At 42.6% G+C, this 115,343-nt stretch carries 98 protein-coding genes (2 of these 98 running past the window's edge); 71 read left to right on the forward strand and 27 right to left on the reverse strand.

The annotated features are described in order from the left end of the window. The 3 genes from DXX94_RS14700 to DXX94_RS14710 all read right to left on the reverse strand — a co-directional run. A protein-coding gene (locus DXX94_RS14700) for a Na/Pi cotransporter family protein (protein WP_116017034.1) crosses the window boundary here: on the reverse strand, positions 1–436 show its 5' portion. Its footprint begins 1,349 nt before the window's first position; only the first 436 of its 1,785 coding nucleotides appear in the window; its start codon is at positions 434–436; its stop codon lies off the left edge, out of view. Positions 437–1,018: 582 nt separating this feature from the next. Continuing rightward, complete coding sequence (locus DXX94_RS14705) at positions 1,019–1,519, reverse strand: hypothetical protein (RefSeq protein ID WP_258872182.1); 501 nt, start codon at positions 1,517–1,519, stop codon at positions 1,019–1,021. A 106-nt stretch (positions 1,520–1,625) separates the two neighbouring features. Beyond that, positions 1,626–2,510, reverse strand: coding sequence for an AraC family transcriptional regulator (locus tag DXX94_RS14710; RefSeq protein WP_116017036.1), 885 nt, complete (start codon positions 2,508–2,510; stop codon positions 1,626–1,628). 231 nt (positions 2,511–2,741) lie between these two features. On the opposite strand from DXX94_RS14710, the gene DXX94_RS14715 reads away from it, so the two are divergent. Further along, positions 2,742–3,911, forward strand: a complete 1,170-nt coding sequence (locus DXX94_RS14715) for an iron-containing alcohol dehydrogenase (RefSeq protein ID WP_116017038.1) — start codon at positions 2,742–2,744, stop codon at positions 3,909–3,911. 142 nt (positions 3,912–4,053) lie between these two features. Here the strand turns inward: DXX94_RS14715 and DXX94_RS14720 are convergent, their stop codons facing one another. Further along, positions 4,054–4,554: a GyrI-like domain-containing protein gene (locus DXX94_RS14720; protein WP_116017040.1), complete on the reverse strand. Its 501-nt coding sequence runs from the start codon at positions 4,552–4,554 to the stop codon at positions 4,054–4,056. Positions 4,555–4,681: 127 nt separating this feature from the next. On the opposite strand from DXX94_RS14720, the gene DXX94_RS14725 reads away from it, so the two are divergent. The 3 genes from DXX94_RS14725 to DXX94_RS14735 all read left to right on the forward strand — a co-directional run bounded on the left by DXX94_RS14725 (position 4,682) and on the right by DXX94_RS14735 (position 8,772). After that, the gene (locus DXX94_RS14725; RefSeq protein ID WP_116017042.1) at positions 4,682–6,883 is read left to right on the forward strand and encodes a DUF6351 family protein; all 2,202 of its coding nucleotides are present in this window, start codon (positions 4,682–4,684) and stop codon (positions 6,881–6,883) included. A gap of 146 nt (positions 6,884–7,029) precedes the next feature. Continuing rightward, on the forward strand, positions 7,030–8,250 hold the full coding sequence (locus DXX94_RS14730; RefSeq protein WP_181901569.1) for an acyl-CoA dehydrogenase: 1,221 nt from the start codon (positions 7,030–7,032) through the stop codon (positions 8,248–8,250). A gap of 90 nt (positions 8,251–8,340) precedes the next feature. Further along, the gene (locus tag DXX94_RS14735) at positions 8,341–8,772 is read left to right on the forward strand and encodes a GFA family protein (protein ID WP_116017046.1); all 432 of its coding nucleotides are present in this window, start codon (positions 8,341–8,343) and stop codon (positions 8,770–8,772) included. Here DXX94_RS14735 and DXX94_RS14740 read toward each other — a convergent pair. Continuing rightward, positions 8,769–9,125, reverse strand: coding sequence for a hypothetical protein (locus tag DXX94_RS14740; RefSeq protein ID WP_116017048.1), 357 nt, complete (start codon positions 9,123–9,125; stop codon positions 8,769–8,771). The two genes, DXX94_RS14735 and DXX94_RS14740, sit on opposite strands and share 4 nt — an antisense overlap. A gap of 169 nt (positions 9,126–9,294) precedes the next feature. After that, positions 9,295–10,302 (reverse strand): aldo/keto reductase, encoded by a 1,008-nt coding sequence (locus DXX94_RS14745; protein WP_258872183.1) that lies wholly within the window; start codon positions 10,300–10,302, stop codon positions 9,295–9,297. 88 nt (positions 10,303–10,390) lie between these two features. Here DXX94_RS14745 and DXX94_RS14750 point away from each other — a divergent pair, with 88 nt between their 5' ends. The 6 genes from DXX94_RS14750 (at position 10,391) to DXX94_RS14775 (ending at position 19,163) form a co-directional block, all read left to right on the forward strand. Next, on the forward strand, positions 10,391–11,302 hold the full coding sequence (locus DXX94_RS14750; RefSeq protein ID WP_116017050.1) for a LysR family transcriptional regulator: 912 nt from the start codon (positions 10,391–10,393) through the stop codon (positions 11,300–11,302). A gap of 261 nt (positions 11,303–11,563) precedes the next feature. Next, on the forward strand, positions 11,564–11,941 hold the full coding sequence (locus tag DXX94_RS14755) for a YacL family protein (protein ID WP_116001347.1): 378 nt from the start codon (positions 11,564–11,566) through the stop codon (positions 11,939–11,941). A 72-nt stretch (positions 11,942–12,013) separates the two neighbouring features. Then, positions 12,014–13,330, forward strand: a complete 1,317-nt coding sequence (locus DXX94_RS14760) for an efflux RND transporter periplasmic adaptor subunit (protein ID WP_116017052.1) — start codon at positions 12,014–12,016, stop codon at positions 13,328–13,330. Beyond that, positions 13,327–16,473, forward strand: coding sequence for an efflux RND transporter permease subunit (locus DXX94_RS14765; RefSeq protein ID WP_116017054.1), 3,147 nt, complete (start codon positions 13,327–13,329; stop codon positions 16,471–16,473). Before DXX94_RS14760 ends, DXX94_RS14765 begins: the two co-directional genes overlap by 4 nt. A gap of 38 nt (positions 16,474–16,511) precedes the next feature. Beyond that, positions 16,512–17,654, forward strand: a complete 1,143-nt coding sequence (locus DXX94_RS14770) for a PQQ-dependent sugar dehydrogenase (protein WP_220348114.1) — start codon at positions 16,512–16,514, stop codon at positions 17,652–17,654. Between the two features lie 195 nt (positions 17,655–17,849). Further along, entirely contained in the window at positions 17,850–19,163 is a 1,314-nt protein-coding gene (locus DXX94_RS14775; RefSeq protein ID WP_116017056.1) for a hypothetical protein, read from the forward strand. Here DXX94_RS14775 and DXX94_RS14780 read toward each other — a convergent pair. Then, complete coding sequence (locus DXX94_RS14780; protein ID WP_116017058.1) at positions 19,147–19,998, reverse strand: HDOD domain-containing protein; 852 nt, start codon at positions 19,996–19,998, stop codon at positions 19,147–19,149. The genes DXX94_RS14775 and DXX94_RS14780 overlap by 17 nt on opposite strands. Positions 19,999–20,136: 138 nt before the next feature. Here DXX94_RS14780 and DXX94_RS14785 point away from each other — a divergent pair, with 138 nt between their 5' ends. From DXX94_RS14785 to DXX94_RS14835, 11 genes are all read left to right on the forward strand, one after another. Next, positions 20,137–21,012, forward strand: coding sequence for an ATP-grasp domain-containing protein (locus tag DXX94_RS14785; RefSeq protein ID WP_116017060.1), 876 nt, complete (start codon positions 20,137–20,139; stop codon positions 21,010–21,012). Positions 21,013–21,208: 196 nt separating this feature from the next. Beyond that, positions 21,209–22,957: a hypothetical protein gene (locus tag DXX94_RS14790; RefSeq protein WP_116017062.1), complete on the forward strand. Its 1,749-nt coding sequence runs from the start codon at positions 21,209–21,211 to the stop codon at positions 22,955–22,957. An 858-nt stretch (positions 22,958–23,815) separates the two neighbouring features. Continuing rightward, entirely contained in the window at positions 23,816–24,811 is a 996-nt protein-coding gene (locus DXX94_RS14795; protein ID WP_116017064.1) for an aldose epimerase family protein, read from the forward strand. A gap of 200 nt (positions 24,812–25,011) precedes the next feature. After that, the gene (gene rplM / locus DXX94_RS14800; protein WP_116001331.1) at positions 25,012–25,440 is read left to right on the forward strand and encodes a 50S ribosomal protein L13; all 429 of its coding nucleotides are present in this window, start codon (positions 25,012–25,014) and stop codon (positions 25,438–25,440) included. A 3-nt stretch (positions 25,441–25,443) separates the two neighbouring features. Continuing rightward, on the forward strand, positions 25,444–25,836 hold the full coding sequence (gene rpsI / locus DXX94_RS14805) for a 30S ribosomal protein S9 (protein ID WP_116001329.1): 393 nt from the start codon (positions 25,444–25,446) through the stop codon (positions 25,834–25,836). A gap of 984 nt (positions 25,837–26,820) precedes the next feature. Next, positions 26,821–27,411 carry a ubiquinol-cytochrome c reductase iron-sulfur subunit gene (gene petA / locus DXX94_RS14810; RefSeq protein ID WP_116001327.1) on the forward strand — a complete coding sequence of 197 codons (591 nt, stop codon included), beginning with the start codon at positions 26,821–26,823 and terminating at the stop codon, positions 27,409–27,411. Beyond that, positions 27,411–28,673 (forward strand): cytochrome b, encoded by a 1,263-nt coding sequence (locus tag DXX94_RS14815; protein ID WP_116001325.1) that lies wholly within the window; start codon positions 27,411–27,413, stop codon positions 28,671–28,673. Before petA ends, DXX94_RS14815 begins: the two co-directional genes overlap by 1 nt. Beyond that, positions 28,670–29,371 carry a cytochrome c1 gene (locus DXX94_RS14820; protein ID WP_116017066.1) on the forward strand — a complete coding sequence of 234 codons (702 nt, stop codon included), beginning with the start codon at positions 28,670–28,672 and terminating at the stop codon, positions 29,369–29,371. Before DXX94_RS14815 ends, DXX94_RS14820 begins: the two co-directional genes overlap by 4 nt. A gap of 206 nt (positions 29,372–29,577) precedes the next feature. Beyond that, positions 29,578–30,219 (forward strand): stringent starvation protein SspA, encoded by a 642-nt coding sequence (sspA, locus tag DXX94_RS14825; RefSeq protein ID WP_116017068.1) that lies wholly within the window; start codon positions 29,578–29,580, stop codon positions 30,217–30,219. A gap of 11 nt (positions 30,220–30,230) precedes the next feature. Further along, the gene (locus tag DXX94_RS14830; RefSeq protein WP_116017070.1) at positions 30,231–30,734 is read left to right on the forward strand and encodes a ClpXP protease specificity-enhancing factor; all 504 of its coding nucleotides are present in this window, start codon (positions 30,231–30,233) and stop codon (positions 30,732–30,734) included. Positions 30,735–30,865: 131 nt separating this feature from the next. Beyond that, positions 30,866–32,056 carry a CaiB/BaiF CoA transferase family protein gene (locus DXX94_RS14835; RefSeq protein WP_116017072.1) on the forward strand — a complete coding sequence of 397 codons (1,191 nt, stop codon included), beginning with the start codon at positions 30,866–30,868 and terminating at the stop codon, positions 32,054–32,056. Here DXX94_RS14835 and DXX94_RS14840 read toward each other — a convergent pair. Next, entirely contained in the window at positions 32,030–32,866 is an 837-nt protein-coding gene (locus DXX94_RS14840) for an HDOD domain-containing protein (RefSeq protein WP_116018561.1), read from the reverse strand. The genes DXX94_RS14835 and DXX94_RS14840 overlap by 27 nt on opposite strands. Positions 32,867–33,001: 135 nt before the next feature. On the opposite strand from DXX94_RS14840, the gene DXX94_RS14845 reads away from it, so the two are divergent. The 24 genes from DXX94_RS14845 to mutT all read left to right on the forward strand — a co-directional run bounded on the left by DXX94_RS14845 (position 33,002) and on the right by mutT (position 61,505). After that, on the forward strand, positions 33,002–33,505 hold the full coding sequence (locus DXX94_RS14845; protein WP_116017074.1) for a YcxB family protein: 504 nt from the start codon (positions 33,002–33,004) through the stop codon (positions 33,503–33,505). Positions 33,506–33,562: 57 nt separating this feature from the next. After that, positions 33,563–34,441 (forward strand): sulfite exporter TauE/SafE family protein, encoded by an 879-nt coding sequence (locus DXX94_RS14850; protein WP_116017076.1) that lies wholly within the window; start codon positions 33,563–33,565, stop codon positions 34,439–34,441. 105 nt (positions 34,442–34,546) lie between these two features. Next, complete coding sequence (locus tag DXX94_RS14855) at positions 34,547–35,557, forward strand: Fe(3+) ABC transporter substrate-binding protein (protein WP_220348116.1); 1,011 nt, start codon at positions 34,547–34,549, stop codon at positions 35,555–35,557. Beyond that, on the forward strand, positions 35,554–37,176 hold the full coding sequence (locus DXX94_RS14860; protein WP_258872184.1) for an ABC transporter permease: 1,623 nt from the start codon (positions 35,554–35,556) through the stop codon (positions 37,174–37,176). Before DXX94_RS14855 ends, DXX94_RS14860 begins: the two co-directional genes overlap by 4 nt. A gap of 87 nt (positions 37,177–37,263) precedes the next feature. Next, positions 37,264–38,352 carry an ABC transporter ATP-binding protein gene (locus DXX94_RS14865; protein ID WP_116017078.1) on the forward strand — a complete coding sequence of 363 codons (1,089 nt, stop codon included), beginning with the start codon at positions 37,264–37,266 and terminating at the stop codon, positions 38,350–38,352. A gap of 395 nt (positions 38,353–38,747) precedes the next feature. Beyond that, on the forward strand, positions 38,748–39,206 hold the full coding sequence (gene mraZ / locus DXX94_RS14870) for a division/cell wall cluster transcriptional repressor MraZ (protein WP_116001310.1): 459 nt from the start codon (positions 38,748–38,750) through the stop codon (positions 39,204–39,206). A 5-nt stretch (positions 39,207–39,211) separates the two neighbouring features. Then, positions 39,212–40,156, forward strand: a complete 945-nt coding sequence (gene rsmH, locus DXX94_RS14875; RefSeq protein WP_116017080.1) for a 16S rRNA (cytosine(1402)-N(4))-methyltransferase RsmH — start codon at positions 39,212–39,214, stop codon at positions 40,154–40,156. A gap of 32 nt (positions 40,157–40,188) precedes the next feature. Continuing rightward, complete coding sequence (gene ftsL, locus DXX94_RS14880) at positions 40,189–40,503, forward strand: cell division protein FtsL (protein WP_116017082.1); 315 nt, start codon at positions 40,189–40,191, stop codon at positions 40,501–40,503. Further along, positions 40,500–42,248: a penicillin-binding transpeptidase domain-containing protein gene (locus tag DXX94_RS14885; protein ID WP_116017084.1), complete on the forward strand. Its 1,749-nt coding sequence runs from the start codon at positions 40,500–40,502 to the stop codon at positions 42,246–42,248. Before ftsL ends, DXX94_RS14885 begins: the two co-directional genes overlap by 4 nt. Continuing rightward, positions 42,241–43,914 carry a UDP-N-acetylmuramoyl-L-alanyl-D-glutamate--2,6-diaminopimelate ligase gene (locus DXX94_RS14890; RefSeq protein WP_116017086.1) on the forward strand — a complete coding sequence of 558 codons (1,674 nt, stop codon included), beginning with the start codon at positions 42,241–42,243 and terminating at the stop codon, positions 43,912–43,914. The genes DXX94_RS14885 and DXX94_RS14890 overlap by 8 nt, the downstream gene beginning before the upstream one ends. Then, positions 43,911–45,341 carry a UDP-N-acetylmuramoyl-tripeptide--D-alanyl-D-alanine ligase gene (murF, locus tag DXX94_RS14895; RefSeq protein ID WP_116017088.1) on the forward strand — a complete coding sequence of 477 codons (1,431 nt, stop codon included), beginning with the start codon at positions 43,911–43,913 and terminating at the stop codon, positions 45,339–45,341. Before DXX94_RS14890 ends, murF begins: the two co-directional genes overlap by 4 nt. Next, a complete protein-coding gene (mraY, locus tag DXX94_RS14900; RefSeq protein ID WP_116017090.1) occupies positions 45,341–46,423 on the forward strand; it encodes a phospho-N-acetylmuramoyl-pentapeptide-transferase in 1,083 nt (360 codons plus the stop codon). The genes murF and mraY overlap by 1 nt, the downstream gene beginning before the upstream one ends. A 50-nt stretch (positions 46,424–46,473) precedes the next feature. After that, positions 46,474–47,874, forward strand: a complete 1,401-nt coding sequence (gene murD / locus DXX94_RS14905; RefSeq protein WP_116017092.1) for a UDP-N-acetylmuramoyl-L-alanine--D-glutamate ligase — start codon at positions 46,474–46,476, stop codon at positions 47,872–47,874. Between the two features lie 32 nt (positions 47,875–47,906). Then, a complete protein-coding gene (gene ftsW / locus DXX94_RS14910) occupies positions 47,907–49,166 on the forward strand; it encodes a cell division protein FtsW (protein WP_181901609.1) in 1,260 nt (419 codons plus the stop codon). Continuing rightward, entirely contained in the window at positions 49,159–50,265 is a 1,107-nt protein-coding gene (gene murG / locus DXX94_RS14915; RefSeq protein ID WP_116017096.1) for an undecaprenyldiphospho-muramoylpentapeptide beta-N-acetylglucosaminyltransferase, read from the forward strand. Before ftsW ends, murG begins: the two co-directional genes overlap by 8 nt. A 31-nt stretch (positions 50,266–50,296) precedes the next feature. Next, on the forward strand, positions 50,297–51,757 hold the full coding sequence (gene murC / locus DXX94_RS14920; RefSeq protein ID WP_116018567.1) for a UDP-N-acetylmuramate--L-alanine ligase: 1,461 nt from the start codon (positions 50,297–50,299) through the stop codon (positions 51,755–51,757). Next, positions 51,757–52,683, forward strand: coding sequence for a D-alanine--D-alanine ligase (locus DXX94_RS14925; protein ID WP_116017098.1), 927 nt, complete (start codon positions 51,757–51,759; stop codon positions 52,681–52,683). Before murC ends, DXX94_RS14925 begins: the two co-directional genes overlap by 1 nt. A 25-nt stretch (positions 52,684–52,708) precedes the next feature. Next, positions 52,709–53,491, forward strand: a complete 783-nt coding sequence (locus DXX94_RS14930) for a cell division protein FtsQ/DivIB (RefSeq protein ID WP_116017100.1) — start codon at positions 52,709–52,711, stop codon at positions 53,489–53,491. A 4-nt stretch (positions 53,492–53,495) separates the two neighbouring features. After that, complete coding sequence (ftsA, locus tag DXX94_RS14935) at positions 53,496–54,731, forward strand: cell division protein FtsA (protein ID WP_116001288.1); 1,236 nt, start codon at positions 53,496–53,498, stop codon at positions 54,729–54,731. A gap of 84 nt (positions 54,732–54,815) precedes the next feature. Continuing rightward, positions 54,816–55,967, forward strand: a complete 1,152-nt coding sequence (gene ftsZ, locus DXX94_RS14940) for a cell division protein FtsZ (protein ID WP_116001286.1) — start codon at positions 54,816–54,818, stop codon at positions 55,965–55,967. 175 nt (positions 55,968–56,142) lie between these two features. Next, positions 56,143–57,057: a UDP-3-O-acyl-N-acetylglucosamine deacetylase gene (lpxC, locus tag DXX94_RS14945; protein ID WP_116001284.1), complete on the forward strand. Its 915-nt coding sequence runs from the start codon at positions 56,143–56,145 to the stop codon at positions 57,055–57,057. Between the two features lie 247 nt (positions 57,058–57,304). Next, complete coding sequence (locus DXX94_RS14950; protein WP_116017102.1) at positions 57,305–58,204, forward strand: M23 family metallopeptidase; 900 nt, start codon at positions 57,305–57,307, stop codon at positions 58,202–58,204. Positions 58,205–58,297: 93 nt separating this feature from the next. Next, complete coding sequence (gene secA / locus DXX94_RS14955) at positions 58,298–61,000, forward strand: preprotein translocase subunit SecA (RefSeq protein ID WP_116017104.1); 2,703 nt, start codon at positions 58,298–58,300, stop codon at positions 60,998–61,000. A 112-nt stretch (positions 61,001–61,112) separates the two neighbouring features. Continuing rightward, the gene (gene mutT, locus DXX94_RS14960; RefSeq protein WP_116017106.1) at positions 61,113–61,505 is read left to right on the forward strand and encodes an 8-oxo-dGTP diphosphatase MutT; all 393 of its coding nucleotides are present in this window, start codon (positions 61,113–61,115) and stop codon (positions 61,503–61,505) included. An 81-nt stretch (positions 61,506–61,586) separates the two neighbouring features. Here mutT and yacG read toward each other — a convergent pair whose 3' ends face one another. The 10 genes from yacG to DXX94_RS15010 form a co-directional block, all read right to left on the reverse strand. Then, complete coding sequence (gene yacG / locus DXX94_RS14965; RefSeq protein ID WP_116018569.1) at positions 61,587–61,823, reverse strand: DNA gyrase inhibitor YacG; 237 nt, start codon at positions 61,821–61,823, stop codon at positions 61,587–61,589. 43 nt (positions 61,824–61,866) lie between these two features. Next, entirely contained in the window at positions 61,867–62,610 is a 744-nt protein-coding gene (gene zapD, locus DXX94_RS14970; RefSeq protein ID WP_116001277.1) for a cell division protein ZapD, read from the reverse strand. A gap of 105 nt (positions 62,611–62,715) precedes the next feature. Beyond that, positions 62,716–63,312, reverse strand: coding sequence for a dephospho-CoA kinase (gene coaE, locus DXX94_RS14975; protein WP_116017107.1), 597 nt, complete (start codon positions 63,310–63,312; stop codon positions 62,716–62,718). A 52-nt stretch (positions 63,313–63,364) separates the two neighbouring features. Beyond that, positions 63,365–64,252: a prepilin peptidase gene (locus tag DXX94_RS14980; protein WP_116017108.1), complete on the reverse strand. Its 888-nt coding sequence runs from the start codon at positions 64,250–64,252 to the stop codon at positions 63,365–63,367. Between the two features lie 91 nt (positions 64,253–64,343). After that, positions 64,344–65,618, reverse strand: a complete 1,275-nt coding sequence (locus tag DXX94_RS14985; RefSeq protein WP_116017109.1) for a type II secretion system F family protein — start codon at positions 65,616–65,618, stop codon at positions 64,344–64,346. A 49-nt stretch (positions 65,619–65,667) separates the two neighbouring features. Next, positions 65,668–67,371, reverse strand: coding sequence for a type IV-A pilus assembly ATPase PilB (gene pilB, locus DXX94_RS14990; RefSeq protein ID WP_116017110.1), 1,704 nt, complete (start codon positions 67,369–67,371; stop codon positions 65,668–65,670). A gap of 91 nt (positions 67,372–67,462) precedes the next feature. Next, positions 67,463–69,445, reverse strand: coding sequence for an LTA synthase family protein (locus DXX94_RS14995; RefSeq protein ID WP_116017111.1), 1,983 nt, complete (start codon positions 69,443–69,445; stop codon positions 67,463–67,465). A gap of 227 nt (positions 69,446–69,672) precedes the next feature. Next, positions 69,673–70,107: a pilin gene (locus DXX94_RS15000; protein WP_116017113.1), complete on the reverse strand. Its 435-nt coding sequence runs from the start codon at positions 70,105–70,107 to the stop codon at positions 69,673–69,675. Positions 70,108–70,868: 761 nt separating this feature from the next. Then, positions 70,869–71,765, reverse strand: coding sequence for a carboxylating nicotinate-nucleotide diphosphorylase (nadC, locus tag DXX94_RS15005; RefSeq protein ID WP_116017115.1), 897 nt, complete (start codon positions 71,763–71,765; stop codon positions 70,869–70,871). A 56-nt stretch (positions 71,766–71,821) separates the two neighbouring features. Further along, a complete protein-coding gene (locus DXX94_RS15010; RefSeq protein WP_309545221.1) occupies positions 71,822–72,337 on the reverse strand; it encodes a retropepsin-like aspartic protease family protein in 516 nt (171 codons plus the stop codon). Positions 72,338–72,544: 207 nt separating this feature from the next. On the opposite strand from DXX94_RS15010, the gene ampD reads away from it, so the two are divergent. From ampD to DXX94_RS15050, 7 genes are all read left to right on the forward strand, one after another. Next, positions 72,545–73,120, forward strand: coding sequence for a 1,6-anhydro-N-acetylmuramyl-L-alanine amidase AmpD (ampD, locus tag DXX94_RS15020; protein ID WP_116017121.1), 576 nt, complete (start codon positions 72,545–72,547; stop codon positions 73,118–73,120). A gap of 60 nt (positions 73,121–73,180) precedes the next feature. Next, complete coding sequence (gene ampE / locus DXX94_RS15025; RefSeq protein WP_116017123.1) at positions 73,181–74,023, forward strand: beta-lactamase regulator AmpE; 843 nt, start codon at positions 73,181–73,183, stop codon at positions 74,021–74,023. 552 nt (positions 74,024–74,575) lie between these two features. Continuing rightward, on the forward strand, positions 74,576–75,343 hold the full coding sequence (gene pdhR, locus DXX94_RS15030) for a pyruvate dehydrogenase complex transcriptional repressor PdhR (RefSeq protein WP_116001256.1): 768 nt from the start codon (positions 74,576–74,578) through the stop codon (positions 75,341–75,343). Positions 75,344–75,516: 173 nt separating this feature from the next. Further along, on the forward strand, positions 75,517–78,195 hold the full coding sequence (aceE, locus tag DXX94_RS15035; RefSeq protein WP_116017125.1) for a pyruvate dehydrogenase (acetyl-transferring), homodimeric type: 2,679 nt from the start codon (positions 75,517–75,519) through the stop codon (positions 78,193–78,195). Positions 78,196–78,217: 22 nt separating this feature from the next. Then, complete coding sequence (aceF, locus tag DXX94_RS15040; protein ID WP_116017127.1) at positions 78,218–79,876, forward strand: dihydrolipoyllysine-residue acetyltransferase; 1,659 nt, start codon at positions 78,218–78,220, stop codon at positions 79,874–79,876. Between the two features lie 184 nt (positions 79,877–80,060). Continuing rightward, positions 80,061–81,494 carry a dihydrolipoyl dehydrogenase gene (gene lpdA / locus DXX94_RS15045; protein WP_116017129.1) on the forward strand — a complete coding sequence of 478 codons (1,434 nt, stop codon included), beginning with the start codon at positions 80,061–80,063 and terminating at the stop codon, positions 81,492–81,494. A 128-nt stretch (positions 81,495–81,622) separates the two neighbouring features. Next, positions 81,623–81,955, forward strand: coding sequence for a hypothetical protein (locus DXX94_RS15050; protein WP_116017131.1), 333 nt, complete (start codon positions 81,623–81,625; stop codon positions 81,953–81,955). A gap of 105 nt (positions 81,956–82,060) precedes the next feature. Here the strand turns inward: DXX94_RS15050 and DXX94_RS15055 are convergent, their stop codons facing one another. Then, positions 82,061–84,874: a bifunctional aconitate hydratase 2/2-methylisocitrate dehydratase gene (locus tag DXX94_RS15055; RefSeq protein ID WP_116017133.1), complete on the reverse strand. Its 2,814-nt coding sequence runs from the start codon at positions 84,872–84,874 to the stop codon at positions 82,061–82,063. A gap of 468 nt (positions 84,875–85,342) precedes the next feature. Here DXX94_RS15055 and acnB point away from each other — a divergent pair, with 468 nt between their 5' ends. The 5 genes from acnB to DXX94_RS15075 all read left to right on the forward strand — a co-directional run bounded on the left by acnB (position 85,343) and on the right by DXX94_RS15075 (position 90,254). Further along, on the forward strand, positions 85,343–87,946 hold the full coding sequence (acnB, locus tag DXX94_RS15060; protein ID WP_116017135.1) for a bifunctional aconitate hydratase 2/2-methylisocitrate dehydratase: 2,604 nt from the start codon (positions 85,343–85,345) through the stop codon (positions 87,944–87,946). A gap of 139 nt (positions 87,947–88,085) precedes the next feature. Continuing rightward, positions 88,086–88,454 (forward strand): LysE family translocator, encoded by a 369-nt coding sequence (locus tag DXX94_RS19570; RefSeq protein WP_258872185.1) that lies wholly within the window; start codon positions 88,086–88,088, stop codon positions 88,452–88,454. A 3-nt stretch (positions 88,455–88,457) separates the two neighbouring features. After that, the gene (locus DXX94_RS19575; protein ID WP_258872186.1) at positions 88,458–88,697 is read left to right on the forward strand and encodes a hypothetical protein; all 240 of its coding nucleotides are present in this window, start codon (positions 88,458–88,460) and stop codon (positions 88,695–88,697) included. A gap of 246 nt (positions 88,698–88,943) precedes the next feature. Then, on the forward strand, positions 88,944–89,918 hold the full coding sequence (locus DXX94_RS15070; RefSeq protein ID WP_116017137.1) for an alpha/beta hydrolase: 975 nt from the start codon (positions 88,944–88,946) through the stop codon (positions 89,916–89,918). Positions 89,919–90,023: 105 nt separating this feature from the next. Next, positions 90,024–90,254, forward strand: coding sequence for a VF530 family DNA-binding protein (locus DXX94_RS15075; RefSeq protein WP_116001239.1), 231 nt, complete (start codon positions 90,024–90,026; stop codon positions 90,252–90,254). A 25-nt stretch (positions 90,255–90,279) separates the two neighbouring features. Here the strand turns inward: DXX94_RS15075 and DXX94_RS15080 are convergent, their stop codons facing one another. The 6 genes from DXX94_RS15080 to DXX94_RS15105 form a co-directional block, all read right to left on the reverse strand. Beyond that, the gene (locus DXX94_RS15080; protein WP_116017139.1) at positions 90,280–91,458 is read right to left on the reverse strand and encodes an EAL domain-containing response regulator; all 1,179 of its coding nucleotides are present in this window, start codon (positions 91,456–91,458) and stop codon (positions 90,280–90,282) included. Between the two features lie 109 nt (positions 91,459–91,567). Further along, entirely contained in the window at positions 91,568–92,173 is a 606-nt protein-coding gene (locus DXX94_RS15085) for a hypothetical protein (RefSeq protein WP_147302298.1), read from the reverse strand. 265 nt (positions 92,174–92,438) lie between these two features. Beyond that, a complete protein-coding gene (locus DXX94_RS15090; protein WP_116017143.1) occupies positions 92,439–93,827 on the reverse strand; it encodes an O-antigen ligase family protein in 1,389 nt (462 codons plus the stop codon). Between the two features lie 73 nt (positions 93,828–93,900). Further along, positions 93,901–94,368, reverse strand: coding sequence for a hypothetical protein (locus DXX94_RS15095; protein WP_116017145.1), 468 nt, complete (start codon positions 94,366–94,368; stop codon positions 93,901–93,903). A gap of 104 nt (positions 94,369–94,472) precedes the next feature. After that, on the reverse strand, positions 94,473–96,398 hold the full coding sequence (locus DXX94_RS15100; protein WP_116017147.1) for a bifunctional diguanylate cyclase/phosphodiesterase: 1,926 nt from the start codon (positions 96,396–96,398) through the stop codon (positions 94,473–94,475). Between the two features lie 22 nt (positions 96,399–96,420). Then, positions 96,421–97,011 (reverse strand): transglutaminase-like cysteine peptidase, encoded by a 591-nt coding sequence (locus DXX94_RS15105; RefSeq protein ID WP_309545222.1) that lies wholly within the window; start codon positions 97,009–97,011, stop codon positions 96,421–96,423. Between the two features lie 288 nt (positions 97,012–97,299). Between DXX94_RS15105 and DXX94_RS15110 the strand changes: the two genes are divergently transcribed. From DXX94_RS15110 to DXX94_RS15130, 5 genes are read left to right on the forward strand one after another with little or no spacing between them, the layout of a single operon-like run. Next, entirely contained in the window at positions 97,300–98,535 is a 1,236-nt protein-coding gene (locus DXX94_RS15110; RefSeq protein ID WP_147302299.1) for a hypothetical protein, read from the forward strand. Continuing rightward, entirely contained in the window at positions 98,525–99,307 is a 783-nt protein-coding gene (locus tag DXX94_RS15115; protein WP_116017151.1) for a hypothetical protein, read from the forward strand. The genes DXX94_RS15110 and DXX94_RS15115 overlap by 11 nt, the downstream gene beginning before the upstream one ends. Positions 99,308–99,309: 2 nt before the next feature. Continuing rightward, the gene (locus tag DXX94_RS15120; protein WP_116017153.1) at positions 99,310–100,446 is read left to right on the forward strand and encodes a glycosyltransferase family 4 protein; all 1,137 of its coding nucleotides are present in this window, start codon (positions 99,310–99,312) and stop codon (positions 100,444–100,446) included. A gap of 12 nt (positions 100,447–100,458) precedes the next feature. Then, positions 100,459–101,652 carry a hypothetical protein gene (locus DXX94_RS15125; protein ID WP_116017155.1) on the forward strand — a complete coding sequence of 398 codons (1,194 nt, stop codon included), beginning with the start codon at positions 100,459–100,461 and terminating at the stop codon, positions 101,650–101,652. A 5-nt stretch (positions 101,653–101,657) separates the two neighbouring features. Further along, positions 101,658–102,743: a glycosyltransferase gene (locus DXX94_RS15130; protein WP_147302300.1), complete on the forward strand. Its 1,086-nt coding sequence runs from the start codon at positions 101,658–101,660 to the stop codon at positions 102,741–102,743. On the opposite strand, the gene DXX94_RS15135 is transcribed toward DXX94_RS15130, so the two are convergent. Further along, a complete protein-coding gene (locus tag DXX94_RS15135; protein ID WP_181901570.1) occupies positions 102,712–103,524 on the reverse strand; it encodes a glycosyltransferase in 813 nt (270 codons plus the stop codon). The two genes, DXX94_RS15130 and DXX94_RS15135, sit on opposite strands and share 32 nt — an antisense overlap. Before the next feature lie 552 nt (positions 103,525–104,076). Between DXX94_RS15135 and DXX94_RS15140 the strand changes: the two genes are divergently transcribed. The 5 genes from DXX94_RS15140 (at position 104,077) to fcl (ending at position 108,960) form a co-directional block, all read left to right on the forward strand. Then, positions 104,077–104,862, forward strand: a complete 786-nt coding sequence (locus tag DXX94_RS15140; protein ID WP_116017162.1) for a hypothetical protein — start codon at positions 104,077–104,079, stop codon at positions 104,860–104,862. Between the two features lie 158 nt (positions 104,863–105,020). Further along, positions 105,021–105,566 (forward strand): putative colanic acid biosynthesis acetyltransferase, encoded by a 546-nt coding sequence (locus tag DXX94_RS15145; protein ID WP_116017164.1) that lies wholly within the window; start codon positions 105,021–105,023, stop codon positions 105,564–105,566. Continuing rightward, positions 105,563–106,801 (forward strand): WcaI family glycosyltransferase, encoded by a 1,239-nt coding sequence (locus DXX94_RS15150; protein WP_116017166.1) that lies wholly within the window; start codon positions 105,563–105,565, stop codon positions 106,799–106,801. Before DXX94_RS15145 ends, DXX94_RS15150 begins: the two co-directional genes overlap by 4 nt. Before the next feature lie 117 nt (positions 106,802–106,918). Continuing rightward, positions 106,919–107,974 (forward strand): GDP-mannose 4,6-dehydratase, encoded by a 1,056-nt coding sequence (gmd, locus tag DXX94_RS15155; protein WP_374188838.1) that lies wholly within the window; start codon positions 106,919–106,921, stop codon positions 107,972–107,974. A 5-nt stretch (positions 107,975–107,979) separates the two neighbouring features. Then, positions 107,980–108,960: a GDP-L-fucose synthase gene (gene fcl / locus DXX94_RS15160; RefSeq protein WP_116018573.1), complete on the forward strand. Its 981-nt coding sequence runs from the start codon at positions 107,980–107,982 to the stop codon at positions 108,958–108,960. A 69-nt stretch (positions 108,961–109,029) separates the two neighbouring features. On the opposite strand, the gene DXX94_RS15165 is transcribed toward fcl, so the two are convergent. Next, the gene (locus DXX94_RS15165; RefSeq protein ID WP_116017170.1) at positions 109,030–110,433 is read right to left on the reverse strand and encodes an undecaprenyl-phosphate glucose phosphotransferase; all 1,404 of its coding nucleotides are present in this window, start codon (positions 110,431–110,433) and stop codon (positions 109,030–109,032) included. A gap of 210 nt (positions 110,434–110,643) precedes the next feature. Here DXX94_RS15165 and DXX94_RS15170 point away from each other — a divergent pair, with 210 nt between their 5' ends. The 4 genes in view from DXX94_RS15170 to DXX94_RS15185 are tightly spaced (at most 32 nt apart) and all read left to right on the forward strand, a layout consistent with a single transcriptional unit that may run on beyond the window. Then, positions 110,644–111,924, forward strand: a complete 1,281-nt coding sequence (locus tag DXX94_RS15170) for an outer membrane beta-barrel protein (protein WP_116017172.1) — start codon at positions 110,644–110,646, stop codon at positions 111,922–111,924. Further along, a complete protein-coding gene (locus DXX94_RS15175) occupies positions 111,921–112,454 on the forward strand; it encodes a polysaccharide biosynthesis/export family protein (RefSeq protein ID WP_116017174.1) in 534 nt (177 codons plus the stop codon). The genes DXX94_RS15170 and DXX94_RS15175 overlap by 4 nt, the downstream gene beginning before the upstream one ends. 8 nt (positions 112,455–112,462) lie before the next feature. Further along, positions 112,463–114,664: a GumC family protein gene (locus DXX94_RS15180; RefSeq protein WP_116017176.1), complete on the forward strand. Its 2,202-nt coding sequence runs from the start codon at positions 112,463–112,465 to the stop codon at positions 114,662–114,664. 32 nt (positions 114,665–114,696) lie between these two features. Then, positions 114,697–115,343, forward strand: the 5' portion of a protein-coding gene (locus DXX94_RS15185) for a tyrosine-protein phosphatase (RefSeq protein ID WP_116017178.1). Its footprint extends 79 nt past the window's final position; the window shows 647 of its 726 coding nt (coding positions 1–647); the start codon lies at positions 114,697–114,699; its stop codon lies beyond the right edge, outside the window.

The raw sequence follows: 115,343 nt of genomic DNA on the forward strand, positions 1-115,343 counted from the left end.
TTTCTACTTTAAAAGCGACAATTTGCGCGGTAATGGTGGTGCCAATATTAGACCCCATAATGACACCAATTGACTGTGATAAGGTCATTAACCCTGCTGAGACAAAGCCAACGACGAGCACAGTTGTGACCGATGAACTCTGGATTATAGAAGTCACTGCGGCGCCGCTAAGAGCGGCAGAGAATCGATTAGTGGTTAGTTTTGATAGCAGGTTCTTCATTTGATCGCCGGCAGCGGCTTTAAGTGCGGCAGACATTTGCTCCATGCCAAATAAAAACAAGGCTAAACCACCAAACAGCTCCATGGTCATTTTAAACCAATCTAGCGAGTCAGATGTGCTACTCGCTGCCCAAGCGACTAGTGGGGTGAATGCAATAAATAACGTACCAATGCCGATAATGTAGCGACCCTTTGTGTTGCTTGAACTTATGTACATAGAATCCCCTTTCAGGTAGTTTTTCAGCGATCATCAACGTTGAATATCATTGAGATGTAAGCAACACAAAGCCTGTTGGTAATTAACAATTTGAATTCGAGCCCTAAGTTAACCTCAGCTCTGGATAACTAATGTGCTTCTAGCGGCTATTTTTACTGCTACCAGCGTTAAATTTACTTGCAATAGGCTAGCTATTGACGCGCAAATTTACCTTGATATCAGCAAAAATTTCTCACTAGAAGATAACAATGAACATAAGTATCTGAATTAATTTGTTATTCACTATTTCTTATCCAAACCTGAGGTTAAGTTAGCTCCCATCGTTACATTTTTATGTGGAATGGCTAACGGTTCCGGCATTTTGTTAATTACACAGCTTGGCTAAATCGCTTACTTGAGTTGCTTGTTTGAGTTGTTGAGTTAAGCATAGTCAATCATATTGGTTACGGCTGGTTGATAAGGGCAGCTAAGATCAAAAAAACGAGCAATAAGCTCGTTTTTTATCGATGCAGACTATATCCACTAATATGACTAGTAAAATATTTAGTTAAGACAAATGCCGTTTAGTAGCAGATATTGAGTTTACACGCTGCCAGTGCGGCATTGTTTTAGTTCATGAAAATACTCATTAGCTTTCGGGTGTGCTAAATCGGCAATGATGACTTCAGAAACGCCAACACCAGTGTCAGTTTCTTGGATCCAAAGTGCTATTTTCTCACTGTCTTTCATCACCTCTCGATTCAGCATATAACTTTTATCTGCTTCAAGGTTAACATTAAAATTTACTACCGCAACACGCTCGCTAAAGTCGATATTACGGCGTTTTAGCTCAGCTTTTACCCATAAGCTATGCTGGCCGCTGAGGTGCTGCTTCGGGTGAATAAATGAAGCTGGCTTTTGGTTGGCACACATTAAATAAACGTGTTCAAAGTTGTCTGTATTGTCGCGCTTAAAGTTTTCTAAGCGAAAGTGGTTATCTTCCAGCGCTGTCTCTATTGGCAGCGCACTACAGCCAAGCAAAGCGAAACTTGCGAGCGGCATAGCGAATATTTTGATGTTTTTCTTCAGTATTTCCATGTTCATTACACACTTCCTTTTTAATAAACCTAATTTAATACTGGTCAATAAATATTCATAATTCAAGGGTTTTGTGTTTTTGTCGAAACGCTAGTGCTAACAATTCACGCTATTACACTAGCTGGCGATTGCATTCGCTAGGGCTTTGACCAAAGTAACGAGTAAACTCTCGACTAAACTGCGTTGGGCTGTCGTAGCCCACTTGTGCCGCTGCTTGTTTTACTTTTAGCCCTTGATCAACTAACAGTTCACGTGCACGGCTTAGGCGCAGTTTTTTAACATATTGAATGGGCGATGACGCCGTTATTTGCTTAAAGTTACGGTGGAATGTCGAAGCGCTCATATTCGCCATAGTGGCGAGTTGCTCAACATCTAAGCGGCCGTTGTAATGGGTGTGCAAGTGCTTAAGCACTTTTTCCATTTTAGATAAATGCGTGTTATGGCTAACCAAAGAAAATAGTGGCACTGCATTTGGGCCCTTCAATATATGGTAAAAAACTTCACGGATTAGGCCTTTGCCCAGTACCAAGGATTGCATATCGTCTTGCAAGCATTTGGCAAGTCTTACAATGGTGCAGCGCAGGTTGTCAGTACATTGGCTAACGAACAGTCCTTTATTTTTTTCGCTAGTATTGTCTACTCCTGTTGCTTGTGAGCAACCATGATCGGTAAAAATGCGCACTAATTCATTCAGAAGGTTCATATCAAAATCAATCATCAATGAAAGTAGGGGTTTGCCGGGCTCAACTATGGTGTCGCATTTAGCTGGTATGGGGACCGCGAGTGCAAGGTAATTGTCTGGATTGTATTCATAGACGTTTTCATTGAAATAAACGCGCTTTTGCCCCTGTGCTACCCAGATAACTCCTTGACTGTAGCATAAGGGTATCTTGCCAGACGATTGGCTGGCTTTAAACACATACACACCAGGCAGCGGTGTTTTGTTGACACCTTCATTTGGCGCAAGCGCGGTTAAACTTTCAATTAAATCCTGCATGATCAAATCCTAAAATTATGCTTGCTCGCAGTATATCCAATAGTACCTTGTGAATCTGCCAAAAATACTATCAGTGAGAGTTTTAGGCATGATTATGGTTGGAAATGCTATTTTAAATCTTTTTTGTGGTAATAAAATGTGCGTAATGAATTTGATACCAATTAAATTAATTCTCGGTGAATGCTTAAGTAATTATTTCAATTGGTATAAGGGCACACATTAGGATAGATAATGCAAAATTTTGATTACTACAACCCAACTCATATCGTATTTGGTCAAGATCGTTTAGCTGAGCTAGACCAACTTATTCCTGCACAAGCGAAAGTACTGGTGCTATTTGGTGGCGGCAGCGTTAAGCGCTTCGGTACATTAGAGAAAGTAACAGCAGCTTTGGGCAACCGCGAAGTTGTTGAATTTGGTGGTATTGAGCCAAACCCACAATTTGAAACGCTAATGAAAGCGGTTGATGTGGTAAAAACACAAGGTATTGATTTCTTGCTAGCTGTTGGTGGCGGTTCTGTAATGGACGGCACTAAGTTTGTTGCATTAGCATCAAAACAAGAGGCGGATCACGCTAACATTTTGTTCCACGGTTTTAACCCAGTACCAGCAACCGAAGCATTGCCATTAGGCTGTATTGCTACTTTGCCTGCAACTGGCTCTGAGATGAATAGCTTTTCTGTTGTTACGTACAATGATCAGAAATTCCCGTTAACGTCACCGCTAGTATTCCCTAAGTTCTCACTCTTAGACCCAGATTTCACTTTCACGCTACCAACAGAGCAAATTGCTAACGGTGTTGCTGATGCCTTTGTGCACGTCATCGAGCAATATTTAACGCAACCAGTGAATGCGAAAATTCAAGACCGCTTCTCTGAAGGTGTATTACAAACCTTAATTGAAGATGGCCCAGTAACATACCAAAGCCAAGTAAAAGGCGAGCAGGATGTTGAAGCCCGTAAAAACTTTATGTGGTCTGCAACTTCGGCGCTTAACGGATTAATTGGGGTTGGTGTACCGCAAGATTGGGCAACACACATGATTGGTCACGAAATGACTGCAATGTTCGGTATTGCGCATGGCCGCACCTTAGCGATCATCTTGCCAAGTCTACTGCGTGAGCGTAGGGCGCAAAAACACGACAAACTTGTGCAATTTGCTGAGCGTGTTTGGCATATTACCGATGGCAGTGACGAAGAGAAAATTAATCAAGCAATTGATAAAACAGAAGCTTTCTTCAATTCACTAGATATTGTTACTAACCTTTCTCACTACGATATTGATGAAGCAGGTATCGACACCTTAGTAGCAAATATGGAAAAGATGGGCTTAACTCACCTTTCTGAAACAGGTGATTTAACATTGGATATCGTGCGTAAGATTTTAATAGCTGCGCTTTAAACTCATTAAACTCATTAAACTCATTAAACTCATTAAACTCATTAAGCTCATTTGACGATAATTGAAATGAGTAAACCAAAAGGGAGCTAAGGCTCCCTTTTTTAGTCTAGAAAAATGAGCTAAGAGTATTCGTCAATTTAGTCTATGCATCATCTGTAATCGCGATACAGACCTGAATTTCATTAGCATTAGGGTAATATTCAAAATCAGTGCTATATGTACGCTGATATTGGTTGGTGTTATTTTCTCCACTCTTGTCATCTTGAAACGCTTCATCCTTAAAAAAGTGCCAAACTTCAGTCCATGCATCAATGGCAATTTGCGGCATTTCACCTTGCTTAGAAAATACTAAATAGCGCCCCGTTGGTATCGTAATCGCATGTAGTGCATCGTCTAGCTTCGCTTTGTCCTGCGAGTTTTTCGCGTCGTAGCCAGCGGTTACAGTAAAGTCACCATCTTGGTCAGAGGCATAATCGCTATAGACGCCATAGACCCTTTCGCCACCTTGGTAATCAACCGCAACTTGTGCATCAAATCTTTGCCAAAGACCGGGAATTTTACCGTTAGGACTCATTTCTGAGGCGTTGTTGGTGCGCGTGCTAATGCCATAAATAGTTTTACCTTCAATGATTCTTACTTCCATGAAATGCCCTTGTGAACGATGTATCGAGTGAGTATGGGCATAAGGTTAACAAATTGTCAGGCAAGATCACCAAGTGATTCCTAAACTTTAAATAGGACTGGTTGTGAAGTAGCTGAGAGGTTGTGTGATGTTAAGATCGATACAGCGTAAATTGGTTTTACTGATACTGCTGATTGCTGCAGCAACAGTTTTAGTTTATTGGCTGTTTACACCACCATCAAAATACTTTGCGCGGCAAGTCAAAGCTGTGCCAATTTACTCGACCAGTGAGCAAGAAGCGCAAGTCGATTCACTGCTGGATTTCAGTAGGCATATTCGCCATACCCCTCGACCAGTAGAAAGCTTTGATTTCCCCATTCGGGTGGGACAAGTTGGGCCGCTAAAAACCTTATATGCAGGTCCTTCACAATACCCATTCTATTGCATGACCCTTGATAGTGGCTTAGGTCAGCCACAAGTTGATAATCAAATGGGGTGGGGGGTACCAATTTATGATCACGAGGCAAATTTAGGTAAGCTTTCACACCTTGTTGGTTACAGCAAAGATTGCGCAATCAAAACTCAACTGCGCTTTGCGGTAGAACTCGCAAGTGGCGAAATTAAGGTTTTTGACAGTAGGCCACCGGATGCTCTTTTACAATCAGCTTTGCAACTTTTCCACATAGAAATAGGCACAATTAACCGTTTTCTGTATTTGCTTATTATGCCGGTTAAACACTACTCGAGTGGTCAAGTTAACCTGCAACATAGCTGGAACAATAAACTTGTTTATCAGTTTGAAGGGGGCTCGGGTATTGGTTTTCGCCAAGGCAAGCTGCGTATCAAACGCACGATTGAACGGCGAATAGAGCAGCTGCGCTTGGGCTATGCCGTAATCACGTCAACCGCGAATAAAACCAGCCATACCTATAACATGTTGCTGGCGGAAGATACCGCGCGGCGAGTAAAACAGCAGTTTGTTAGCCTTTATGGTGAGCCTGAATATACGGTTGGCATTGGTGGCTCGGGAGGCGGTTTAGCACAGTACCTGATCGGACAAAATAGCACTGGTATTTTAGATGCTGCAATTCCGCTTTATTCCTATCCAGACATGATTAGCCAAACCTTGTACGCACTCGATTGTGACTTACTGCATAACTATTATGCGTTTAGGTCACCTGAACCAGAGTTTTGGCAAAACTGGCCAAATCGCACTTTGGTTGAAGGTATGAATGCGAAAAATGGTGAAACCCATGTAAGTGCGGTATTAGAGCCAATTAATCAAGTATTGGTTGGCCGCTGGCCACGCATGCCCCAAGGCAACAGTGAATGTATTAATGGCTGGTTTGGTCTTTCCACTTTTATTCATAATCCAGCGCAAGGGTTTCTGAATGAATACTTTTCAGAAGCTGTGGTTAAGCAAGTACAGTGGAGTTATTGGCAAGATATGGTTGAGCTTTTTGGCCGTGATGAACTTGGGTTTGCCAATCAAACTTGGAGTAATCAGGGGGTGCAATACGGATTGGCTGCATTGGTTAAAGGGCAAATATCGGCGCAGCGTTTTATTGATCTCAATTGGCATGTCGGTAGTTGGAAGCCGCTAGCAGATATGTCACCAGAGCGAATACTAGGCGGCTGGCGAGGCAAAAAAGGGATTCTCTGGTTAAGCCTATGGAGTCGTAACAACATCACTGAAGCAACCGATAAAACGCCAGCTAAACGTGCCGACGGTAGCAGGCAAGCAGCACAATCCGCTTATCGCAGCGGGCAAATATTCATTGGCAAAATTAACCTACCTATTATTGATGTTCGCCACTACTTGGAAGATGAGTTAGATATGCATCATATGTCAGCCAGTTTTGCCGCGCGTCAACGTATGCTAGCGGGACAAGGTCATGCTAAGAATCAGGTTATTTGGGTGGCAGATAAAAACCATCAACCGGTTACTCGTGCCTTTGCTGCCATAGATCGTTGGCTTCGGGAAATGCGGGCTAATCCGGCGTTATCTGCTTGGCAAAATAAACCTGCCGATATTACCGACATTTGCTTTGATAAGCATGGGGAGGCAATTGCGAGTGGTAATCGAGTTTGGGATGGCCAGTGGAATAATCAAGCGTTAGGTGCTTGCGCGAAATATTTTAAAAGCTTTAGTAATAGCCGAATAGCAGCCGGTGGCTCTTGGGCTGGCAGTGTTTTCAGTTGCAAGCTAATACCTGTTTCAGAAGCCATTGATGACGGAATGTATGGTGATATTAATATGCAGCCTTACTTGTCAAAATTACAGGCGATTTTTCCAGACGGTGTATGCGATTATCGTTATCCAGATCAAGCAAGACCAATTGATTTGTAGCTATGCTAATGCTTGTTAATGGCAAATCCATTCGGTGCCAACTTTTCGGTGGCAACTTTTTGTAACGACTAGCGTAATTTATTGATAACAAAACCATACGTAAAACCATAGCTTTGTTTTGTAAATGCAGACAGTTGCGTCAAACTATGGTGAGTTCAACTGTGACTAATAAGGAAACCAACGTGGCAAATGCAGTGTTAAGCAATTGGGATGACATTTTGTTGCTCAATGACCAGCTCAGTGAAGACGAGCGCATGATTCGAGATATGGCGCATAATTTTTGCCAAGAGCAATTAATGCCTGGCGTTTTGATGGCAAATCGCAATGAAACATTTGATGCCAATATTATGCGGCAGTTTGGTGAAGTTGGCTTGTTGGGGGCAACCATTAAAGGCTATGGCTGCTCTGGTGTGAATTATGTTAGCTATGGCCTAGTCGCGCGTGAGGTCGAGCGAGTTGATTCTGGTTACCGCAGTGCCATGAGCGTTCAGTCGTCATTGGTTATGCACCCCATTTATACCTTTGGCAGTGAAACACAAAAAGAGAAATATTTGCCTAAGCTGGCAAGCGGTGAATACATCGGCTGCTTTGGCTTGACTGAGCCAGGCTCGGGCTCTGATCCGGCGAGTATGATCACCCGTGCGAAAAAGGTTGCGGGTGGCTACGAACTGACCGGCTCAAAAATGTGGATCACCAACTCGCCAATTGCTGATTTATTTGTGGTTTGGGCGAAAAATGAGGCAGAGGGTGACGCCATTTGCGGCTTTATTCTAGAAAAAGGCATGGCAGGCCTGTCGGCGCCGAAAATTGAAGGTAAGCTTTCGTTACGGGCATCAATTACTGGCGAAATTGTCATGGATAAGGTGTTCGTGCCAGAGGAAAATATGTTCCCTGAAGTTCGCGGTTTGAAAGGGCCGTTTAGCTGTTTAAATATGGCGCGTTATGGTATTTCTTGGGGCGCGCTAGGTGCTGCGGAATTCTGTTGGCATGCCGCGCTTCAATACGGTTTAGATCGCCAGCAGTTTGGTAAGCCGCTGGCACAGACTCAGCTATTTCAAACTAAGCTGGCGAACATGCAAACTGAAATTTCGCTAGGCTTGCAAGGCTCTCTGCGCGTAGGCCAAATTATTGATGGTGGTGATTGGGATCCAACCATGATTTCACTAGTCAAGCGCAATAACTGCGGCAAGTCACTTGATATCGCCCGTATGGCGCGTGATATGCACGGCGGTAATGGTATTGCCGATGAATTCCATGTGATTCGCCATATGATCAATCTTGAAACAGTGAATACCTACGAAGGTACCTTCGATGTTCACGGTTTGATTTTAGGTCGTGCGCAAACGGGTTTACAGGCATTTTTCTAAGCTGTATTGATGTGGTGAAAATTGGTCGGTAAACCAGTGGTATAAGGCAGTAGAGATAAGGCAGAGATTAAAAAGAGGTAAGGAATAGCAATGGTTGAAGTGTCGAATATCAATATAGGTAGTTGTTTGTGCGGCGCTATTCAGTTTGAAGTAGAGCGCTTCGAACCTTTAGTGGGTCATTGCCATTGCAAAATGTGCCAGAAGTTTCATGGCGCGGCATTTTCTACATTTGGCGAGGTTAAGCGAGAGTATTTGCGCTGGCTCTCTGGTGATGAGTTACTGAGTCATTATCGTGCCTCGAATGATAGTGTGCGTAGCTTCTGCCAGCGTTGTGGTGCGAGTTTGCTGTTTGAATCACGCTTTAATCGCGAGCAAGGCACAGTAGAAATTGCCTTGTCAGCCTTCGATACCTTGTTTGGCGTAAATCCTGACGCACATATCTACTGCGAGAGTAAGGCCGCTTGGCTAACGCTTGAAGACGATTTGCCTAAATACCTCGGCTATCGTGACGGTAAGTGCTAAAAGAACCCAAAGTTAATTAACCGGAAGGTCATTAGCACGCTGGCGAAAAAAACCAATAAGAATAACCACATAATTGCTTTTTGAACGCCAGAGAGTAACCACAGTCTAATTTTGGTAAATATATTGGCACCTTTCGGTGCTTTGCCAATCACACTGCTAAAACTATAAATAAACAAGGTGAGCAATAGGCTCCACATCAACAACAACGCACTGGCAAATAACCAAACCTGAGACTGGTTGCGAGCATCAGATAAGGTAACTGCGGCAAATAGAGCGATAGCGATAAACGCAAGGATAATCGCAGATGTACGAAAGGGATATAAGCGCTTGGCAATGCGATGTAAGCGTTCCATCAATACTCAATTCTTGTCCGTGAAAAATAACTTTATTGATACTAACGCTTAATTACGCTGAAAGTCACGGACAGAATATTAATACCCCTATTAGCCTATAATTTTTGTTAGCTGCCTTTATGAATAGCTTTTGTCAGCAGCTTAGGCTACTAACTCAAAAACTAACTGCTTAGGGTAACTCTTCACCACGTGCGCTAACGTATAGTTGGTACCAATCTTCCCGTGATAGCTTGACTTTGCTTGCCTCAGCGCAGCGCTTAATACGCTCCGGATTGGCTGTGCCAATTATTGGTTGGATATTCGCCGGATGACGCATTATCCAAGCCAGAGCAATGGCGTCGGCATTTGTGTTGTATTGCTCTGCAAGGTTGGCAACAAGCTTAGCTGTTTGCTTGATATATTCAGCTTGGTTGCTAACATCACGGCCTGAGAAAAGACCTTGTGCTAGGCTTCCCCATGATTGAATTTGCACGCCATTGAGCTGACTGTACTCCATTGTACCTGCACAAAAGTTACCGTGTTCACCCGCCGGGTTACCAGCCAATACGCCATGATCTAACCACCCTAGTTGCTGAAGGCTGATTTCAATTTGGTTGGCAATTATGGGTCTGTCGAGCGCCGATTGTAGGTAGGCAATTTGGTGATGATTCATATTAGAAACACCAAAATGCTTCACTTTGCCGCTTGTTTGAAGTGATGTTAAACATTCCGCTAGTTCTGCTAATTCCATTAGTGGATCTGGTCGGTGTAGTTGTAAAACATCAAGGTATTCAATACCTAAGCGTGACAAAATGCCATCAACAGACTGTGTTACCCACTTCTTCGAAAAATCGTAGCGCTTAGGGCCGCTATCATCGTCAAAGCGAATTGCACATTTAGATTGAACGATCATTTGATCGCGCAAGCTTGGTTGCTTGGCTAATACTTGCCCAAACACTTGCTCTGCTTTGCCAAAGGTGTAGATATCTGCGTGGTCAAAATAGTTAATACCAGTTGCCAGTGCGGTTTCAATGAATTGCTGGGCTTGGTGGTAATGTGTTTTGTTAATAGGCTGCTGATCCCAGCCTCCGCCCAGTCCCATACAGCCACAAATAATTTGACTAGCAGTTGGCAAGTGTTGATGAATAGCCAGTGCGTTCATGTCTTTATTCTCTTTATCAATCTCGACTTTAGTCATTGTAGATGCTCAGTGGCTTATCAAGATAGTAAAACAATAAAAACTCATTGTATGATATATAAAACAATAAGTGTGCCGACAAACTAACATGAAAGAGCATAAGAAAATTGAGCGATTATTATTATTTGGTGAAGTCGCTAGCCAGTTGAGTTTTACCAAGGCTGCGCAGCAATTGGCGATATCTAAAGGTTATTTATCGGCGCAAGTTAAGCAACTTGAGCACGAGCTAGCAACCCCATTATTGGTTAGAACGACAAGAAACGTGCGCTTGACAGACGCTGGCATCGCTGTTGCCAAACAAGTGACTGCGATGCGGCAAAGCATGTTGGCGATCGCTCGGTTCACTCGCGCAGAACAAGATGAGATCGCCGGCTTACTTAGCATTACTGCGCCTCAGCAATTTACAATGGGAAAGCTAGCGACCTGGTGTGCTGAATTTCAACAGCGCTACCCCAAGATAACATTTTCTTTGGATTGTAGTTACACTAAGTTTGATTTAATGGCGAATGATTTTGACATTGCGCTAAGGGCCACTAAAATGCCCCCCGAGAACTTAGTCGCTAAAAAATTATTAAGTTATTCATATATATGCTGTGTCTCGCCAAGTTATGTTGCCAAACACGGCAAGCCGTTAACGCCAGCAGATTTAACACAGCATTTATGCTTGCTCGGCGCTAAAGATGAAAGCTGGCAATTTGGCCAAGATACGATAAAGCCGAGCAAAACTTTTGTTATCAACGACAAAGCAATCATACGTGAGCAAGCCATTAGCGGGCTGGGCATAGCTTATCTGCCAAGCTATTTAGTTGCGCAGGCACTTGCTCAAGGGCAGTTAATCGCGTTGTTTAGCGATAACGATAGCGCTAACGAGGTCGAGCAAGTGTCGGCAAGTCCTGGTTTAGACATTTACTTATTGCGACCACAGCTTATTCGCCCGCCGAAAAAAGTACTCGCCTTTAGTGAATTTTTAGTCGATAAATGCAGCTTAGAAACTGCTTAATGCTGTATCGGGCAGTCAGCAAATTGCTAAATCATTTTATTTCAAGAAGTTAAATAAGCTTCAGTTAATCAGCGAAGCGACAAGTTGCAGTTTTAGCATTCGGCGTTAGTTATTGAGTCAGGGTTTGCTACACTCAAAGCATGCGCTTTCACATTGTTTTCAAGCGCTCTAGGCGCTTGCGTTAATCATCATTATGGGTAGCGTCATATCGAGTTACACAGCAGTATCAGCTACCCACTTTTTATACGTGTTAGGTTACTTATGGAATACGAATTCAGACATGACCCTATTTCAGGGCAAGCGAAAGCATTGTTTTCACTTGAACAACAAATGATTGGCCCTTGGCTGGAAACGGAAGTCGGTGGTAACGCCGAAATGTTATCGGCGTTGTTAATTGCCATTGAAAAAATTGAACGTAAACACCAGCATGAAATTACCGTAACGGGCAGCGAATATTCAGTTACGTTAACTGATCAAGATGCCTTTATTCAGCCCAACACTAATTTAAATGGCACCGAAGATTTACCCGAAGAGTTAGCGGTGCAAGAGCTTCATATCGACAGCGAAACTGTTAGTGCCTGTGGCTTGGACGATTTTCGTCAAATTTTGTTGTCATGGGCAAAATTTACAAAAAATTAACTTGTTGTAAGGGCTTTGGCTAGCTTGTAACATACTGAAAGTTAATATTTTAATAAATTATGGTGTCGCTCAATGTCTAACTCTGCTGTTAATCAATCTACGCCTAAACGCCAAAAGCGTATGGTGCCCTTACGCTATGTGTTAACGCCTATTGCGATAATATTTGCTGCCATCATCGTCTTGATTCTTGTCGGTATGATGGCGCCAAAGCCGCCGAAAAAGCCGGTTGAAACTCGTGCGCCACTAGTTGATGTACTAGCGCTTAGCCCTACCGATGTTCAATTTACCATTGCGAGTCACGGCTCTGTGATGCCACGTACTGAAACTGTGTTGATTTCAGAAGTGTCGGGTATGGTCAGCAAAGTATCGGATAAATTTGTCGTTGGTGGCTTTTTTAGAAAAGGTGAACAGCTACTTAAAATAGATGACGACACCTACCAAGTGGAAGTGCTGCAAGCGCAATCGCGCTTAGAATCGGCAGAAGCTGAGCTGGTTTCAGAACAAGCACGCTCTGATCAAGCAAAAGACGAATGGCTACTAACCGGTAAAACACTTGAACAAGCGCCAATCCTTGCGCTGCGTATTCCCCAGCTACAAAAAGCTAAAGCCGATTTAATTGCCGCCCAAGCCGATTTACGAGAAGCGCAGCGAAAACTGGCGCGTACTAGCATTGTTGCCCCATACGACGCGATGTTAAAAGCTAAGCGTGTTGACGTTGGCCAGTACATTACCATTGGTGCTGCACTAGCCGATACGTTTGCCATTGATTATGCCGAAGTGCGTTTGCCAGTCAAACTGCGCGATGTGCCATTTCTTGATTTACCTAAAATTAATCAAGTACACAGTGAAGGCTCTGCCGTGGAACTTTTCTCAGAGGTTGATAACTCTCGCCAAACGTGGGCGTCATTTCTAACTCGTTATGAAGGGGTTGTCGACACTTCATCTCGTGTTCATTACGTTGTTGCGCAAGTTGTTGACCCTTATGGCGTGCTTGACCTTAACCAAACAAACGAAATTCGTATCGGCACCTTTGTTAACGCCAAAATCACTGGTAAGTCTGTTGATGGGGTTATCGCAATCCCACGAGGCGCGGTGCATAGCGCGAATACTATTTACCTGATTGACGAAGCCAACAAGCTACATATTAAACAAGTACCAGTGCTGCGCTCTGACTTTGATTACGTTTATTCTCAGCAAGCGCTAGCAGCGAATAATCGCCTAGTGCTGACTAACTTAGAAACCCCTGTTGAAGGAATGACGCTACGTGTGAATGGCGAGTGGCAGCCGGAGCAAAATACGAAAACTGAAGAGCAAGTTGCTGGCGATAGCAATGTTGAAGAAAGTGCTCAAGAAGAAGCGGAAGGAAGTACTGAGGGAACAGGTGTATGACACAAGTAAAAGAAGAATTTACAGGGATCATTGCTTGGTTTACCCGTAACAGTGTCGCTGCCAACTTGTTGATGGTGTTCATTCTGATTGCTGGGTTTATCTCGTTTCAGGGCTTAAACAAAAAAATGTTTCCTGAATTTAACCCCAATAGTATTCAAATTGTAGTGCCGCACTTAGGAGCAGCACCTGAAGAAGTTGAACAGTCAGTTATTCTCAAAGTCGAAGAAGCGGTTGAGAATATTGAAGGCATCAAACGCATGGTCTCGACTGCTAGCGAAGGGGTTGGTCGTGTTGTTATTGAGCTGCAATCTGGGTACTCAATGGCTGAAAAGTTAGACGAAGTACAGCAGCAAGTTGATGCTATTACCACTTTTCCTGAGCAGGCAGAAAAGCCAATAGTGACGCGACAAGAGTTTAAAGGGCAAGTTATTTGGCTCTCGGTAAGCGGCAATATGGACAGGCGTGCCCGCCAAAACATGGCGCAAGATGTTCGTGATGAATTAATGGCATTGCCTAGCATCAATAGTGCAGAAGTGGTTGGTAGTCGTGATTATGAAATCAGTATTGAAGTATCTGAAGAAAAGCTTCAGCAATATGATCTGACGTTTGATGAAGTAAGCGCTGCGGTTAGACGTTCATCTATCGATTTACCGGGCGGTACCATTAAAACGGTCGGCGGTGATATTTCTTTGCGTGTTGAAGGGCAAGCCTATACCGGCCAGGAATACGGTGACTTGGTACTGCGCACCGCTGCAGATGGCACCCGTTTAGTACTTGCAGACGTTGCTAATATTGTTGATGGCTTTGTTGAAAGAGAAGACTTCGCACGATTTAATGGCGAGAACACGTCGAGCATTATGGTGCAGTCTACCGGTGATCAGAACGATTTAGAAATCGCTGAACAAGTACATTCCTATGTTGCGAAAAAGAACGAGCAACTGCCGCAAGGGGCTAAGCTTACTGCTTGGGGAGACTCCTCTTTTTATCTGAAAGATCGCCTAGACATGATGATCTCCAATATGATGTTAGGTGCGTTATTAGTGTTCTTGGTGTTAACACTATTTTTAAGATTGCGCGTTGCTTTCTGGGTAATGCTGGGTATTCCCATCAGCTTTTTTGGTGCCTTTATTTTAATGCCAATTATGGGCGAGTGGTCGGTCTCAATTAACCTGCTTAGTTTATTCGCCTTTATTATGGTGCTCGGGATTGTGGTTGATGACGCGATAGTGATTGGCGAAAGTGCCTACACAGAAATTCAGCGTTCGGGCCATTCCACTGACAACGTGATTAAAGGCACGCTTCGCGTTGCCATGCCTGCCACCTTTGGAGTTTTAACAACAATTGCTGCGTTTGCGCCACTGTTATTTATTGATGCCACATTTGCTGCGTTTTTCCGTGCCATTGCGCTTGTCGTCACTTTTTGCCTGATATTCTCGCTAATTGAATCAAAATGGATATTGCCAGCGCATTTAGCACACATGAAATATGTGCCGTTAAAAGAGAATCCCAATGCGTTCGAGCGTTTTCAAATGCGCTTTAAAGCAGGCCTAGACAACTTTATTCACAATACCTACAAGCCTCTACTCGAAAAAGCGTTAGTGGCTCGCTACAACACAATTGCGACCTTTATTGCGGCGCTACTGTTAGCACTTGGGTTAATTATTGGTGCTTTTGTCAAAGTTGAAGTCTTTCCGAATGTACCGAGTGACTTTATTCAAGGTAATTTAACCTTGGTCGATGGCAGCGCTGTGAGTGAGCGCAACAAAGCGATAGAGCGTATCAAGCAAGCGGCGTTTGATGTTGCCGAAGAGAATAAAATTGATGGCGTTTCGTTTATTAAGCATTCCATGGTTTTTACTAACGGAAATACCAGTGCGAGCTTTTTATTGGAGCTAGTCAAGCCTGAACAACGTGAGCTAAACGCTTATGATATTGAAAAACTGTGGCGTGAAAGAATTGGCGAAATCCCTGGCGCAAAAGAAATTCGCTTTTTTGCCGGTACTAACGTTGGCGGTGGTGCTGCGCTGGAGTTTCAGTTAACGGGTCGCAACGATATTGAATTAGAGGCGGCAGCAGAGCGAATTATGGATAAGCTTGGCGCTTATGATGGCGTTTATGATATTCGCAACTCGTTTAGTCGTGGCTCGCAAGAAATTAAACTAAGCATTAAACCTGAAGCGGAAGTGCTAGGTTTAACGCTGTCAGACTTAGCGAAACAAGTGCGTCAGGCATTCTATGGTGAAGAAGCACAGCGTATTCAACGTGGCCGCGACGAACTTAAAGTGATGGTGCGCTATCCAAAAGAAGATCGATTATCGGTAACGGATCTAGAGGATATGTGGATTCGTACCAGCAGTGGTGAGCAGGTACCATTTTATCAAGTGGCTGATATTAGCTTAGGGCAAGGGTTTTCAACCATTACGCGCGTGAATCAAAAACGCTCGATTACGGTGTCTGCGGATATCGACAGTGAGAAAATTGAATCGCGCAAAGTGCTTTCTGAAATGAATGAAGAAATCATTCCAGATATTTTGGCGGATTACCCATCGGTTAGCTATGGTGTTGAAGGAGCAAGTAAAGAGCAGGCAGACTTCTTGCGCCAACTTGGCATTGCCGGCTTAGGTGCGCTGTTCTTAATTTATGGTTTAATAGCCATTCCGACCAAGTCTTATGTGCAACCCTTGGTGATTATGTCGGTGATCCCGTTTGGTATTATTGGTGCTATTGTCGGGCACTTTTTATTGGGTAAAACCATTAATATGATGTCGATCTATGGGTTTATCGCACTGACGGGTGTTGTGGTTAACGACAGCTTGATATTAGTTGACTTTATTAATCGTGCTAAAGGTACTGGCCAACGCATGATCGATGTTGTTATTAACGCCGGTACTGAGCGCTTTAGGGCAATATTGTTGACCTCGCTAACCACTTTCTTTGGTATATTCCCGCTTTACTTTGAAGGTAGCTTGCAGGCGCAGTTTATTATCCCAATGGCTATTTCACTGGGTTTTGGCATTATGTTCGCGACAGTTATTACCTTGTTCCTAATTCCCGCCTTGTATTTAATTAAGGAAGATATTCAAGGACTATTTACAAAAAAGAATACCAACTTGGGTGATGCTAACCAAGCCCCATTGTCGTAAGGCTTTTGGGGCACCCATAAAATAAAAAAGAGATAGTTATGATGAATAAGCTTTTAAAACAATCGCTGTTCCTTGGTGCGATGACGATATCGGCAGTTTGTGGTGCCTTTGAAACCCCACAAATTGCTGACAATAGTGATCAAAAGCATTACCAAACCAAGATGTACGCTCAAGGCGTTGAGATTCCTTGGGGAATGACACAATTGCCAAGTGGCGACTTACTAGTGACTGATCGCAAAGGCGAATTACGAGTGATACGTGATGGCAAATTACTTGCCGACAAAGTGGGTGGGCTACCTGAGATTGTTGCCCAAGGGCAAGGCGGTTTGCTCGATATTGCTTTGCACCCAGATTACGAAAAGAATGGCTGGCTCTACATTACTTTTGCGAGCCCTCAAGGGGAAGGTGAAGGTACAAACACAGCCTTGATGCGTGCTAAATATGACGCCAAAAACATTACCATTACGCATCAAAATATGCTTTACAAAGGTAGTGATAATACGACTAAGCGCCACCACTTTGGTAGTCGAATTGCCTTTGATGATAAAGGCTATGTTTACTTCTCGATAGGTGATCGCGGTGAACGTGATCGCAAGCCGCAAGATTTATCACTTGATGGCGGTAAAGTGTATCGTCTTCATGATGATGGCCGCATTCCAACAGATAACCCATTTGTCGGGCAAGCAAATGCAAAAACTGCGACTTATTCATATGGTCATCGCAATCCGCAAGGTATGGCAAAGCACCCCAAAACAGGTGAAATTTGGTTACACGAACACGGACCCAAAGGTGGTGATGAAATTAACTTAGTGGCGGCAGGTAAAAACTATGGCTGGCCAGTGATTAGCTATGGGGTTAATTACAGTGGCAGTAAGTTTACAGAACTCACTGAAAAGCGTGGCATGGAGCAGCCTTTGCACCATTGGACGCCTTCCATAGCACCGTCAGGTATGGTGTTTGTCACCAGTGATAAATACCCACATTGGCAAGGTAAAATATTAGTGGGCTCGCTGAAGTTTCATTACTTAGTGCTGGTAGATGTGACGGAAAATAGTGTTAAAGGTCAATCAAAAATATTTGAAGGTATTGGCCGAGTGCGCAGTCTTATGCAAGGTAACGATGGCTATTTGTACGTGGGTACTGATGGCGGCGGTATAAAACGTATTGAGCCTAAAAATTAATGGGTAATTAACCCAGCTGAAGATACTTAATGGTTGTGTTTTATAATGCTAGCTCGCTACCAATACGCGAGCTAGCACATGCTTTATGTTGTTAAAGCATCTTGCATATTTTTAACAAAAAGTTCCTTATTTTCAGAAGTTTGGGAACTATAATTAACTATTTCGACACAACAGTAATTTCAAGTTATTAATTAAATGAATATTTTTCGCGTTCTTACCGCGTTTTTCTTGCTGTGCAATACTGCTATTGGTGCTTCGTTTGACGTAGAAGACCCCCACATTTGTAAGCATACCTTGGCTAAATACAAACAATCGATAGCGCAACAAGATTCAGCGCTTGATGGCTTAATCAATGCGGTGTTGTTACATTGCCAAGATCAGCATCAAGCCTCCATCGAGGCATTGAGCCCTGTGCTATCAAAGCCTGCAGACTTGTCTAGCAAACAACTGACTTACGCCTATATATTGCAAAGTGTTAATTTAAATAATATTGCCGATGACAATAGCTGTGCGGCTGCAAAGCTTTCGATGGCGCATGGCATGAATAGCAATAGCGAGCTGCTTTCTATTCGTGCTGAGTTGAATTACTTCTCGTTCTGCAATGTTTATGACGACAACACTCAACATGCACTGAAGCGCTTATATGAGCTTAATCAAATCGCCGCCAATATGGATAGTTTGAGCTTACAATTGGTGATTCACAACCAGTTATCATTTGTGTATTACATGTTAGAGCAAAACCAGCTTTCTGCTGAAGAAGCAGAAAAGGCACTGGCATTAAGTGAACAATTGGCTGCTGATGATTACTTGCTCACGTTGTTTAATTTGATAGATGCATATTTGGATGCAAAAGAACTCAGCTTGGCAGAGCAACGTTTGGCATTGTATGAAGAGCGCTTAGCGAGTTCACAAAGTGAATTCGAACACTACTTGTTTCATTATGCAAAAAGCTATTTAGCTTACCTGCAAGCTGATTACCGCAAAGTATTAACAGTGCAGAGCCAGTACTTTGAGAAAACTGATTTTAGCTCTCCCTCGTTTGATGAGAAATTAGCAATTCTTAAGGGCTTGTCGTGCTGGCAATTAGCCCAGTACGAATGCATGGAGCAGACAATAAAACAACACTTTTCGCAATATATTGCTAATGATGGTGAACAAGCAATTAGCCGTTTAGGGCTTTATGAGTTGCTGATTCATTGGCACACATACCAGCAAGATCATCGCTCCTTAAATAAGGCACAGCAAGGTTATTTTAATTTAGCTAACGATAAACTTATTCGGCAGCAGCAAGCGGCCAAAGTGTTAGGGGTTGCTAAGCTCAACAATGAAGTGATCCGCTTAAATTCGGAAGGTGTGCATAAGCAACTAGTGGCGCAAAACCAGACATTGCAAAACTACCGCGTACTTATCGGTGTTATTGGTACTTTATTAGTGATAGTTACGCTGGCTTACTTACATTTACGTCGCAGAGTAAGCCAACAAGTGTTAAGAATTAACGAGTTGAAGTGAGTACTTCGTCGAGGTCTTCTAATAAATCTTGATAGTCATATTCATCGCAGTCTAGTACGGTGAATATGCTGTCTTGCAGGTATTGCCAGTCTGATGATGGCCTGAAATATTTGTGCTGGTGAACAATATTTTCCGCCATTTTTAAAATCGCAAACGCAAGTTGCGTTTCGCTACCGTCGAGTTTCGCAAGAAAGTCTCTCTCGTGGTGACGCAATATTAACTGACAAATATCTGTTGGCAGACGCCATGACGTTGCGACGTAGTAACCTATCGTTGCATGACTCACTTGATACGCCTTTTCTTCAATTTTAGTGATCACTTCACTAGGGTTCTTTTCTGCGAAATCGAGCACCTGCTGATAATTGTTATATTTGATTGCCATCACTGGAATACCGCAGTCGTGAAACAATCCAAGTGTGAATAGTTTTTCTTTGGCTATTCGTCGGCGGAGCTTTTGCCCAATAAATACCGCAGTGTTAGCGATATTGCTAGCGTTATCCCAAAAGCTTTCAAGCGATATGCTACAGCCCTGCTGGTTAAAACTTTTTCGAATTAAGTCACTGGTGACTAACGAAACAATACCGTTAAGGCCGATATACTTAACAGACTTTGGAATGTCAGCTATTTTTCGGGATAGACCGTACAGCGGGCTATTAATGGTTTTAAGCACTTTTGCACTTACAGAAATGTCTTGAGCAATAAGCTCGGCAATTTCGTCTAAGTTCGGTTCACCTTGTTTGACTTTTTCTTGCAGCTCGAGCAATAAGCTCGGCTGAGCTGGAACAGAAAAACCACGGCCAATGTCTTTTAAAACCGACTCGTCAACTTGTAGCATCTTGGGTTGAAAATCATTTGAAAATACAGATATCCGCCTATAGTAAAACGACCGATAAAAAAAATCATGCCCAATGTTTGTATTCAATAGTTTTTAATGCAATATAAAGCCCGAAAAGCAAAAAGAACGAGAGCAAGAATGAAACGTTGTGCAATTTTATCTATGGACAGTTTGGCCGATTTTGAAGCTTATGATCACCTGCTTGAAGAGCCACTGGCCGAACTTGGCTGGCAAATGCAAATGGTTTCTTGGCGCGATGATCAAGTTGATTGGGATGATTTTCATGCAGTGATTGTGCGTTCCCCTTGGGATTATCAAGACGATGCCGACAAGTTTATCGCTGTTCTTGAGAAGATAGAGCAATCCACAGCCCACCTTGAAAACAGCCTAGTGGTGATGAAGTGGAATATCGACAAACGCTATTTAAAAGAGCTTGAAGCAAAACACGTCAATATAGTGCCAACCTTATGGCGAGAGCACTTTGATGGTAGTGAGATTCCGGCATTTTTTGAACATTTTGGTGTTGAACAAATCGTCATAAAGCCGCGAATCTCAGCCAATGCTGATAATACTTTTTGGCTAAAAAAAGCCAGTTATCAAGACAGTTTAGTAGCATTAACAGAGGCCTTTGCTAGTCGTAATTTTATGATTCAGCCGTTTATGGCAAGCGTTATTGAGGAAGGTGAGTTTTCACTGTTTTATTTTGATGGCAACTATAGTCACGCGATTTTAAAAACACCTAAAAAGGATGACTTTCGCGTCCAAGAAGAGCACGGTGGCCGTTTGGCAGCGATTGAACCTGAGCCAGAATTAATGCGTCAAGCAAACCTCTCACTTGCTGCAATTAGTGACATGCCATTATACGCGCGAGTCGATTTTGTACGCAGCGGTGATTCATTTGCGCTAATGGAGGCTGAGTTAATCGAACCTTCTTTGTATTTTAATATGGATAATAACTCAGCTACGCGTTTTGCTCAGGCTTTCGTAGCTAAGATGCAAAGGTTGTCAATATAACGCGAGCCAATAGCGATTATTACCAAGTAACGCTATTGAAATAATTAGCTAAATTCGCTAGCGTAGTAGGTTGCATGTTAAGCACTTTTGACCACATCGTGCTTGTTACCTACTTACGCTGGGTTGACACGAGGTTAATCATTCACTCTTACATGCATGCTAATCACTAAAATAACAAAAATAACGGATTATTGTGATGTTACGAGCTTTAGTATTCTTACTCCCTTTGGCCCTATTGGGCTGTGGTAGCACTTCTGATACCAACCAATCAAGTACTTACTCCGCGCCAGCTAATGTTGTTGTTTTAAACTATTACCCTAATTGCCCTTATCATGTGCTTGGTGAGGTTTCTGGCTTTAGCGGGATTTCAGCTTCCGAGCACCAGCAGCTGAAAAGTTACCCTCGCAATGCCAAGATCTCAGCCAAATGGGCAGAAAATTCCGTAGATGAAGCTATTTTACAGCTGAAACAGCGTGCTGAAAAATTGGGTGCTGATGCCATCGCAATTACGAACTACCAAACAACGGAAATCAGGATACGAACCCAGGAAAAAAGAACAATCAAAGCAAAGCGTCACAGAATGACGGCTGAAGCTATCGTATTGTGTCAGGACAAAGAGACCCTAGCCAAGACAACTGGTGGAAAGATTACTAATTTTAATGCCAAAGGTGAGTCAAATATTGCTTTACTTAAGTCTGGCGCGATTAAAACTGCCGAATTAGCGCTAACTGATTCGACACTAAAGGGTTCTACATTTACCGACTCCAATTCAGCAATCGCCCCAACACTCAATTCGGCAACAAAAGTAGTGGCAGAACAAGCCGCAGATACTGTTGTAGCGACTCAAGTAAAGCGACAAAAAACGCCCAAACAACTGACATCTCAAAGATTAACGCCGCGACGCGCTATTCAGCGTAGAAGCTCGACAACTGAGCAAAGCTTAGCAGACAGGGCTAACGTTGAGAGAGTCGCAAATACTGCTAACACAAAGTCACAGGGTAATGCACAGGCAGCGAGTTTTAACGCGGTAACAAGCACATCGCAATTAAATGAAAATATAGATGTTAATGGTGATATTTTAGGTGCTCGGTTGGGCTGGAATAAACGACAAGTTACAGCGCTTTTAGGAGAGCCCTCTGCGATTATTAGGGTATCTGGCAAGCAAAGTGCGTTCCTATACGGGCGCAAACATTTATTCCTATTTGATCGCGACACCTTTGTTGGTTACGAACATTCGGATTGGCTATTACCGCTCCATTTAAGCAATCGAATTCCTTTGCACGATACCTTGTACGGTGCTGAAATCACCATTGATAAAGAGTTAGAAATTGGCAGTACATTATCGCAGGTGAGTAATGCGCTGTATTTAAAAGCGCCAATATTGCGCTTTAATACCTTGCGTGTTCAGGGACGTAAAACACTAACGAGATTATATTTCAACGGTAACACCTCGGCGGATAAAGCAAATGATAAACAGCTGAGCGGTATCTCAATTTACTTTAGAGGGTATCAGGAATTTGATTGGCAAGGTGTTGTTGCTTTAGCTGGCAGTACAACGTTTATTGATTTAACCGAAGGCTTATTGGAGAGCAAGCGGAATATTTCAAAAGATGATGTTGTCGATACCCTAGGACTGCCGACCATTACTATTCCTAAAGCGAGAAACAAAGACGTATGGGTATATGGCAATTCGCTAATAGTCGACTTTGTTCGTGGCAATATGATCAAGTACACACTTGAAAGTAATAAATATCAGTCGCAGCGCAGACCATGTGTGCAATGTTTGTATGTAGGTCAACCGCGCACCGAAATCCCCAACCGATTTGTCACTCAGCGTACGCAAAATCAGTTAACTCTTGAGAACAATGGCTTTTCTTACTTAGTGAACCTTTCTGAAGATAGCACGCCAAAAGTTGATGAAGTGCAAGTGTTTATCAAGCAGTAAATAAAAAATAGATAAAAAGAAGCCCACATAATGTGGGCTTAAGGTAGTGGGCTTTCCCGTCAAGGAAGCTGTCAAAGTAACATTGTGATAAATGTATCACTTACACATTTCACTGGGAGTGAACTGGTTTCATTCCTAACTTATCAAGTTAGGGTGCTCAGCCAACCAACAGTGCTATCTGAGGGCACACATGACACTGTCAGCCGCTGAGCTTGCTTGGAAACTTTTCTTTGTAAATATGACCTAACGTATAGCGCTCAAATCGACCTATACTCGTCAATTCATATTTACCATCATAGAAACTGTAGCTTACCTGTATATTTTGATAAGCTGAACGTGCTGAAAAAGATACCTAAAGGCAATTAATTTGTATTGGCTAGGGGGATAGCCATTGAAGCTGGGCTAATGCTTCACAAATCATACAACTGCCTGTCGGTATCAGTTGGGCTTCAGCTCCAAGATTGCTCTTGGTATTTTCTAATCGTGGTCTATCATAACAGCTAAAAAACAAAAGTAAACCCAAATGAGAATTGTTTTTATTTAATTTTGAGTTATTTCTTTTGACAGTGTGTTTAACAGATAAATTTAAGAACTCGTTAAAAGGTGAGCGAGGCAATTCTACTCAGCTATTTCATTATGCTGTTGCTTATTGGCTGCGCTAAATTCTTTGCTGGAGTAGCTATACGTTGTTTTCACTAAACACTACGCCATAAGCAAATGACATAACTTGCTGTCATAACCTTCAAAATATTCTGCTTTCGCGATCTTTATTAATTCGTTGAACCTAATTTCAAAAGCCAGCTAATATAGAAGAAAACAAAGTGTGGCAATAGTCACCGAAAATGAAAGGGTAGATGTATGGAGTTACGTTCCTTCGTACTTTGTAACGACGCAGGTGATGAAGTTTGTATTTCTAATTACGGCGCTCGTTTATTGCAATGGCATACCGACGTGTTTGGTCAAGACCGCAATATTATTCTTGGTTATTCAACGCTTAGCGATTATTTAGATGACCCGTTTTATCATGGTGCGATAGTTGGTCCTTATGCGAATCGCATTGGCGGCGCAGCGTTTTCTATTGATGAACAGGAGTTTGCCTTACAAGCCAATGAAGGCTCGAACCATTTGCACGGCGGTGACAAGAGTATCAGCCACATGTGTTGGGAGTTAGTGGCGCAAGAAGCGCAGGTGCTGACACTAAAATGTGAATTGGCAAATGGTCATAATGGTTATCCTGGCGCAATGGTATTTTGGGTAACTTATCACCTGAATAATGACAGCTCGTTAGATATTGATATGAAAGTAATAACTGAGCAAGCAACCGTGGTCGGTCCAACAACACACCCATACTTTAATTTGGCCGGTGTTGGTGAAAGTGCGTCAGGTCATATTTTGCAAATATTTGCCGATAATTTTACCGAAGTCGATGACGCCAATGTACCAACTGGTGAAATATGCCCAGTTGATGGTACGAATATGGACTTTCGACAGCCACGCGTACTTGATCCTCAACAGCCAAAAGATAATCTGGATCATAATTTTGTCGTTTGTAGGCCAGCCGATGAATCTCATGGCGTGTTGATCAGCCCTGATAAGCAACTACAGCTTCATGTATCAAGTGGTTATCCTGGTTTACAGGTGTATACAGGCAAATATTTAGGCGGTAAATTCGAAAGTTTTGGCGGTATTTGCTTAGAACCACAATTTTACCCAAATAGTCCGAATATCGACAATTTTCCTTTTTATCTCACCACGCCAGAAGAGCCCTTTAGAATGCGTATTAGCTACAAGTTAGTGAAAAACCAGACAGAGGTCGACAATCCAGCCTCGGTGGAAAGTGAAAAAGCCGACTAACACTATCAAAAGATTAAAAAATGTACGTGATCTTTTAAAAAGAGTTCTGTATAATCCTGCGCTCCCTACGTTACAAAGCTTATTCTTTCCCGAGAGTAAGCAACGGGCTCGATACTCGAAGGGGTAAACGCGTAGCCTTTTGAACCGATAACGCTAGGGCGTTATCAAGTTTAGTAACATTTTTATTTGGGTTTTTATAAATGAAAACTTTTGTAGCAAAACCAGAAAGCATTGAGCGCGACTGGTTTGTAGTGGACGCTGAGAACAAAACTCTTGGTCGTATCGCTACTGAAATTGCGCGTCGTTTACGCGGTAAGCATAAGCCAGAGTACACTCCTCACGCAGATACAGGCGATTACATCGTTGTTGTTAACGCTGAGAAAGTACGTGTAACAGGTAACAAAGCGAAAGGTAAAATTTACTACTCGCACACTGAGTTCCCTGGTGGTTTGAAGCAAATTAGCTTCGAAAAGCTTATCGACAAAGCGCCTGAGCGTGCTATCGAATTCGCAGTTAAAGGTATGCTTCCTAAAGGTCCTTTAGGTCGTCAAATGTACCGTAAGTTAAAAGTGTATGCTGGTCCTGAGCACAAGCATGCTGCACAACAACCACAAGTTTTGGAGCTGTAACCCATGGCTGATAATCAATATTACGGTACTGGTCGTCGCAAGAGCTCTACTGCTCGTGTGTTCATGAAAGCAGGTAACGGTACCATTACCATTAACAAACGCGATATTTCTGAATACTTCGCTCGTGAAACTGCTCGTATGGTTGTTCGTCAACCTCTTGAGTTAGTTGAGTTATTAGAGAAGTTCGACTTAAACATCACTGTTACTGGTGGTGGCAGCACAGGCCAAGCTGGTGCTATCCGTCACGGTATCACTCGTGCACTTATGCAGTACGACGAAGCACTACGTGGTGACCTACGTAAAGCTGGTTTCGTTACTCGTGACGCGCGTAAAGTTGAGCGTAAGAAGGTTGGTTTACATAAAGCACGTAAACGTCCTCAATTCTCAAAACGTTAATATTTACGTTTTCGATGTCAAAAACCGGCTATATGCCGGTTTTTTTATGTCTGTCGTTCGTATGATAAGGTGCTGAAAGATAAATTCTAGCAGTAGCGCAAAGTCGAGCTTAAGAAGGTTGTTTTACACAAAGCAGCTAATCCAAGTTAACGTCCTCAATGCTCAAAACGTTAATATTTACGTTTTCGATGTCAAAAACCGGCTATCTGCCGGTTTTTTTATGCCTGTTGTTCTCTGAATGTAAGGGCTGCGCGGCTAAACTTTAGCAATGGCGTGAAGCAGACCGTAAGAAGGTTGGTTTACACAAAGCCGCTAATCCAAGCTAACGTCCTCAATTCTCAAAACGTTAATATTACGTTTTCAAAATCAAAAAAACGGCTATATGCAGGTTTTTTTATGTCTGTTGTTCTCTGAATGTAAGGGCTGCGCGGTTAAACTTTAGCAATGGCGTGAAGCAGACCGTAAGAAGGTTGGTTTACACAAAGCCGCTAATCCAAGTTAACGTCCTTGATGCTCAAACGTTAATATTTACGTTTTCGATGTCAAAAACCGGCTATATGTCGGTTTTTTTATGCCTGTCGTTCGAACGATAAGGTGCTGATCGGTACATTCTAGCAGTAGCGCAAAGTCGAACGTAAGAAGGTTGGATTACTCAAAGCAGCTAACTCAAGTTAACTAGTTCAATTCTCGCAACATAATCATTCAAGTTCTCGATATCAAAAGCGGCTATATAACGATTTTTTATGTCCAAAATTTAAATTGTTTAAGCTTTCGCCAATCTGTTTTTCGCCTTGAAATATTTTGTCACTATTTTAAATAAACTCACGTAAACAAGGGTTAATTACCTTGTAAAAATAGGGGGTTTTCTTTATGATCGAAAAAATTTTTTTGTCGCTAGTTAGCTCAAGTAACTGGCTGATAATGCTTGAATAAGAACCATTATCATCTATGTGATTGAGTTTGTAAATTAATTGGAGAATTTGAATGAGCAATGCGCCCGTGAATAACGGCCGACGACGCTTTTTAACTGCTGCAACTTCGGTTGTTGGTGGTGTAGGTGTTGTTGGTGTGGCTGTGCCTTTCATTGGTTCTTGGAACCCTAGTGCCAGAGCGAAAGCTGCTGGTGCTCCGGTTGAAGTCAATGTGAGTAAAATCGAGCCTGGTCAACTAGTTCGTGCTGAATGGCGTGGTAAACCTGTATATGTAATTCGTCGTACTGACGAAATTATTTCGGCATTACCAAAGCATGATGGTCAACTTCGTGATCCGAACTCAGAAGAACCACAACAGCCAGAGTATGTGAAAAACGCACATCGCTCAATTAAGCCTGAGATCATGGTTGCACTCGGTGTTTGTACTCACTTAGGTTGTGCACCTACTCATCACAAAGGTGATTTCGAACAACACGTAGCTGGTGTTAAAGATGGTTTCTTCTGTCCATGTCACGGTTCTAAGTTCGATATGGCTGGTCGAGTTTTCCAAGGTGTTCCTGCACCACTTAATTTATCAGTTCCAGACCATTCTTTCCCTAACGAAGACACCTTACTAATTGGTGTTGCCCCAGGAGATGCATAATGAATAATTTTCTGGCTTGGATAGAACAGCGTCTTCCAGTAATGGAAGCGATGAATAAACACGTTGTGCAGTACCCTGCACCGAAAAACTTTAACTTTTGGTACTTCTTTGGCTCACTAGCCATGTTAGTATTGGTTAACCAAATCCTAACGGGTATCTGGTTAACTATGAACTACGAGCCATCAGGTGACGGCGCGTTTGCTTCTATTGAATACATCATGCGTGATGTTGATTACGGTTGGTTGCTACGCTACATGCACTCAACAGGTGCGTCAGCATTCTTCGTTGTGGTTTACTTACATATGTTCCGTGGCTTAATGTACGGTTCATACCAAAAACCGCGCGAGCTACTGTGGATCTTTGGTATGCTAATCTTCTTAGTATTAATGGCTGAAGCATTCATGGGTTACTTATTGCCTTGGGGTAACATGAGTTACTGGGGGGCACAGGTAATTATCTCCTTATTCGGTGCAATACCTGTTGTGGGTGAAGACTTAGCAACGTGGATCAAAGGTGACTACGTTATCTCTGGTGCAACGCTTAACCGTTTCTTCGCGCTACACGTAATTGCATTGCCATTAGTACTTGTCGTACTTGTATTCTTGCACATTTTAGCACTACATGAAGTAGGTTCTAACAACCCTGATGGTACGAACATTAAGAAGCCCAAAGGCAGCATGAAGCCTGAAGAGCTTTCTAAGTTCAAGTTCCACAAACAGTACGCTGATAAGTACGACATTGTTGATGCGATTCCATTCCACCCTTACTACACAGTAAAAGATATTATGGGTGTTGCTGGTTTCCTTATTTTCTTCTGTTGGGTAATGTTCTTCTTCCCAGAAGGCGGCGGTTACTTCTTAGAAGCGCCTAACTTCACGCCTGCAAATGGCCTTAAAACACCTGAGCACATTGCGCCAGTATGGTACTTCGGTCCGTTCTATACGATTTTACGTGTTGTTCCTGACAAGTTAATGGGTACTTTATTAATGTTCGCAGCAATCGGTGTACTATTTGCGTTACCTTGGTGTGACCGTGGTACGGTGAAGTCAATTCGTTACCGTAGCAAGTGGCATTTATTGAACTTAACGCAGTTTGCTATCTGTTTCGTTATCCTAGGTATTCTAGGTACATTACCAGCATCAGACACTGCTAACTTAGTAGGTTCAATTGCAACTATTGGTTACTTCGGTTTCTTCTTAGCCATTTGGTTGTACTCGAAGAATGAAAACACTAAGCCAGTACCAGAAAGGGTGACCAAATAATGAGAAAGCTTTTTATTACTTTATTGGCTGTATTGCCGGTATTCGCATTCGCAGCTGGTCCAAGCATTCCATTGGATGTGGCGAATAACGACTTATCAGATAAAGAATCGCTAAAGCGTGGTTTTAAGTCATACATCAACTACTGTCTTGGTTGTCACCAGCTTCAGTACCAACGTTACAACCGCACGTTTGCTGATTTAGGTATTAGTGACGAAGAAGGTAAAGCTGAGTGGATGTTCACTGGTGAGAAAGTTGGTGATCACATCACTAATACTATGCCAGCGAAAGAAGCTGCTGCATGGTTTGGTGCTGCGCCACCAGATTTAACTCTTGAAGCTCGTTTCCGTAGCCCAGACTGGATCTACACTTACTTACGTTCTTTCTACGTTGATGAGTCTCGTCCATTTGGCGTAAACAACAAAGTATTTAAAGACGTTGGTATGCCACACGTATTGCAGAACCTGCAAGGTATTCGCACTATGGATGAGCACGGTGTGTTATCTGCACCAGTTGGCGGCACCATGACCGAAGCTGAATACGACGAGTTTGCTCGTGACTTAACTAACTTCCTTGAGTACGTTGGTGAGCCGAACAAACTAGAGCGAAAGACGTTAGGTAAGTGGGTTATTGGCTTCCTATTCATTCTATTTGTGCTTTCTTACTTCTTGAAGAAAGAATACTGGCGTGACGTTCACTAATCTTTTAGTGAACTAGCACCACAAGTTTAAAAAGGCAGCGTAAGCTGCCTTTTTTGATCTAAACGTATGTGTGTTATCTGGTCTAACCAGTTTTAATTTTTCATCAAATTTTAGTATCATAGAACACTTTGTTACGAGTTCCGTAACGTCTATTTTATTTAGTGTATGTAAGTCATGCACTTATCACGCATATCTTTGGAGATACTATGGCTGTTGCTGCAAACAAACGCTCGGTTATGACCTTATACTCACACGCGGATGACATGTATAGTCACCAAACACGCATTGTATTGGCTGAGAAAGGTGTCGGTGTTGACATTCACTTAGTTGACCTAGCTAACTTGCCAGAAGACCTAATTGATTTGAACCCTTACGGTACAGTACCAACTTTAGTTGATCGCGAATTAGCGTTATACGAAGCGAAGATCATTATTGAGTATTTAGATGAGCGTTTCCCGCATCCGCCGCTAATGCCTGTTTACCCAGTATCTCGTGGCCGTAGCCGTCTAATGATGCACCGCATTGAGCAAGACTGGTATAGCCTAGCAGAAACCATCATGAAAGGTGATGCTACCGCTGCTGAAAAAGCACGCCAAGAACTTAAGGAAAGCCTACTAAGCGTAGCGCCTATCCTTAACGAAGCACCTTACTTTATGAGCGAAGAGTTCAGCTTAGTAGATTGTTACTTAGCACCGCTATTATGGCGTTTACCTGTATTAGGCATTGAGCTTGCTGGTCAAGGCTCACAAGAATTGAAAAACTACATGTTGAAGTTATTCGAGCGTGAATCATTCCAAGCGTCGCTAACTGAAGTAGAGCGTGAATTACGTTTCGGTAACCCAGCGTAACTCGCACGTTTATGTCTACACCAATAGAAATGACGTCGAATAAGCCTTATATCGTTGGGGCTTTTTACGACTGGATATCTGATAACGACCTAACACCTTACATTGTGGTTGATGTGAGTGTTTATGGTGTTATGGTGCCAATGTCGTTCGTTAATGATGGTCAAATCGTTTTAAATATCTCTTCTTCTGCCGTTGGCAGCATTGTGATGGGTGAAGCGGCCATAGAGTTTTCAGCACGTTTTGGTGGCAAGCTAGAACACTTGGTTGTGCCATACGGCGCCATTGGTGCTATTTACGCCAAAGAAAATGGTGCGGGTACCTCATTGCCAATTGAACATCCAGAGGTTGTTGAAGAAGATGATGTTCCTGCAAAACCTGCCTTGGCTGGCGTTGAATCAAAACCAGTAGCTAGCACAGGTGAAGGCAAGGAAGCGACAGGCACGAAAGCTACTGCAGACAAAACAAGTGAAGATAAACCTGCAAAAGGCCGACCTAGCCTAAAAGTTGTTAAGTAACGCCGACTTATCTTCATTTCTAAAAAGCCGCTTTGCGGCTTTTTTTATACCTAAAATCCTTGTTGATCTACATTGCATATTTTGAACAGGCTTTGTATCTTGCTTAACTTATTAAGTAAAGGGAGTACAACATGGCTGGTCCACTAGCAGGTATTAAGGTGCTTGATTTAAGTCGTATTCTTGCAGGTCCGTGGTCTACTCAGGTGCTCGCTGACTACGGTGCTGAAGTCTGGAAAATTGAGCGCCCTATCACGGGTGATGATACACGAAGTTGGGGGCCTCCATTTATTACAGACGAAAATACCCAAAATCCAAAAGATTCAGCCTATTACCTTACTGCCAATCGCGGTAAAAAGTCTTTTACGATTGATTTCACGACTGAAACTGGCCAGCGACAAGTGCGAGAGCTGGCGATGCAAGCTGATGTTATTGTCGAAAACTACAAAGTAGGTGGCCTTGCTAAGTACCAGCTGGATTACACTTCGATAAAAAGCATTAACCCCAAGATGATTTATTGCTCGATCACTGGCTTTGGTCAAGATGGCCCATATGCTCAGCAAGCGGGCTACGATGCCATGATCCAAGCTATGGGTGGTTTAATGAGTATTACTGGCGAGCAAGCTGACTTACCGGGTGCAGGCCCACAAAGAGTCGGTGTAGCGGTCGCCGATTTAATGACGGGGATGTATGCCGTAAGCGCTATTTTGGCGGCGTTGTACCACCGAGAGCAAACGGGTGAGGGACAACAACTCGATATTGCTTTGCTCGATACCATGGTAGCTATGCTTGCCAATCAAGGAAGTAATTACTTAGTGTCGGGGGAAGCGCCTAAACCGATGGGGACTGCACACCCTAACATTGTTCCTTATCAAGCATTTACGGTGAAAGATGGTCATATTTTCCTTGCGGTAGGTAATGACCAGCAGTTTAAAAAGTGTTGTGATGTACTTGGCTGCCCTGAACTTACGACAGACACGCGGTTTGCCGAAAATGCTCAACGCGTGAACAATAGAAACGAGTTGATTACTTTGATTGGCGAACAGCTACAAACTCGCTGTTTAGATGAGTGGCTAGCTGACTTTAATAGGGTGCAAGTGCCTTGTAGCCCAATTAACACACTGGATAGGGTTTTTTCTAACCCCCAAGTGCAACATCGTCAGATGCAATTTGAGCTACCACACGCAAGCGCAGGTAAGGTGCCTATGGTTGCAAACCCAGTCAAGTTTTCGGCCACACCCAATGATTACCAACAGGCGCCGCCACTGTTGGGTGAACACAATGATGAGCTTGAAAGTTTAATAAATCGGAAATGCCGCCAATAGCTCTAGCGCTTGCTCATTACAATGCTCTATTGCCGCGTCAATGTCTTCTTCTGTTAAACCAAGGCTGTCGAGTATGTGTTGACCAACAATAGTTTTTTTTGAGTACAAACCAGGGTGAGAGTTATAGACTGCTAAGCGAGAGGCGACATAAAGTAAATTACTTGGCGCATCGAGCTCCTCTTGAAACGCGTGGTTAAACTCTTTAATTGGTGTGACAATAGTTAACGGCAATTGCCATTGCTCTAATAATTCCGCGCTGCAGTCAGCAAAGGTAAAACCGAAGGTTTCTTGCTGGCGATGCCAGGGTGTTTCGTTTGAGGTATATCGTTCGCAGAACTGCACGGCATCTGGCGCGTTATGTACAATCGCCAGTAGCCCCAAATTGTGAAATAACCCAGATAAGAATATGTTATCAGCGTTGGAAATATTTTTTCGCTGGGCAAGGAACTGGCAAATAAGCGCACATTCAACACTAATTTCCCAAAATCTCTCCATATCGGTTATTTCAGGGTTTATGCTCGAAAATGCAGCGGTAACACCGTACGCATCGACCAGCTTTTTCACTTGGCTAAGCCCTAATAAAATCAACGCCTTGTTGATAGAGTCAATTTGCTTAGGGAAGCTGAACATCGCACTGTTAGCTATTTTTAGCAAGCTCGCCGCAATTGCTGGCTCAAGGCTAATGACATCAGCGATATCATCGAGTTTACATTCATCATTAGCCAGCATTTCCGTTAGCTTGAGGTAGATATCTGGCAACACACAGAGCTCTTGTGCTGCTTGAGCAAATTGCGCGGGCGATTTAGACATAAATAGTTCCATTAATTGCGACGTCTGTTATTTACACCTTAGTGCATTTTTGTCACAAGACAATAGGCTTGGTGGTGAATATTCGTTAATATTCAATCAATATTAACTCGCATGGCTTATAAATACTGAGATGTTATGGCTGAACCTTTTCATTACGCAACCACGTTTACGCTGGATAAAACTTACCTCACTGAGTGCTTTGACCAAACTCTAGTTAAAAAGTCGTTATGGCAGGCTTATCAAAAGGCTATCGCTTTTTGTGTTATTGGTTTGGTATTGTTTTCAGTGCCTGATGTCAGTGCTTATTGGCCTAGCTTTTTAATTGCCTTAGCGGTGATTGAAGCACTGAGTGTTCGATTTGGCAGGGCGTGGTGGGTTACTCGTCAACTATTGGGTAAAAGTGGCAATAATCAGGTTAACCTAGAGGTCAATGCCGAAGGTATTGCGTTAACGTCGCCATTTATTGAACAAATTTATCACTGGCAGAGTATTAAACAGTTAGAGCATACCGAACATGGCCTTATCATTCACCTTGAGCAACAGCGTCAATACTTATCCAAAAGTGTGCTGTCGGCTGAGGCCATCGCTTTTATAGAAGAACAAACATTTACACAAGAACACAGCAAAGCTGCAAGCTAATAACAACGAACGAGTAGCAGCCAACAGACAATAACCATTGATTGATGTAGCGAAGTAATGACAACTCAGACGCGTTCACCACTTTTCTCTGCGAAATTTTTACTACCTTTCTCATTACTTTGGGTGGTACTCGTTGGCTTGTCTGGATTTCCTGTCAGCCAACTAAGCGAATACATCAGCTATAGCTTATTGGGCGTGTTAGGGGCAATTTTTGCGAGCTCGACAGGAGCAGGTGGCGGGGTAATATTTATCCCAATGTTTAACCACTTGTCGTTCTCTGAGATTCAATCAATCGCTACCAGTTTTGCGATTCAGTGCTTTGGTATGACCGCTGGCGCGCTCACTTGGTATCACCATTACCATAAAGAAAAGCGTGATTTGGTATTGTGGCAGGGCTTTAAACGCATTATTGCGGTGACCAGTATTGCGGCAATTGCGGGGATTTGGTCAATTTATGGCGCCAATGTCAACTCTCCAGCAAGCCTGCATCAAAGCTTTGGCTGGTTCTCGTTAGCGCTTGGCTTATTTATTGTGACAACCGTTTATCTGCTCAAGCCAAAACGCGAATCGAGCAAACTGCAATATTTTGATTACCTAGCTATTATCGCCATAGGCTACTTTGGTGGCGCAATTACCGCTTGGCTATCCGTTGGGGTAGGTGAGGTGTTAGCGATTTATCTGATTCTTAGGCGTTTTGATGTCACTATGGCCGTTGCTGCCGCTGTTGTAGTTTCAGCGTTTACCGTTTGGTCTGCAATTTGGCAACACACCTTAATAAGCTTCAATGTCTATTGGCAAGTGGTTATTTTCGCTGGCCCTGGCGCTGTGATCGGCGGTATCTTAGCAAAATCTCTGGTGACTTATTTGTCGGCGCGTAAGCTCAAATTATTTTTCGCATTTTGGTTAATTGCGATAGGGCTAACAGAGACCTTGTAGAATAAATGAGAATAGTTCTCAAATCCCTTGACAGCTAGTAAGCAGTTAATTACTCTTGCCACCATCACATCCTTAAGCATACTTATAACCTTGCATAGGCTTAATATGATCAAAAAAATTATCGGTTTAACGGCGTTCGCCGCAACACTTGTCGCTCCTGTATTTAGCGCATCGGCAGACGAAGTTAACGTATATTCATACCGTCAGCCATTCTTAGTCGAGCCTTTGTTTAACGAGTTTACCAAGCAGTCGGGCATTAAAGTGAATGTTGTATTCGCAAAAAAAGGTATGGCAGAGCGTTTAGCTCGTGAAGGCGAGCACAGCCCAGCAGACGTGCTGCTTACTACCGATATTAGTCGTTTAATTGAGTTGCAAGAAAAAGGTTTATTGCAAGCTGTTAACTCTGACGTATTAGAAGCGGCAATTCCAAGCCAATATCAAGCAGATGATAATTCTTGGTTTGGTTTGACCACGCGTGTTCGCAATATCTATACGGCTAAACGTTTAGGTGATATGGCGATTAGCTACGAAGACCTAGCCGATGAAAAATACCGCGGTAAAATTTGTACGCGCAGCGGTAAGCACCCATACAATGTCGCGCTGGTTTCTTCAATGATTGCTGAACACGGTGAAGCGAAAACGTTAGAATGGCTAGAAGGTGTAAAGAAAAACTTAGCGCGTAAGCCACAAGGTAATGATCGCGGTCAAGTGCAAGCCATTCACCAAGGTTTATGTGATGTGTCGTTAGGTAACAGCTACTACTTTGGCAAGATGCTAAATGACGACAAGCAAAAAGTATGGGCAGATGCTGTAAACATTAACTTCCCTAACCAGGTAAATCGCGGTGCTCACGTAAATATTTCAGGTGTTGGCGTTGCGAAATACGCGCCACACAAAGAGGCTGCAAAAGCTTTACTTGAATTTTTAGCGTCGGACAAAGCACAGCAAATGTACGCGGAAACTAATATGGAGTATCCGGTACGTGCGGGTGTGAAAAAATCTGCGTTAGTTGCTTCATGGGGCGACTTCAAAGCTGATGACTTGCCGCTAGAAACGATCGCCAGCCACCGTAAAGCTGCATTAAAATTACTTGATCAAGCAAAATTTGATTTGTGATATTTGGTCAACGTAACACTTCTTGGCTAACGCTTAGTTGGCTAATTGCACTGGCGCTATTAGCGCCAGTGCTCGTTATGCTGTTTACCAGCATAGGGAATTTTGGTGAGCTTTTTTCTCACCTTTGGCAAACCGTATTACCCACCTATATCAGCAATACCTTATTACTGACGTTTTACGTATCGCTGTTGGTATTGCTATTTGGTGTGCCAAGTGCCTTCCTCATTAGCCAAACACAATTAGTAAGTGCAATGTGGCTGCGTTGGGCCCTGTTACTGCCACTTGCTATGCCTGCCTATTTGGTTGCCTATCTTTATACTGACTTATTTGACTACGCGGGCCCTGTACAGCGCCTGTTAAGAGCAAGTTTTGGCTGGCAATCGCCAACAGAATATTGGTTTTTCGATTTACGCACGCTTGAAGGTGCTGCGGTTGTCTTAGCGCTGGTATTGTATCCGTACGTTTATATGCTGACTCGTACTGCGCTGGAACAACAAGATACTAGCTTACTCAGAGCAGGGCGTACGTTAGGGTTATCAGCACGTCAGGCAATGTTAAAAATTGCCCTACCTTTGGCTCGACCTGCAATCATGGTCGCTGTCACCTTAGTGATGATGGAAACCATCGCTGATTTTGCTACGGTGCAGTATTTTGCGGTTAATACCTTAACCACCGCTATTTATGACACTTGGCTTGGCTACGGTGATATGGCCGCGGCTAATGCTCTGGCGAGTGTTTTACTACTTTTTGTGTTATTTACTGTGGTTGCCGAGCAAAAAAGCCGAGCAGGGCAAAGGCATCAATCGAATCGCCCGAACTTTTCCGACGATAAATTGGCTCTATCGTTTGGGCAGCAGGTGATGGGGCTTGTCTTTTGTTGGTTGTTAGTCATATTAGGTTTTGCATTGCCTTTTGGTTTGCTGATCGCCATGGCAATTGATTACGCTCAGCTAGAGCAACTAGGTCAGCTTGCAGAAATTGGCTGGGAAACGTTGAAAATCTCAGCTTATGCGGCAACCGCTGCCGTTGCTTTATCTTTGCTGTTGGCGTTGTTTCATCGCTTTTACCCAAAATCGGTAAATCATTTGCCACTACAAATTTCTGGATTTGGCTATGCTGTGCCCGGTACTGTGCTTGCGATGGCGCTAATGGCGACATTTGGCCCGATAGATCATTGGCTCAATGATACTGCTGCATGGTTAGATTGGTCGAAGCCTGGTTTGATTTTATCCGGCACAACCTTTGCGATTATTTTTGCCTTTGTTGTCCGTTTTGCTGCTATTGCCAACGGCACAATAAGCGCTGGTATTGGCAAAATTCCACATTCAATTGATAAGGCACCGGCAAGTTTGGGTGTAGGTTTATTGGCGACGATCCGAACAGTGCACCTACCAATTTTAAAAAGTTCAGTATTTGTTGCCTGGCTATTGGTTTTTGTTGAGGCGATGAAAGAGCTGCCAGCGGTGCTTCTGCTCAGACCTTTTAATTTTGAGACCTTAAGCACCTTTATTTATCAGCTCATTTCAGATGAACGTTTGGAGCAAGGGGCAATAGGTGCAATTTTTATTGTATTGTTTGGCTTAATACCGATCATTTGGCTTAACAAAAATAAGCATTAGTCCGTTTAATAGTTAGCCTATTAGTTAGTTATTCGATTACTTTAATGCATGACTAATATTGTTACTTTAGAAAGAAATTAGAATTTGATGTCACAACTTAATCACGTAAGCGCTGAACTTTTAACTGTGAGCCAGCTAGATGTAACCCTTGCAGGACAAGCCATATTGCAAGATATTGAGTTTGAATTGCATGCTGGTGAGATCCTTGGTTTAGTTGGCCCAAGTGGGTGTGGTAAAACCACCTTGCTCAACACGATTGCCGGTTTTATTGCTCAACAAGGTGGCGACATCACTATCGCGGGTAAAGCCGCTATTAACCCGAAAAATATGTTGGCGCCGGAAAAGCGCCAAGTCGGCATGATTTTTCAAGACTATGCTTTATTCCCACATTTAACGGTCGAACAAAATATTGCCTTTGGGATAAGTAAACTGCCCAAATCTGAGCAGCATGAGCGCGTTAACCAGATGCTCGAACTGTTAGCACTAACCGGTTTTAATCAGCGTTACCCACACGAACTATCGGGCGGACAACAGCAACGGGTTGCCATTGCCAGAGCGATTGCCCCACAGCCTAAGTTATTGCTGCTAGATGAGCCGTTTTCTAATATTGATGCACGCCTTCGCCAATCATTGATGTTAGAGCTACGTCAATTGTTCAAACAATTAAAGATCACCGCGATCTTTGTCACCCACAACAAGGATGAAGTGTTTACCTTTGCCGATAAAATGGCGGTGATGGCACAGGGGGAAATATTACAATTTGGCAGCCCAGCTGAAATCTGCCAAGCGCCCGCAAATTATCACGTTGCCGATTTTCTCCAATTAGGTAGCTGGTTGCCATGTCAAGTCAATGGAAAGTGCTTAACGAGTGCATTGGGCGAGCACGAATATGAACATGCACAAGTACAGGGTAGTGAAGGTACTGCAAGCGGCGATATTCACCAGCTGCTAGTTAAACCGAATCAAATCGCTTTCACTCGTGCTGAAGAAGCGAATATGGAAGTAGTTCATATTAGCGTTGCTGAGCATGGCTTTCACTATCACTTACAAAGCATTGATCAATCAACCCCTTTGGCGATTAGCCAGTTGGGGATCTATTCAGAGCAGGCGTTTGCCCTGCAAGAAAAGTTAAACGTGAGTATAAAACCTCACCCCTACTTAGTTTTTAGTTGTTAGCAGTTTTAACGCCACCTATTTTAACGTTAATAATATACGCCCCACTACTGAGGTTATTATCTCCTGTTTATATCCTCAGTAGTGCAATTTATCTTCAGATTTTCATTAAACACGCAATTATTTGGGATGGCGATCCACAAAACTCCACAGAATCATCAACTTCGCTCTATCGCTTAATTTTTCTGGCTTATAGCAAGATCAAATAACCTATTCTTTGCTTGACATAGGTTTGCTCAAGTCTCTAAACTGTATAAATGTGGGAAAAAGTGGGGAATCGTGGATCCTTAGGGAGTTAAGTTGCAAAAACGTGGCTCAGCTCAAGGATAAGATTCTCTGAAAACAAACAGAGTTATGTCATAACGAATAGTTAAAAGCATAGCTAGTTAGAGGCAAACGTGTTTAGAGGCACCAGCGCAATTACGCTCGACAGCAAAAAACGCATCACGATACCAACTCGGTATCGCGAGGAGCTTATTGCTGATTGTCAGGGCAAGATGGTGTGCACGGTTGATGTTCAACAAGCTTGTTTGTTGCTTTACCCGCTTCCTGAATGGGAAGAAATTGAATTAAAACTCTGCGCTTTGTCCTCAATGGACCGAAGCGAGCGACTATTTCAACAAGTATTACTTGGCAATGCCGCCGATTGTGAAATGGATAAAAGTGGTCGCCTTTTGATCAATGGCCCGTTATGCCAACACGCTGCATTAGAAAAGAACGTGATGTTGGTTGGCCAGCTAAAGAAATTTGAGATTTGGAGTGAATCGGCTTGGCAACAGCGAATGCAGCAAGGCATTAGCCAAATCCAAGCAGGCGAAATCGAATTAACTGAAAGATTACTTGATTTGACACTATAACGAAAATGCCCGAGCAAAGTTCACACATATCCGTATTGCTTGATGAAGCAATCGAAGCACTCGCCATTGATCCAAATGGCCGATACATCGACTGTACTTTTGGTCGAGGCGGTCACTCGGGACAAATTCTTTCCCAATTAGCCGATAACGGTGAGCTTATTGCTATTGATCGCGATCCGACTGCTATTCAGGCAGCAAAGCAGTACGGCGACGACGATCGTTTTTCGATAGAACATTTTGGCTTTGCTGAATTGCAGAGTATTGCTGAGCGCCGAGAGGTGATAGGTCAAGTTGATGGCATCTTATTTGACTTAGGTGTTTCTTCACCGCAGTTAGATGAAGCTGAGCGTGGCTTTAGCTTTATGAATGACGGCCCGCTTGATATGCGTATGGATACCACGCGTGGCGAAACAGCTGCCCAGTGGTTAGCACGTGTTGATGTTGAAGACTTAAGTTGGGTTTTAAAAACCTTTGGCGAAGAAAAGCATGCATGGCGAATTGCTAATGCCATTGTCGACAGTCGTGAAGAAAACCCGCTAACTCGCACTGGTCAGTTGGCCAAGCTTATTCAAACGGTTGCACCACAGCGCGAAATTAAAAAGCATCCAGCAACGCGAAGCTTTCAAGCGATCCGCATGTACATCAATTCAGAGCTTGACCAAATAGAACAAGCACTTGCAGCGTCGCTTAACGTGTTAAAGCCCGGTGGTCGATTAGTGGTGATCAGCTTCCATTCATTGGAAGACAGGTTAGTAAAACAGTTTATGCGCAAGCACTCGCAAGGAAAGCAAGTGCCAAGAGGATTGCCAGTGAGTGAGGCAGAATTACAAAAAGGGAAAAAACTTAGCTTGGTAGGTCGTAAAACCAAACCAAGTAAGGCAGAAATTGAACGTAACGTTAGAGCTCGTAGCTCAGTGTTGCGAGTTGCAGAGCGCCTAGCAGACAGCTGAGCAGCTATTGAACTAAGGTAAGCAAATAGCTAATGGCGACTAAGAAATCTGCATTAGTTGTTGATATTTATCACGATATTCAGCAACACCTGTTTACCTATGTATTGCTGGTTGCAGTAGTTTTGTCAGCTTTTGCGGTGATTTATTTCACCCACGTTAATCGACAAACCACCAGTGAATTGGAAGTGTTGTTGACCGAGCGCGATGAATTAGACATCGAATGGCGCAATTTATTAATAGAACAGAATAGTTTGGCAGAGCATAGCGTGATTGAGCGCAAAGCAGCAAAAATGCTAGATATGCGACGACCAGACGCAAATTCGGAAGTAGTGTTAACCATACCATGACAGCTAAGGTAAAACGCAATAAAGCTAATCAAAAACCGAGCACCGTTGCTTGGCGCTTTTACGTTGTGCTGGCGGTGGTGGTAGCCATCTATTTAGCGCTAATGGCTCGCGCGGCTTATATTCAAGTGTTTGAACCTGACATGTTGAAAAAGCAAGGGGATATGCGCTCGTTAAGAACCGCGGCCAGTGAAGTTCAACGTGGCTCTGTACTCGATCGCAATGGCCGTGAACTGGCGGTCAGTGTGCCGGTTGAAACTGTTTGGGCAGATCCGAAAGTTGTGATGGATAACAATGCGTTAGCCATGAGTGAACACTGGCAAGCATTGGCAGATGTGTTAGATCAAGACGTTAACAAACTAACCAGTCGTATCGTGCGCAACCCAAACAAACGCTTTGTTTATGTTGAGCGCCAAGTGTCGCCAGTGATGGCAAACTACATTAAAGAGTTAAAAATCCCCGGCATTCACCTACGCAAAGAATCTAAACGTTTTTACCCATCGGGTGAGATTAGTGCTCACGTGGTCGGCTTTACCAATGTCGATGACAAAGGTATCGAAGGTATAGAGCGGGTTTACAACACTATGCTAACCGGTGTTGGCGGCGAGAAGAAATTCCGCAAAGATGCCAAAGGGCGGAAAATTGAAATTCTCTCGGTGGAAGAGGCGCAGCCGCCTAAAGATGTGGTGCTCAGTATTGACCAACGTATTCAAACCCTAGCATACCGCGAACTCAAAGGCGCGGTTTCTGCGTTTAAGGCAACCTCGGGTTCTGTAATTGTTGCGGATGTACATACTGGTGAAGTTCTTGCCATGGTCAACTCTCCATCGTTTAACCCAAACAACCGTGCTAACACGCCAGTGCACAAGATGCGCAATCGTGCGATCACTGACATGTTTGAGCCAGGTTCAACCATGAAGCCACTTTCATTGCTAACTGCAATGGAATTTGGTGTCGCAGAGGCAAGTACGATTGTTGATACTCATCCAGGTTGGATGCGTCTTGGTGGCCGCCGTGTTAGCGACCCAATTAATCGTGGTGATCTCACCATGGAAGAAATTTTGATCCACTCATCCAATATGGGCACGGCTAAATTGGTGCTTTCAATGCCGAAGGAATTTCTACTGGATAAGTTTTTTGAAGTAGGTTTTGGCGAGCAAACTGGCACTGGGCTAATCGGTGAAACCAGCGGCATGATGCATGATCGCAGCCGTTGGTCTCAGTTTGAATTAGCGACCTTATCTTTTGGTTATGCCTTGGCAATTAGCCCACTGCAACTAACGCGCTTATACGCCACGATCGCCAATGGCGGTACTAAAATTCCGCTGACGATATTAAAGCAAGATACACCAGCCAGAGGCGAGCGCATTTTCTCAAATCGATTAACGGCAGATTTGCGCTCAATGCTTGAAGGCGTGGTGGAAAATGGTGCTAAGAAAGCAAAAGTAGAAGGTTATCGTGTTGGTGGTAAAACCGGTACCAGTATTAAAGCTATTGCGGGCGGTTATGGTAATGACTATGTTGGCTTGTTCGCGGGCATGGCACCGATTGATAACCCTGAAGTGGTCGTGGTTGTTGTGATTAATGAGCCAGGTGGCGATTTATATCACGGTGGTGATGTTGCCGCGCCTGTGTTTTCACGGGTAATGAAAGGCACCTTGCAGGTGTTAAATATAGCGCCTGGCACATCATCGAACAGTCAACGCGTGGTGAAAAGCGCTGAGCGCAAGGGGGATAGTAATGCCTAACACTATTGTCCAAAGCCCAAGTGCTCAAAAAACAGATGCTCAAAGCCAAGCTACTCAAACCCCAGCTTCTCGTAGCCAGCTTGCGCCAACGACTCTTGCAGGATTCTCTATTGCCGAAACCTTGGCTCAGTTTGATATCAACATTGCACCTTTAGAGACAGCTCAGCTTGTCAATAACAGCCGTCAAGTTAATCAAGGTGATGTGTTCTGTGCTGTTATAGGTACTGCGAGTGATGGTCGCAATTATATCGACCAAGCAATTGCGGCAGGAGCGAGTTTAGTGATAGCTGAATGCCAACAGGCACAGCAACATGGTAATCAGCTACGCCGTGAAAACGTCACAATTGTGCAGTTTTATCAGCTAAATCAACGTCTATTTAAATTAGCGGCGAGCTACTATCGATACCCACAAGATAAGTTGAGTCTAATTGGTATTACTGGCACTAACGGTAAAACGAGTACCAGCCAAATGATCGCCAGCTTACTCAATCTTTGCCAGCAAGATGCTTATCAGCAAAGTGATAACTATGGCGATAGCTATGGTGAAAAAGATGGTAAGAGCATAGCAGCTAAAGCTGCTGTGATAGGTACAACAGGCGCTGGTATCTTGCCAGCGCTAACCCCAATTGCCAATACAACGCCGGGTGCGACGGAGCTGAATCAGATTTTAGCGAGCTTTGCCGAGCAGTCGGTTACGCATGTGGCGATGGAAGTTTCTTCGCACGCACTAGATCAAGGTCGTATTGCTGCTGAACAACTTAGTGTCGCTGTGTTTACCAATTTAAGCCGCGACCATTTGGATTATCACCAAACCATGGCGGACTATGCCAAAGCCAAGTTTAGTATCTTTGCCTGCGCTGCTAGTGAAACCAGTGCTCAAATTGCGGTCGTTAATGGTGATGATGAATACGGTCAAGCTTGGCTTGCGCAATTAAAACAGCAAAGTATTGCCTTTGGTAAAAGTGATGCTGTTACTCAGCATCAGCGCTTTGTACGCGCACAGGATATTGTGCTTTCACCCAGCGGGGTGAGCTTTATCGCGGTCACAGAAAAAACAAGCGCCAAAGTTGAGAGCAAGCTATTAGGCGAATTTAATATTGATAACTTACTAGCTGCTATTGCCAGTTTATTAGCGCTAAATATTTCACTTGAAGCCATTGTTGCCTACATTCCTACGTTGTTGCCTAGCCAAGGACGTATGGAAGCATTCTCTCAAAAAGACAAACCAGTCGCCGTGGTTGACTATGCTCACACGCCAGATGCATTGGCCAATGCGTTGCAAGCTTGTCGTCATCATTGCCAAGGCGAGCTTTGGGTTGTGTTTGGTTGTGGTGGCGATCGCGATCAAGGTAAGCGTCCACAAATGGGGCAAGCTGCTGAGCAATTTGCTGATCATGTTGTGGTCACTAACGATAACCCGCGCAGCGAAGCTCCTGAACTGATCGCTAACGACATTTTAACGGGCTGTAAGCATGCGGAAAAAATCACCGTCATGCTCGACCGTCAACAAGCCGTTCGCTCTACACTTGCTCACGCCAAACCAAATGACATTGTACTGTTAGCGGGAAAAGGGCATGAGAATACCATTGAAATAGCAGGCCAAATCATTGAATACAGTGAACGTGCTCTGGTCGAAACTCTATATCTGACAGGAGAGCACTCATGATCCCATTAACCTTATCTGAGATTGCGAATGCCACAGGTGGCAAACTAATTGGTGCTGATATTACGATTTCTGCGATAAGCACTGACAGCCGCGCATTAGCAGCAGAGCAAGTTTTTCTAGCGCTCAAAGGCCCTAATTTTGACGGTCATAAGTTTGTGAGCCAAGTTGCTGAGTTAGGCGGTTTGGCAGTAATTGTTGATCATCAAGTTGAAACAAGATTACCACAAGTGGTGGTGGCTGATACCCGTATTGCGCTGGGAAAAATTGGTGCTTACGTCAAAGCACAAACAGCGCCAAAAACTGTTGGTATTACCGGCAGTAGCGGCAAAACCACAGTCAAAGAAATGGTTGCTGCAATTTTATCGCGTCTAGGAAATGTGCTAGCCACTAGTGGCAATTTTAACAATGACATTGGCGTACCGCTGACGTTGCTGCGTTTAGGCCACGAACATGATTTTGCTGTTATTGAAATGGGCGCCAATCACATTGGTGAAATTGCCTATACCACTAACTTGGTTAAGCCTGATGTAGCTATCATCAATAACATTGCGGCCGCACATTTAGAAGGCTTTGGCGATTTATGCGGTGTTGCTCGCGCAAAAGGGGAAATCTTCGAAGGTATTCCTGAAGGTGGCGTGGCTGTTTACAACCAAGACTCAAAATGGGCAGATAAATGGAAATGGCGTTTAACCGATAAAAAAGTGCGTCGTTTTTCTTGCAAAGAGAGTGCAGATGAGAAAGGCGATAATGAAATAATCAAAGCTGAACAAGCTGCAGATTGTTACAGCGCTAATGTCACCCTTGACGACAATGGCTGCGCTAACTTCAAGTTACACACGCACATTGGTAGCACCTACATTGAACTGACAATACCTGGTAAACACAATGTCTGTAACGCGGTTGCTGCAGCTGCTATCGCCATTGAATGTGGTGCCAGCCTAGATGACATCAAACTCGGGCTAGCGGAAATGTCGCCGGTTAAAGGACGTTTAAACCTTTATCAGCTAGATGATAACTGTAAGCTCATCGACGACACTTACAACGCTAACGTGGAATCAATCAAAGCTGCAACAGAGTTGCTAGCCAGTTATCCAGGCTACCGTGTGTTGATTTTAGGGGATATGGCAGAGCTTGGCAGTGATGCCAGAAGTTATCATCAAGAAGTAGGAGAGCATGCCAAAACACAAGGAATAGACACTTTATTAACACTTGGCGTGTTAAGCCAAAGTACGGCTGATGCCTTTGGTGATAATGGTCAGCATTTTAGCTCGAAAGAGCAATTGTTGACATCGCTTAAGCAGCAATTGGCTAACGAAGAACGCGCGATTTCTATTTTAGTGAAAGGCTCGCGCAGTGCTCATATGGAGCACGTGGTAAATGAGATTATAAATTGGCGCAAACCTCGCGCCGCTGAGGAGCACTCGTAATGTTGTATTGGTTAGGCGAGTACCTCACCCAATATTTTTCTGGATTTAATGTTTTTTCCTATCTGACCTTTAGGGCCATTGTTAGCACCCTAACGGCCTTGGGAATTTCTCTGTATTTTGGCCCTAAATTAATTCGCGCCTTGCAGCGTATGCAAATTGGCCAAACTGTACGTGACGATGGTCCGCAAAGCCATTTGTCAAAATCAGGTACGCCTACCATGGGCGGTATTTTGATTTTGGCGTCAATCATCGCCAGTGTGCTGCTATGGGGCGACTTATCGAATACCTATGTTTTGACCACGTTATTTGTTGTCGCTTCATTTGGTGCCATTGGTTTTGTTGATGATTACCGCAAGGTGATTCGCAAAGACTCAAACGGCTTGATTGCCCGTTGGAAGTACTTCTGGCAAACCGTTGTTGGCTTAGGTACCGCAATATTTTTGTATGCGCAAGCGCAGTCACCAGAAGAAACAGCGTTACTCGTGCCATTTATTAAAGATGTGATGCCGCAATTAGGCCTACTTTATATCGCCATGGCGTATTTCGTTATTGTCGGTACCAGTAATGCTGTGAATTTAACCGATGGTTTAGATGGCCTCGCGATAGTACCTACTATTATGGTTGCCGGTGCCTTTGCGGTATTCGCGTACGTTACCGGCAACGTGAATTTTTCTGAGTACCTAAACATCCCTTACATTCCGCAAACCAGCGAATTAGTGGTGGTTTGTACTGCCATTGTTGGCGCTGGCCTTGGCTTCTTGTGGTTCAACACCTATCCAGCACAAGTCTTTATGGGCGATGTTGGCTCATTAGCCCTTGGTGCGGTATTAGGCGTTATTGCGGTACTTGTGCGTCAAGAACTTGTGCTGGTGATTATGGGCGGTGTGTTTGTGATGGAAACCGTTTCTGTGATCTTGCAAGTAGGGTCATACAAGCTGCGTGGTCAGCGTATTTTCCGAATGGCGCCCATTCATCATCACTATGAATTAAAAGGTTGGCCAGAGCCGCGCGTGATTGTGCGTTTCTGGATTATTTCCATCGTCTTAGTTTTGGTTGGTTTAGCCACCTTAAAACTGAGATAGCGAACAGGTTTTAATTAATAAGAGCAAAGAGCAAAGAGCAAAGTAACCAGATGTCATCTATATCGTTAACACAGCTAGCAGATAAGCGCATTGTCGTGTTAGGCCTTGGCCTGACTGGCATGTCGTTTGTTCGTTTCTTAACGAACAACGGGCTAAGCTGCGCAGTTAACGACAGCCGTGCGCAGCATCCGGCCTTTGCTGAATTTGCCGTTAATTACCCGGAATGTCAGCTCTACATTGGACAATGGCATCGCGAAGTTATCGCTCAAGCTGATATTCTACTCGTCAGCCCAGGTGTTGATATCACCTTACCTGAAATTGCTGAAAATATTAGTGCCTCGGCACAGGTATGGGGTGATGTTGAGCTTTACGCTCGCCTAAAAGATACAGCTTGTGTTGCGGTTACTGGCTCCAATGGCAAATCAACTGTGGTTAATCTGCTGCATCACATTGGCCAAAAGCTAGGTGTTGATACCCAACTTGGTGGTAATGTTGGCGTACCAGTGCTTGATACCATCAATGAATCTCCTGAGTTGTTAATTCTTGAGCTCTCAAGTTTTCAATTGGAAACCATCAGCAGCTTAAAGCCACTAGTGGCGAGTGTCTTAAACCTTAGTGATGATCATTTAGATCGCCACAAAACTATGGCGATTTACACTGAGCTTAAACAGCGCATTTATCACGGTGCTGAGTTTGCGGTATTTAACGCGGAAGATAGCGCAACGCTGCCAACTACAGATATAAATGCTTGTTCATTTAGCCAATCCATGCCGATTAGTAGCGCACCTGCTCATAGTGATCTAGAAAAGCACTTTGGTGTTATCAGTCATCAAGGCCAAGCTTATCTAGCCAAAGGTGAACAGCCTTTGATAGCTGCAGCGGAATTACCAATTGCGGGTTTGCACAATGCTGCTAACTGTTTAGCTGCACTTGCCATCGGCGAGCAGCTGGGTTGGGAAATGGTGAAAATGTTGCAAGCGATTAAGTCTTATCGAGGCTTAGCGCACCGCTGTCAGCCAGTTGCAAGTGAAGATGGTATTCGCTGGATTAATGATTCAAAAGCGACAAATGTTGGCGCAACACTCGCAGCACTTGCAGGCTTAGCACCAAGCTTAGCTGCTGACCAAAAGTTGTATTTAATTGCTGGCGGTGAAGGCAAAGGCGCCGATTTTACGCCGTTAGCACCTGTAATTGCCCAGCATGTTGCTCATGTTTTTGCTCTTGGCAAAGATCAACAACAAATTTTAGCGTTATCGGAAAATAGCACGGCGGTCGATTCCATCGAACAAGCGATCGCTCACTGCAAAAAGCAAGCAAGAGCGGGAGATGTGGTGATGCTATCGCCAGCATGTGCCAGCATTGATATGTTTGCTAACTTCGCCGAGCGCGGTAATGCTTTCGCTGCGGCCGTTGCTAACGTAGCCAGCAAGTCAAGTGAGGAGTTAAGCTAATGGCGATTAACTTCTCATTACGAGTGCTTAGCATGCCTTCCATGTCGTCTATGCCCAATTGGATGAAGGTGGAAACGAACGCGAATGTCACCTTTGATCGCTCCTACATTATTTTGATGGTTACCATGTACACCATTGGCTTAATTATGGCGGCGAGCTCGTCAATGCCAGTGGCGGAACGTTTGTTTAATGACCCATTCCACTTTGTTTTTCGTCATGGCATCTATATTGGCTTGAGTCTGTTAATTGCTGGTTTTACATTGCAAATACCCATGAGTTGGTGGCACCAAAACAGTGGTAAATTATTACTCTTGGCAATTGCGCTTTTATTAGTGGTTTTAGCAGTAGGTCGTACGGTAAATGGTTCAACCCGTTGGATTGTACTTGGGCCAATTACTATTCAAGCGGCAGAGCCAGCTAAGTTATTCTTTTTCTGTTATTTATCTGCTTATTTAGTGCGTCGCCGTGATGAAGTGATGGAAAACATCAAAGGCTTTGCTAAGCCATTGATTGTATTCGGTGTTTTGGCAATGTTGTTATTGCTCCAGCCAGATTTAGGTACTGTTATTGTGATGTTTGTCACTACCTTTGGCCTACTATTCCTAGCTGGCGCTAAATTATGGCAGTTTATCGCGGTTGCGACGGTTGGGGTCGGTGCGCTATCATTGCTCGCCATTTTTGAGCCCTATCGCTGGCGCCGTGTCACCAGCTTCCTTGACCCATGGGCAGATCCCTTTGGTAGTGGTTACCAATTAACGCAGTCGTTAATGGCCTATGGTCGTGGCGAAATGTTTGGTCAAGGCTTGGGCAATAGCATACAAAAATTAGAATACTTGCCAGAAGCACACACTGATTTTGTGATGGCAGTGCTGGCAGAAGAGTTTGGTTTTATTGGTATTAGTGCCATTTTAGTATTGAGTAGTATTTTAGTGATTAAGGCATTACTGCTAGGTCGCAAAGCGATCAACAAAGAGAAGTATTTTGAAGGCTTTTTTGCCTATGGTATTGGTATCTGGTTCTGCTTCCAGGCAGCGGTAAACGTTGGCGCCAGTGCAGGTATTGTTCCTACCAAAGGGTTGACTATGCCACTGATCAGTTATGGTGGTAGCTCAACCATTATTATGACTATTGCGGTTGTAGTGTTGCTGCGTATCGATCATGAATTAAGGCTGCAATCATTGCAGGCGACAAGTTCAAACCGCAAATCAGCGAGCAAATCTACTAGCAAGCCAAAAGCGATGAGCAAAGCCTCTAGCAAGAGCACACCAGAACAAGGAGCGCTTGATGTCTAGCACTTCTGTCGCGAATAAAAACCCTAAATTATTGGTGATGGCGGGTGGTACCGGCGGTCATATCTTCCCTGGTATTGCAGTGGCGAAAGCGCTTGAAGCGGAAGGCTGGGATATTCACTGGCTTGGCACGGCAAAGCGTATGGAAGCGGATATTGTGCCTCAGCACGGCTATCCCATTTCCTTTATCAATATTGCCGGCCTGAGAAATAAGGGCTGGAAAGAGCTGATTAAGCTGCCGTTCAAATTGCTGCAATCACTTTGGCAATCGATTCGTGTTATTCGCGGTATCAACCCTGATGTTGTGCTCGGCATGGGCGGTTACGCAAGTGCTCCAGGCGGCGTTGCCGCTTGGTTATTAGGTAAGCCTTTAGTGCTTCACGAGCAAAATGCCGTTGCCGGTATGAGCAATCGTTACTTATCAAAGCTCGCTAAGCGTGTGTTATGCGCTTTTCCAAAGGCATTTGCGCCGAAAGTTAAAGCCGATGTCGTCGGCAACCCACTGCGCAAAGAAATGGTTGAGCTTGAACAAGTGGTTTCAGTGCAGCCAACCACCAGTAAGAAAGTGCTTGTTGTCGGCGGTAGCCTTGGAGCAAAAGTGTTTAACGACACGGTTCCTGCGGCCATGAAACAAATTCAACAGCAGCATATTCATGTTTGGCATCAAACTGGTAAAGGCAATGCCGAGCAAGTGCAAAAAGCCTATCAGCAAAATGAGCTGACGGGTGAGCGCGCCAAAGTCACTGAGTTTATCGACAATATGGCCGAGGCTTATAACTGGGCTGATATTGTGGTCTGCCGTGCTGGCGCGTTAACCGTTTCTGAGCTGGCCATGGCAGGTAAGCCTGCGATTTTTGTGCCGCTCCCTCATGCCGTCGATGATCATCAAACCAAGAATGCTGAATATTTAGTTGGCCGCGGTGCTGCCAAGCTAATTGCACAACGAGATTTTAACGGTACCACGTTAGCGCAAATGCTCAACAGCATGTTTAGCTCAGACACTGTGGTGCGCAATATGTCAAAAGCTGCGCTTGATGCCGCGCATGCTGATGCAACAGTTAAAGTGGCTAACGCTTGTAAGGGGTTAGTCAACTATGGATAAGAATAAAGTAGTAAGTAGCACTGTGAGTGAAATGAGTAAAGCAAATACGCTGATCAAGGTGCCTGAAATGCGCCGTGTTAAGCAAATCCACTTTGTTGGGATAGGCGGCGCAGGTATGGGCGGTATCGCTGAAGTGCTATTAAATGAAGGTTATCAAATCAGCGGCTCTGATATCGCTGAAAACGCTGTGGTCAAACGTTTGGTAGCCTTAGGGGCACAAGTGCACATTGGCCACCAAGCAGAGAATATCAATGGCGCTAGCGTGATTGTCGTGTCTACCGCCATAGACAAAACTAACCCTGAGATCACCGCGGCGTTTGAACAGCGTATTCCCGTGGTACGCCGCGCTGAGATGCTAGCCGAGCTAATGCGTTTTCGCCACGGTATCGCTATTGCGGGTACTCATGGCAAAACAACTACAACGAGCCTTATCGCCAGCATTTTAGCTGAAGGTGAGCTTGACCCAACATTTGTGATTGGCGGCTTACTTAACAGCGCTGGTACTAATGCGAGATTAGGTTCAAGTCGCTACTTAGTGGCAGAAGCAGATGAATCGGATGCTTCCTTCTTGCATTTACAACCAATGGTCGCGGTGGTCACCAATATTGACGCCGATCATATGGAAACTTATGACGGCGATTTCGAAAAACTTAAAGACACTTACCTAGAGTTTTTGCATAACCTGCCATTTTACGGCATAGCTGTGCTTTGCATTGATAATCCTGTGGTGCGTGAACTATTGCCAAAAGTAGCGCGTCAAGTGATCACTTATGGCTTTAGCGAAGATGCCGATATTCGCGCGACAGATTTTGAACAATCTGCAGGTCAAAGTCGCTTTAATGTGGTTATAAATAACGAAACCAATTTCGATGTTACGCTGAATCTGCCGGGTGAGCACAATGTGTTAAATGCCTTGGCAGCGATTGCCGTTGCTCATGATGAAGGCGTTAATCAAACCGCAATCACTAAGTCATTAAGTGAATTTGCCGGCATAGGCCGTCGATTTGAGCAACTTGCTGATCTCAGCACTGAAGCAGGCGATATGGTGCTAGTAGATGATTACGGTCACCACCCCAAAGAAGTGGAAGCAACCATTAAAGCCATGCGCAATGGCTGGCCAGATAAACGTTTAGTGATGGTGTTTCAACCGCATCGCTACTCGCGCACCCGTGATTTATTTGAAGACTTTGTTGAAGTGTTGTCAGAAGTCGACAGCTTATTCCTGCTTGATGTTTACAGTGCTGGCGAAGCCAGTATTCCAAGCGCAGATAGCAAATCGTTGGCACGTGCCATTCGTCAACGTGGCCAATTAGAGCCAGTTTATGTATCGGATGTTGAAAAGCTGCCATCGCTATTAGCCGTGCAACTACAAGAAAATGACATGGTGATCACTCAAGGGGCCGGCAACATTGGCGCAGTGGCTCGTTCGTTAGCGGTTAGCCCATTACTCAACCTTCAGCACAATACTTCATCTGATAAGGAGCATGGCTAATGACCACGACCAAGAATATCGCCGTGCTTTATGGCGGTACATCAGCTGAGCGCGAAGTGTCATTGAACTCAGGTAAAGCAATTGCCAATGGCCTAGTGCAAAGCGGCTATCACGTTGAATTGATTGACACCAAATCTGTACCGCTTTCAGTATTAGCTGATAAAAATATTGATTGTGTGTTTATCGCTTTACATGGTCGTGGCGGTGAAGATGGTTGCCTGCAAGGTGCTTTAGAGTATATGGGGCTTAATTACACAGGTTCTGGTGTTTTAGGTTCAGCGCTTTGTATGGATAAAGTGCGCACCAAGCAAGTATTGCTGGCACAAGGGCTACCTACTGCGCCGTTTAAAGTGATTCAACAAGCGCAATTTGATATGGCTGATTGTGAAGCTGTACTTGCTGAGCTAGGCGGTGTCGCTATGGTTAAGCCGGCTAAAGAGGGCTCAAGCATTGGGATGGCAAAAGTCACTAATGCTAAGGCATTGGAAAATGCTTTGGTTGAAGCGTTTGGCTTTGATGATCGTGTTTTAGTTGAAGCTTGGATTCATGGCCCAGAGTATACCGTCTCGATTTTAGGTGATACCCCGTTGCCAGCGATTCATATGGAGACGCCGCGAGAGTTTTATGACTACGAGGCAAAGTACCAAAGTAATTCGACGTTATATCACTGCCCGAGTGGCTTGCCCGAGCAAGATGAGCAAGCCTTGCAAATATTGGCGAAGCAAGCCTTTGATGCAGTTGACGCCCAAGGCTGGGGACGCGTTGATGTGATGCGCAATGAGCAAGGTGATTGGCAAGTTTTGGAAGTTAATACAGTACCAGGGATGACAGAAACTTCACTGGTACCCAAAGCAGCGCAAGCAGCAGGAATTGGCTTTAGCGAATTAGTCTCGCGTATTGCTGAGAGTGCTGGCTTAAATAAATAGCAGTTACTAAGGATTTAAAAAGTTAATGGCAAGAGCATCAGCTAAAACATTGGCTAATAAAAACGAAACCAAAGCAAACGTGCATTGGACGTTTTGGTTGGGGTTGACGTTTTTTCTGATGGTCGTGGTTGGCTTGTTGTCGGTGGCTTGGTTTATTGGTCAGAAGTTTAATTCAGCCGAAACCTCGCCAGTAACGCATGTGGCGATATCGGGCGAAATGCCATACACCCGCGAAAGCGATGTGTTAACAGCATTAGCGCCATTAAATATCGGCAACTTTTTTAAAGTGAATGTTAACCAGGTACAAGCGCGTGTGGCGCAATTGCCTTGGGTGTATTCAGTGTCAGTGCGCAAGCAGTGGCCAAACGAATTGAAGATTTATGTGGTTGATCAGGCGCCGATTGCCCGTTGGAATGGCGACTTTTTTATCAACCAATACGGTAAGGCGTTTCAGGCGTCACATGAGCGTGTAAATCATCCGCTACCGGCGTTTTTTGGCCCTGAGGGCAGTGAGCAGGTGGCGTTAGAGAATTACCACAGTTTGAATAAGCTGTTGGCCTATAGCAGTTTGGCGATTAACGAATTGGTACTGTCAGAGCGTTTTTCTTGGCAGTTAACGTTAAGCGATGGCGTACAGATTAATTTAGGCCGTGAAGAGCGTGTGCAACGAGTACAACGCTTTATGGATATTTATCCACAGATTAAACAGTATCAAAAACAAGACGAAGTGATTGATTACATTGACCTTCGCTACGATACCGGTGTTGCGGTTGGCTGGAAGCCAGCCCCTGAAGAGCAAAGAGTGTAAATTGATGGCGAAAGTAGCAGAAAGAAAATTAGTTGTTGGCCTAGATATCGGTACGTCGAAAATCTCGGTTGCCGTTGGCGAAGTAACGCCAGAAAACAAACTCAGCATAGTTGGGGTCGGTAATCAGCCATCACGTGGTATGGATAAGGGCGGCGTGAATGATTTGAATTTAGTGATTCAATCCATTCAACGTGCCATTAACGAAGCCGAACTCATGGCGGACTGTCGCATTAGTTCAATTTACTTAGGTATCTCTGGCAAGCACATTAGCTGTCAAAACGAAAACGGTATGGTGCCAGTCAGTGACAACGAAGTAGTACAGGAAGATGTCGACAACGTGATTCACACGGCACGCTCTGTCCCTATTTCTGCTGAGCGTCGCATGTTACACGTGCTGCCACAAGAGTTTAGTATTGACTGCCAAGATGGTATCAAGAGCCCAATAGGTATGTCTGGTGTTCGTATGGAAGCCAAAGTGCATATTGTTACCTGCGCTAATGACATGGCGAAGAACTTAGTTAAATGTGTTGAGCGCTGTGAACTTAAAGCCGATCAACTAATTTTCTCAGCATTGGCGTCAAGTTACGCGGTGGTGACAGAAGATGAAAAAGAGCTAGGCATCTGTGTCGTTGATATTGGTGCTGGCACTATGGATTTAGCGGTATTTACTGGTGGCGCACTGCGTCATACAGCTGTAATCCCTGTCGCGGGTAATCAGGTTACTAGTGATATTTCGAAAATCTTCAGAACGCCACTTAGTCATGCAGAAGAGATCAAAGTGCAGTATGCCTGTGCATTGCGTCAAATGGTTAGCATGGAAGAAAGCATTGAAGTACCAAGTGTTGGCGGTAGACCTGCACGCAGCATGTCGCGTCATACCTTGTCAGAAGTTGTTGAACCGAGATATCACGAATTATTTGAATTAATTCAAGAAGAACTGCGCGAAGCAGGCCTAGCCGATCAAATCGCGGCGGGCTTTGTGCTTACGGGGGGGACCTCGAAAATGGAAGGTGTAGTGGAGTTTGCTGAAGAAGTTTTCCAAATGCCAGTACGTATCGCCCAGCCATTACCTGTTGAAGGTTTATATGAGTATGTGAGCGATCCAAGCTACTCAACGGTGGTTGGTTTGTTGCATTACGGCATGCAGGAAAGTGGCAACGAAGAGAAAGCAAAAAAGAATGTAGAAGGTGTGACCGACTTATGGTCACGCGTTCATGCCTGGTTTAAAGGCGAGTTTTAATTGTCGTTATTCGCATCATTGCGAATAACGATTGTTGTTTAAATTTTTGGTGGAACAAAAACGTTAAAAAACGGAGAGAGTATTATGTTTGAATTGATGGAAGATCATAACGAAGAAGCTGTAATCAAGGTCATTGGTGTTGGCGGTGGCGGCGGTAACGCTGTTGAGCATATGGTAAGCCAAACTATTGAAGGTGTTGAGTTTATTACTGCAAATACTGATTCACAGGCATTGCGTAACTCATCAGCTAATGTGACTTTGCAGTTAGGCAGTGATGTTACTAAAGGTTTAGGTGCTGGTGCGAACCCAGAAATTGGTCGCCGCGCAGCAGAAGAAGATCGTGAAACTATTAAGCAAACGCTTGAAGGTGCAGACATGGTCTTTATCGCTGCTGGTATGGGCGGCGGTACTGGTACTGGCGCAGCGCCAGTTGTCGCAGAAGTTGCTAAAGAAATGGGTGTATTAACGGTTGCTGTTGTGACTAAGCCTTTCCCATTCGAAGGTAAGAAGCGTATGAACTACGCCGACCAAGGTATTGAGTTCTTGGCAAACCATGTTGACTCGTTAATTACTATCCCTAATGAAAAGCTATTAAAAGTGCTTGGCCCAGGTACGTCACTACTTGACGCATTTAAAGCGGCAAACAATGTTTTACTTGGCGCAGTTCAAGGTATTGCTGAGCTGATTACTCGCCCTGGTCTAATCAACGTGGACTTTGCCGACGTTCGTACCGTAATGTCTGAAATGGGAACGGCAATGATGGGGTCTGGTATTGCATCTGGTGAAGATCGTGCACAAGAAGCAGCAGAAGCGGCGATTGCCAGCCCGCTACTAGAAGACGTCGATTTAGCGGGTGCACGCGGTATTTTGGTAAATATTACCGCTGGCATGGATATCAGCATTGACGAGTTTGAAACTGTTGGTAACCAAGTAAAAGCTTTCGCATCTGAAAATGCGACGGTTGTTGTTGGTGCGGTAATCGACCCTGAAATGACAGATGAACTGCGTGTAACTGTAGTAGCAACGGGTATCGGCGCAGAGCGCAAGCCAGATATCACGTTAGTTAATCCAGCACCTGCGGTTGAGCAGCAAGTTGTTGGTGGTGACTATGTTGCAGCACCACAAGCTGAGCCAATGACAGCAGCAGTACCAGAGTCAGCACCCGTGACTACGTCAGCGAAAGAATTGGATAGCTATTTAGATATTCCAGCTTTCTTACGCAAGCAAGCTGACTAATTATTAATAGCGATGCTAGCCAGCTAAACAATTTAGGCTAGCAGCTAAATGTTACAAATCGTACAGGCTTTGGCCGTATTTTTGATTTGATAAACAAATTTTGATACATTACGCAACCGCTTAGTAAGGTGGTCGGATGTTATCCGAATTTTATTGACTTAAGAACAGGCGATCTATGATTAAACAACGTACATTAAAAGATAGCGTTTCAGCAGTCGGTGTTGGTTTACACAAAGGTGAGAAGGTTAAGGTTACTCTCCGTCCTGCACCTGCTAATACTGGCATTGTGTTCCGTCGTGTAGACTTGGAGCCAGTGGTTGATATTAAAGCAACGCCAGAAGCTGTTGGTGAAACGACCTTATGTACGTGTTTAGTGAATGAAGATGGTGTTAAGATTTCCACCGTCGAACACCTTCTTTCAGCTATTGCTGGGCTAGGTATTGATAACCTAGTGATCGATGTTGATTCGCCTGAAATCCCAATTATGGATGGCAGCGCATTACCTTTCGTCTACCTGATTCAATCAGTAGGTGTTGAAGAGTTAAACGCTGCTAAGCGCTTTTTACGTATTAAAAAGCCAATTCGTGTTGAGGAAGATGATAAGTGGGCAGAGCTTTTACCATACAATGGTTTTAAAGTTGATTTTGCGATCGACTTCGAGCATCCAGTTATCTCAAAAACAGGTCAAAGCATGACGATGGACCTAACCTCGTCATCATTTATCAAAGAAATTAGCCGCGCTCGTACGTTTGGCTTTATGAAAGACATCGAGTTTTTGCGCTCTCATAACCTAGCATTAGGTGGCAGTTTAGAAAATGCTATCGTGCTAGACGAGTACCGTATGCTTAATAGCGACGAGCTTCGTTACGATGATGAATTTGTGAAGCACAAAATTCTTGATGCAATTGGTGATTTATACATGGGCGGCGTTAGCATTCTTGGTGAATTGCGCGCGTTCAAATCAGGCCACGCAGTAAACAACATTTTGCTACGCGAAGTGTTTAAGCAGACAGATGCTTGGGAATGGGTAACATATGAAGATGAAGCCAGTGCACCAGCCATGTTCCAAGAGCTAAGTGTAGCAAGCTAATTTATGCTTCATTAAAAAGGTCGGCAATGCCGGCCTTTTTTGTATCTAGGCTTTAATGCGTTTTATTTGTGCTCATTTTTCTACTAACACAGTACAAATATGCCAAGCCATTGAGTTTTTCGTGGATTTATGCCAAAGTTCCGCAGATTATCACAAAACTGCATAAGCGATTTATGCATAAGATTAAGGCAAATACGACACCGTTTTATTTTTGAATGTTAAATGGTGTGTTTAAAACCAAGTAGTTATGAGTTTAACCCTTTTATATCGCGGCAATAATGTTAGGTTCTCAATGAGGCTGTCGAAGTTTCATTGGTTGTCTGCGTTATCGGTTTTTGCCCTAGTTTCAGGTTTAGTGATCCATTTAGTCATTTCAGCTAATGCAATTCCAGCTAACTCTTCACCGTCAATAGAGCCGACAACTCAAATAGCCGAATTGCCTTCATCAGACAAGCAACAAGTCATTGCATTGACATTAAAGTTAGCTGAACTGCAATCGCAAGTGCTGCGTCTTAATGCACTTGGTGATCGCCTAGCTGAAGAAAATAATATTTCTGAAAAAGAATTTAATTTTGACCAGCAGCCGCCTGCTGGTGGGCCTGTTCAATCGCCCGAGCAAGTGAAAAGTAAAACGCTTGCAGAGCTGTTACTTGAAATAGAAGCACTAGAGCAGCAAGTTGCTCAGGAACAAAATCAACTGATGCTACTTGAATCAGTGACGCTTGGTCACCATATACAAAGCAATAGTTATTTGTCTGGCCGACCTATTGTTAAAGGCTGGTTGTCATCTTACTATGGGGTGAGAAAAGACCCATTCCACGGTCGCCCAGCGATGCATAAAGGCGTTGATTTTGCGGGTAAGGAAAACGCACCGATTATCGCGACAGCATCTGGCATTGTGAGTTGGTCAGGTGAACGATACGGCTATGGTAACTTAATTGAGATTGATCATGGTGACGGTTATAAAACGCGCTATGGCCATAACAAGCAACTGCTTGTTGAGTTGGGTGACGTGGTAGAAAAAGGGCAAATTATTGCGCGTATGGGAAGTACAGGGCGCTCAACTGGGCCACATGTTCATTATGAAATTTTACGTAATAACACCCAAATAAATCCGATAAAATACGTTTATCGCAAAGCAAAATAACCCTAAGATTGAATCGCTTTTTTAGTTGTGGTGCGAACCACAGCATGAATTTTTATTAGTTGAAGAATTGTCTTCTAAATTTGGTTTATCAAAATGTTTGTAAAGTTAATGACAAAAGTTTTCGGAAGTCGCAACGACCGTCTTCTGAAGAAAATGCGCAAAGAAGTTGCGACGATTAATGCCCTAGAGCCAACAATTGAAGCACTTAGTGATGAAGAGCTAAAAGCTAAAACGGATGAGTTTAAAGCGCGTATTGAACAAGGTGAGTCATTAGAAGCCATTCTTCCAGAAGCTTTTGCCGTTGTGCGTGAAGCAAGTAAGCGCGTGTTTGGCATGCGTCACTTCGACGTACAAATGATTGGTGGCATGGTACTTAATCAAGGCAAAATCGCTGAGATGCGCACAGGTGAAGGTAAAACCTTAACGGCTACCTTGCCAACATACTTAAACGCCCTTTCGGGCAAGGGTGTTCACGTTGTTACGGTGAACGACTACTTAGCGAAACGTGATGCTGATTGGTCGCGCCCATTATTCGCATTTCTTGGCCTAACCGTTGGCTGTAATATTCCAGGCCTGTCGCAGCCTGAAAAGCATGAAGCGTATCAGAGTGATATCACCTACGGTACGAATAACGAGTTTGGTTTTGATTACCTGCGCGACAACATGGCATTTTCTGCCGGTGACCGCGTCCAGCGCCCACTAAACTTTGCGGTAGTGGATGAAGTTGACTCAATTTTAATTGACGAAGCGCGTACGCCGTTAATTATCTCAGGTCAGGCTGAAGATAGTTCAGAGCTTTACCGAGCAATTAATACCATAGTGCCGGGCTTAGAACGTCAAAGTGAAGAAGATAAAGACGAAGATACAGGTCAATCTGAAGATTTCGTTGTTGGCGATTACACCATTGACGAGAAAGCCAAGCAGGTTTACTTAACTGAACGTGGCCAGGTTAATATTGAAGAGATTCTTCAGCAAAAAGGCTTGATTAAAGAAGGTGAGTCACTGTTTGCAGCGGCTAATATTTCTTTACTTCACCACGTTATGGCTGCTTTACGTGCTCATAACTTATTCCAAAAAGACGTTGATTACATTGTCAAAGATGATGAGATTGTTATCGTAGATGAGCATACGGGTCGTACAATGGAAGGCCGTCGTTGGTCTGAAGGCTTGCACCAAGCAGTTGAAGCCAAAGAAGGCGTACGTATTCAAAATGAAAACCAAACGCTTGCTTCTATCACATTCCAAAACTACTTCCGTATTTACGAAAAGCTTTCTGGTATGACAGGTACTGCTGACACTGAAGCGTTCGAATTTAACCATATTTATGGTTTAGAAACGGTCATCATCCCGACTAACCGTGAGATGATACGTAAAGACATGGCTGACTTAATCTATTTGACGGCTGAAGAAAAATACGAAGCTATTCTTGAAGACATCAGAGATTGTGTTGAACGTGGACAGCCAGTATTGGTTGGTACAATTAGCATTGAAACTTCTGAATTCTTGTCGGCATTCCTTAAAAAATCGAAGATTAAGCATAAAGTACTCAATGCTAAGTTCCACGCGCAAGAAGCTGAAATTGTTGCCGAAGCGGGTAAAACAGGCGCAGTAACCATTGCTACGAATATGGCGGGTCGTGGTACCGATATCGTCTTAGGTGGTAATTTAGAAGCTGCCCTTGCAAAGCTAAATAACCCAACCGAAGAACAAGTTGAAAAAGCCAAAGCGGCGTGGCAAGAAGAGCATGATAAGGTGCTTGAACTTGGCGGTTTACACATTATCGCGACAGAGCGTCATGAGTCACGTCGAATTGATAACCAATTACGTGGTCGTGCCGGTCGTCAAGGTGATGCGGGTTCTTCTCGTTTCTACTTATCGATGGAAGATGGCTTGATGCGTATTTTCGCATCTGAGCGTATTGCTAATATGATGCGCAAGTTAGGTATGGAGCGTGGCGAAGCTATCGAGCACCCATGGGTTACCAAGAGTATTGAAAACGCACAGCGCAAAGTTGAGGGTCGTAACTTTGACATTCGTAAACAGCTTCTTGAATTCGATGACGTAGCTAACGATCAACGTAAAGTGATCTATGAGCAGCGTAATGAGCTTTTAGATGAAAGCGAAATTGGTGAAGTAATTTCGGTTGTTCGCTCTGATGTTATTAACGGTGTGATTGACCAGCATATTCCACCACAATCGTTAGAAGAGATGTGGGATGTAACAGGTTTAGAAGAGCGCTTAAAAGGCGAGTTCAATACTGAATTGCCAATTGCTAATTGGTTAGCAGAAGATAAGAGCCTACACGAAGAAACATTACGTGAAAAAATCGTTGGTGAATTTGAAAACACTTACAGCGCAAAAGAAGAAATGGTTGGTGCCGATGTGTTGCGTCAATTCGAGAAAGCGGTAATGCTTCAAAGCCTTGATTCGCACTGGAAAGAGCATTTATCAGCGATGGATCACTTACGTCAAGGTATTCACTTACGCGGTTATGCTCAGAAAAACCCTAAGCAAGAATACAAGCGTGAGTCATTCGAGTTGTTCTCAGAGATGCTGGATAATTTGAAATATGACGTTGTTGGTATTTTGAGTAAAGTTAAAATTCAGGCGGAATCAGATGTTGAAGCGGTAGAAGAACAACACCGTAAAGCAGAAGAAGTGCCTAAAAACTTTGAGCACCAAAGTGCCGAAAACGAAGTAGCGCCGCAACAACGCCAACCTCGTGTTGGTCGCAATGACCCATGTCCTTGTGGCTCAGGTAAAAAGTACAAGCAGTGTTGTGGTAAGTTAAGCTAACCTAATCAATAGGTCACTGATGTTGAACAAAAAGGGGATTGATATCCCCTTTTTTGATGCCGTTTCAAAACTGTAATCTAGACAATAAGAAAATTAATAAAAGAGACGTTAGATGAAACTAGTACATGTAGCAGTAGGTGTGATTATTCAAGATGAGAGTGTATTTCTTACCAGAAGGCATTCAGATGCGCATCAGGGCGGCAAATGGGAGTTTCCTGGGGGTAAAGTTGAATCTGAAGAAACGGTTGCCCAAGCGCTAGCTAGAGAGCTTAAAGAAGAGGTTGATATCGATATACTTGCATGCCAGCCATTGATGGAAATCAACCATGATTATGGCGACAAACAAGTTAAGTTAGATATTTTTATTGTCGATCAGTTTAGCGGTGAACCCAGCTCGCAAGAGGGCAATGAGCAGCAGTGGGCAAGTATTAGTAAATTAGGGGCTATCGAGTTCCCGGAAGCAAACCTTGCGATAGTAGAAAAGCTGACAGCGCTGTATGCTTAAAAATAAATTTACAGTGAAGTAGTATCTAAATTAAAAAGCCACTCGGAATAAGTGGCTTCTATAAGCACATAATTAGCGATATTATTCAGGTTCTACAAAAAACTTATGATGCTGTAAGAACTGCTCTTCCAAGGCGTCAATCATCTCTTCTGACATAGGCTCGGCACTTTGCACAGGCTGCGAAATTTTATGGTTTTCTTCAGCCCAATCCCCTAAATCAATTAATTTGCAGCGCTCTGAACAAAAAGGGCGATGTTCGCTGCTTGCTTGCCAAACAACAGGTTTATCACAGGTAGGGCATTTGACTGTGGTTGCCATAAATATAGAATTTTTTGAAGAGTTAATGGCGGCGAGTATAGCGTTAGCAACGAGCAAGTTCAAACTGTGTCGTTTGCTTGGAATACTTGCGACCTGTTTGCTGACAAGGCAACATAAAGCGTATGGAATAGCGAAAACGATTGCCGCTTATGGTTGGATAGTATTCCGCACCCTCTGGCACTTTTATGCGCAACAACAGCAAACCTTCACCATTGTCTTGATAAAAGCCAGAATCACATTCAATGGCTTCGAAACTTCCTCGTTGGCGAATGAATTTTAACACTAGAGAAATTGCATCACGTAATAGTGCGAACTTAGCTAGCCAGTTTTCCATATCTGAGAGGGTGTAATTTTGCGCTCTTGCGAGCCAATACTGTAGTTGTGGTAGGTCAAATAGAGAGCTGCCGCCTTGAATAGCGAAGCGTTGTTTAATTGAGCCTAGTAATTTGTCTTGTCGAAGCTCATGCCATGCTTGCTTGTTTACTCTGAGCTGGCAAACATAACCTACGATTTGTTGCAAGTTTTTTTCTAGCGCTTTGCTGTCGATATCAGGTGATTTTGACCACATGACTAAATGCTGTTCGAGCCGTTCAAGGTCTTTTATCAATTCACCGCGAATATCATTGCGATCTAAGGTGTCGAATATAGCAAACAATGCATTGAAAAATACTTGATAATTATCAGTAATATATTGGGCATCACAATTGTGGGCTTGAACAAAAAGTTGCTCAAGTTTTAAGTAGTTGCGTATGCGCTCATTAAGCGGGTGCTCGTATAAAACTGACATCGTAACAGTAGCTCGGTGGATCTATCAGGTTATACTAACGATTGATGATCTAAATGGCGAATTTTTTCATTAAATTGTCATTTTATTGTGATCACAAGAAGCTCACTAACTTGCTGCTAACGAAAGATATTTTTTGTGAAGTTTGTGAACTTGTTGCTCTACATAAGTTAAGTTAGCGCTGCTATTGTCAATAACGTCATCTGCTTTTGCTAATCGTTCTTCACGTGAGACCTGAGCTGAAATTATGTTGTTTATAACTTCTGGCGTGGAGTTATCTCGCTTTAACGTTCGCTCAAGCTGCTGCTCTTTGGTGATATCGACGACTAAAACGTTATCAACTTGCGCGTCTAACCCATTTTCAATCAGTAAAGGTGCAACCAGTAGCTTGTAGGGGGATTTGGCTTTGGATAATTGAGTAAATATCTCTGTTCGGATCAGCGGATGAAGTAACTGATTGAGCCATTGTTTTTCACTGTTATCGGTAAAAACGATTTGTCTCAATTTTTCTCGATTGAGGCTACCATCGGTTTTTAGTACCTGTTCGCCAAAATGGTCAGTAATTTTCGTTAAGCCCATAGTGCCCGGTTCAACAACTTCCCTAGCAACAATATCGGCATCGACAATATCAATACTCAAATTCGCAAAATAATTGGCGACAGTGGTTTTACCGCTACCAATGCCGCCAGTTAACCCTATAATCATATGCTTTGTGATTTCCTAAACTGTTCTTAACTCAATTTTTCATCTTTGGAAACTAAAGAGCTAGGGTAGATAAGTACCATTGCCAGATAGATTCACCCCAAAGTAAACATATCCAACCAGCAACAGCCAAGTATGGGCCAAATGGAATTGCCTGATCTCGTTGATGATTTTTAAATAGAATTAATGAGATACCAACGATAGCGCCGACAAAAGATGCCATTAAAATTAGTAGAGGCAAAAGTTGCCAGCCCATCCAAGCACCGAATAATGCGACTAGCTTGAAATCACCATGACCCATACCATCCTTGCCAGTGATTAGTTTGAACAACCAAAAAACAGAAAACAAACTCATATAGCCTGCAATAGCCCCAACAACAGCGTCTTCAATGGGAACAATTAAGCCATTTAAGTTGATGAGTAAACCTAGCCATAGAAATGGGAGGGTGATTTGGTCTGGCAGTAACATATGATCTAAATCGATCATGGTTAAGGCAACAAGGGCAAAGGTTAGGAGCAGCACCCAAGCCGCGACCCAAGTAACACCAAAATGACTCGCAACGGCCAACCCGAGCAGTGCAGTTACAAACTCAACAAGCGGATAACGTTTGGATATTTTAGCGCTACAACTACTGCATTTACCTTTTAGAAAAAGCCAACTGATTACTGGGATATTTTCATAAGCCTTAATTGCATGGCCACATTTGGGGCATGTGGAGTTTGGCTTAGAAAGTGATATAGGGGTAACATCTCGCGTCGGTTTTTCTGGTACTTCATCTTTTAAAAATTCGCGACATTCAAGGTACCAAGCAAGCTCCATCATTTTGGGTAAGCGATAGATAACAACATTTAGAAAGCTACCGACCATTAGCGAAAACACAAACACAGTACCTAGATAAAACCATGGGAATTGCTCAAAAGCGGAAATAGTGTTTTCTAACATGTTTCAAACTCAAAATTTATATACTTAGTAAAAATAAAAAAGCCATTGTCTACCAATGGCTTTATGCGGGAAGTTATCAATAAAAGAGGAACTATACAACCTGTCCAATCTGAAATATAGGTAAGTACATCGCGATGATTAAACCACCAATTACAACACCCAAAACCGACATGATCATAGGTTCAAGTAAAGCAGTTAAATTATCTACGGCATTATCTACTTCAGCCTCATAGACTGTTGCGACTTTAGCTAGCATATCGTCTACTGCACCGGACTCTTCACCAATGGATACCATTTGTATCACCATATCAGGGAATATTTGCGAATTTCTCATCGCTAAGTTCATTTGCATACCTGATGATACTTCTGACCTTATGTCTAAAATAGCATCGCGATAGACTGCATTACCTGACGCACCAGCTGCTGACTCAAGCGCATCAATTAACGGTACACCAGCTGCAAAGGTGGTTGATAGTGTACGCGCGTAACGTGCAACAGCTGCTTTATCTAGAATGTCTCCTATGACAGGTATTTTAAGTATGCTTTTGTCAACTTTATCTCTAAACGCTTGACTATTCCGATGAGCTCTCTTAAACAAGAAACCAGCAATAAATAAAGCAGCTAAACCTATATACCAGTATGACTGCATAAATTCAGATATTGCAATTACTAGCAGGGTAAATGCAGGGAGCTCAGCGCCAAAATTAGCAAAAATTTCTTGGAACACAGGAACTACAAAGATAAGTAAAATTGCTGTTACGACAAAGGCAACAACTAAAACGGAAATTGGGTAAGTTAATGCTTTCTTTATTTTTGCTTTAAGTGCTTCTGCTTTCTCTTTGTATGTTGCAATACGATCATAGATAGTTTCAAGCGCACCTGATTGTTCGCCAGATGCTACTAAATCACAGTATAGGTCATCAAAATACTTAGGATGCTCTCGAAGGCATTCAGACAATGGTAATCCAGAGCCTAATTTTGCTGATATTTCGTTAAGCAACTTTTGCATATTAGCGTTGTCATTGCCTTTAGCGATCATTTCTATACTTTGAACCAAAGGCACCCCTGCTCCAAGCATTGTGGCGAGTTGGCGGGTTGTTGTTGCAATATCTACTGGTTTTATCGGTTTGGCACCACCGCCAATCCCGAATAATGGCCTAGGCTTTTTCTTTATTCTACCTGGAGTTATACCTTGTTTTCGTAGTTGTGCTTTAAGCTCTAAAACGCTAGCGGCAGATAATTCACCAGAGATTTTTTTACCTTTTCGATTTACGCCTTGCCAAATGAAAGTATCGTTTACTTTCGTTTTGATATCTTTATTTTTACTTTTCTTTGGGGAGCTTTTTGATGCGGAACTTACTGCCATGTTAACTTCCTTCGCGCCTTATATTAGTTTTATTTACAGCCGAGTTAATCTAGTTAGCAGTAACACGATTAACCTCTTCTAGGCTAGTGATACCGCTAATTGCTTTTACTATGCCAGATTGTCTAAGGTTATTGTAGCCCTCTTTTTGGAACTGGTGGGCTATGTCAAGTGAGTTACCTCCTTCCATTATTATACTGGCTACTTCGGGCGTAATTTTTACCACTTCGTAAATACCTACTCGCCCCTTATAACCGCCTGTGCAATCATCACAGCCAACCGGCTTATAAATGGTAAAGGTCCCTAACTTATCTTCAGGGAAGCCCAGTTGCCTGAGGTGATCGTGAGGTATGTCATCTGGCGCTTTACATTGAGTACAAAGCCGACGTGCAAGTCGCTGTGCAATAATAATGCTGACAGAGCTGGCAACATTAAATGCTGGGACTCCCATGTTAAGCAGACGAGTTAGGGTTTCTGAGGCGGAGTTTGTGTGCAGTGTTGAAAGCACCAAGTGACCAGTTTGTGCTGCTTTAATAGCGATTTCCGCCGTTTCTAAATCACGAATCTCACCTACCATCACAATATCGGGATCTTGTCGAAGGAAAGAGCGGAGTGCACCAGGAAAAGTAAGGCCAGCCTTAGTATTAATTTGAACTTGGTTTATACCCTCTAAGTTAATCTCAACAGGATCTTCTGCCGTTGATATGTTGCGCTCAGCGGTATTCAAAATATTTAAGCCAGTATAAAGCGAAACAGTTTTACCAGAGCCTGTTGGCCCTGTAACCAAAATCATACCTTGTGGTTGGTCTAGGGCTTCCATATAAATGTCTTTTTGGTCTGCTTCATAGCCAAGCATATCAATGCCAAGCATTGCACTAGAAGAGTCCAATATCCGCATTACAATCTTTTCGCCCCACATGGTAGGCAGGGTAGAAACACGGAAATCGATAGATTTCTTCTTCGATAATGCCAGTTTTATACGACCATCTTGTGGTACGCGTCGCTCTGCTATGTCTAGCTTAGACATGACCTTTAAACGGGCAGCCATTCTAGAGGCTAATGCAACAGGAGGTTTGGCTATTTCATTTAAAATTCCATCGATACGAAAGCGTATTCGATAGGAATGTTCGTAAGGTTCAAAATGTAAATCTGAAGCCCCTTTTTTTATAGCGTCTAATAGAATTTTATTAATATAAACAACAATTGGTGCATCATCTTGCTCCTGCCCAACAGTTTCATTATCACTTTGCTCTTCTTGAACCTCTATACCTGCCAGTTCGTTCGAATCGATATCGCTGATATCCAAAGCTTCAACATCAGACTCTAAAACATCGTCAATGGATTTTTGTAAACTACTTTCATCAACGAGCACTAGTTCGGTGGAGAATCCAGTATTAAATTGAATGTCTTCTAGGGCATCAATATCGGTAGGATCCGACATGGCTACAAAAAGTACTTTGCCTCGCAAATATAGGGGCAGAGCATTGTGCTTTCTTATAAGTTTTTCGTTTCGTACGCCTTCAGGAACAAGTGATGCATCAAACTTAGAAAGGTCAATAAGCGGGTAGCCAAAAGATCGAGAGAGTGTGGAAGCAACGGTTCTACTATTTAGTTTTTTTTCTTCGACCAAAAATCGTATAAAGGGCTTGTCTTGGCCTGAAAATTCCGAATTTATAGTTTCAGCTATTTCAGGAGACAATAGGTTATTTTTGGCTAATGCATTCAACAAGCTTGATTGTTGGTGAATCCCTTTCATATGATCTTTTAAACCAATAATTTATAACTAAAGTTTAACTTAATTTAGCGGACAAAAACATAGTCAATTTTCTTGAACGAGAAACCAACAATTAACCTTTTTTTATAGGGAGATGTTGTGCATAACCACTTTCAACTGCTAACTCTAAATAGCGCATAAAATTTTCACTTTGTTCGAATAGGTTAAATTCTTCGGGGGTTTCTGATGCACAATAGTGTTGGTTGATTTGTCTACAATATAGGTTATCTTGCTCGCAAATTTTGACGTTGGGCAAACATTCTAAATTGTTATATTTAAAACCATAATTGTTAACGTTCATGGTAAAGATTGGCCTAGGGCTCAAGGTTTTGTATGTACCAAGGAAAGGACGACCAATGAAAGAAACCTGCTCTGAAATATTGAGCATTGACAATATCGTAGGAGCTATATCTAAATGACTCAAGTCAATACCTATAATTTCACTGTTGCGCTCCGGCGTGACGACCAATAAGGGTACGCGATAAAGCACATTATGTCGTGATAGCTCGGTGTCAATGTTATCTGGGTAAAAAGGTACGCCGTGGTCGGCAGTAATCACTAATATTGTGTTATCTTTTAAAGGTGAGTTATTAAATTTTTGCCAAAATTTACCTAATGCATAATCGGTGTAATAAATCCCTCTTTGATACTCATTGTAAACACTATCTTTAAATTGCGTCAGCTTTGGGAAGTTTACGTTTTTGTAATTCCAGTTGAAGGGCTGGTGATTAGTCAAAGTCAATATTTGAGTGAAAAATGGTTTTTGATTAGAGCTATTAAATTCAATCATGTCATCTAGCATTTTATTAAAGCTATATGTATCGGGTATTCCCCAACCTATATCTAAGTTCTCATCATAGCCTTGTGAAATAAACTCTTCTTTTGCAATCACATGTTGAAAACCAATGCTTGGATGAAACTTTTCTCGGTTAAAAAAAGTTTTGGTAAAGCCATGATACCAAAATGTCTGATAATCGTTTTTACTCAGAATTTCAGGTAAACACACACCGTTAAATTCACCCTTGATAACTGAATATGGTGATTTGCTTGCAAAGTCTATTGCTGAACATAGGATAGCTTGCTCAGCCTGTACAGTTGTCCGGCTATTACTGTAAAAGTTAGGGGCAACAATCGCGTGATTCGCTATTTCATCAAGGTTTGGTGTAAGCTTGATATCGCTATTAAATAAGCTTGTTTCATAGGCTCTAAAGCTCTCTAATACGATTAAAATAACGTTAGGCTTGGCACTGCTTAAACGCTGAGATTGTGTAGTGTTAGGTACATATAACAGTGGGTGGCTAATATCTTGTTTGTGCTCAAGTCCTGGGTAATCGAGTAACAATGAGCTAAATCTTTCGTAGTGATAGCCATCTGGAACTTCGACAGGGATGTTATTGGCTAAAGCTTTAGCTAACACTTGTAGGTCAGCTTTTTCCTTAAATGCTGAATGGTTCAGATATTGCTGGCTAATTGGTAAAGACCTCAACATAAACATCACTGGGCTTTCTGTGCTGTAATCATAGGTTGACTGTTTGTTTACCCAATGCGTTTTGTGTTCGTAGCGTATATTATGAGCGGAGAAAAGTGCTAATGCGCAAACGGTAAATGCTACTGGAGGAAGCCACTTTCGAGTAAACTTCATCTTTGCTGTTTTGAGATTAGCGTGTGCCAATACACGCCAACCAATCATTGAAATGCAAAGAAAGTAGACTAATAAAGCTAAAGCTGGAATTAAAGAAAATTTATCCGCGGCTGAAACTAGATCTTTAAATAAAAAAATCTGTTCATAACCGATATATCCGCCAAAAAATTGAAAAAACTTATAACTGGTAAAGGTAAAGAGTAAAGAACTCGCTATTAACAGCGAGAGAATAAAGGCACTCCATTGCTTAAAAATGTTGTATAGCACATAGCTTACTACCATACAGCTAACTGCAAAACTAAGGGAGTCTACTCTGCCAAACTCATCATGAGTAAATAGAATAGTCTCTAATATCCACGCATTACATGACAGAAAAAGAAAGTAGATAAATAGGGGAATTCGATTAATTTGCATAGCATCCTTTGCCTACAAGAAATTAATAATACGTCGTGTTAACTTGTATACAGCGGCGAATATGCTTTTCTTTTAAACTATATCGTGTGTGTATAGGTTAGTAGAGTTTATTTAAACTCGAGCTTTAACTTAAATTCTAACCGCTAAACAGAAGTTGACAGTTAATATAAAAGAAAAAAGGCTCGTTAGAGCCTTTTTTACTACGTAACTAGACCGCTGTATTTCAATTAACAGTAACCTTTAGCTACACAACCACCTGTTACCGCCCAAGATACAGCACCGTTACTTACCGTGCCAGTTAATATATAAGTATCTCCAGCAACGATACCACCAACGGCGTTTGGTGCTACGGTAACTGTATAGCCATCAGCTTCAGTGCCACCTAATGTAATAGTGTTAACTAATGCTGCTGCTGTCCAACCTGCTTGCACGGTAATACCTGAACAGTTAGCTGGGCGGCCTGTTTGAACACATACTTCAATCGCTGACTTAGCTGGCGATGCAGCTAATACAACTTCTGAGTATTGTGCGCGGTCAGAATAACTTTGATAAGCAGGCAATGCTACCGCAGCTAGAATACCGATGATCGCAACAACGATCATTAGTTCGATTAACGTGAAACCCTTTTGGGCTTGTTTTTGAATATTTTGGATTTTATTCATAATAATAATTCCATCTTTATTACGGGGGCTGGAAACATAGTGCAATAAAAAGCCAGAGATGTAAAACAATGTAACTTATTTTTTTGTGTTTTTTTGATAATTACTGTAACTTGGTCTCTTGTTAACATGTTGTTTACATTTGTCTGTTGGATATGGTTTTATTTGGTAGCGAGTTTTGAAATGAAAGTTTGAGATTTGGAGTCAGCGAATTGAAATCAGTTATTTAGGTAAAACTGCAGAAAGGGTTTAAGTTTTCAGGCTTGCAATTGATGAAAGGAATACCCTTGTTTGCTCCAAAAGTAGTCAATGTATGATGAGGGGGAACTTGACAGGGACTTTTGTACCTATAGAGAATAGAGATTTGAACTTTTAATATTGTATCTAACAACTCGTTTTCATCTTTGTTGGCAAAATTCAAAAAAAAAGACAAACGAAAGCTAAAAGGCGATAGCTTTGCCCTAATTCGTTTTATCAGGTGATGTTAAGGTGTGCTTTATTTGACTGAATTGATAGATATTGCGCCGTCAATGCTGGTGTATTTATATATCCATTCAGCTCAGCTATTTCTTGTTAACCAACTCTTTTAGATATACTTAAATATTAATCGTGAGTTTTAGCCTTTTGAGCTTTGCGAATAGATAAAGACCAAATGCTGACATTAGCGTGACTGAGATATTGATAATTTGTCCAATTAGGAAGTGAGCTACTTACTAATAAAGATGAGCAAGTAGCTTGAATTCAATGCGCTTAGTTAATAAGAGTTATGAAAAGCGCATTGATAAATCGATGGCCTTCACATGTTTGGTTAAGGCACCAGAAGAAATGTAATCAACACCGGCTTGTGTGTATTCCTTCAGCGTTTCAATGGTCATATTGCCAGAAACTTCTAATTTAGTTGCTTGGTTGTGCTGTTGGTTATAGGTTTCTGTAATATGTACAGCTTGCTCTATCATGGCTGTGGTGAAGTTATCCAGCATAATAATGTCGCAACCAGCTGTTAAGGCTTGATTGAGTTCATCCATTGATTCCACTTCAACTTCCACTTTGATCTCTGGCTTATTGTGACGCGCTGTCGCCACGGCTTTATCAATTCCACCACAAGCAGCAATATGGTTTTCTTTGATTAAGTAAGCGTCAAATAAACCAATACGATGGTTATTACCGCCACCGCAGCTTACGGCATACTTTTGTGCACTACGCAGTCCCGGAATTGTTTTTCGCGTATCTAGCAGCTTAGTTTTACCATCTGCTAATTCAGCGACGTAGCTGGCTGTTAGTGTCGCAGTGCCCGAAAGTGATTGCAGGAAGTTTAAGGCAGTGCGTTCACCCGTTAATAAAATGCGGGCATTACCGCTTATCTCAAATAGTACGCTATTGGCTTTAACACGTTCACCATCGTTCACAAACCAAGTGATATTTGTCTCAGTACCTTGCACTTCATCGAGTTGCTTGAATACTTCGTTTACCCAAGCAACGCCACATACAATGCATTCCTCACGAGTAACAACAGTTGCTGACGCACTATTTTCAGCTGGAATTAACATCGCAGTTACGTCAAAGCTAGCATCTAATTCAGCGAGCGGAGCAATGCCTAAATCTTCTTTTAAGGCAAGTGAAACAGAATGGCGAATGTCTTGTTGTAACGCAGCAGGTAGCATTGGGGCTTTTCTCTTTATCTCTTTAAATTAGTGAATAACAGGGGAAGTTGGTGAAACTAACGTTGTTCTAATACAAGCTGATTTCCAGTTTGGCGAAATTCTACCTTTTTTAGGGCGCTCATGCCTAACAGAATTTCATCACTTTGCATACCTGGATTAATATGGGCATCAACATCGTATAAATAAAGGTTACCAATGGATAAAGATTGTATTTTTGTACGATACACTCTTACTGTGCCATTGGCTGTTTGCACAGGGTAGCTGCCATAACCTTGTAAACCAAGGCGTTCGGCAACCCGTGCTGGTATTGAAACTTGTGTCGCCCCCGTGTCTAGCAGGAATACAACGGGCTCATCGTTAATTGTGCCGCTAGTAATATAATGGCCGCTTCGGTTTTGTTTTAAGGTGACGCTGGCTTTACCTTGCGATGACAGATTTGAGTCTGGCCGCTGGTTAGGGTTCCATTGATTATCTAAAATCCCTTGAAAGGCATAGATCAATATACCTATTGCCAAAATCCAAGCAATCCAGATAAAGCCTCGGCCAAATGATGTTTCTTGATTATCTTTCACTATTTCTTTGCTACCAATTTCTTTGTTGCCAACTTCTCTGATGCCAACATACGGCTATCAATTCTATTAGCGCTAGCCTTACCCACACTTTTAAATAAGCTAATTCGTATCGATAGTAAATGAGTGCTAATTGATATTATCATACGTAAATATTTGCCATTTGGCTGTATTTGACTTTTTTTCGCACCAAAGTAGTTGTAAGAAATCATGTTTACGATTGAAAACGGTTGGCTAGTTGAAGCTGAGCAACAAGTGTCACCCCATTTTACGCCGAGAGAGGCAACACAAGATATTAGCTTGCTAGTTGTTCATAATATTTCGCTGCCACCGGGTAAGTTTGGTGGCGGATATATTACTGACCTGTTTATGGGGAGATTAGATAAAAATGCTGATCCATTCTTTGAAGAGATTTATCAACTTCAGGTTTCTGCCCATTGTTTAATTCGTCGCGACGGTCATGTGATTCAATATGTATCATTTAACGATAAAGCTTGGCATGCTGGTGTTTCTAATTTTGAAGGCAGAGAGCGATGCAATGACTTTTCTATTGGCATCGAACTGGAAGGCACAGATAGCATAGCTTACACAGATTCTCAGTACCAAAAACTGGTCAGCTTAGTGCAAAAATTACAAGAATCTTATCCACTTATTGGTCATAATAATATTGTTGGCCATTGTGATATAGCGCCGGGGAGAAAAACGGATCCGGGTGAATCATTTGATTGGCAGCGCTTTAAATCCATGCTGAATAATTGCAAGCAACCTAGCACAAATCATATTTAGCAGTTATATAGCACTCAAATAGTTAAACAACTTTAAGGTAGTTAAGGTAGCGAGAAGGTTATGGGACTAATTAGTTTACTTATCTCATTAGCAGCAGAAAAAAGCTTATCTTCGCCGTTTTGGCAGTTTAACTACGCCTTTGGCCATTATATGTCAGTGGTGAAAAAGCAAGATTTTCACAATAAAGTGACTGGCGTTTTGCTGCCTATTATTTTGCTGGCGGTGCCAGTTGTGCTCACCTACCTAGCGTTATCATTTGTTGAAGATGGCTTGCTCCATTTAGTTGTTTCAACAGCCATACTTATAATTTGTTTTGGCTGCGTAAAAACGCGAGACACTTACAAGTGTTTTCTACAATCTGCTTTTAAAGGTGAATTAACCACTTGTGATTTGCATTATCAGCAGTTGATCAGCGATAAGAGTCTGCCTGATCACGGTTTTGGCCAAACACTCGTTTGGTTAAACTATCGTTACTATATTTCAGTGATGATGTATTTTGTGGTGTTTGGCGCAGCAGGTGCTGTTTTCTATCGTTTGCTTTGTAGCTTAGATGAGCAGCAGCACCGTTTAACTGAGCAAGAGCCAGAAAGTGCCGCAATAACCGATGTGTATAGCAAACTATTATTTATCGCAGACTGGCTGCCAGTAAGGTTAGCGTCATTTGGTTTAATGATTGTTGGGCACTTTTCCAAAGCATTTCCTGTGTGGATTGATAACTTTTTTCAGTTTAGTAAGGCGCCACAATGCGTGCTAATTGATGTTGCTCAGCAAGCAGAAGATATCATGGTTGATGATAAAGACTGTACTGCAGAACCATGCTTGCTGGTTAAGTTGGCTAAACGTAATGTGTTACTTTGGTTTGCCGTTATCGCAATTCTGACCCTCTCTGGCGTGATCAGTTAGTTCTGCTTATTTCCTCTTAGCTAGTATTAGCTAGAGTTAAATACTTTGGCCTGATTCGTCGATACTTACTTCCTGTAGTGAAGTAATAACTGCGGGCTTGCTTTTTCCTACTTTCATGATCTATTGCGCTTAGCTCTTAACTAGCAAAACTAGTTATGCTAGCAAAGCGCTAAGCTGGGCCGGCAGTTTAGTCTCATCTTTAAAAGCTAAGGCTTTGTTTTAACATCTTTTGCCTTAAGTTGATTGTCATCAATTATTTGGTTGGACAAATAAGCTTTACCTAATAAGCACTGCCGTTTTAATTCTGTTTGCTGTTCAGACCACTTCTTCGAAATCCGTTATAGCGCCCATTTTTGTTGACACAATTAGTATTTTATTTTGCTGGAAAAATGATCGTTTCCAACTAAATTAATTTACAGTGTTCACTAATTTTGCTACTTTATTAGAGTAAAAATTTAATGGTAAGACCAATTTACCAATTGTCAGCTGCCAATTATAGCTATTAGCGAAATGGCGACATAGTAAAAGCAATGGTGGAGTGAACACTCACAGATGGTGTCAATAAAAAGCGTTAAGACAAAGCAACCCAAATTATCAGATGTCATTCTGGCACAGCTGGAGCAAATGATTGTTGAGGGCAGTTTAAAGTCAGGGCAGAAACTGCCGCCAGAGCGAGAGCTAGCTGCGCAATTTGAAGTCTCTAGACCGTCATTGCGTGAAGCAATTCAAAAGCTAGAAGTCAAAGGGCTAGTCACACGTAAACAAGGCGGTGGCACTTTTGTGACTGACAACCTGTTAAGCGGCCTGTCAGATCCTTTATTTGATCTAATGTCGAAAAGCCATGAGTCGCAATTCGACTTGTTGGAATTTCGTTATGGCATTGAAGGTATGTCTGCCTACTATGCGGCGATGCGTGGTACCGAAGCCGACTTTGAGCAAATTAAGCTGAAGCATGAGAACATCGGTAATGTGCAAATTGAAAACAATTATCGCGCCGAAGCGGAAGCGGTTTTTGACTTTTACATTGCCATTTGTGCAGCGTCACACAACGCCATTATGTTACATCTTGCCCGCAGCATGTCGACGTTACTGATCGATAACATTGAACAGAACTTAACAATACTTGCCCAGCGCCCTGATATTTTTTCGAAAATCAGTGACTACCGTACCCAGCTGATGAATGCCATTTTAAGTGGCCAACCGCAAAAAGCGTGGGGAGCAAGTCATCGTCACTTAGCGCTGATAGAAGAGGTGCTATTAGAGCTAACACAAGAGCGCAGTCGCATGGAGCGTTCAATGCGCAGAATGCAGCGCTATTAGCAAGGCAAACGAAAGTTAAGCCAGTAAAAGTTAAGTCAATAAAGGCTGTAAATAATTTTAATTGGTGAGTAGCCGTTACTTGCCAAGCAAAAGAATAAGTTAAGCGGATAGTGAATTTTTAACTATCTTTATAAAGGTTTAATACCATAACAATATGGAGACTAAGTAAAATTATGTCTGAGCTCCCAAATCACTTTGATGTTGATTCAGCCGAAACACAAGAATGGTTAGAGTCGTTAGAAGCCGTTTTGGATAATGAAGGTCCAGAGCGCGCTCATTTCATCTTAGAAAAACTGATTGACCGTGCCCGTCGTGGTGGTACGCATCTTCCTTTTGATGCAACAACGGCATACGTTAACACCATTGCGCCAGGCCAAGAGCCAAATATGCCAGCTGACTTAACGCTTGAATCTCGTATTCGTGCGGCCATTCGCTGGAACGCTATGGCACTAGTATTGCGTGCCTCGAAAAAAGACTTAGAGCTTGGTGGCCATATCGGTTCATTCGCTTCAAGTGCGATGCTTTACGATGTTGGTTTCAACCACTTCTTTAAAGCCGCGGGCCCTGAAAATGGTGGCGACTTTATTTTTGCCCAAGGTCATATTTCACCGGGAATCTATGGTCGCGCTTTCCTTGAAGGTCGTTTAACCGAAGAGCAAATGAATAACTTCCGTCAGGAAGTGGATGGCAACGGTTTATCATCTTACCCGCATCCGCACTTAATGCAGGATTTCTGGCAGTTCCCAACCGTGTCTATGGGTTTAGGGCCACTGCAAGCCATTTACACCGCGCGTTTCCTAAAGTACTTAACCGATCGCGGCATTAAAGACTGCTCTGGTCAGCGCGTCTACTGTTTCCTCGGTGACGGTGAGTGTGATGAGCCAGAATCATTAGGTGCGATTGGCCTAGCTGCACGCGAAAGCTTAGATAACCTGTGTTTCATTGTTAACTGTAACTTACAACGCTTAGACGGCCCGGTTCGCGGTAATGGTAAAATTATCCAAGAACTTGAAGGTACCTTCCGCGGTGCTGGCTGGGAAGTAATTAAAGTGATTTGGGGTTCATACTGGGATCCACTTATTGCACGCGACACATCAGGCAAGTTATTACAGTTGATGAACGAAACGGTTGACGGGGAATACCAAAACTGTAAAGCCAAAGGTGGTAAGTACACCCGTGAAAACTGGTTTGGTAAGTACCCAGAAACTGCCGCTATGGTAGCGAATATGTCTGATGAAGACGTATGGCGCTTAAATCGTGGTGGTCATGACCCTGTAAAAGTTTACTCAGCGTATGATCGCGCCATGAAAACTAAAGGTCGCCCAACCGTAATTCTTGCGAAAACCGTGAAAGGTTTTGGTTTAGGCCAATCAGGTGAAGCACAAAACGTTGCTCACAACGTGAAGAAGATGGATATCGAGTCTATCAAGCAATACCGCGATCGTTTCAATATGCCAATCGCTGACGACCAGTTAGAAGATTTGCCATTCTTCCGCTTCGACGAAGACAGCCCAGAAATGAAGTACATGCGCGCCCGTCGCGAAGCGCTTGGTGGTTCACTGCCAGCACGTCGTGAGCAAGCCCAAGAAGAGCTGGAAATTCCATCGTTAAAAGCGTTTGATGCCATTACTAAAGGCTCAGGTGACCGTGAAGTGTCATCAACCATGACCTTTGTACGCGTGCTAAATGCGTTATTAAAAGATAAGAAAATTGGTAAGCGCGTCGTACCTATTATCCCTGATGAAGCACGTACATTCGGTATGGAAGGCTTGTTCCGCCAAGTGGGTATATACGCTAACGAAGGCCAAAAATATGTACCACAAGATGCTGACCAAGTGGCTTACTACCGTGAAGACAAAAAAGGTCAGGTACTGCAAGAAGGTATCAACGAGCTAGGTGCAATGGCTTCTTGGGTGGCGTCAGGTACGTCTTACTCAACCTGTAATGCAACAACGATTCCATTCTACATTTACTACTCAATGTTCGGTTTCCAACGCGTAGGTGACTTAGCATGGGCAGCAGGTGATAGCCAAGCACGTGGTTTCTTATTAGGTGCAACCGCAGGTCGTACCACCCTAAATGGTGAAGGTTTACAGCACCAAGATGGCCATTCACATGTTCAGGCCAACTTAATCCCTAACTGTTTAACTTACGATCCAACCTATGGCTATGAAGTTGCAGTGATTGTGCGTGAAGGTTTACGTCGTATGTACGAAGAAAATGAAAACATTTTCTACTACATCACATTAATGAACGAAAACTACCAACACCCAGCAATGCCTGAAGATAAAGACGTTGAAGAGCAGATTATCAAAGGTATTTACCAACTAGAGCGGGTTGAGTCAGCGTCGGCGAAAGCTAACGTTCAATTAATGGGCTCAGGTACTATCTTGTTGCAAGTACGTGAAGCGGCACAAATTCTTGCCAATGATTACGGCGTTTCAAGTGATGTTTACTCGGTAACTTCATTCAATGAGCTAGCGCGTGAAGGCCAAGAAGTTGTTCGCCAAAACATGCTTAACCCAGAAGCAGAGCAGCAAGTGCCTTATGTTGGTCAAGTGATCACTAAGGATGCAGGTCCTGCAATTGCCGCAACTGATTATGTCAAGAACTACTCAGATCAAGTACGTGCCTTTATCGACACTGACTACCGCTGTTTAGGTACTGACGGCTTTGGTCGTTCAGATAGCCGCGCAAACTTACGTCGTCACTTCGAAGTGAATGCGTCTTACATCGTGGTTGCATCATTACACGAATTAGCAAAACGTGGTGAAGTTGAACACAGTGTTGTGACTGAAGCGATCAAGCGCTTCAATATCGACACTAACAAGATCAACCCACTTTACGCGTAATTGGGGATAGAGGAGAACAACTATGTCTGACGTTCAAAAAATTCTTGTCCCTGATGTTGGTGGCGATGAAGTTGAAGTGATTGAAATTGGCTTTGCTGTTGGCGATATGCTGGAAGCTGAAGATGGTATTGTCACCGTTGAAACTGACAAAGCATCAATGGATATCCCTGCGCCAATGGCAGGCGAGCTTGTCGCACTAACCGTAAATGTTGGCGACAAGATCAAAGAGGGCGATGTCATCGGTGAAATCAAAGTTGCTGGCGAAGCTTCAAGCGAAGCGCCAGCTACTGAGCCTGCTGCGGTAGAAGCTCCTGAGCAAACTGAAGCAGCCGCGCCTCAAGCAGAAGCGGCAGCACCAGCGCCTGGCGGCAGCGAAGTGATTGATGTTGCTGTGCCTGATATCGGCCAAGACGGCGAAGTCGATGTGATTGACGTACTTATCTCTGTGGGTGATGAAGTTGCAGCAGAAGATGGTTTGATCACACTTGAAACTGATAAAGCTACAATGGATGTGCCGTCACCAGAAGCGGGTATCGTTAAAGAAGTATTGGTCAGTACCGGCGACAAAGTAGGCCAAGGTTCACTAGTGATAAAGCTAGAAACCAATAGCGGCGCACCTGCTGCTATTTCACAGCCAGCCGCAGAGCCAAAAGCCGAGCCTGCATCAGCGCCTGTTCCTGAAAAATCAGCAGCGGCACCAAAAGCTGCACCAGTGCCGCATCATCCGCATGCAGGCGACTTTAAATCAACAGGTAAAGTTTATACTTCACCGTCAATTCGCCGTTTAGCACGTGAATTTGGTATTGATTTAATGCTTGTTAAAGGGACTGGTCGCAAAGGTCGTATTTTAAAAGAAGACGTGCAGTCTTACGTAAAATACGAGTTATCTCGCCCGAAAGCTAATGCTGGCAGTTCAGTCGGTAAAGGCGAAGGTGGCTTGCAAGTGATTGCGCAACCTAAAGTTGATTTCAGTAAGTTTGGTGAAGTGGAAGAAGTCGCGTTAACGCGCATTCAGAAAATTTCTGGTCCAAACTTACACCGCAACTGGGTGACTATTCCGCATGTTACTCAGTTTGAAGAAGCTGATATCACAGACGTTGAAGCTTTCCGTAAAGAGCAAAACGTGATTTGTGAAAAGCAGAAAATGGGCTTTAAGATCACGCCGCTTGTGTTCATTATGAAAGCGGTTGCTAATGCTTTAGCGGCATATCCGGTATTCAACTCAAGCTTGAGTGAAGACGGCGAACACCTGATCATGAAGAAATATTTCCACATCGGTGTTGCTGTTGATACGCCTAATGGCTTAGTGGTACCGGTAGTACGCGATGTTGATAAAAAAGGCATTTACGAGCTATCAAAAGAGCTACTAGAAATTAGTGTTAAAGCACGTGAAGGCAAGCTTAAAGCGGCCGATATGCAAGGCAGCTGTTTCACTATTTCAAGCTTAGGTGGTATCGGCGGTACAGCGTTTACACCAATTGTTAACGCGCCAGACGTTGCTATTCTCGGTGTTTCGAAATCTGAGATGAAACCGAAGTGGAATGGCAAAGAGTTTATCCCACGCTTAATGTTGCCATTATCGCTATCGTACGACCATCGTGTGATTGATGGCGCAGTCGCTGCACGCTTTGCCGTACAGCTGTCGTCGGTAATGTCAGACATTCGTAAATTAGTGCTGTAAGCACATTGATTTAAGAGCCTCATTAGAGGCTCTTATTATTTTGCTAAGATATTGATTAATTGATAGCGAAGTGCCTATATTTTCAGTAAACTTCGCGTCATAAATTACAAGAATTTCATTAACGACAGGCAGATAAACAAGCTAGAAATGTCGTTAGTCAACCAAACATAACTTTGAGGTTAGCATGAGCAACGAAATTAAAACTCAGGTAGTAGTTTTAGGTGCCGGACCTGGTGGCTACTCAGCCGCGTTCCGTGCAGCGGACTTAGGTTTAGACGTAGTATTAGTCGAAAGCCGCAAAACATTAGGTGGCGTTTGTTTAAACGTTGGTTGTATCCCATCTAAAGCACTACTTCACGTTGCTAAAGTTATTGACGATGCGGCTGATATGGCTTCTCACGGTGTGAGCTTTGGTAAGCCGGAAATTGATTTAGACAAAATCCGTAGCTGGAAAGACAGCGTAGTTGCGCAGTTAACTGGCGGCTTGGGCGGTATGGCTAAGCAACGTAAAGTAACAACTGTTTACGGATACGGTAAATTCACTTCTGATAAAACTATCGCAGTTGAAACGGAAGAAGGTACGAAAACGATTTCGTTCGACAACGCGATTATCGCCTGTGGCTCTTCAGTGGTTGACCTGCCATTTATTCCAAATGATGATCCACGTGTTATCGACTCGACAGGTGCGTTAGAGCTCAAAGACATTCCAGAAGAGATGTTAGTGCTAGGTGGCGGTATTATCGGCCTAGAAATGGGTACTGTTTACAGCTCATTAGGCGCTAATGTGTCGGTTGTTGAGTTTGCTGATCAGCTAGTACCTGCAGCTGATACTGACATGGTGAAAATCTACACCAAGCACAACAAGAAGCGTTTCAAAGACATCATGCTTTCTACCAAAGTGACTGCGGTTGAAGCAAAAGACGATGGTTTATACGTAACGTTTGAAGGTAAAAACGCACCAGAAGGCCAAGTGCGTTACGACAAGATCTTAGTAGCTGTTGGTCGTAAGCCAAACGGTCACTTAGTTGCAGCTGATCAAGCCGGCGTTAATGTTGATGAGCGCGGCTTTATCAATGTATCTAACGAGCTTCGCACTAACGTCAGCAACATTTTCGCGATTGGTGATGTTGTTGGTCAACCAATGCTTGCCCACAAAGCCGTGCACGAAGCACACGTTGCGGCAGAAGTGATTGCTGGTCAAAAACACGTATTTGAACCACGTTGTATCCCTTCAATTGCTTACACAGATCCAGAAATTGCATGGGTAGGTGTGACTGAAGGTGAAGCGAAAGAGCAAGGCTTAAACATTGAAGTGGCTAACTTCCCATGGGCTGCATCAGGCCGTGCTATTGCATCAGCTCGTACAGAAGGTAAAACCAAGCTGATTTTTGAAAAAGAATCAGGCCGTGTACTTGGTGGTGCGATTGTTGGTATCAATGCTGGTGAAATGTTAGGTGAAATCTGTTTAGCGGTTGAAATGGGCGCTGACGCGGAAGACGTTGCATTAACGATTCACGCTCACCCAACACTAAACGAGTCTATCGGTTTAGCGGCAGAAGTATTTGAAGGTTCAATCACTGACCTACCAAATGCCAAAGCAGTTAAAAAGAAAAAGTAATTAGCTAAGCTTACTTTTACCAAGATGATTAAAGCCAGCGTTTATCGCTGGCTTTTTTGTGCCTAGCTTTTACACTAGGTAAATTACCCTCTTGTAAGGATATCATTTTGAAAGCATTTTATTGTTGCATGAAGCCGGTTTTCGCCTTCTTTATTCTGGCTACAGTTCACAGCCAAGCGAATGCACAGCACCAAAAAGGCCAATTTGAAACTGACTTCGATCACCGCGTGCAGTTTAAACTCGTCAAACAAACCGATAAGCAATATTACTTGGAAGTAGCGCGCTTAGGTGGTGTTTCATTTGAACGCATGAATTTATTTACCACTCGAAAGGCAAAGCGTATTTGTGGCGATATGGGCTATAGCATTAAGTACTTAGAAGGAGTGGAGAGCTTTGACGATCGCAATGCTAAACCTAACTATATCTTCCCTTCATTGACGGTGGAGATTAGCTGTCCGTAAGCCCATTAGCAGGGTTTTATCTAAGCTCTTCTAGACCACAGACAAGAAAAAGGGCTGCTATTAAGCAGCCCTTTTAGTCTCTAGTTTAAAAGCTATGCTAGCTGATTAGCTCGGATCAGCAATCTTAACTGCAACTGCACCAGAAGCTGGTGTTGTCATCGCTTCAGTAGGTGGCGCGAAACGTGTTAGGTCGATACCTTCTACAGCCGCTGTGTACTCATCCATAGTCGGGAAACGACCTAAGATAGTTGAAAGTACTACTAGTGGTGTTGAACCTAGTAACGATTCACCTTTCTTCTCTGCGCTGTCTGCTACTACGCGACCTTGGAATAGGCGAGTAGAAGTAGCGATTACCGTGTCACCTGGTTCTGCTTTTTCTTGGTTACCCATACATAAGTTACAGCCTGGGCGCTCTAGGTATAAGATGTTTTCATAGCTCTTACGTGCTTCACCTTTCGGATTTTCATCGTCAAATACGAAGCCAGAGTACTTAGCTAAGATATCCCAATCACCTTCAGCTTTTAACTCATCAACGATGTTGTACGTTGGTGGAGCAACAACAAGTGGTGCATTGAATTCAATTGAACCGTTTTGCTTCTCTAAGTTACGGAACATCTGCGCGATAATTTGCATATCACCTTTGTGAACCATACAAGAACCAACAAAGCCTAAATCAACTGGGCGATCGTTATAGAATGAAACTGGGCGAATCACATCGTGCGTGTAACGCTTAGAAACGTCTTCGTTGTTAACGTCTGGATCAGCAATCATTGGTTCAACGATTGTGTCTAAATCTACAACAACTTCTGCGTAGTACTTAGCGTTTTCATCTGGTGCTAGCGCAGGTGTTTCGCCAGACTTAATACCAGCGATACGCTCATCAGCCAACTTGATAAGACCAGCTAATGTTTGCGCTTCGTTATCCATACCTTTGTCGATCATGATTTGGATACGGCTCTTCGCAAGCTCGATAGACTCAATTAATGTTTCATCGTTTGAGATACAAACAGATGCTTTTGCCTTCATTTCAGCTGTCCAGTCAGTGAACGTGAACGCTTGGTCTGCTAATAAAGTACCAATGTGTACTTCGATTACGCGACCTTGGAATACGTTTTCACCTTCGAACTGCTTAAGCATTTGTGCTTGCGTAGCGTGAACGATGTCACGGAAGTCCATGTGATCAGCCATTTTACCTTTGAAGGTAACTTTTACTGATTCTGGAATTGGCATTGCAGACTCACCTGTGGCAAGTGCAATCGCTACTGTACCTGAGTCAGCACCGAATGCTACACCTTTAGACATACGCGTATGTGAGTCACCGCCTATGATGATAGCGCGATCGTCAACAGTAATGTCGTTCAATACTTTGTGAATAACGTCAGTCATTGAGTGGTAAACGCCTTTCGGGTCACGGGCTGTGATTACACCGAATGCGTTCATAAACGCCATTAACTTAGGCGTGTTAGCTTTTGCTTTGCTGTCCCATACTGATGCCGTGTGACAACCTGATTGGAATGCACCGTCAACAAGTGGAGAAATTGTAGAAGCAGCCATCGCTTCTAATTCCTGACATGTCATAGGACCTGTCGTATCTTGAGAACCTACGATGTTTACTTTCACACGTACGTTAGAACCAGCGTGTAATGGTGCATCAGATGCAACACCTACCGCGTTACGGTTGAAGATTTTCTCAACAGCCGTTAAGCCTTGACCTTCGTGAGATATTTCTTTTGCCGCTGCGTATACAACAGGTGCATCTACACCTAACGCTTGGGCAGCGAACGTTTGTAACTTCTTACCAAAAGTCACTGCGTAAGAACCACCCGCTTTCATGAACTCTTGCTTTTGTGGTGTGAATGCAGAAGCAACGTCAGCAACTTCTTCGCTGCCGCTGAATAATTTCTTAGCTCTAGTATCGATAGTCAGCACTGTACCTGTAGCGACAGAGTAGGCCTCTTCTAATACTGGGTCGCCATTTGCGTCAGTAACCGTGTTACCGTCAGCGCCTACTTTCTTCACCCAGTTCTTAAGGTCAAGACCAATACCACCAGTTACATCAACTGTTGTTAAGAAAATTGGTGCAATACCGTTAGTACCTGCAACTACTGGTGCAATGTTGATAAACGGTACGTATGGAGAAGCTTGCTCACCCGCCCAAAGTGCTACGTTGTTTACACCAGACATACGTGATGAGCCAACACCCATAGTGCCTTTTTCAGCAACTAGCATGACTTTTTTACCAGGGTGCTCTTTTTGAAGTGCAACGATTTCTTGTTGTGCTTCAGGCGTAATCATACATTGGCCGTGTAATTCACGGTCAGCGCGTGAGTGAGATTGGTGACCAGGCGATAGTAAGTCGGTAGAGATATCACCAACACCAGCTACGTAGGTTACTACGTCAATTTTCTCTGAAACTTCAGGTAATTTTGTGAAGAATTCAGCTTTTGCGTAGCTTTCTAAAATGTCTTTAGCTACTGCGTTACCTGCCTTGTTTGCATCAGCTAAACGAGCCGTGTCAGCGTCGTATAAGAATACTTGTGTTTTTAATACGTCTGCCGCTGGCGCAGAAACTGAAGCATCGTCACCTAATGCAAGGTCAAGAAGTACTTCAATTGAAGGACCACCTTTCATGTGCGAAAGTAGTTCGAATGCGAACTCAGGTGTGATCTCGGCAACGGTTACTTGACTTAGGATGATTTCTTTTAGGAATTTTGCTTTGGTACCTGCAGCACTGGTTGTGCCCGGTAGCGTGTTGTAGATGAAGAAGTTTAATGATTCTTCACGGTGTGCATTATCTTGATCTTTAATCTGTTCGATAATTTCCGCTAATAGCTCAGCGCTATCAATTGGCTTAGGTGCAAGACCAAGCTCTTCTTTACGGCTTTTGATTTCCGCTAAATATTCTGAATACAAGCTCATGTGATACTCACTTTGATTAAAAAATGCTAATTGACGGGTATTAGTATGATTATTTCGGACGGTATTTTACCTGATTTTTTGGCGACGAGTAATCATTTGCTGAAATAAGTGGCATTTATATGATTTATGAGAGTTAGAAATTTTAATTATAGTAGTTATGAGGGCTGCTAAATATGGCTTTAAGTATTTGCCAAATAGACAGAGTCAGGTAATAAGTGACGCCAATTAGTCAATTGTCGCAGAGTTCATTCGCAAGCTTACATTTACTTATACCAAAGTCTAATTCATTGGAGCTTGGTTATATTTTAGGTTTATAGGATGTTGATAATTTGTCTTCTGACTTTAGCGTTTAAGTAGCTATCAACTAAACTCAGCAGAGATAAATCATAAAAGATACCTAGCACTCAAACGCCTCTTCGATTGGCGTATTTATTAGAACTAGGTTGCGCCAAGCGAGAGGGGAATATTGTGCTTGAAGAATATCGCAATCACGTGGCAGAACGCGCTGCACAAGGGGTTACTCCGAAACCATTAGATGCAGAACAAACGGCAGTATTAATTGAGTTAGTTAAAACACCTCCTGAAGGCAAAGAGGCTTTTTTAGTCGACCTCTTGTCTAATCGTATACCTCCAGGCGTTGATGAAGCCGCCTATGTTAAAGCGAGCTTTTTGGCAGCCGTAGCGAAAGGCGAAACACATTCACCAATCATTTCTGCAGAGCATGCCACTGAATTATTGGGCACTATGCTAGGTGGGTACAACATTCAGCCGATGATTGACCTACTTGACGATCATAAACTGTCAGAGATAGCCGCTGCTGGGTTGAAGAAAACCCTGCTAATGTTTGATGCTTTTTTTGACGTGAAAGAGAAAGCAGAATCGGGCAATCAAGCCGCAGAAGCGGTGATGCAATCATGGGCCGCAGGCGAGTGGTTTACGTCAAAGCCAGCTGTTGCAGAAAAAATCACAGTAAAAGTGTTTAAAGTGACTGGTGAAACCAATACCGACGATCTGTCCCCTGCGCCAGATGCTTGGTCGCGCCCTGATATTCCTGTTCATGCCAAGGCCATGCTGAAAATGGCACGTGATGGTATTACTCCAGATGAACCGGGGACTACTGGCCCCATCAGACAAATTGAAGCAATGCTGAAAGACGGCATACCGCTAGCCTATGTCGGTGATGTCGTCGGTACTGGTTCATCGCGTAAATCAGCCACAAATTCTGTGCTTTGGTTTATGGGAGAAGATATTCCTTATGTGCCGAACAAGCGCACTGGTGGCGTGTGTTTGGGCGGTAAAATTGCGCCAATTTTTTACAATACTATGGAAGATTCTGGCGCATTGCCAATCGAGTTAGATGTTCAGAAAATGCATATGGGTGATGTGATTGATATTTACCCCTACGAAGGCGTTGTCAAAAATAGCACAGGCGAGATTATCGCGGAGTTTGAACTCAGTCCCGTATTGCTTGATGAAGTGCGAGCAGGCGGCCGCATTCCGTTGATTATTGGACGAGGGTTAACCAATCGCGCTCGCGAAGCACTGGGTTTAGGTGACATTGACTTGTTCGCAAAGCCGATAGACGCGGCAACATCAAGCAAAGGTTTTACGTTAGCACAGAAAATGGTGGGCAAAGCCTGTGGTGTACAAGGGGTAAGAGCTGGCCAATATTGCGAGCCGAGAATGACAACCGTTGGCTCGCAAGATACTACAGGGCCAATGACGCGCGACGAGTTAAAGGATCTCGCCTGTTTAGGCTTCTCGGCCGGCCTTACCATGCAGTCATTTTGTCACACCTCTGCTTATCCTAAACCTGTCGATGTGCACACTCATCATACCTTACCTGACTTTATGATGAACCGCGGAGGTGTGTCGCTGCGTCCAGGTGACGGCGTGATCCATTCTTGGCTAAATCGTATGCTGTTGCCCGATACCGTTGGCACGGGTGGCGACTCTCACACGCGTTTTCCGCTTGGCATTTCATTTCCAGCAGGCTCTGGTTTAGTGGCTTTTGCGGCTGCGACTGGGGTAATGCCACTAGATATGCCAGAGTCTGTATTAGTGCGTTTTAAAGGTAAAATGCAACCGGGTATTACCTTGCGTGACTTAGTACACGCTATTCCTTATTTCGGTATTAAAGCGGGTCTGCTAACGGTAGAAAAAGCCGGAAAAGTCAACGAATTTTCTGGCCGTATTTTGGAGATTGAGGGCTTAACTGGGTTAACGGTAGAGCAAGCCTTTGAGCTTTCCGATGCCTCGGCTGAGCGCTCCTCGGCAGGCTGCACTATTAAGCTGGAAGAAGAAGCAGTTAAGGAGTATCTAGCGTCTAATATCGTTATGCTCAAATGGATGATTAGCGAGGGCTATGGTGATGTACGCACTATAGAGCGAAGAATAAGCGATATGGAAGGTTGGCTAGCGAGTCCATCACTGATGAGTGCCGACAGCGATGCCGAATACGCCCATATTTTGGAGATAGACTTAACTGAAATTACTGAACCGATTGTCTGCTGCCCAAATGACCCCGACGATGCCAAGCGCCTGTCAGAGGTAGCGGGTGACAGTGTTGATGAAGTGTTTATTGGCTCTTGTATGACCAATATTGGTCATTTTCGCGCAGCAGGTAAGCTACTCGATAGCTATATGAGTGCTACGGGGGGCGTTTTAAGTACCAGAATGTGGGTAGCACCTCCTACGAAAATGGACCGCGATCAACTGACCGAAGAGGGTTACTATTCTATTTATGGTAAAGCAGGTGTTCGCATTGAAACGCCTGGCTGCTCGCTGTGTATGGGCAACCAAGCACGCGTTGCTGATAACGCGACAGTATTGTCAACTTCAACCCGCAACTTTCCTAACCGTTTAGGCACAGGCGCTAATGTTTACCTTACCTCCGCTGAGCTTGCTGCGGTTGGCGCGATTTTGGGTAAATTGCCCACTCCTGCTGAGTACTTTGAGTATGCTAGGCAAATAGACGCTACGGCGGCAGACACCTTTCGTTACTTAAACTTTCATCAGATGGAGCGCTACACCGAAAAAGCACAGTCGGTTATTTTGCAAGTAACGGCATAGAAAACTGAATCAACGTAGTTTATGAACAACTTCGATGACAACTGTGTAAGTTGAATTTTGTTTTATTTGTATATGTAAGGTTTCACTGTTTTAAGTAAAGATAGCTCTATTCGGACATTAAGTGAACAGGGCTAATCATATGGAAATTTTTGCATTGATACTCTTTGTCTTATCTACGTCAGGAACACCCGGTCCAAACAATATCATGCTGCTAAGTTCTGGACTGAATTTTGGCATCAAAAATACGGTGCCGCATATGCTAGGCATCAATTTAGGCTTTCCATTAATGATTGTCGGCGTCGGTATTGGCTTGCTTTCGCTATTTCAGGCCTTACCTTCATTGTTTATGGCGATGAAGTTGCTAGGGGCAAGTTACCTTATTTATTTGGCTTATAAAATTGCGACGACGCCAGTGACTGCCGAAGCCCAGTCACAAAGCCACTTACAAGCCAAGCCTTTATCTTTTATACAAGCTGCGGCTTTTCAATGGGTGAATCCTAAAGCTTAGATAATGGCGGTATCAGCGATAGTGACTTTCTCATCAGTGGAAAGCTCTACCATTGATAACCTCACGGTTATTGCCTCAATTTACTTTTTGTTCGGACTACCTTGTTCTTTTACTTGGATGGCCGCTGGTGCGGGCTTGAAAGATATTTTGCAAAAACCTTTGTTTATCGCTTGGTTTAATCGAGTGATGGCGAGTTTGCTGGTTGTTTCACTTATTCCAATGTTTAGGGCTGAGTTGGGATAAATTAAAGGATTTAATAACTACAGATAAATTGCTAGCTCGGTTTGTGAGCTTTCGGGGCAGCATTAGTGCTTGGTTTGACAAATCAGCAGCACTCTCTAGGCTTTGAAGTGTAGTACACCAAGAATAAGAAAATTAGGGATAGTCTAATTTAGAAAGGGAAGTTGAGTCTTCCTGACGTATCTAGCAGTAGTTAGCTTATTTTCACATTCTGCGACTTCACTGTTAATTGAGCACAAGGTGACTAATATGCTATTTGCAACTAACCGCACACCGAAAGAATCACAACGAAGTAAGCGTAATCGAAAAATATCGTTTCCAGTGCAGAAGACTAGAGCCAGTCTTGATATGTATTTCTGCGAGCGAAATGGCGTTGATGATTATACCGAAATTGGTAGCCCTGCATTTTTCGAACGTCTGAAAAACCTACCAAATAATACACAAGTGTTGCTTTATATCCACGGCTTTAATAATACTGCTGAGCCAGACATCTTTCCTAATGCCGAGGAGTTGCAACGGCTTATTGATCAGGAAAGAGGTTCTAATTTTGCTCATGTGGTGCCACTAATGTGGCCGTGTGACGACGATTCTCCCGCAGCGTTTATCGATGATTACTGGGATGATCAAAAGGCCGCTGATGCCAGTGGTATAGCATTTGCTCGCATGCTGACTAAATTCGATAACTGGCGTAAAGCCGAAGCTACCAAGCCTAATCCTTGTACGCGTCGAATCAACATCTTGGCGCATTCAATGGGGAATAGAGTGCTACGCAATGCTATCGCAACCTGGGGTAAGCATGATCATACGGGGCAAGTACCACAAATTTTTCGCAATATTTTTATGGTGGCTGCTGATGTTATAAATCATTGCTTGGAGCCGGGTGAGGCGGCTGAATTGGTGCCCTATGCCTGCCGAAACCTAGTGGTTTATTACGCCAACGACGATTTAGCAATGCCGGCGAGCAAGCTGGCCAACTTGAAAAATAAAACGGTATCACGGCGGCTTGGCATGACAGGCCCGGAAAATATGGAAGTATTGCCGAAAAACGTTTTCGAGGTTGATTGCGACGATTTTAATAACACCTTTGATAAACCCAAAGGGCATTCTTATTTTCTTGCCGTCAATGGTAAAACCAGCCCTGCTTTACTGCACATGCTAGCTGCGATGGAAAAAGGGCGAGTAACGCCAAATGAGCGCAGTCAAGAGCTTGAATACGATCGATAAATATCAGTCCAGCAACCGAAGGCTAACATGGTATGATAACGCTTTACTTTCGACACTCTACTTTCGGTTGCTACTTTTAGCAGCGCAAAACTTTGGCAGTAACGTATGAATCATCAACCTAATAACCCATTGCATGGTAAAAAACTGGAAAGCATCATCAACGAGCTAGTCGCTGAAATCGGCTGGGAAGCAATGGGGCAAAACGTGGATATTCGCTGTTTTACTAACGACCCTTCGGTTAAATCTAGCTTGAAGTTTTTACGCAAAACGCCTTGGGCGCGAGCCAAGGTTGAAGAAATGTATATTAATGTATTTCATGGGTTTCAATGGAAGTAACGGCTATTTGAATAGAAACGTTAGTTTACCACTGCTCTGCCCAGCGGATAAGATCGTTAACGGCCATTGGCTTTGCGATGGCATAACCTTGCGCAAAGTTACAGCCTAAATGTTGAAGCTCATGAAGTGTTTCAAGGTTTTCGACACCTTCTGCAACAATATTCATGTTCAACATTTTACCTAACATGATGCAGATCTTAACAATGATCATCGCCTCTTCATCAAACAGCATGCTAGAAACGAACTGACGATCAATTTTCAGCTCAGTAAATGGCGCTTGATAAAGCTGCTGAAGTGATGAATACCCCGTACCAAAATCATCTATGGATAGGTGAAAGCCTTTCATTCGTAAACGATTTAGCACATCTAACGACGACGTTAACTCACCCATAACCGCACTTTCAGTCAGTTCCAGCGTTAAATTATGAGGCGCTAGGTGATTTTTGTCGGTTAGCGCTTTTAATTGCTCTGGTAAGCTCAAAGCGATGATATTGTCTGCCGAAACATTTATAGACAAAGACACTTCTAAGCTCGATTGAATAACAGCGCTACTTTCTTTAACCGAAATGTTTAGAATTTCTTGCGTCATCAGCTCAATTAAATTGTGCTTTTCTACAACGCTAATAAACTGATCTGGGTAGACAAGTCCATCTTTTGGGTGTTGCCACCTTACTAGCGCTTCAACGCTGTTGATTTTGTTTGTCGTTAGGCATATCTGTGGCTGGTAGTGTAATACGAACTCATGATTTCTGAGCCCTGCTTCTATCTCTTCAGGTGAGTATTGCTGTTTTACGGTTTTAGGATATTTGGGCTGATTAAGGCTAACAGACACTCGATTGAGGAGCTCGATAAAGCTTTGCATTTCAATCGGTTTAGTTAATGTTGCTAATACTTCAATATCATGCGCTTTGGCTAATTGTTCGGCAGAGTGCAGTACTTTTTTATCAAAGCCGCTCACTAAGATCAATGGGCGGCGGTGCCCGCGATCGGCGAGCATGCGAATAACCTCTATGCCATCGAAATCGGGCATAAATAGATCAAGTACAAGCGCATCGCATGTAGGAAACTCTTGCGTGAGAAAACTGACAACGTTCGTTTCAAAATCGGCTTGCCAATTGGCTTGTTCGGCAAACTCTTTTAACAATTCTGCATACTGCTCATTGTCGTCCAGAATAAATAGAGCAGCCTTATTGTTATCGTGCACAACAGCTTCTAATCTAATCCATGATGCAATAAAAGCTAGCAGTAAAACCTTATGTTTTCAAATGATTAAATTTTGCTTGACGCCAAAGTCATTGATTACATTAAAAGTCTTAACGTGAAGCAGGGAAGTGCTTTTCTCTGACTTTCTTCATATGTTCGCTAAACATTCGCTGCATCTTTGTTGTACCACAACGCGCCCATGACTTTGCTGTTACGCCTTCAATGCCGACTTTGCTGAGGTCTTCAGTGATGATACATGTACCATCGTCTGTTTTTGTCATTGAAAGTGAATTATCGAGTTGTTGTGTGCTTCTTGCTCGAACTTGCTCTTGAGTAAGTGGCACCACAGATTTTGGAACTGATGTGGGGTTCGGGTGCATGCTTGAAAGTGAACGGTGTTGAAAGTGTTCAGCCAATTCACTTTCTACTATGGCCGCATCTATGCTCTTACGCATATTCTCAAGCTGCTTCATAGGGTTAATTGGAATAGACTGGTTGCTTTGTGCTGATGTTAATACTCGGCCATCAGTCAGTTGTTGATGAGGAGAAGCTTGAGGCTCTTCTGCAATTAAATTTGTTTCATCTATTTTTGATAAACTATCGTGATTGCTTTGCTTATTTTGATGAAGTGACACTGTTACATCTTGGTTATTGTCCGTTGCTTTAACTTCGGCTTCGGCCTGCGATTTTTCTAAAACTTCGTTTACTCGCTCCACAACCTGCTTTGACTCTAACGCAACGGGCTTTGATTTGGGCAGAGTATATAAGTAACTTTTAACTGGTTTTGCTGATTCGGTTGTCGGACGAATGAGATGAACTTTTTGCGTCGAGTATATCAGCGAAGCAATAATTGCAAAGTGCGCAATTATTGACAGAATTAGTGCCTTGCTACGTCCTTGTACCACATTGAATAACTTTTTAACCAACCTGCTTAATAGAGTTGGTTCACATTAATAAGTTCCAGAAAAGCTGATTATTTCTCTAATTATGCGAGGAGTGGAGCTTTGTGCGTTGCCCGATATTTCTCGACTGCCATGCTAATGTCAAAATAATTACAAAATAAGCGGTATTGGCTGGTGCTTGTAAATTAAAGTCGACGCTAATATGAATCAACATGCCAATAATGGCAGTCATGCAACCAAAGGCAACGCCTTTCATTAACGCGTGATTACGTTGTCGCATAGCTTGCATACATTGCCATAGACTCATTAGCACAGTAATACCGAGCAGCAAGGTGGCAGGAATGCCAAATTCTAGTGAAAATTGAAGGTAGTCATTATGTGCATGATCGTAAAAGCTTGTTACTTTTTCCCCTTGCACCATAGGAAACACGGTATAGAAACTTCCTGCGCCATACCCGACAATCGGCCTTTCTTTAAGTAATGTTAGTCCATAAATATTAACTTCATCTCGGCTTTCCTGAGCGAAGCTAGTGCTTTCAATATGAGCTTTAACTTTATCCACACCAAACCAAGCGCCAAGTATAAAAGTATCGATAAGAAATAAACTGACGAGCAATATAGAAAGGCTCGGTGTTCGATTCTTAAAATAAATCAATGCGTAGAGCCCAGTAATGGTTAATGCAACGAAAAATGCTGCATTACCCATGCGAGAGCGAGATGCAACAAGACCAATAACAAGTATTGCAAGAGCAATTCTAACAACAGCTTTGCCTTTTATCATGGCTGATAAAAAGCTTTTTAAGCGCTGTTTCACTGAGGCACCGCTATTTTTAGACAAATTAGCAACGAGTAGGCCTACGCTTGTCGCTGTGGTTAACAATAAGAAGTTTGCAAAGTGGTTTTTATAGTAAAAAGAGCCCGTAGCATAGTGGCTAATGTGTTGCTCAAATACTAGCGATTCTTCGAGTCCTGCGTAGATACTAATAACGCCATAACAGGCTTGAAACAAGCCGGAGGCTAGCATGACTTTAAGTAAAAGCCTGATATGTTTTTCAGTGTTAATCAGTATTATTGTTAACACCATAATGCATAGATAAGACATTCCTTTGATCAGGCTTGAAAAACCTTGGCTTGGATCTAATGAAATGATATTGGCATTGGAACTAAGCTCCCCTAAGAGATCCCCGTTACTGCTTATTGCAAATGGCATAGGCACTAATTGTACTAGCGTCCATACCTGAAATAGCATGATTGGCAATAATAATAGCTTATAGGGTTTTAAACTTTCCCAAAGGTGAGTTTTAGAATTCTTCGATAGTGCAGTTGCCAGTAGCAATCCGGCAAGTGTGATAAACGATACCACAGCCATGATTGCCCATGCCCATGGTCGATTGGAGCCAAGCGGTATTGGCAGCCAAAACACTAAAGTTAAAAAAATGTATAGGCAAAAAGAATGGACATTAGCCATGCTAGAGTAATCTTTTATTTATTGAGGGCATTAAAAAAGGCCCAGTTTAGGGCCTTTTTTAAAAATGACAAAATTAGTTTGCAGAGGCTGCGTCGGTTGAATCACCAGTTCCGCCATTACGGCCACCAATAACTGGCGGGGCTGTTGCCGCAGAAGCTGGCACAATTGCCGAGTTTCCTGCTGCTGTTGGCTCAGAAAGGGTTGCTGGATCACCACCACCTGCAATGGCTGCTAGCAAAATGTCTGCTGGCTGCATCAAGTTTGTATCTGCCGCCGCTTGCATAATTGCTTGATGTTGCTCTGGTTGCGAGTTGTTAATCGCCACTTCAATTATTTGATCGGCAACGCTTGAACACGAGGTTAAGTATGTAGTTAATACTTCATTTAAATTCGCTTGCTCGTTAATAGCACTGACAATTGGCGAAGTGAAATCACTACAATTGATCGCTGTTGCGTCGGTTAATTCAGCACTGTCTTGTGCTACAACTGCCATACTGGTAATACCAAGAAATAGCGTCGTCCCTAAAATTGCTTTCTTCATCTTTTTCTCCAGCGTTGCTCTTAATAAAGCAAAGAGCATCTCGTAATTTTATAAACGAATGTTTAAAAAATCAACAGATTGTCTGAGCTATGTTTAAGTTTTCTTTATTTAGCTTCGGGTTTGCCTACAAAATAACCTTGATAGTAATCACAAAATAGCGACTGCAAAATATCTAGCTGCTGTTGTGTTTCAATGAGCTCGGCAATTACCTTTATATTGAGATTGTGAGCAATATTGATTAGCGACTGCACAAACAATTGATTTTCATTTGAAAGGGCGAGCTGTTGGGTGTAGCTGCCATCAATTTTGACATTATCAGGTTTAATTTGCATCAAGAAAGAAAACGACTGAGTTGTTGCACCGAAGTGTTCAAGTGTAATGGCGCAGCCAAGTTGTTTTAATGCCTTGATTAGCTGAATAATTCTTGTCGCATTCGCCTGCAAGCTTTGTTCACTTATTTCAAAGCACAAAGCGCCACACAATTGAGGCTGGGCTGTGAGCTTAGCTAATAACCAATTGATAAACTCGTCATTGCGCAATGAAGCGCGGCTGATATTAAGAGCTAGCGTTAAGTCACTTTGCTGTGCTGCTTTAAGGCCTTGCTCAATAATTAATTTATCAAGCTCGGTAGTCAGCTGATATTTTTCCGCGACTAGAAAAAGCTGTGCCATTGAAACTTCGCGGTTAGCATCTGACAACCTAGCGAATACCTCAAGCTGACTTGTATTTTTTGCGTTATCACAAATAGGTTGGAAAACCAGATCTAACGTTTCCTCTGCCAATAACTGTTGAACATAGGCTTGCCAATCAAGGTTTTCTTGAGGGATTACCATATCTTGAGCCAGTGCCCAACCGTTTGCGTTCGTTGTCGCTTCTTTTAAAGCACTGTCTGCTGCGGCAAGTACATCAGTGGCAGATCCATTACTATTAATGGCACTAACGCCAATATGAGCAAAGGCACTAACGTTGTGGCGACTAGGGGCTTGACTAAAATATTCAGTTAGCTGTTCTGCCAATTGCTGAATTTCTGATTGGTTCGTGCCTTTAGCAATTACCGCGAGATCTGAACCACTGATTCGAAATAACGTTTGCGAATCATGTGTAATTTTAGTTGATATAGTGGCGGCTTGTTTAACGTACTCATCGCCAGCAGCATAGCCAAGTGATTTATTCACATCACTTAGCCCTGTTAAGTGGATAATCAGCAGGTGTCCCTCTGAACTGGCTTCTTGTGCGGTAAATAAAGCTGAAAGCTGATTGTTAAAAGCTCTTCGATTGGGTAGTTGTGTTAGCTCATCAACAAACGCAAATTGACGGTATTTCTCACTTTGCTGACTTAACTCCGCAAACATGTTTTTTAGAATATATGACATGCGATTCATCGCATTGACAAATAAGCTAAGTTCGCGAGGTTTGGGAATATCAGTAACTTGAATAAAGTTGCCTTGGCAAATTTCATCTGCTTGTTTAGCAGCGCGATGAATTGCATTAGTAATGGTCTTTAGTAGCCAAAACACTAGACTACCCGTGAGCAAGAATAATCCAAACACCATTATTGATATTGCCTTAGCACTCGTCCACAACTGCTGATAAGCATAGCCAGGGTGAGTTGCCAAGGTGATGGTTCTAGGGCTTTGCCAATTGATCAAAAATTCAGTACTACCAGTAGGTGTTTGGATTGGGAACATCGCGGTAAACCAAGCTGGAATACTTTCATCAGTACTCGGATTTTCTAATTGGTATAGTAGTTTTGATTGTTGATCGGTTAAGCGAATATACTGGTAATAACCACTATCGAAAATAACGTTAATTCTCACCTCGGCGATAGCTTGATACAACTCCGGGTCGTTAGCAGCTTCAGAATCACTTTGAATGGTGTGACCTAAAGAAGTGACGGCGTCTTGTGCGTGAACCGCTAGTTGCTGGCTAATAAAATCTTTGGTGCTGGCGACATTAATCCACAATGTCGCTGCAAAGACCAATAGCAGTACTGAAGCTAATCCTAAATAAAGCTGTTTAGATAAACTCATTTCAATCTCTTCTTTATTGTTGTTATTTGCCTTGTTCGATTCTAACTAGCATGTTTTCCCACATGCCATGTCCTGTATTTCTTAGCTTTTTACCACGTCCTTGAGCTTTTGCAGCCCATAGGCCATCACCGTTGAAGCTATACACTGGTTTTAGGTCACGCCTTAAGTTTGCGGGTAAAATACGTTTATTCAAATTGTCCAAAAGCAGCGGCATCGCATCGGGTGTTTCAAAATAGGCCAACACCATATGAGCTTGCTTGATCGATAGTGCTTGCACGTACATGAGTCGTAATTTTTCTTTTGGAACACCAAGCGCGGTAAGCGTAAAGTATTTTGCGATACTGAAGTCTTCGCAATCGCCTGCGTTCTTCCCTAAAAACTCGACCGGCGTCGCCCAGTAGTCTTTTTGTCCCCACACTTGGTTGTCATCAACAAAGCGCAATTGGTTGAAAAAACGATTAACGGTGTAAAGCTTTTCTTTTTCGGAGTCGTTTTGGTATTCAGATACGATATCACGCCAACGAGTAACACGTTCTTTAGCATCATCCCCGTATTCTAGTTCAACGCTATGTAATAAATTTTCTGGAAAAAGAGAAAGTTGCCTGTCTGCCAAGCTGAAAAAACTTAGCATCAATAGTATGGATAAAGATAAGTAAAATAAGCTTTGATTGCTCGGCCGCGCAAACAAAATGATTCCTCAGCGTTGTCTGTCAAAGCATCTTATTGTTATGATTAGCAACAATCAATTGATTTTGCTCTACTAATTAAATCATTTATGGTTGAAAAAAGGTGAGCAATTTGCCTTGTACCATAACCTTAGCCGAACGGACTCTCCTTGCAGCAACATCTCAATCGAAAAAGCATATTAAAAAAAGCTGTTGCTAGTTCGATGGTGTCGAAGGTGGTAAGTTTTTGTTATCAAGTATTTTCACTGCCTTTATTGATGGCTTTTTTAGGTGTTGAAAAGTATGCCATTTTTGCAATCTTTTTAACGTCAATTGGTTGGGTGTTTTGGTTGTCGAATAGCCTATCACCTGCTGTTACTCGAATTACTGCTAGAAATGGTATTACGCAAATAGCTCATCGGGTTTATCTTGCAGCCAAGAAAGTGACATTTTTTATTGCTGTGGTAGCTGTTGTTGGTGGGGCAGTGTTAACGCTTGTGCAGCTAAATCATCAGGTAATGTCACACTTTAACCTTCACGACGTATTATTATTACTTCTGTTGTCTCTATTAGTGATGTATTACTCAGTAGCAGACTCAGTAAGACAAGGTGTTGGCCAGCAACATATAAACAATCTTTATTTTTCAGGCGCGAATGCCATCACCATTGTAAGTATTTTTGTTATTGCAAAGATGAACTGGCACGAGAGTAGTAAATTGCCTTTGGCGATAGTGGTTACTTATTTGCCTTTATTTATTATTAAAGTAATTAACACCTTTCAGGTTAATACTAAGTTTAAGGTTAAGCCATTAACACATACCTATAACCCGAAAAAAGCGTTATTAAAGCTTCTTTTTGGTGTTGGCTCTGCAAATTTATTTATTCAGCTTTCAGTTCTAACCAATAAAAGTGTAGTGTCATTTTTTGTCATCGACGCAAGTTTAGTTGAAATGGCTAAGTTGGACATTGCCTTTCGCTATTTTACGATTGCTGGTACTTTCTTTGCGACAATTCAAGCACCACTCTGGCCATTGTTAACCAATGCATATAAACAAAAAGAATATAATTGGATTCGTATGTGGCAGTTGGTACTTACTATCGGATTTGGTGTTATTTCTTTAGTGCTATTTGCTGTGACGTATTTGTATGGTGAGCAATTGTTTTTGCTTTGGAGTCAAGCCGCCGTTGTTATCACCCAACAAGAAATAATGTTGATGTCGGGTTACTTTTTAACAATTGCGCTAAATCAAGCACACATTATATTGTTGATGGGGAAAAGTGACTTTGCATTTATAGCTAAAAGTTTATTGATTGAAGCTGGCGTATTGATTCTTTTGATTTTTAGTCAGCAATTTGAACAATCATTATTAGGAGTGATTCAAGCGCTAATAGTTGCTCGTATTATAAGTTCGCTGCCAATGTTGAGTTGGAAAGTATGGTATCAACAAAGGGGCGCTGCACTTGAAAGTTAATAATCACTTTGTCAGCTACGCTGCTGGTACGTTTGAGAATAATATTCCTTTGAACCGACTTTTTGCAAAGCTATTTTTGCGGCCTAAAACGATAACCTATCATTGCCGAAAAGATTTAGAGCAGACGACATTTTACTTAACTAATAAAGACATTTTGAATGAGCTGCGTGGTGCAGGTTACTGGGCGTGGAAACCATATTATATTCTTGAGTGTATGAAAAATGTGCCAGAAGGCGACCTTATTATTTATCACGATTGCGGATTTGGTTATCGTTTCAAGCACTTTATTTACCCTAGATTATTGATTAAATTTGCCGAGCAATATGGTTCGTTTCCAGGGGTATTCATACCTGAGCATGGCGCGAATAAAAAATGGACTAAACAGTTTGCTTTTCAGCAATTAGGCTGTGAGCAAAGTCGTTATAGAGAACAACCACAAATACAGGCGACTTTTTCTATTTGGAAAAACTCACCTAAGAATCGGGAATTTATACAAGCGTGGTTAGCGGCATGTACTGATCGAGCTTTAGTCACTGATGATGAAGTTACTGGTATAGATAACGATGTTGAATTTGTTGAGCATCGCCATGATCAATCTTTGCTTACACTATTGGCACTTAAAGCTAAATTAACACTTCCTAATGCAGGTGATGAGGTGATTCCATTGAATAAATCTATCAGCATGGTTGAGTTGTATTTTCGTGCAAAGTCCTCGTTCGTTTATAAGCTGATTTATCGAACCGTACTAGCTATTAAAGGTATAAAAAAATAACGATGAAAGTGTGTTTAGTTGACCCTATAGGAACAGGGCACCATGTTGAATATGTGAAAGCCGCACTTACTCGCTTTGAGGAACTAGGTGTTCAAGTTCACTTTATTGGCGCAGCTGATATTTCAGATGCAATTAAAGAAAATATCAATAGCTATACGGTTTTGGAGGTAGCGCAAATAACTGGTTTTCTATCGAAAGAGCGCAATAAAATAGCTTTTGTGAGGCGTGCATATGATATTGCACTTCAGCAAGAATGTGAGCTTATTCACTTTCTTTATTTAGACAGGCATATTCGCGCTTTATATTTCTCTGGCTGTATTAAGCAGTTACCTATCGTTGCGACATTGCATTGGGGCTATATGATCTCAAGTTTATGTCAAACACTTCGTCAAAAAGCGGCAGGGTTTATTGATGCTCAGTTACTTAAAAATCTTAGTAATGCAGGCTTGTATCTATGTGTACATTCAGAAAAGCTAGCATCAATGTTGCCGTGTCGACAAGGTACAGTTTCGGCAATCAATTATCCGATACAAAGTGACTATAAGTTTAATGAACAAGAGCGTAGTGAATATAGAGCAGAGCTTGATGTGGGGCAACACGAAAAGCTGTTACTGTGTTTTGGTGGCACAAGAATAGACAAAGGAGCTGATAAGGCGCTAAAGGCATTGGCGTTTCTTTCTGAACAATACAAGTTGTTAATTATTGGTGCAGAACAAGATATTCTTTATAGTGATTTAGCAACTTTGGCTAAGGAGCTTGGTATACAAGAGCGAGTTATATTAAAAAAAGAGTTTGTTGATGATGACAAAGTAAACCGAATCTTTTCAGCTGCTGATTGCTTGCTATTACCTTATGATGAGTCTTTTTCTGGACAAAGTGGCCCGTTAACTATTGCCGCTGCCATAGGGGTGCCTGTTGTTGCTTCAAAAGCGCTTGTCTTGGAAGAAACGATTACTAAGTTTGAATTAGGGAACATTCATCAATGGGGGAGAGATACTCAACTAGCGCTAACGTTAAGCAGTATTAATTCTCCTCGTAAACTTTGTGTGAAAGAGTTTCTTAGTACAAGCGGTTTCGCTGAATTTAGTCGAAGGAATGTAGCGATATATCAAAATATAACTTCTCTAAAATATGAGTAGCGTAGAATTATTATGAATTATTTGAGAGTTAACGGTTCTCAGCTTGGTCTTGTACTTTACTTTTGCGGGGTATTTATTTCTTGGCAAATTCAAGCGCTAGGTATCTTACCAAGATTCTTGGATATTGGGGTGATATTGATTTTGTCATTGGCACTAATGTTTGTAGGCAGAGTGACAACTTCTAACAATAAAAGAGATAATCTATTTATTCTTGCTGGTTTAATTATTCTTTTGCTTTATGCCCTCCTAAGTTCACTAGTCATCAATGATTATAAAAACTTAATTTGGAGCTTGTTTGGATTCGCTGCTTTTTCTGTATTTTATTCATTAAATATTGAAAAAACTAACTTAAGCTATTTGGCGTTTTATTTCGCTTTATTCTGCTGTCTTGTATATTTAGCGCAACTATCTACAAATAGTGCTTTAGCGATAAATTCGCTGGTTAGGCATACAGCGACGGAGGAAAATAAAGCATTTGGTTTAGTTTCTTATACTGCTATCGCCGCACTGTGTTTTTCTTTAGCGACTATTAATAGCTCGCTTAACTATAGAAGGTTATTTTTAATCTATCTTTTTCAAGCTCTTGTCTTTTTTCTTGTCCTAATTTCAGGGGCTAGGTCTCCTTTGTTTGGTCTTGCTCTAGCCCTGCTATATATCAACTACATATTATTTCGACATCCTATGTTAAAAAGGAACAAGGTAAATATTTTGCTCATTGGTTTTGCAACTATAGTATTAGGCGCATTTTTCTTTGACTCTATTTCCTTGCGTTTTTTTGCATTTATAGACTTTTTGAGTAGAGGTTTACTTACCTTATTTAATAGTAGTGGTTATTTTGCTGACGCTGCAGCATTGGCAAGGGTTTATCAACGAGAGATAGCGCTAAATCAGTTTGTTGAACACTTCTATTTTGGTGCTGGGTTTAAGTATTTTTGGGTAGACTTCCCTCTGCTGCAGGCATTTTCAAATGGTGGTGTTTTTTTTGGAGGGGTATATTTATTAGTTTTTTTTATTTACCCATTTAAGCATTCGATAGTTACCTTATTTTTTAATTCCAAAGCTTCTTTAGCTGGCCAATTATTGTCGTTGCTTTATTTATGTAATTCACCACGCTTGTTTTTGCATGGGCAACCGTACGATTGGCAGCATATGCTCTACGTGATACCTGCTGTTGTATATTTTGCAAGGACTCAAAAGTCAGGGTGAGCAGTGTGAGAACAAGAAAGTTATTAATTATTCAACCGTACTTAACGCAATACCGTTTACCTGTTTTTCGGGAGTTAGCGAAGTCTTTTCCGATAGCGCTGTTGGCTAGCGAATCAAGCTCATTTGGAACGATAGAGGAGGGTGACAAGGCTTTGCTGAATTATATTCCTAGCCAAGAAGTGCATTGGTTTAGTGGTAAATTAATGTGGCAAAAAGGAGTGTTAAAGAGCTTTTTACGTATGAATCCAGATAAACTGTTTATTACCGCTAACCCTCGCTACTTAAGTTCCTGGTGCTTGATACTGCTTGCAAAAATGCTTGGGAAAGAAGTCTTCCTTCATGGGCAAGGGCGATACAATAAAAGCAGATTAACAGTCCAGCAACGGCTACAATTCTGGCTTTTTTCACTGCTGAGCAAAGCCTATATTTGCTATACCGAGAGTTGCAAAAGCTCATTGCGCGATACTGCAATTTATAAAAAGTCTGCTGTGGCAGAAAACTCTATTGCTAATGATTTTCCTGTTAAAAAAAAAGATGAATTGGCAAATGGCATCTTTTTTGTTGGCCGCCTCAGAAGAGGTTGCAACTTAACATTGCTGCTTAATGCTGTTACTAAAATAAATGCGAAGCGAGAAGAAAAGCTAATTGTTCACGTCATAGGTTCTGGTGAAAATTTAACTGAATATCGGCAAAATTATCATGAGAACACTATATTTTATGGTGAAGTTTATGATCAACAAAAAGTAGCTGAAATATCACAAAAGTGCTTTGCTGGCTGTTATCCGGGTGATGCGGGCTTAAGTGTATTGCATTACATGTCGTTGTCTTTAGTGCCTATAGTACATGAGCAACTAGATAAACATATGGGGCCGGAGCCGAGCTATATTTCATCGGGCGTAAACGGACTTATGTTTAAACGTAACGACGAAGAATCATTGATTAAACAGGTCGAGCAGCTACTTGCAGAGCCTCAAAGCACAAAGCAATTACAACAAAAAGCTTTTAATACTTATATCGAACTAACTAAGCCATCTCTTGGGCAAAGGCTAGCAAAGATAATTAGCGGTTATGATAGTAATAACTGTTCTTAATTTTATCGTGTTGAGCCATTTCAGTTAATAAGGCATGCAGCTTGTTTTTTGCTCTAATGCGAACTTCTTTAAATGCTAGCTGCCTGCTTTTCCTTGCTTCGACATGAAATAGCCCATCCTTTTTAGCATGAATAATTGTTTCTGCTATCTCGTTGGCTAACTTAGCACTTTCTTTTATTGAAAAACCTTGGAGCTGTTCAATAGCTGCTTGCATGCAACCCCGTTGAGTCCCTATAAGAAGTGTGCCAGATGAAGCTGCTTCATATAACACTAAAGGTTCAGCTTCATTTTTATATTGTGTTGGAAAGATAAAGCTATCAACAGAGGAATAGAATTTATCTTTGTTTGCCCCATATAGTGGGCCTAGGTATGTCAGTTGTGGAAAATTTTTTACAGCTAGTTGAACGAGTTTCTTCGAAGCGTTATCCGCGAATGGGCCTGCAATCTCTGCGGTAAAACTGATATTTTTATCATTCAATATTCTACAAACAGAAATAAAAGTACTTAACCCTTTTTCAATACATAAATTAGATAAGTAGCCTAGCTTTAAACTTTCAGAAGTTTTTGATTGATTTAACTCCTTATCGAAAAAAGCCAAATTTGACAGTACGACAATGTTCTTTGCTTCTATTTTATAAAGGCTAGATAGTTTGGTTGCCATTCTTTGCCCTAATACAATATGTTTGGCCTTTTTTCCCGCTATTTTGTTAACAATAAAGAAAAGCTGGCTATGGGCATTAAGATAATTAAAAGAGTGGTGATGAATATATATTTTATTCATGAACAGTCGGGAAATTGTTAGATAAACAATATCGTAGACTAAGCCCTTACCGCCATTAATAGGCCTATAAACAACACCTTTAAAGTTCCACGCGGATGCGAAGCAGAATCTAATGTAACATATCAATGTGTGAAATATTTTCACCAAAGTCCAAATCTTACTGGGAAATAGTTTCGCTAAATATGAGGGTGCAGTATTAATAATGTTAGGCGATTCTTTATAGTGTCTTGTTTGATTTTTTATCGCTAAGTTAATATTTGACATGCCGTGAACTGGCGCGGGTAAATCAATTAAATAAATCAAATCAATATTCTCTCAATATTAGCTATACTGATAGCGGCTCGCATTATAGTAATTGTGTGAGAATTAAATGACTAGGCTTATCTTAATTGTTCTGTGATATTAAACTTAGCTGTCAGTTTTTTTTACAAACTGACTGGTTGAAGAAAATCTGAGGTTTTTAACCGCTTGAATTTATTGGTGATTAATTTTCGGTTTGTTTTTTGCATCATTGGTCGTGTAGTGTTGTAGCTGTTTGAAAGGAAAGTAGTTTTGAAGTCAGTATTTAAAAGTTTGTTTTTAATGCTTTTAGCCCCAGTTGCCAGTGCCAACCTTTTAGTTAATGGTAGTTTTGATGACACTGGGAGCCCACAAGAGTTTCAAAGTGTCGCGTCGGCGCATGCATCTCCAGGAACTGAACGGTACCTAGATACATTGGACGTCCATAAAAACTGGGGGATCTTTACAGGAGTTCCTGGTTGGTCGGTTATCCAAGGTGATTTTATTGAAGTGTTACATACCGGTGCTGATACAGATGCAGATGGCAATAACTTTAGTAATAACGGCGTATATGATGATGGCGACGTTAAAGCACACACTGAAGGGTTATTTGTTGAGCTAGATTTAGATCAAAGCATTAATAATCAGTCAATTAATGCGGCAATCGGACAGACGCTAATTGACTTAATGATTGGTGCTACGTACGAAATTGAATTTTATTACCAGCCTCGTACAGATATTGTTGATGACAATGGTATTGCTGTAAGCTGGTTTGATGGGGATTTGACAGGCTTTGACTCAGCTCAATCAGTGCTTGAAGTTGATGGCGAAGCTGATACATGGCAATTACGTACAGACATTGACGATAATGGCTGGTTAAAATATACAGCGCTAGTTGAAGCAACAAGTTCAACCATGTCCATTGCTTTTGCTGGTCAAGGTGGTGTTAATGGACGTGGCGGATTTATTGACTCAGTTAGTGTTACTAAGGTTCCTCTACCAGCTACGTCGCTTTTATTGCTGACATTAATCCCGCTTATCGGTCGTTTCCGTAAGTAAGCTATCACTTTAGAATACGAATAAAAGAGCAAGCTAAGCTTGCTCTTTTTTATTGTCTCTATATATTGTTTTTACATATTAACCAAAATGTTTGTAAGCAACTTAAGTAGTTGAGGTGCTTAATTTATTTCGTAAAGTCTTGTTAAGGCTAGCCAGCAATGCAAAATTTGACTCTATTTAAAGTGCCAAAGGGGTTTAGAGGGCGTAGCGCTATGACTGTCCAGCTCTGGTGGTTAGTTCAAGCTACGCTTTTTGCGTGGTCTCCTCAAATAATGTATCGCTGGCGAGCTTTTTTGCTGCGTTTATTCGGTGCGACAATCGGACGCAATGTGGTGATTCGACCGAGTGTAAAAGTCACGTATCCCTGGAAACTTTCCATAGGGGACAATGCATGGGTCGGCGATAACGTTGATTTATATACGCTAGGGGAAATAACGATTGGCAGAAATGCAGTCATTTCTCAGCGCAGCTACCTGTGTACAGGAAGCCATGATTTCCAAATAGTGTCATTTGATATTTTTGCTGAGCCGATTATTGTTGAAGAGGAGGCTTGGTTAGCAACTGATGTATTTGTTGCCCCTGGAGTGACAGTTGGTCGAGGAACTGTTGTCGGTGCGCGAAGTTCAGTTTTTAAGGATTTGCCGGAGCAAATGGTGTGTTTAGGCAACCCAGCTAAACCAATTAAAGAAAGGACACTAAAGTGAAATTGCTGTTGTTAAGCTTAAATCACGCACCAGAGTTAACGGGGATTGGCAAATATAATGGCGAACTTGTTGATGCATTAAGCGCAAGAGAGGTTACCTCCTATGTTGTTACCGCACCGCCATACTACCCAGACTGGCAGCGTCATAAAGGCTATAAAAACTGGTGGAGTTCAGAACAAGACGGAGAGTTTGTAGAAGTTTATCGTTGTCCTCTCTATGTACCTAGCAAGCCATCTACGTTAAAACGACTACTGCATTTGGCGAGTTTTGCATTATCGTCGGCCTGTCGCTTATTAACATTGCTGAGTAAAAAGCCTGATGTTGTTTTTGTTGTGCAACCAAGCCTATTTTGTGCGCCAGTAGCATTACTATACAGCAAGTTAACGGGAGCTAAATCGGTATTACATATTCAAGATTTTGAAGTTGATGCGATGTTTGGCTTGGGAATGAGCAAAAGCTCTGTGCTAAAGCGCTGGGCACAAGCATTTGAAACTTTTTTAATGAAGCGATTTGATATCGTTTCTTCAATATCCTTTAGCATGCTGGAACGCGCAAAAAGCAAAGGTGCCAAAGATAATCAATTGCACTATTTTCCTAATTGGGCGGATTTAGCCTTTGTCACTCCTTCCATATCTGGCGAATCGCTGCGCGCTCGCTGGCAGCTCGAAACAGATGATTATGTTGTGCTTTACTCTGGAAATGTTGGTGAAAAGCAAGGCTTAGAAATAATATTGGATGCCGCTCAGGCGATGAGAGATCAAACAACAGCAAACAAACCAAAGGTGAAATTTATCATTATTGGCAATGGTGCAAACCGTTTGCGCTTGGAAGAGCAAGCAAGCGTCAGAGGCCTCACTAACATCCAGTTTAAGCCCTTACAACCGTGGGAGCTCATGCCACAAATACTAGCGATGGCTGATTTGCATTTAGTCGTGCAAAAACGTGGTGCAGCAGATGCTGTGCTGCCTTCCAAGCTGACCAATATTTTATCCGCAGGAGGACATGCGTTAGTGACCGCTGAGGCTGACACAGAGTTGGGAAAAATTGCTGAAAAGTTTCCAGGTATTTATGATTGTATCGAACCAGAAAACCCAGCTTTGTTCGTTGATGCACTGAATAAACTTGCTGCCAATGGGCGTCAAAAGGCAAATATTATTGCTCGTCAATATGCAGAGCAAAATATGGACATAAACAGTATTTTAGATTCATTTACTGATCGATTAGCAAAAAGCTAAATGTCACAAATAGTAAACAATAATAACCAGTAGTAACGGATAAATAATAATGGAAAATAAGTCGCGTTAATCACAGGGGTAACTGGGCAAGATGGCTCTTATTTAGCTGAATTCCTGTTGGAAAAAGGTTATGAAGTGCATGGTATCAAGCGTCGGGCATCGAGCTTTAACACCGAGCGAATTGACCACATATATCAAGACCCTCACCTGGATAACAAAAGTTTCTACTTACACTATGGAGATCTTACTGACACTTCCAATTTAACCCGTTTATTGTCAGATATTCGTCCAGATGAGGTATACAATTTAGGGGCGCAAAGCCATGTAGCGGTCTCGTTTGACAGCCCTGAGTATACTGCTGATGTTGACGCAATTGGCACTCTCAGGCTTCTAGAGGCCATTCGCTTTCTGGGATTAGAGAAGAAAACACGCTTTTATCAAGCGTCTACTTTTGAGTTATACGGACAAGTGAAAGAAATTCCACAAACAGAAACTACACCTTTTCATCCTAGATCACCTTATGGCGTAGCCAAAATGTATGCTTACTGGATGGTCGTTAATTATCGCGAAGCGTATGGCTTGCATGCCAGCAATGGTATTTTGTTCAATCATGAATCACCTCGCCGTGGTGAAACCTTTGTTACGCGCAAAATTACGCGGGCGTTAGCCAATATTGCTCAAGGATTAGATTCTTGTTTGTATTTGGGCAATATGGATGCGCTGCGCGATTGGGGACATGCACGCGATTATGTAAAAATGCAATGGATGATGCTTCAACAAGAACAACCAGAAGATTTTGTGATCGCAACGGGTAAACAATACTCTGTTCGACAGTTTGTTGAGCATGCGGCTGATGAACTAGGTATTAGCATTGAGTGGCAAGGCACTGGTGTAGATGAAATCGCCGTTGTTAGAGCAGTAATGGCTGAGCATGCGCCAAGTGTTAAGGTCGGTGAGGTGATAGTTCGAGTTGATAAAAAATACTTCCGACCTGCTGAGGTAGAAACACTGCTAGGCGATCCATCAAAGGCTAAGAAAAAGCTAGGTTGGCAACCTGAAACTAGTTTCGAGGCAATGGTTCAGGAGATGGTACAGCATGGTTTGGCTATTGCTAAACAGCACGCTTTACTCAAGTCTAATGGATTCGATGTGAGCATGGCGGAGGAACGTTAGTGTCTATGCCTAATATTAAGCCAAAGCAACGAGTATTTGTTGCGGGTCATAAAGGCATGGTAGGTAGTGCATTGGTCAGAAAGCTAGCACTAGAGCCCAGCATAGAATTAGTAACTTGTGCTAGAAAACAACTAGACCTTACTGATCAGCAAGCCGTATTTGAATTTTTAGCTGCTCAAAAAATAGATCAAATTTATTTAGCGGCTGCGAGAGTCGGTGGTATTCATGCCAATAACACTTACCCTGCTGAATTTATTTATGAAAACCTCGCTATTCAAAATAATATCATTCACGGCGCCCACCTAGCCGACGTTGATAAGCTATTGTTCCTTGGCTCGTCATGTATTTATCCCAAACTAGCATTGCAGCCAATGGCCGAATCCGCGTTGTTAACCAATACGTTAGAGCCAACTAATGAGCCCTACGCAATTGCGAAAATTGCTGGTATCAAGATGTGCGAATCATACAATCGACAATATGGGCGGCAATATCGCAGTGTTATGCCGACGAACTTGCATGGCTCTAATGATAATTATCACCCAGAGAACTCGCATGCTATTCCTGCACTTATTCAGCGATTTCATCAAGCCAAAATACAAGGTGATAGTAAAGTGGTTGCGTGGGGCAGTGGCAAGCCGATGCGAGAATTTTTGTATGTCGACGATATGGCTGATGCCAGTGTCTTTGTTATGAACTTAGACAACAAACAATATCAGGCAAGTACCCAAGAGATGCTTAGCCATATTAATGTAGGAACAGGTGAAGATTGCACAATTAAAACCTTAGTGGAAACAGTTGCCAAGGTTGTAGGTTTTGATGGAGAAATCGTGTTTGATACTTCTAAGCCCGATGGTGCACCGAGAAAGCTAATGGATGTTTCACGACTCAGCTCTTTGGGCTGGCGTTACCAGATTAGCTTGCAAGAAGGCCTTGCTCATGCATACCAATGGTATGTTGATAACGTTGAGCAGGCCAGAAGCCACTGATATATTTTAAACCTAGGATACAGGCTAAATTTGTTAATTGTGACAATGGCTTAGCCTATTTGCTGAAAACTAATAAGCATTTTTATTCACAAAGCCTGTAAACAAGGTGTGCACTAGAATTCTTAGGTCAAACATCAGTGACCAGTTTTGAATATAAAATAAATCATATTCTACTCGTTTAGTCATTTTATCTAGCGTGTCTGTTTCTCCCCGCCAGCCATTAACTTGCGCCCAGCCAGTTATGCCTGGCTTAACTTTATGTCGCAGCATATAACCACCGATTAATGAGCGATATTCTTCGTTGTGTTCAACGGCGTGGGGGCGTGGGCCAACTAGCGACATTTCACCTTTTAGCACGTTAAAGAGTTGTGGGAGTTCATCTAATGAGGTGCGGCGAATAAAAGCGCCAACTTTGGTCACTCTGGCGTCAAATCGAGTAGCTTGTATAACTTTTCCTTCAGTTTTGGGCACTAACTGCATACTGCGAAATTTATATATGTTGATTTCTTGACCGTCTAAGCCGTAGCGATTTTGTTTAAAGAAAATAGGGCCCTTGGATGTCATTTTTACCGCGCAGGCAATCACTAACATTGGAATTGCTGTAAGGGGTAAAATCAGCAAGGTTAAAACTAAGTCTTCAAGTCGTTTAAGTGACTTACTAAATCCTTCAAATGGGGTATCAAATACGCTCAGTGTTTGCATAGTACCAATATGCTGCCAACGAGCATGGAGTAAGTTGTAAATGAAAAAGTCTGGAATAATATGCACAGTTGCGGTCGAGTCGCTAAAGCCTGTTAATATCGCTTGTATGCGATCTTCTGCCTTCATGGGCAGGGCGATGTATATATGGTCAATATCGTTGTTTTGTTTAGCGAGGGCGATTGCATCGTCGATACTTCCCAATAGCGTATGATCTTCGCTGCCGCTAAATCGGCTTGGGTCCCTGTCATCATAAAAACCAAGTAGTTCAAGGCCAAGCTCTGGGTTTTCCTTAATTTGTTTTGCCAGTTTATCGCCTGCATTGGTTAAACCTACAATAACGACTTTTTTTAGATTTAGACCTGTGCGGCGGAACTTAAATAAAATGGCGCGAAAAATTACCCGCCAAATATTTAGCGCGATTAAGGTTGAAATGAACCAAAGGCCAATTGCCAATCGTGAATAAATTGACCCCGTTTTGGTGAAGTAGGCAAGGGTAATTAGTACCGTACAAGTTAGTCCCCATACTAGGCTACTGTATGCCATCATAGTGAACGTAGTCGAAGTTCGCCATGAACGATATAGCTCAAAGGTTTGGCTAAGAAACAGAAAGCTAGATAGCGCAAGTAATAGCACTACCAGATAATTGATATCTAACGTGATTTGTTTAGTTAACAGGATGATTAAGAATAAACCTGAAATAACGACTACATCTACTAGTCGGTATAGTGCAGAGAAGCTGCTTTGAATCGTGGTAAGTAAACCATTGTACATGTTTTTGTAAAAATATTGTTATCAAGTACAGGGCTGTTTATTTTGCTTGGTGCCCACCCGTAAGTCAAAATATAAAATAAATCATGAAGATAGTGTCAAGTAATTTAACACTTCCCGCTAGCCCTTGCTACTTCAATTGTTAGCAATTGTCTGTATAATCAACAGCGTTAATATATCGGAATAATAAGAATAAAATTTAAAGGGAAAGCAATGCGCGTATTACCGTTGGCTGCAATAATGGGTAGCCTATTCGCAGGCCATGCTCACTCAGCAATCATTAGTGAAGACGATCGACAAGATCAGAGTATTGAAGTTTCTGGTGGGCAGTTCACCCCACTAATCAAAGTGTATCAGCGTTATGATGATAATGTAGCCAGCTCGGATATTGACGATATTAGTTCGTGGGCAACTATTTACGAGCCAAGTGTTAGTTACAGTAAACAGTTTGGTGAATTTGGCAAAAACAGCTATCAACTGGATTATGTTTTGGCTCACGGTGCTTTTCATGGAAGTGATGAGGACACTTACACGGATCATGACGTTTCAGGCAAAGTTAATTATGAAATTAACAGTCGTCATCGTTTTGTCCTACAAGGTGGCTATATTGACAGCCATGACGAGCGAGGTAGCCGCTTTTCTATTGGTACGGGCGAAGGGTTAACAGAGCCTGACACATATCAGCAGTTTTATACTAATTTAGAATACAACTATGGCATAGTTGAAGCGGATTTAAGGCTGCAATTTGAATATGGGCTTTTAGATAACAACTACGATGCGCGATTTGTAGTAGATGCGAGTGGTAATCCTCTAGACAGAACCCGTGAACGTGATCGCCAAACAGATCAAATGTTGGCGAAGCTATACTACCGTATAGGCTCAGCTACTGATTTAACATTTGAAGCGGTGCGTTTAGATGTGGATTACGACTTTACTCGCACACCGGAAAACGAATTATCCAGTGTTGAAATGCAATATTTGCTAGGTGTAAAGTGGGAAGCAACTGCACTAACAACTGGTTATGCGAAAGTAGGCTATAAAGACAAAAACTTTGATTTAAATTCTCGAGAAGACCATTCAGGCTTTGAGTGGGATGCGCAAGTGGAATGGGAACCGAAAACGTATTCTCGTTTTAAGTTAAGTACAGGCCGTTCAACTCAGGAAACCAATGGTGAGGGGTTCTTTGTGCCCGGACAAAATGGTCAAGGTTACTTTGTGGTAAATACCACGCATGAGCTAGCATGGCAGCACGACTGGAATAACCGTTTCAGCACCGAAGCATTGTATCGTTATAGTGAAGACATTTACGAAGGTGACATTGGTGAAATTCGTGATGACGATAACAATGGGCTCGTGTTAAAAGCATACTATGACATGTCATATTGGTTAAGCTTCACGCTTGAATACGTAAACAACGATCGCGACAGTACTCGTGCTAATTTGGAATATGATCGCGAACTAATAACGCTGGGTGTAAGAGTTGCTCTTAAATGATAAATAAGCTGTTAAAGACTTTCTGGTTTTTGGTACTAACAAGCTGGCTAAGTGTCCAGGCTCAGTCGGCCGGAGATTACCAACTTGGTTCAGGTGACACCATTAAAATCACTGTTTTTGGCCAAGCAGATCTTTCGATTGAAACCTTGTTAGATGATAGTGGAAAAATTGAATACCCGTTTTTAGGGCAAATTCAGGCGACTGGTAAAACGTTAACCCAGCTACAACAAGATATTTTGGCTGGATTGAAAGGTGACTATTTAGTTAACCCAAATGTCTCAGTCACTATTATTGAATATCGACCATTTTTTATTGATGGCGAAGTAAAACAGCCCGGTGGTTACCCTTTTCAGCCGGGTTTAACCGTTAGTAAAGCCGCAGCTTTGGCAGGTGGCTTTACTGAGCGCGCGTCGCTGTCCAAAATTTTTATTGTGCGCAGCAATGATCCAGAGCAAGCGTCGGTCAATGTTACAGCGAATGCCTTAGTGCAGCCGGGTGACATAATTACAGTTCGTCAAAGTTATTTTTAATCAATAAGATGTCTGAAATACAAGTTCATGAGCACAGCAGTGCAGATCAAGATATTCAATATTACTTACGTATTCTAACTCGTTATCGCTGGCGTATATTCAGTTTAGCATTTGTCTTAACTTTGCTGGCCACGGTATTAACGTTCACAATCGTTCCAACCTATAAAGCAACGGCAACATTGCTCGTCGAAGCGGAAAAAGCGAATGTAGTATCTATTGAAGAAGTTTATGGTATTGATTCTGGTCGCCAAGAGTACTTTTTTACACAATTTGAAATTCTAAAATCACGTCGTATTGCTCAGCGTGTCGTGGAAAAACTTAAATTAGCGACTCATCAAGAGTTTATTGTTGATGAAGACGATGATTTTTCGCCTGTTAGCGTCGTTAAACAGTTACTTGCTGTCAATGTCGGTAAGCAGCAGTCGTATACCGTTGATGAGTTACATCAAAAAACAATGCGGGCAGTCGTTGATGAGTATATGAGTCGATTGTCTATTGCACCTGTAAGAAATACTCAACTGGTAAAAATCTCATTTGAAGCCGCTTCGCCTAAATTATCTGCGTTAATCGTTAATACACATGCCGAAGTGTATATCGAAAGCCACTTGGAATCTCAATTAATGATGACCGAGCGAGCGTCGACTTGGCTTAATGAACGCTTAGCCGTGTTAAAGCAAAAGCTTGATGACTCAGAAGATAACTTACTGGCCTATCAAAACCAAGAAGAGCTGGTTGATATTGACGGTGTAAAAAGTATTGAAGCAAGAGAACTTCAAGAGCTCAATCAGCAACTATCAGTCGCGCGTCAAAAGTTGCAACAAAGCGAGAATATTTTCAATTTAATTCAACGGAATCAGGGGAGCTTAGATTCGCTAATTGCCCTACCTGACGTATTAAACCACGCGCTGATTATCAAAGTTAGCGAAGCTGTTCAAAACAGCAAAACCAAAATCTCAGAGTTAAAAGGGGTGTATGGCCCTAAACACCCAATAATGATTGCCGCACAACTTGAACTTTCTTCTGCAGAAGATAATTTAGCGAGCCAAGTTAGCCTGTTGGTATCTGGTATCAGTAACGAGTACAAAAAGCTATCAGTAGACGTTCAAAATCTGGAGATTGCTATCAAAGATAAAGGAACTCATTATCGAGAGCTTTCTAGACTAGATAGCCGCCAACAGGAATTGAAACGCGAAGTAGCGAGTAATCAGCAATTGTATGACGCCTTTTTCACTCGCTTTAAAGAAACCAAAGAAGTCGGAGAGTTTGAGTCTGCCAATGCACGTATTATCGATCCGGCTATCGCTCCAATTGTTCCTTACAGCCCGAAGAAAAAAGTTATAGTCGGCGTTACCTTTATCATGAGTATTTTACTCGGTATGGGCTTGGCATTTGTGTATGAATATCTCAATGATGGTATTCGCTCGGTTGAAGATATCGAGCAACAGCTTAAGCAGCGTATGTTAGGCTTATTACCGAAACAGAAAAAATTGAAAAGTGATGTGCTACCTTTACGCCATTATTTCGACAAAGAGCAGCATGCTTTTTCAGAATCAATACGTACATTGCGAACCAGCTTATTGTTAACGAATATTGATAATAACGTGAAAGTTGTTTCGGTAACGTCATCAGTGCCAGGGGAAGGAAAAACAACCGTATCGATTAATTTGGCTTTTGCACTTGGTCAATTAGAAAAGGTATTACTAATTGATGCTGATATGCGCCGTCCATCAGTTGCTAAGCGATTCGACTTGCCAGCCTATCAAGAAGGTTTATCTAATGTTCTAAGTGGGACTCATCGATTGGAAGAATGTGTTGTCAGCGATGAAGAGTCAGGTATTGATGTATTAACGGCAGGAACCTTGACGACTACTCCACAAGAGCTTTTGGCATCGCAAGCTTTAGCTGATTTTATTAAGAAGGCACGAGAGCAATACGATCGTATTGTCATTGATACAGCGCCGACGCAAGCAGTAAGCGATGCGATCATTATTACTCAGCAAGCCGACTCGTTAATCTATGTTGTTAAGGCGGAAAGCACGCGTCAACGTGTTATCAAGCAAGGGTTATCAAGACTAGGTGCAATGGCAGGTAGAATTGACGGTATTGTGCTTAATCAAGTTGACCTGGATAAAGCGGCTAAATATGGCGAATACCATGGCTACTATGACCAATATGGTTACAACACTGAGCAAGCCCAGAAAGCATCTTAGAAGTTGTTGACTCTTAATTAGCAGGGGGTTGTATGTATGACCTACACAGTCACGTGTTGCCTGGAATTGACGATGGTGCGCAATCAATAGATGATACTGTTGCTTTGTTGAAAGCGGCGGTTGATGACGGTATCTCGCATCTTATCGCTACGCCGCATATTCAACTTGGTCGGTTTGACAACACCTTAAGTAATATTGCCGCTATACACCAACAAGTTATCAATCATGAACAAGTAGCGTCACTTCCTATTAAGCTCGCTTTTGCTGCAGAAATTCGTATTTGTCCTGAAATTATGCTGCTTGCAAAGCAGCAAGCACTACCTTTTCTCGGACAATGGTACGGGCAAAGCGTTATGCTGCTTGAGTTGCCACACAGCCATATACCAGCAGGAACCGAGCAATTAATAAAATGGCTGATAAACCAAAGTATCATACCGTTAATAGCCCACCCTGAACGCAATCGAGATATTCAAGTTGATTATCAAAAGTTTAAACGGCTGGCAAAAACAGGTTGTTTTTTTCAACTTACCGCTTCTTCCATAACTGGCGACTTTGGTGAACGCGCCCAATCAATTGCTGAACAAATCATAAAGGATAACAAAGCTACGATAGTAGCCTCCGATATGCATAATATGAAACGCAGGCCGCCAAAAATGTCACAAGCCTATCAATCTGTTTC

This window comes from Thalassotalea euphylliae (assembly GCF_003390375.1).
Taxonomy (GTDB): Bacteria; Pseudomonadota; Gammaproteobacteria; order Enterobacterales; family Alteromonadaceae; genus Thalassotalea_F; species Thalassotalea_F euphylliae_A.

What these genes read in the sequence shown, in the direction of transcription:
- yacG (WP_116018569.1), bottom strand. Translation starts at nt 61,823, where the DNA reads ATGGCAACCACAGTCAAATGCCCTACCTGTGATAAACCTGTTGTTTGG.
- DXX94_RS14815 (WP_116001325.1), top strand. Translation starts at nt 27,411, where the DNA reads ATGAATAATTTTCTGGCTTGGATAGAACAGCGTCTTCCAGTAATGGAA.
- DXX94_RS15180 (WP_116017176.1), top strand. Translation starts at nt 112,463, where the DNA reads ATGTCTGAAATACAAGTTCATGAGCACAGCAGTGCAGATCAAGATATT.
- coaE (WP_116017107.1), bottom strand. Translation starts at nt 63,312, where the DNA reads ATGATTATAGGGTTAACTGGCGGCATTGGTAGCGGTAAAACCACTGTC.
- ftsW (WP_181901609.1), top strand. Translation starts at nt 47,907, where the DNA reads ATGCCTTCCATGTCGTCTATGCCCAATTGGATGAAGGTGGAAACGAAC.
- DXX94_RS15095 (WP_116017145.1), bottom strand. Translation starts at nt 94,368, where the DNA reads ATGAAGAAAGCAATTTTAGGGACGACGCTATTTCTTGGTATTACCAGT.
- DXX94_RS15055 (WP_116017133.1), bottom strand. Translation starts at nt 84,874, where the DNA reads ATGAGCTTGTATTCAGAATATTTAGCGGAAATCAAAAGCCGTAAAGAA.
- DXX94_RS14845 (WP_116017074.1), top strand. Translation starts at nt 33,002, where the DNA reads ATGGCTGAACCTTTTCATTACGCAACCACGTTTACGCTGGATAAAACT.
- ampD (WP_116017121.1), top strand. Translation starts at nt 72,545, where the DNA reads ATGTTTACGATTGAAAACGGTTGGCTAGTTGAAGCTGAGCAACAAGTG.
- DXX94_RS14925 (WP_116017098.1), top strand. Translation starts at nt 51,757, where the DNA reads ATGACCACGACCAAGAATATCGCCGTGCTTTATGGCGGTACATCAGCT.
- DXX94_RS19570 (WP_258872185.1), top strand. Translation starts at nt 88,086, where the DNA reads ATGGAAATTTTTGCATTGATACTCTTTGTCTTATCTACGTCAGGAACA.
- DXX94_RS14840 (WP_116018561.1), bottom strand. Translation starts at nt 32,866, where the DNA reads ATGTCTAAATCGCCCGCGCAATTTGCTCAAGCAGCACAAGAGCTCTGT.
- DXX94_RS14780 (WP_116017058.1), bottom strand. Translation starts at nt 19,998, where the DNA reads ATGCTACAAGTTGACGAGTCGGTTTTAAAAGACATTGGCCGTGGTTTT.
- DXX94_RS19575 (WP_258872186.1), top strand. Translation starts at nt 88,458, where the DNA reads ATGGCGGTATCAGCGATAGTGACTTTCTCATCAGTGGAAAGCTCTACC.
- ftsL (WP_116017082.1), top strand. Translation starts at nt 40,189, where the DNA reads ATGGCGACTAAGAAATCTGCATTAGTTGTTGATATTTATCACGATATT.
- DXX94_RS14740 (WP_116017048.1), bottom strand. Translation starts at nt 9,125, where the DNA reads ATGGAACGCTTACATCGCATTGCCAAGCGCTTATATCCCTTTCGTACA.
- DXX94_RS14950 (WP_116017102.1), top strand. Translation starts at nt 57,305, where the DNA reads ATGAGTTTAACCCTTTTATATCGCGGCAATAATGTTAGGTTCTCAATG.
- DXX94_RS14745 (WP_258872183.1), bottom strand. Translation starts at nt 10,302, where the DNA reads ATGACTAAAGTCGAGATTGATAAAGAGAATAAAGACATGAACGCACTG.
- DXX94_RS14985 (WP_116017109.1), bottom strand. Translation starts at nt 65,618, where the DNA reads ATGGCAGTAAGTTCCGCATCAAAAAGCTCCCCAAAGAAAAGTAAAAAT.
- DXX94_RS14705 (WP_258872182.1), bottom strand. Translation starts at nt 1,519, where the DNA reads ATGAACATGGAAATACTGAAGAAAAACATCAAAATATTCGCTATGCCG.
- DXX94_RS14850 (WP_116017076.1), top strand. Translation starts at nt 33,563, where the DNA reads ATGACAACTCAGACGCGTTCACCACTTTTCTCTGCGAAATTTTTACTA.
- DXX94_RS14795 (WP_116017064.1), top strand. Translation starts at nt 23,816, where the DNA reads ATGGAGTTACGTTCCTTCGTACTTTGTAACGACGCAGGTGATGAAGTT.
- pilB (WP_116017110.1), bottom strand. Translation starts at nt 67,371, where the DNA reads ATGAAAGGGATTCACCAACAATCAAGCTTGTTGAATGCATTAGCCAAA.
- mraY (WP_116017090.1), top strand. Translation starts at nt 45,341, where the DNA reads ATGTTGTATTGGTTAGGCGAGTACCTCACCCAATATTTTTCTGGATTT.
- murD (WP_116017092.1), top strand. Translation starts at nt 46,474, where the DNA reads ATGTCATCTATATCGTTAACACAGCTAGCAGATAAGCGCATTGTCGTG.
- DXX94_RS14855 (WP_220348116.1), top strand. Translation starts at nt 34,547, where the DNA reads ATGATCAAAAAAATTATCGGTTTAACGGCGTTCGCCGCAACACTTGTC.
- DXX94_RS14785 (WP_116017060.1), top strand. Translation starts at nt 20,137, where the DNA reads ATGAAACGTTGTGCAATTTTATCTATGGACAGTTTGGCCGATTTTGAA.
- DXX94_RS14755 (WP_116001347.1), top strand. Translation starts at nt 11,564, where the DNA reads ATGGAATACGAATTCAGACATGACCCTATTTCAGGGCAAGCGAAAGCA.
- DXX94_RS15165 (WP_116017170.1), bottom strand. Translation starts at nt 110,433, where the DNA reads ATGTACAATGGTTTACTTACCACGATTCAAAGCAGCTTCTCTGCACTA.
- DXX94_RS14930 (WP_116017100.1), top strand. Translation starts at nt 52,709, where the DNA reads ATGGCAAGAGCATCAGCTAAAACATTGGCTAATAAAAACGAAACCAAA.
- ftsA (WP_116001288.1), top strand. Translation starts at nt 53,496, where the DNA reads ATGGCGAAAGTAGCAGAAAGAAAATTAGTTGTTGGCCTAGATATCGGT.
- rpsI (WP_116001329.1), top strand. Translation starts at nt 25,444, where the DNA reads ATGGCTGATAATCAATATTACGGTACTGGTCGTCGCAAGAGCTCTACT.
- DXX94_RS14995 (WP_116017111.1), bottom strand. Translation starts at nt 69,445, where the DNA reads ATGCAAATTAATCGAATTCCCCTATTTATCTACTTTCTTTTTCTGTCA.
- rsmH (WP_116017080.1), top strand. Translation starts at nt 39,212, where the DNA reads ATGCCCGAGCAAAGTTCACACATATCCGTATTGCTTGATGAAGCAATC.
- DXX94_RS14835 (WP_116017072.1), top strand. Translation starts at nt 30,866, where the DNA reads ATGGCTGGTCCACTAGCAGGTATTAAGGTGCTTGATTTAAGTCGTATT.
- DXX94_RS14775 (WP_116017056.1), top strand. Translation starts at nt 17,850, where the DNA reads ATGAATATTTTTCGCGTTCTTACCGCGTTTTTCTTGCTGTGCAATACT.
- petA (WP_116001327.1), top strand. Translation starts at nt 26,821, where the DNA reads ATGAGCAATGCGCCCGTGAATAACGGCCGACGACGCTTTTTAACTGCT.
- DXX94_RS14790 (WP_116017062.1), top strand. Translation starts at nt 21,209, where the DNA reads ATGTTACGAGCTTTAGTATTCTTACTCCCTTTGGCCCTATTGGGCTGT.
- lpxC (WP_116001284.1), top strand. Translation starts at nt 56,143, where the DNA reads ATGATTAAACAACGTACATTAAAAGATAGCGTTTCAGCAGTCGGTGTT.
- DXX94_RS14890 (WP_116017086.1), top strand. Translation starts at nt 42,241, where the DNA reads ATGCCTAACACTATTGTCCAAAGCCCAAGTGCTCAAAAAACAGATGCT.
- DXX94_RS14885 (WP_116017084.1), top strand. Translation starts at nt 40,500, where the DNA reads ATGACAGCTAAGGTAAAACGCAATAAAGCTAATCAAAAACCGAGCACC.
- pdhR (WP_116001256.1), top strand. Translation starts at nt 74,576, where the DNA reads ATGGTGTCAATAAAAAGCGTTAAGACAAAGCAACCCAAATTATCAGAT.
- DXX94_RS14735 (WP_116017046.1), top strand. Translation starts at nt 8,341, where the DNA reads ATGGTTGAAGTGTCGAATATCAATATAGGTAGTTGTTTGTGCGGCGCT.
- murC (WP_116018567.1), top strand. Translation starts at nt 50,297, where the DNA reads ATGAGTAAAGCAAATACGCTGATCAAGGTGCCTGAAATGCGCCGTGTT.
- rplM (WP_116001331.1), top strand. Translation starts at nt 25,012, where the DNA reads ATGAAAACTTTTGTAGCAAAACCAGAAAGCATTGAGCGCGACTGGTTT.
- DXX94_RS14720 (WP_116017040.1), bottom strand. Translation starts at nt 4,554, where the DNA reads ATGGAAGTAAGAATCATTGAAGGTAAAACTATTTATGGCATTAGCACG.
- murF (WP_116017088.1), top strand. Translation starts at nt 43,911, where the DNA reads ATGATCCCATTAACCTTATCTGAGATTGCGAATGCCACAGGTGGCAAA.
- DXX94_RS15120 (WP_116017153.1), top strand. Translation starts at nt 99,310, where the DNA reads ATGAAAGTGTGTTTAGTTGACCCTATAGGAACAGGGCACCATGTTGAA.
- DXX94_RS15075 (WP_116001239.1), top strand. Translation starts at nt 90,024, where the DNA reads ATGAATCATCAACCTAATAACCCATTGCATGGTAAAAAACTGGAAAGC.
- DXX94_RS15135 (WP_181901570.1), bottom strand. Translation starts at nt 103,524, where the DNA reads ATGAATAAAATATATATTCATCACCACTCTTTTAATTATCTTAATGCC.
- aceE (WP_116017125.1), top strand. Translation starts at nt 75,517, where the DNA reads ATGTCTGAGCTCCCAAATCACTTTGATGTTGATTCAGCCGAAACACAA.
- DXX94_RS14730 (WP_181901569.1), top strand. Translation starts at nt 7,030, where the DNA reads ATGGTGAGTTCAACTGTGACTAATAAGGAAACCAACGTGGCAAATGCA.
- fcl (WP_116018573.1), top strand. Translation starts at nt 107,980, where the DNA reads ATGCCTAATATTAAGCCAAAGCAACGAGTATTTGTTGCGGGTCATAAA.
- DXX94_RS14770 (WP_220348114.1), top strand. Translation starts at nt 16,512, where the DNA reads ATGATGAATAAGCTTTTAAAACAATCGCTGTTCCTTGGTGCGATGACG.
- ftsZ (WP_116001286.1), top strand. Translation starts at nt 54,816, where the DNA reads ATGTTTGAATTGATGGAAGATCATAACGAAGAAGCTGTAATCAAGGTC.
- DXX94_RS14980 (WP_116017108.1), bottom strand. Translation starts at nt 64,252, where the DNA reads ATGTTAGAAAACACTATTTCCGCTTTTGAGCAATTCCCATGGTTTTAT.
- DXX94_RS14765 (WP_116017054.1), top strand. Translation starts at nt 13,327, where the DNA reads ATGACACAAGTAAAAGAAGAATTTACAGGGATCATTGCTTGGTTTACC.
- murG (WP_116017096.1), top strand. Translation starts at nt 49,159, where the DNA reads ATGTCTAGCACTTCTGTCGCGAATAAAAACCCTAAATTATTGGTGATG.
- sspA (WP_116017068.1), top strand. Translation starts at nt 29,578, where the DNA reads ATGGCTGTTGCTGCAAACAAACGCTCGGTTATGACCTTATACTCACAC.
- DXX94_RS15070 (WP_116017137.1), top strand. Translation starts at nt 88,944, where the DNA reads ATGCTATTTGCAACTAACCGCACACCGAAAGAATCACAACGAAGTAAG.
- DXX94_RS15125 (WP_116017155.1), top strand. Translation starts at nt 100,459, where the DNA reads ATGAATTATTTGAGAGTTAACGGTTCTCAGCTTGGTCTTGTACTTTAC.
- aceF (WP_116017127.1), top strand. Translation starts at nt 78,218, where the DNA reads ATGTCTGACGTTCAAAAAATTCTTGTCCCTGATGTTGGTGGCGATGAA.
- DXX94_RS15090 (WP_116017143.1), bottom strand. Translation starts at nt 93,827, where the DNA reads ATGGCTAATGTCCATTCTTTTTGCCTATACATTTTTTTAACTTTAGTG.
- DXX94_RS14710 (WP_116017036.1), bottom strand. Translation starts at nt 2,510, where the DNA reads ATGCAGGATTTAATTGAAAGTTTAACCGCGCTTGCGCCAAATGAAGGT.
- DXX94_RS15050 (WP_116017131.1), top strand. Translation starts at nt 81,623, where the DNA reads ATGAAGCCGGTTTTCGCCTTCTTTATTCTGGCTACAGTTCACAGCCAA.
- DXX94_RS15145 (WP_116017164.1), top strand. Translation starts at nt 105,021, where the DNA reads ATGCAAAATTTGACTCTATTTAAAGTGCCAAAGGGGTTTAGAGGGCGT.
- DXX94_RS15000 (WP_116017113.1), bottom strand. Translation starts at nt 70,107, where the DNA reads ATGAATAAAATCCAAAATATTCAAAAACAAGCCCAAAAGGGTTTCACG.
- DXX94_RS15170 (WP_116017172.1), top strand. Translation starts at nt 110,644, where the DNA reads ATGCGCGTATTACCGTTGGCTGCAATAATGGGTAGCCTATTCGCAGGC.
- zapD (WP_116001277.1), bottom strand. Translation starts at nt 62,610, where the DNA reads ATGTCAGTTTTATACGAGCACCCGCTTAATGAGCGCATACGCAACTAC.
- secA (WP_116017104.1), top strand. Translation starts at nt 58,298, where the DNA reads ATGTTTGTAAAGTTAATGACAAAAGTTTTCGGAAGTCGCAACGACCGT.
- DXX94_RS14725 (WP_116017042.1), top strand. Translation starts at nt 4,682, where the DNA reads ATGTTAAGATCGATACAGCGTAAATTGGTTTTACTGATACTGCTGATT.
- mutT (WP_116017106.1), top strand. Translation starts at nt 61,113, where the DNA reads ATGAAACTAGTACATGTAGCAGTAGGTGTGATTATTCAAGATGAGAGT.
- DXX94_RS14830 (WP_116017070.1), top strand. Translation starts at nt 30,231, where the DNA reads ATGTCTACACCAATAGAAATGACGTCGAATAAGCCTTATATCGTTGGG.
- DXX94_RS14750 (WP_116017050.1), top strand. Translation starts at nt 10,391, where the DNA reads ATGAAAGAGCATAAGAAAATTGAGCGATTATTATTATTTGGTGAAGTC.
- ampE (WP_116017123.1), top strand. Translation starts at nt 73,181, where the DNA reads ATGGGACTAATTAGTTTACTTATCTCATTAGCAGCAGAAAAAAGCTTA.
- DXX94_RS15175 (WP_116017174.1), top strand. Translation starts at nt 111,921, where the DNA reads ATGATAAATAAGCTGTTAAAGACTTTCTGGTTTTTGGTACTAACAAGC.
- DXX94_RS14715 (WP_116017038.1), top strand. Translation starts at nt 2,742, where the DNA reads ATGCAAAATTTTGATTACTACAACCCAACTCATATCGTATTTGGTCAA.
- DXX94_RS14760 (WP_116017052.1), top strand. Translation starts at nt 12,014, where the DNA reads ATGTCTAACTCTGCTGTTAATCAATCTACGCCTAAACGCCAAAAGCGT.
- nadC (WP_116017115.1), bottom strand. Translation starts at nt 71,765, where the DNA reads ATGCTACCTGCTGCGTTACAACAAGACATTCGCCATTCTGTTTCACTT.
- lpdA (WP_116017129.1), top strand. Translation starts at nt 80,061, where the DNA reads ATGAGCAACGAAATTAAAACTCAGGTAGTAGTTTTAGGTGCCGGACCT.
- DXX94_RS14865 (WP_116017078.1), top strand. Translation starts at nt 37,264, where the DNA reads ATGTCACAACTTAATCACGTAAGCGCTGAACTTTTAACTGTGAGCCAG.
- DXX94_RS15100 (WP_116017147.1), bottom strand. Translation starts at nt 96,398, where the DNA reads ATGAGTTTATCTAAACAGCTTTATTTAGGATTAGCTTCAGTACTGCTA.